Source organism: Aeromonas sp. FDAARGOS 1418, assembly GCF_019048585.1.
Classification (GTDB): Bacteria; Pseudomonadota; Gammaproteobacteria; order Enterobacterales; family Aeromonadaceae; genus Aeromonas; species Aeromonas caviae.
Map to the genome: position 1 here is coordinate 1,243,717 of NZ_CP077387.1, position 115,343 is coordinate 1,359,059.

Annotated in this window: 93 protein-coding genes, 11 tRNA genes and 1 pseudogene (2 of these 105 only partly in view); 72 read left to right on the plus strand and 33 right to left on the minus strand. The window is 60.3% G+C overall.

From position 1 onward, the window contains the following. The 9 genes from murC to mutT all read left to right on the plus strand — a co-directional run. Window positions 1-48, plus strand: the 3' portion of a protein-coding gene (gene murC / locus I6L48_RS06020; protein ID WP_041211792.1) for a UDP-N-acetylmuramate--L-alanine ligase. The gene continues 1,407 nt to the left of window position 1, outside the view; the window shows 48 of its 1,455 coding nt (coding positions 1,408-1,455); its start codon lies off the left edge, out of view; the stop codon is at window positions 46-48. A 97-nt stretch (window positions 49-145) separates the two neighbouring features. Then, complete coding sequence (locus I6L48_RS06025; protein WP_029314839.1) at window positions 146-898, plus strand: cell division protein FtsQ/DivIB; 753 nt, start codon at window positions 146-148, stop codon at window positions 896-898. Next, window positions 879-2,138, plus strand: coding sequence for a cell division protein FtsA (ftsA, locus tag I6L48_RS06030; protein ID WP_010675832.1), 1,260 nt, complete (start codon window positions 879-881; stop codon window positions 2,136-2,138). Before I6L48_RS06025 ends, ftsA begins: the two co-directional genes overlap by 20 nt. Before the next feature lie 39 nt (window positions 2,139-2,177). Beyond that, window positions 2,178-3,329 carry a cell division protein FtsZ gene (gene ftsZ, locus I6L48_RS06035; protein ID WP_005305686.1) on the plus strand — a complete coding sequence of 384 codons (1,152 nt, stop codon included), beginning with the start codon at window positions 2,178-2,180 and terminating at the stop codon, window positions 3,327-3,329. Between the two features lie 102 nt (window positions 3,330-3,431). After that, window positions 3,432-4,355: a UDP-3-O-acyl-N-acetylglucosamine deacetylase gene (gene lpxC, locus I6L48_RS06040; RefSeq protein WP_010675831.1), complete on the plus strand. Its 924-nt coding sequence runs from the start codon at window positions 3,432-3,434 to the stop codon at window positions 4,353-4,355. Between the two features lie 140 nt (window positions 4,356-4,495). Continuing rightward, window positions 4,496-5,401, plus strand: a complete 906-nt coding sequence (locus I6L48_RS06045; protein ID WP_113069548.1) for a M23 family metallopeptidase — start codon at window positions 4,496-4,498, stop codon at window positions 5,399-5,401. Between the two features lie 57 nt (window positions 5,402-5,458). After that, window positions 5,459-8,179 carry a preprotein translocase subunit SecA gene (secA, locus tag I6L48_RS06050; protein ID WP_069785548.1) on the plus strand — a complete coding sequence of 907 codons (2,721 nt, stop codon included), beginning with the start codon at window positions 5,459-5,461 and terminating at the stop codon, window positions 8,177-8,179. A gap of 65 nt (window positions 8,180-8,244) precedes the next feature. Next, entirely contained in the window at window positions 8,245-9,429 is a 1,185-nt protein-coding gene (locus I6L48_RS06055) for a tetratricopeptide repeat protein (protein ID WP_216987869.1), read from the plus strand. 8 nt (window positions 9,430-9,437) lie between these two features. Beyond that, entirely contained in the window at window positions 9,438-9,842 is a 405-nt protein-coding gene (mutT, locus tag I6L48_RS06060) for an 8-oxo-dGTP diphosphatase MutT (protein WP_171864957.1), read from the plus strand. Window positions 9,843-9,899: 57 nt separating this feature from the next. Here mutT and yacG read toward each other — a convergent pair whose 3' ends face one another. The 9 genes from yacG to I6L48_RS06105 form a co-directional block, all read right to left on the minus strand. Next, entirely contained in the window at window positions 9,900-10,094 is a 195-nt protein-coding gene (gene yacG / locus I6L48_RS06065; protein ID WP_039040499.1) for a DNA gyrase inhibitor YacG, read from the minus strand. 10 nt (window positions 10,095-10,104) lie between these two features. Continuing rightward, window positions 10,105-10,827 carry a cell division protein ZapD gene (zapD, locus tag I6L48_RS06070; RefSeq protein ID WP_010675825.1) on the minus strand — a complete coding sequence of 241 codons (723 nt, stop codon included), beginning with the start codon at window positions 10,825-10,827 and terminating at the stop codon, window positions 10,105-10,107. 37 nt (window positions 10,828-10,864) lie between these two features. Beyond that, window positions 10,865-11,479 (minus strand): dephospho-CoA kinase, encoded by a 615-nt coding sequence (coaE, locus tag I6L48_RS06075; protein ID WP_113069550.1) that lies wholly within the window; start codon window positions 11,477-11,479, stop codon window positions 10,865-10,867. 18 nt (window positions 11,480-11,497) lie between these two features. Next, window positions 11,498-12,373: an A24 family peptidase gene (locus tag I6L48_RS06080; protein ID WP_043154107.1), complete on the minus strand. Its 876-nt coding sequence runs from the start codon at window positions 12,371-12,373 to the stop codon at window positions 11,498-11,500. Between the two features lie 77 nt (window positions 12,374-12,450). Continuing rightward, window positions 12,451-13,692 (minus strand): type II secretion system F family protein, encoded by a 1,242-nt coding sequence (locus I6L48_RS06085; RefSeq protein WP_010675822.1) that lies wholly within the window; start codon window positions 13,690-13,692, stop codon window positions 12,451-12,453. A gap of 127 nt (window positions 13,693-13,819) precedes the next feature. Continuing rightward, complete coding sequence (tapB, locus tag I6L48_RS06090; RefSeq protein WP_216987870.1) at window positions 13,820-15,526, minus strand: PilB family type IVa pilus assembly ATPase TapB; 1,707 nt, start codon at window positions 15,524-15,526, stop codon at window positions 13,820-13,822. Between the two features lie 3 nt (window positions 15,527-15,529). Beyond that, on the minus strand, window positions 15,530-16,075 hold the full coding sequence (locus I6L48_RS06095; RefSeq protein WP_113069552.1) for a prepilin-type N-terminal cleavage/methylation domain-containing protein: 546 nt from the start codon (window positions 16,073-16,075) through the stop codon (window positions 15,530-15,532). Between the two features lie 310 nt (window positions 16,076-16,385). After that, on the minus strand, window positions 16,386-17,249 hold the full coding sequence (gene nadC, locus I6L48_RS06100) for a carboxylating nicotinate-nucleotide diphosphorylase (RefSeq protein ID WP_042864860.1): 864 nt from the start codon (window positions 17,247-17,249) through the stop codon (window positions 16,386-16,388). A 3-nt stretch (window positions 17,250-17,252) separates the two neighbouring features. After that, window positions 17,253-17,723, minus strand: a complete 471-nt coding sequence (locus I6L48_RS06105; protein ID WP_104452204.1) for a TIGR02281 family clan AA aspartic protease — start codon at window positions 17,721-17,723, stop codon at window positions 17,253-17,255. A gap of 128 nt (window positions 17,724-17,851) precedes the next feature. On the opposite strand from I6L48_RS06105, the gene ampD reads away from it, so the two are divergent. The 5 genes from ampD to lpdA all read left to right on the plus strand — a co-directional run bounded on the left by ampD (window position 17,852) and on the right by lpdA (window position 25,798). Then, a complete protein-coding gene (ampD, locus tag I6L48_RS06110) occupies window positions 17,852-18,424 on the plus strand; it encodes a 1,6-anhydro-N-acetylmuramyl-L-alanine amidase AmpD (RefSeq protein ID WP_053288099.1) in 573 nt (190 codons plus the stop codon). Window positions 18,425-18,700: 276 nt separating this feature from the next. Continuing rightward, window positions 18,701-19,465, plus strand: coding sequence for a pyruvate dehydrogenase complex transcriptional repressor PdhR (gene pdhR, locus I6L48_RS06115; RefSeq protein ID WP_010675815.1), 765 nt, complete (start codon window positions 18,701-18,703; stop codon window positions 19,463-19,465). An 83-nt stretch (window positions 19,466-19,548) separates the two neighbouring features. Then, window positions 19,549-22,209, plus strand: a complete 2,661-nt coding sequence (gene aceE / locus I6L48_RS06120; RefSeq protein WP_039040509.1) for a pyruvate dehydrogenase (acetyl-transferring), homodimeric type — start codon at window positions 19,549-19,551, stop codon at window positions 22,207-22,209. 120 nt (window positions 22,210-22,329) lie between these two features. Beyond that, window positions 22,330-24,222, plus strand: a complete 1,893-nt coding sequence (aceF, locus tag I6L48_RS06125; protein ID WP_113069553.1) for a pyruvate dehydrogenase complex dihydrolipoyllysine-residue acetyltransferase — start codon at window positions 22,330-22,332, stop codon at window positions 24,220-24,222. 148 nt (window positions 24,223-24,370) lie between these two features. Then, on the plus strand, window positions 24,371-25,798 hold the full coding sequence (lpdA, locus tag I6L48_RS06130) for a dihydrolipoyl dehydrogenase (protein WP_010675812.1): 1,428 nt from the start codon (window positions 24,371-24,373) through the stop codon (window positions 25,796-25,798). Between the two features lie 73 nt (window positions 25,799-25,871). On the opposite strand, the gene I6L48_RS06135 is transcribed toward lpdA, so the two are convergent. The 3 genes from I6L48_RS06135 to I6L48_RS06145 all read right to left on the minus strand — a co-directional run bounded on the left by I6L48_RS06135 (window position 25,872) and on the right by I6L48_RS06145 (window position 29,877). Next, the gene (locus I6L48_RS06135) at window positions 25,872-26,054 is read right to left on the minus strand and encodes a hypothetical protein (RefSeq protein WP_042015109.1); all 183 of its coding nucleotides are present in this window, start codon (window positions 26,052-26,054) and stop codon (window positions 25,872-25,874) included. 143 nt (window positions 26,055-26,197) lie between these two features. Next, the gene (locus tag I6L48_RS06140; RefSeq protein ID WP_124243695.1) at window positions 26,198-27,844 is read right to left on the minus strand and encodes a methyl-accepting chemotaxis protein; all 1,647 of its coding nucleotides are present in this window, start codon (window positions 27,842-27,844) and stop codon (window positions 26,198-26,200) included. Between the two features lie 122 nt (window positions 27,845-27,966). Beyond that, window positions 27,967-29,877, minus strand: coding sequence for a methyl-accepting chemotaxis protein (locus tag I6L48_RS06145; RefSeq protein WP_010675809.1), 1,911 nt, complete (start codon window positions 29,875-29,877; stop codon window positions 27,967-27,969). A gap of 273 nt (window positions 29,878-30,150) precedes the next feature. Here I6L48_RS06145 and I6L48_RS06150 point away from each other — a divergent pair, with 273 nt between their 5' ends. From I6L48_RS06150 to I6L48_RS06160, 3 genes are all read left to right on the plus strand, one after another. After that, window positions 30,151-32,454 carry a patatin-like phospholipase family protein gene (locus tag I6L48_RS06150; RefSeq protein WP_202044645.1) on the plus strand — a complete coding sequence of 768 codons (2,304 nt, stop codon included), beginning with the start codon at window positions 30,151-30,153 and terminating at the stop codon, window positions 32,452-32,454. Window positions 32,455-32,683: 229 nt separating this feature from the next. Next, complete coding sequence (gene acnB / locus I6L48_RS06155) at window positions 32,684-35,281, plus strand: bifunctional aconitate hydratase 2/2-methylisocitrate dehydratase (RefSeq protein WP_113069555.1); 2,598 nt, start codon at window positions 32,684-32,686, stop codon at window positions 35,279-35,281. Between the two features lie 231 nt (window positions 35,282-35,512). Next, window positions 35,513-37,084, plus strand: a complete 1,572-nt coding sequence (locus I6L48_RS06160) for a cyclic diguanylate phosphodiesterase (RefSeq protein ID WP_202016420.1) — start codon at window positions 35,513-35,515, stop codon at window positions 37,082-37,084. Here the strand turns inward: I6L48_RS06160 and I6L48_RS06165 are convergent. Beyond that, window positions 37,081-37,998, minus strand: coding sequence for a LysR family transcriptional regulator (locus tag I6L48_RS06165; protein WP_216987871.1), 918 nt, complete (start codon window positions 37,996-37,998; stop codon window positions 37,081-37,083). The two genes, I6L48_RS06160 and I6L48_RS06165, sit on opposite strands and share 4 nt — an antisense overlap. Before the next feature lie 76 nt (window positions 37,999-38,074). Here I6L48_RS06165 and I6L48_RS06170 point away from each other — a divergent pair, with 76 nt between their 5' ends. The 4 genes from I6L48_RS06170 to mdtD all read left to right on the plus strand — a co-directional run bounded on the left by I6L48_RS06170 (window position 38,075) and on the right by mdtD (window position 42,863). After that, window positions 38,075-38,692 (plus strand): LysE family transporter, encoded by a 618-nt coding sequence (locus I6L48_RS06170; protein ID WP_010675804.1) that lies wholly within the window; start codon window positions 38,075-38,077, stop codon window positions 38,690-38,692. Between the two features lie 115 nt (window positions 38,693-38,807). Beyond that, window positions 38,808-40,214 carry a D-arabinono-1,4-lactone oxidase gene (locus I6L48_RS06175; RefSeq protein WP_216987872.1) on the plus strand — a complete coding sequence of 469 codons (1,407 nt, stop codon included), beginning with the start codon at window positions 38,808-38,810 and terminating at the stop codon, window positions 40,212-40,214. A gap of 71 nt (window positions 40,215-40,285) precedes the next feature. Next, window positions 40,286-41,413, plus strand: coding sequence for a GTP-binding protein (locus tag I6L48_RS06180; RefSeq protein ID WP_216987873.1), 1,128 nt, complete (start codon window positions 40,286-40,288; stop codon window positions 41,411-41,413). A 61-nt stretch (window positions 41,414-41,474) separates the two neighbouring features. After that, window positions 41,475-42,863: a multidrug transporter subunit MdtD gene (gene mdtD, locus I6L48_RS06185; protein ID WP_201894976.1), complete on the plus strand. Its 1,389-nt coding sequence runs from the start codon at window positions 41,475-41,477 to the stop codon at window positions 42,861-42,863. 9 nt (window positions 42,864-42,872) lie between these two features. Here mdtD and I6L48_RS06190 read toward each other — a convergent pair whose 3' ends face one another. From I6L48_RS06190 to folB, 3 genes are all read right to left on the minus strand, one after another. Continuing rightward, window positions 42,873-43,355: a YbaK/EbsC family protein gene (locus I6L48_RS06190; RefSeq protein WP_113069558.1), complete on the minus strand. Its 483-nt coding sequence runs from the start codon at window positions 43,353-43,355 to the stop codon at window positions 42,873-42,875. 117 nt (window positions 43,356-43,472) lie between these two features. Further along, complete coding sequence (gene folK / locus I6L48_RS06195; RefSeq protein WP_042865424.1) at window positions 43,473-43,982, minus strand: 2-amino-4-hydroxy-6-hydroxymethyldihydropteridine diphosphokinase; 510 nt, start codon at window positions 43,980-43,982, stop codon at window positions 43,473-43,475. Beyond that, window positions 43,982-44,353 (minus strand): dihydroneopterin aldolase, encoded by a 372-nt coding sequence (gene folB, locus I6L48_RS06200; RefSeq protein WP_113069559.1) that lies wholly within the window; start codon window positions 44,351-44,353, stop codon window positions 43,982-43,984. Before folB ends, folK begins: the two co-directional genes overlap by 1 nt. Before the next feature lie 171 nt (window positions 44,354-44,524). On the opposite strand from folB, the gene plsY reads away from it, so the two are divergent. The 7 genes and pseudogenes from plsY (at window position 44,525) to I6L48_RS20775 (ending at window position 46,643) form a co-directional block, all read left to right on the plus strand. Further along, entirely contained in the window at window positions 44,525-45,187 is a 663-nt protein-coding gene (plsY, locus tag I6L48_RS06205; RefSeq protein WP_162726140.1) for a glycerol-3-phosphate 1-O-acyltransferase PlsY, read from the plus strand. 47 nt (window positions 45,188-45,234) lie between these two features. Beyond that, window positions 45,235-45,310 (plus strand) — tRNA-Phe (locus I6L48_RS06210). Between the two features lie 52 nt (window positions 45,311-45,362). Further along, a tRNA-Thr gene (locus tag I6L48_RS06215) sits at window positions 45,363-45,438 on the plus strand. 3 nt (window positions 45,439-45,441) lie between these two features. After that, window positions 45,442-45,517: transfer RNA gene (locus I6L48_RS06220), tRNA-Phe, on the plus strand. 8 nt (window positions 45,518-45,525) lie between these two features. Further along, window positions 45,526-45,601, plus strand: a tRNA-Asn gene (locus tag I6L48_RS06225). Window positions 45,602-45,699: 98 nt separating this feature from the next. Then, a pseudogene (locus I6L48_RS20770) lies at window positions 45,700-45,879 on the plus strand (IS3 family transposase); the annotation flags it as partial. A gap of 395 nt (window positions 45,880-46,274) precedes the next feature. Then, the gene (locus tag I6L48_RS20775; protein WP_254203233.1) at window positions 46,275-46,643 is read left to right on the plus strand and encodes a hypothetical protein; all 369 of its coding nucleotides are present in this window, start codon (window positions 46,275-46,277) and stop codon (window positions 46,641-46,643) included. A 267-nt stretch (window positions 46,644-46,910) separates the two neighbouring features. Here the strand turns inward: I6L48_RS20775 and I6L48_RS06235 are convergent, their stop codons facing one another. Next, window positions 46,911-47,390, minus strand: a complete 480-nt coding sequence (locus tag I6L48_RS06235) for a MarR family winged helix-turn-helix transcriptional regulator (RefSeq protein ID WP_010672813.1) — start codon at window positions 47,388-47,390, stop codon at window positions 46,911-46,913. Between the two features lie 163 nt (window positions 47,391-47,553). Between I6L48_RS06235 and I6L48_RS06240 the strand changes: the two genes are divergently transcribed. Continuing rightward, window positions 47,554-48,081: a hypothetical protein gene (locus tag I6L48_RS06240; RefSeq protein ID WP_010672814.1), complete on the plus strand. Its 528-nt coding sequence runs from the start codon at window positions 47,554-47,556 to the stop codon at window positions 48,079-48,081. Window positions 48,082-48,090: 9 nt separating this feature from the next. Further along, window positions 48,091-49,689, plus strand: coding sequence for a BCCT family transporter (locus tag I6L48_RS06245; protein ID WP_049636524.1), 1,599 nt, complete (start codon window positions 48,091-48,093; stop codon window positions 49,687-49,689). A 70-nt stretch (window positions 49,690-49,759) separates the two neighbouring features. Here I6L48_RS06245 and mutS read toward each other — a convergent pair whose 3' ends face one another. Continuing rightward, window positions 49,760-52,315: a DNA mismatch repair protein MutS gene (gene mutS / locus I6L48_RS06250; RefSeq protein WP_113069561.1), complete on the minus strand. Its 2,556-nt coding sequence runs from the start codon at window positions 52,313-52,315 to the stop codon at window positions 49,760-49,762. A gap of 212 nt (window positions 52,316-52,527) precedes the next feature. On the opposite strand from mutS, the gene I6L48_RS06255 reads away from it, so the two are divergent. After that, window positions 52,528-53,820: a site-specific integrase gene (locus I6L48_RS06255; protein WP_113069562.1), complete on the plus strand. Its 1,293-nt coding sequence runs from the start codon at window positions 52,528-52,530 to the stop codon at window positions 53,818-53,820. Window positions 53,821-53,937: 117 nt separating this feature from the next. Here I6L48_RS06255 and I6L48_RS06260 read toward each other — a convergent pair. Both I6L48_RS06260 and I6L48_RS06265 read right to left on the minus strand, forming a co-directional pair. Then, window positions 53,938-55,088, minus strand: a protein-coding gene (locus tag I6L48_RS06260) for an IS3 family transposase (protein WP_111736006.1) whose coding sequence is annotated in 2 segments (ribosomal slippage) — window positions 53,938-54,851 and window positions 54,851-55,088 — 1,152 coding nt in all. Because the reading frame shifts where the segments join, the coding sequence is not laid out codon by codon here. A 124-nt stretch (window positions 55,089-55,212) separates the two neighbouring features. After that, the gene (locus I6L48_RS06265; RefSeq protein ID WP_162726141.1) at window positions 55,213-56,310 is read right to left on the minus strand and encodes a hypothetical protein; all 1,098 of its coding nucleotides are present in this window, start codon (window positions 56,308-56,310) and stop codon (window positions 55,213-55,215) included. Window positions 56,311-56,595: 285 nt separating this feature from the next. On the opposite strand from I6L48_RS06265, the gene I6L48_RS06270 reads away from it, so the two are divergent. From I6L48_RS06270 to I6L48_RS06330, 13 genes are all read left to right on the plus strand, one after another. Then, window positions 56,596-58,473 (plus strand): class I SAM-dependent DNA methyltransferase, encoded by a 1,878-nt coding sequence (locus I6L48_RS06270; RefSeq protein WP_113069564.1) that lies wholly within the window; start codon window positions 56,596-56,598, stop codon window positions 58,471-58,473. After that, window positions 58,463-59,812 (plus strand): restriction endonuclease subunit S, encoded by a 1,350-nt coding sequence (locus I6L48_RS06275; RefSeq protein ID WP_216987874.1) that lies wholly within the window; start codon window positions 58,463-58,465, stop codon window positions 59,810-59,812. Before I6L48_RS06270 ends, I6L48_RS06275 begins: the two co-directional genes overlap by 11 nt. Continuing rightward, window positions 59,809-61,860: an AAA family ATPase gene (locus tag I6L48_RS06280; protein WP_113069566.1), complete on the plus strand. Its 2,052-nt coding sequence runs from the start codon at window positions 59,809-59,811 to the stop codon at window positions 61,858-61,860. Before I6L48_RS06275 ends, I6L48_RS06280 begins: the two co-directional genes overlap by 4 nt. A gap of 62 nt (window positions 61,861-61,922) precedes the next feature. Then, a complete protein-coding gene (locus tag I6L48_RS06285; RefSeq protein WP_225159651.1) occupies window positions 61,923-63,245 on the plus strand; it encodes an McrC family protein in 1,323 nt (440 codons plus the stop codon). Window positions 63,246-63,285: 40 nt separating this feature from the next. Beyond that, complete coding sequence (locus tag I6L48_RS06290; RefSeq protein WP_216987875.1) at window positions 63,286-66,387, plus strand: type I restriction endonuclease subunit R; 3,102 nt, start codon at window positions 63,286-63,288, stop codon at window positions 66,385-66,387. Between the two features lie 168 nt (window positions 66,388-66,555). Further along, window positions 66,556-67,098: a hypothetical protein gene (locus I6L48_RS06295; RefSeq protein ID WP_113069569.1), complete on the plus strand. Its 543-nt coding sequence runs from the start codon at window positions 66,556-66,558 to the stop codon at window positions 67,096-67,098. A 325-nt stretch (window positions 67,099-67,423) separates the two neighbouring features. Continuing rightward, window positions 67,424-68,104, plus strand: coding sequence for a hypothetical protein (locus I6L48_RS06300; protein WP_113069571.1), 681 nt, complete (start codon window positions 67,424-67,426; stop codon window positions 68,102-68,104). A 76-nt stretch (window positions 68,105-68,180) separates the two neighbouring features. Beyond that, window positions 68,181-68,321, plus strand: a complete 141-nt coding sequence (locus I6L48_RS06305) for a hypothetical protein (RefSeq protein WP_164882072.1) — start codon at window positions 68,181-68,183, stop codon at window positions 68,319-68,321. A 419-nt stretch (window positions 68,322-68,740) separates the two neighbouring features. Then, complete coding sequence (locus tag I6L48_RS06310) at window positions 68,741-70,756, plus strand: hypothetical protein (protein WP_113069572.1); 2,016 nt, start codon at window positions 68,741-68,743, stop codon at window positions 70,754-70,756. A 5-nt stretch (window positions 70,757-70,761) separates the two neighbouring features. Next, window positions 70,762-71,985 carry a hypothetical protein gene (locus I6L48_RS06315; protein WP_113069573.1) on the plus strand — a complete coding sequence of 408 codons (1,224 nt, stop codon included), beginning with the start codon at window positions 70,762-70,764 and terminating at the stop codon, window positions 71,983-71,985. 8 nt (window positions 71,986-71,993) lie between these two features. After that, window positions 71,994-72,368, plus strand: coding sequence for a hypothetical protein (locus tag I6L48_RS06320; RefSeq protein ID WP_113069574.1), 375 nt, complete (start codon window positions 71,994-71,996; stop codon window positions 72,366-72,368). Window position 72,369: 1 nt separating this feature from the next. Then, complete coding sequence (locus I6L48_RS06325; RefSeq protein WP_113069575.1) at window positions 72,370-74,154, plus strand: AAA domain-containing protein; 1,785 nt, start codon at window positions 72,370-72,372, stop codon at window positions 74,152-74,154. 495 nt (window positions 74,155-74,649) lie between these two features. Further along, on the plus strand, window positions 74,650-74,781 hold the full coding sequence (locus I6L48_RS06330; RefSeq protein ID WP_216987876.1) for a hypothetical protein: 132 nt from the start codon (window positions 74,650-74,652) through the stop codon (window positions 74,779-74,781). A gap of 589 nt (window positions 74,782-75,370) precedes the next feature. On the opposite strand, the gene I6L48_RS06335 is transcribed toward I6L48_RS06330, so the two are convergent. Then, on the minus strand, window positions 75,371-75,778 hold the full coding sequence (locus I6L48_RS06335) for a Spy/CpxP family protein refolding chaperone (RefSeq protein WP_010672817.1): 408 nt from the start codon (window positions 75,776-75,778) through the stop codon (window positions 75,371-75,373). 199 nt (window positions 75,779-75,977) lie between these two features. Between I6L48_RS06335 and pncC the strand changes: the two genes are divergently transcribed. The 12 genes from pncC to I6L48_RS06395 all read left to right on the plus strand — a co-directional run bounded on the left by pncC (window position 75,978) and on the right by I6L48_RS06395 (window position 83,479). After that, window positions 75,978-76,469: a nicotinamide-nucleotide amidase gene (pncC, locus tag I6L48_RS06340; RefSeq protein ID WP_042014980.1), complete on the plus strand. Its 492-nt coding sequence runs from the start codon at window positions 75,978-75,980 to the stop codon at window positions 76,467-76,469. Between the two features lie 80 nt (window positions 76,470-76,549). Further along, the gene (gene recA / locus I6L48_RS06345; protein ID WP_043154135.1) at window positions 76,550-77,614 is read left to right on the plus strand and encodes a recombinase RecA; all 1,065 of its coding nucleotides are present in this window, start codon (window positions 76,550-76,552) and stop codon (window positions 77,612-77,614) included. Window positions 77,615-77,655: 41 nt separating this feature from the next. Further along, the gene (locus I6L48_RS06350) at window positions 77,656-78,162 is read left to right on the plus strand and encodes a regulatory protein RecX (RefSeq protein ID WP_113069576.1); all 507 of its coding nucleotides are present in this window, start codon (window positions 77,656-77,658) and stop codon (window positions 78,160-78,162) included. A 279-nt stretch (window positions 78,163-78,441) separates the two neighbouring features. Continuing rightward, the gene (alaS, locus tag I6L48_RS06355; protein ID WP_113069577.1) at window positions 78,442-81,066 is read left to right on the plus strand and encodes an alanine--tRNA ligase; all 2,625 of its coding nucleotides are present in this window, start codon (window positions 78,442-78,444) and stop codon (window positions 81,064-81,066) included. Between the two features lie 16 nt (window positions 81,067-81,082). After that, the gene (locus tag I6L48_RS06360; RefSeq protein ID WP_113069578.1) at window positions 81,083-82,330 is read left to right on the plus strand and encodes an aspartate kinase; all 1,248 of its coding nucleotides are present in this window, start codon (window positions 81,083-81,085) and stop codon (window positions 82,328-82,330) included. Window positions 82,331-82,423: 93 nt separating this feature from the next. Further along, a complete protein-coding gene (gene csrA, locus I6L48_RS06365) occupies window positions 82,424-82,612 on the plus strand; it encodes a carbon storage regulator CsrA (protein ID WP_005315760.1) in 189 nt (62 codons plus the stop codon). Window positions 82,613-82,824: 212 nt separating this feature from the next. Then, window positions 82,825-82,917: transfer RNA gene (locus tag I6L48_RS06370), tRNA-Ser, on the plus strand. 4 nt (window positions 82,918-82,921) lie between these two features. Further along, window positions 82,922-82,998 (plus strand) — tRNA-Arg (locus I6L48_RS06375). Between the two features lie 94 nt (window positions 82,999-83,092). After that, a tRNA-Arg gene (locus tag I6L48_RS06380) sits at window positions 83,093-83,169 on the plus strand. Between the two features lie 25 nt (window positions 83,170-83,194). Next, window positions 83,195-83,271, plus strand: a tRNA-Arg gene (locus tag I6L48_RS06385). Window positions 83,272-83,298: 27 nt separating this feature from the next. Then, a tRNA-Arg gene (locus tag I6L48_RS06390) sits at window positions 83,299-83,375 on the plus strand. A 27-nt stretch (window positions 83,376-83,402) separates the two neighbouring features. After that, window positions 83,403-83,479: transfer RNA gene (locus tag I6L48_RS06395), tRNA-Arg, on the plus strand. 329 nt (window positions 83,480-83,808) lie between these two features. On the opposite strand, the gene pbpG is transcribed toward I6L48_RS06395, so the two are convergent. From pbpG to pepA, 6 genes are all read right to left on the minus strand, one after another. Beyond that, window positions 83,809-84,636 (minus strand): D-alanyl-D-alanine endopeptidase, encoded by an 828-nt coding sequence (gene pbpG, locus I6L48_RS06400; RefSeq protein ID WP_041214408.1) that lies wholly within the window; start codon window positions 84,634-84,636, stop codon window positions 83,809-83,811. Between the two features lie 136 nt (window positions 84,637-84,772). Then, window positions 84,773-85,438: a DedA family protein gene (locus I6L48_RS06405; protein WP_010672956.1), complete on the minus strand. Its 666-nt coding sequence runs from the start codon at window positions 85,436-85,438 to the stop codon at window positions 84,773-84,775. A gap of 18 nt (window positions 85,439-85,456) precedes the next feature. After that, window positions 85,457-86,749 carry a hemolysin family protein gene (locus I6L48_RS06410; RefSeq protein WP_029313724.1) on the minus strand — a complete coding sequence of 431 codons (1,293 nt, stop codon included), beginning with the start codon at window positions 86,747-86,749 and terminating at the stop codon, window positions 85,457-85,459. Window positions 86,750-86,956: 207 nt separating this feature from the next. Then, window positions 86,957-89,809, minus strand: a complete 2,853-nt coding sequence (locus tag I6L48_RS06415) for a valine--tRNA ligase (protein ID WP_216987877.1) — start codon at window positions 89,807-89,809, stop codon at window positions 86,957-86,959. 65 nt (window positions 89,810-89,874) lie between these two features. Further along, complete coding sequence (locus I6L48_RS06420) at window positions 89,875-90,330, minus strand: DNA polymerase III subunit chi (protein WP_010672959.1); 456 nt, start codon at window positions 90,328-90,330, stop codon at window positions 89,875-89,877. Between the two features lie 169 nt (window positions 90,331-90,499). Then, window positions 90,500-92,011, minus strand: coding sequence for a leucyl aminopeptidase (gene pepA, locus I6L48_RS06425; RefSeq protein WP_010672960.1), 1,512 nt, complete (start codon window positions 92,009-92,011; stop codon window positions 90,500-90,502). A gap of 172 nt (window positions 92,012-92,183) precedes the next feature. Here pepA and lptF point away from each other — a divergent pair, with 172 nt between their 5' ends. Both lptF and lptG read left to right on the plus strand, forming a co-directional pair. After that, on the plus strand, window positions 92,184-93,296 hold the full coding sequence (lptF, locus tag I6L48_RS06430) for an LPS export ABC transporter permease LptF (protein ID WP_216987878.1): 1,113 nt from the start codon (window positions 92,184-92,186) through the stop codon (window positions 93,294-93,296). Window positions 93,297-93,321: 25 nt separating this feature from the next. After that, entirely contained in the window at window positions 93,322-94,392 is a 1,071-nt protein-coding gene (lptG, locus tag I6L48_RS06435) for an LPS export ABC transporter permease LptG (protein WP_010672962.1), read from the plus strand. 143 nt (window positions 94,393-94,535) lie between these two features. Here the strand turns inward: lptG and I6L48_RS06440 are convergent, their stop codons facing one another. Further along, entirely contained in the window at window positions 94,536-95,048 is a 513-nt protein-coding gene (locus I6L48_RS06440) for an RDD family protein (RefSeq protein WP_216987879.1), read from the minus strand. Between the two features lie 143 nt (window positions 95,049-95,191). On the opposite strand from I6L48_RS06440, the gene I6L48_RS06445 reads away from it, so the two are divergent. Beyond that, a tRNA-Leu gene (locus I6L48_RS06445) sits at window positions 95,192-95,276 on the plus strand. Between the two features lie 145 nt (window positions 95,277-95,421). Here the strand turns inward: I6L48_RS06445 and I6L48_RS06450 are convergent. Further along, window positions 95,422-95,790 carry a VOC family protein gene (locus I6L48_RS06450; RefSeq protein WP_216987880.1) on the minus strand — a complete coding sequence of 123 codons (369 nt, stop codon included), beginning with the start codon at window positions 95,788-95,790 and terminating at the stop codon, window positions 95,422-95,424. Window positions 95,791-96,323: 533 nt separating this feature from the next. Between I6L48_RS06450 and amt the strand changes: the two genes are divergently transcribed. The 4 genes from amt to I6L48_RS06470 all read left to right on the plus strand — a co-directional run bounded on the left by amt (window position 96,324) and on the right by I6L48_RS06470 (window position 100,284). After that, window positions 96,324-97,751, plus strand: a complete 1,428-nt coding sequence (gene amt, locus I6L48_RS06455) for an ammonium transporter (protein ID WP_010673021.1) — start codon at window positions 96,324-96,326, stop codon at window positions 97,749-97,751. 231 nt (window positions 97,752-97,982) lie between these two features. Further along, window positions 97,983-99,335, plus strand: coding sequence for a 23S rRNA (uracil(1939)-C(5))-methyltransferase RlmD (gene rlmD / locus I6L48_RS06460; RefSeq protein WP_113069583.1), 1,353 nt, complete (start codon window positions 97,983-97,985; stop codon window positions 99,333-99,335). A 187-nt stretch (window positions 99,336-99,522) separates the two neighbouring features. Then, window positions 99,523-100,032 carry a GNAT family N-acetyltransferase gene (locus I6L48_RS06465; protein WP_180321021.1) on the plus strand — a complete coding sequence of 170 codons (510 nt, stop codon included), beginning with the start codon at window positions 99,523-99,525 and terminating at the stop codon, window positions 100,030-100,032. A gap of 81 nt (window positions 100,033-100,113) precedes the next feature. Beyond that, window positions 100,114-100,284 (plus strand): DUF5363 family protein, encoded by a 171-nt coding sequence (locus I6L48_RS06470; RefSeq protein ID WP_164882078.1) that lies wholly within the window; start codon window positions 100,114-100,116, stop codon window positions 100,282-100,284. Here I6L48_RS06470 and tppF read toward each other — a convergent pair. Continuing rightward, on the minus strand, window positions 100,253-100,867 hold the full coding sequence (gene tppF / locus I6L48_RS06475) for a type IVa pilus pseudopilin TppF (RefSeq protein WP_113069585.1): 615 nt from the start codon (window positions 100,865-100,867) through the stop codon (window positions 100,253-100,255). The two genes, I6L48_RS06470 and tppF, sit on opposite strands and share 32 nt — an antisense overlap. A gap of 40 nt (window positions 100,868-100,907) precedes the next feature. Between tppF and I6L48_RS06480 the strand changes: the two genes are divergently transcribed. The 7 genes from I6L48_RS06480 (at window position 100,908) to deoD (ending at window position 108,127) form a co-directional block, all read left to right on the plus strand. Continuing rightward, window positions 100,908-101,696, plus strand: coding sequence for a TatD family hydrolase (locus I6L48_RS06480; RefSeq protein WP_113069586.1), 789 nt, complete (start codon window positions 100,908-100,910; stop codon window positions 101,694-101,696). 213 nt (window positions 101,697-101,909) lie between these two features. Further along, window positions 101,910-103,184, plus strand: coding sequence for a NupC/NupG family nucleoside CNT transporter (locus I6L48_RS06485; protein WP_010673026.1), 1,275 nt, complete (start codon window positions 101,910-101,912; stop codon window positions 103,182-103,184). Between the two features lie 123 nt (window positions 103,185-103,307). Next, window positions 103,308-103,478, plus strand: a complete 171-nt coding sequence (locus I6L48_RS06490; protein WP_010673027.1) for a XapX domain-containing protein — start codon at window positions 103,308-103,310, stop codon at window positions 103,476-103,478. Between the two features lie 388 nt (window positions 103,479-103,866). Next, window positions 103,867-104,640, plus strand: coding sequence for a deoxyribose-phosphate aldolase (gene deoC, locus I6L48_RS06495; RefSeq protein ID WP_039039946.1), 774 nt, complete (start codon window positions 103,867-103,869; stop codon window positions 104,638-104,640). Window positions 104,641-104,722: 82 nt separating this feature from the next. After that, window positions 104,723-106,054, plus strand: coding sequence for a thymidine phosphorylase (gene deoA / locus I6L48_RS06500; protein ID WP_043153005.1), 1,332 nt, complete (start codon window positions 104,723-104,725; stop codon window positions 106,052-106,054). A gap of 14 nt (window positions 106,055-106,068) precedes the next feature. Further along, complete coding sequence (locus tag I6L48_RS06505) at window positions 106,069-107,277, plus strand: phosphopentomutase (RefSeq protein ID WP_039039948.1); 1,209 nt, start codon at window positions 106,069-106,071, stop codon at window positions 107,275-107,277. A gap of 133 nt (window positions 107,278-107,410) precedes the next feature. Beyond that, on the plus strand, window positions 107,411-108,127 hold the full coding sequence (deoD, locus tag I6L48_RS06510) for a purine-nucleoside phosphorylase (protein WP_005341325.1): 717 nt from the start codon (window positions 107,411-107,413) through the stop codon (window positions 108,125-108,127). A 64-nt stretch (window positions 108,128-108,191) separates the two neighbouring features. Here the strand turns inward: deoD and I6L48_RS06515 are convergent, their stop codons facing one another. Next, window positions 108,192-110,438, minus strand: coding sequence for a PAS domain S-box protein (locus I6L48_RS06515; protein ID WP_113069587.1), 2,247 nt, complete (start codon window positions 110,436-110,438; stop codon window positions 108,192-108,194). Between the two features lie 65 nt (window positions 110,439-110,503). Continuing rightward, window positions 110,504-111,112 (minus strand): AhpA/YtjB family protein, encoded by a 609-nt coding sequence (locus I6L48_RS06520; RefSeq protein WP_010673032.1) that lies wholly within the window; start codon window positions 111,110-111,112, stop codon window positions 110,504-110,506. 193 nt (window positions 111,113-111,305) lie between these two features. Here I6L48_RS06520 and serB point away from each other — a divergent pair, with 193 nt between their 5' ends. Further along, window positions 111,306-112,310 carry a phosphoserine phosphatase SerB gene (serB, locus tag I6L48_RS06525; RefSeq protein WP_113069588.1) on the plus strand — a complete coding sequence of 335 codons (1,005 nt, stop codon included), beginning with the start codon at window positions 111,306-111,308 and terminating at the stop codon, window positions 112,308-112,310. A 28-nt stretch (window positions 112,311-112,338) separates the two neighbouring features. Next, on the plus strand, window positions 112,339-113,244 hold the full coding sequence (locus tag I6L48_RS06530; RefSeq protein ID WP_041214455.1) for an alpha/beta fold hydrolase: 906 nt from the start codon (window positions 112,339-112,341) through the stop codon (window positions 113,242-113,244). 55 nt (window positions 113,245-113,299) lie between these two features. On the opposite strand, the gene I6L48_RS06535 is transcribed toward I6L48_RS06530, so the two are convergent. Next, window positions 113,300-115,343 carry the 3' portion of a PilZ domain-containing protein gene (locus tag I6L48_RS06535; RefSeq protein WP_216987881.1) on the minus strand. The gene runs 332 nt beyond the window's last position, so 2,044 of the gene's 2,376 nt are visible here — the last part of the coding sequence; its start codon lies beyond the right edge, outside the window — the gene reads right to left on this strand; its stop codon occupies window positions 113,300-113,302.

Sequence of the window (115,343 nt, forward strand, 5' to 3'; positions counted from 1 at the left end):
CTCGGTGAGATGAAATTGAGCGTGGATAGCATGAAATCCGGTGCCTGAGGGCCCAATGAGTATTTTGACCGCCAAGCCGAGGCCTATATAATGGCGAACCGGTCTGCAAGTGGCCGGCATGGCGCGTTTTACGGGGATCGATCGGGTGGAGGCAAGGGCACAAGGGCGCACCAAGGGGGGCTTCATCGCCGGGGTGGCATTTTTCATCCTGGTCATGTGGGGGCTCTACCAGACTGCGCTGGATGTTAAAGACTGGCTGACGGATGCCAGTCGGTTGCCCATGAGCGAGCTGTTGCTGCAGGGGCAACACGAATATTTGAAGGCCGATGAGTTGCGTGCTGCCGTGCTGGATGGTGCCGAACTTCGCAACTTCTTCGAGCTGGATGTGAACGAATTGCAGGCGCGTCTGAACGCTCTGCCCTGGGTGGCCCAGGTCTCGGTACGAAAGAAGTGGCCGAACAAGATCAAGGTCTATCTCACGGAACAGGATGTGGCGGCTCGCTGGAACGGTAACCGCTTCGTCAACACCAAGGGTGAGGTATTCAGTGCCCCGGACAGGGTGAAGAAGCCCCTGATGCAGTTGTCCGGGCCCGATGATCAGGCCGCCAAGGTGCTGGAAGCCAGCCATCAGTACGAAACGCTGCTGGCGGCCAAGGGATACAAGTTGCTGGGGGTGAATCTGACCCCCCGCCATGCCTGGGAATTGACCCTGGATGGCAACATTCAGCTGTTTGTGGGGCGCTCGGATATCGCGCTTCGTCTGCAGCGGTTTATCGATGCCTTTCCGGTCATCGAGCCCCGTGAGCGGGTTGCTTACGTGGATCTTCGATACGACACCGGGATGGCAGTTGGCTGGAAGAAAAGCGAAGAGAAAGTGAATGACCAACACCGCAGATAGAAATTTGATTGTCGGACTGGATATCGGCACGACCAAGGTGGCGGTACTGGTTGGCGAAGTATTGCCTGATGGCGAACTCAATGTCATCGGCATGGGCAGCCACGCTTCTCGCGGGATGGAGAAGGGCGGGGTCAATGACCTCGACTCCGTGGTCAAGTCCCTGCGCCGCGCGGTGGAAGAGGCCGAGATGATGGCAGACTGCCAGATCAGTTCCGTCTATCTGGGGCTGTCCGGCAAGCACATCGATTGCCGCAACGAGACCGGCATGGTGCCCATCTCCGACGAAGAGGTGACCCAGGAGGATGTGGACAACGTCATCCACACCGCCAAGTCGGTGCGGTTGTCTGACGAGCTCCGGGTGCTGCACGTGCTGCCCCAGGAGTTCGCCATCGACTATCAGGAAGGGATCAAGAACCCGGTCGGTCTCTCCGGCGTGCGGATGGCAGCCAAGGTGCATCTCATCACCTGCCACAACGACATGGCGCGCAATATCGAGAAGTGTGTAGAGAAGGTGGGTCTGCGGGTGGATCAGCTGATCTTCTCCGCCCTGGCCTCCAGCTACGCCGTGCTGACCGAAGACGAGAAGGAGCTGGGTGTCTGCGTGGTGGACATCGGTGGCGGCACCATGGACATGTCGCTCTTTACCGGCGGCGCCTTGCGTCACACCAAGGTGATTCCCTATGCCGGCAGCACGGTGACCAGCGACATCGCCTATGCCTTCGGCACGCCGCCGCTGGATGCGGAGGCGATCAAGGTGCGCTACGGCTGCGCCCTCGGCCGCCTGGTCAGCAAGGAAGACAATATCGAAGTGCCCAGTGTCGGCGGTCGCCCGGCGCGCAGCCTGCAACGGCAGACACTGGCAGAAGTGATTGAACCCCGTTACACCGAGTTGCTCTCCATGGTGAATGACGAGCTGGTGCGGGTGCAGAGCGAATTGAAGGCACAGGGGGTCAAGCATCAGCTGGCCGCCGGTGTGGTCTTGACCGGTGGCGCGGCCCAGATCGAAGGCATTGTGGAGTGCGCAGAGCAGATCTTCCAGAGCCAGGTCCGGGTGGGCGAGCCCATGAATATCCGGGGATTGAGTGACTACGTACAGGCACCGGTGTACTCGACTGCGGTCGGGTTGTTGCAGTACGGCCGCACCAACCAATCCACCGGCAGTAACAAGGAATATGCCGCCAAGGCAAGCGTAGGTGGGCTGGTCAAACGGGTCAGCAACTGGTTGCGTGGCGAGTTCTAAAGATTTTGCTGAGTCAGGCAAATAAAGCGGAGAGACAACATGTTTGAATTTATGGATAGCCACACTGACGAAGCCGTCATCAAGGTGATAGGTGTGGGTGGCGGCGGCGGCAACGCAGTCGAGCACATGGTTCGTCAAAACATCGAGGGTGTCGAGTTCATCACCGTGAACACCGACGCCCAGGCACTGCGCAACTCCAGTGCCAATACCACCTTGCAGATCGGCGGTGGCATCACCAAGGGTCTGGGTGCCGGGGCCAACCCGGAAGTGGGTCGTGACGCCGCCATGGAAGACAGGGAAGCGCTGCGCGAGCTGCTGACCGGTTCCGACATGGTGTTCATCGCTGCCGGCATGGGTGGTGGTACTGGTACAGGTGCTGCCCCGATCGTGGCCGAAGTGGCCCGCGAGATGGGTATCCTGACCGTTGCCGTCGTGACCAAGCCGTTCTCCTTCGAAGGGAAGAAGCGGATGGGCTTCGCCGCTCACGGCATCGAAGAGCTCTCCAAGAACGTCGACTCCCTGATCACCATCCCCAACGACAAGTTGCTGAAGGTACTGGGTCGCGGCATCTCCCTGCTGGACGCCTTCAAGGCGGCCAACGACGTGCTGCTGGGTGCAGTACAGGGCATCGCCGAGCTGATCACCCGCCCGGGCCTCATCAACGTCGACTTCGCGGACGTACGTACCGTGATGCGCGAGATGGGTACCGCCATGATGGGTACCGGCTCCGCCTCCGGTGACGACCGTGCCGAAGAAGCGGCCGAGAAGGCCATCTCCAGCCCGCTGCTGGAAGACGTGGATCTGGCCGGTGCCCGCGGCATCCTGGTCAACATCACTGCTGGCATGGACATGACCATCGAAGAGTTCGAGACCGTGGGTAACGCGGTCAAGGCCTTCGCGTCCGAGAACGCTACCGTGGTGGTGGGTACCGTAATCGACCCGGAAATGCACGACGAACTGCGCGTTACCGTAGTGGCGACCGGTATCGGTGCCGAGCGTAAGCCCGACATCACCCTGGTCAAGAACAACATGGTTCAAGAGCGTCCGGCCCGTCAGCCCCTGATCAGCGAAGCCCTGCAGTCTCGCGTGATGGAAGAGGCCCCGGCCAAGGTGGTGAACGCCGAGCCGCAAGCTCGTCGCGAACCGGATTATCTCGATATTCCTGCGTTCCTGCGCAAGCAGGCGGACTAAGCCTCTGATGGCTCTGGTTTGTTTGTTGCTTAAGGATTGTGCTAAGATGGCCCGGCAACGACCATCTGGTCAGGAATTTGAGCTGTTAAAGCGGATACGCCCATGATTAGACAAAGAACCTTGAAAACGAGTGTCCAGGCCACCGGTGTGGGCCTGCATTCGGGCCGGAAAGTCACTATGACGTTCCGTCCGGCGCCTGTTAACACAGGGATCGTTTACTTGCGTACCGATCTGAATCCTGTGGTCGCGCTGCCAGCCAACGCCGATCAGGTGCGTGATACTGTGCTTTGTACCGCTCTGGTGAACGAAGCCGGTGTTCGCGTGTCGACCATCGAACATCTGTCTGCCGCTCTGGCCGGGATGGGCATCGACAACCTCTATGTCGAGGTTGATGCCCCCGAGATCCCGGTAATGGACGGCAGTGCGCATCCGTTCATCTATCTGCTGCAGGAAGTGGGTATTCGTGAACAGAACGCGCCCAAGCAGTTCGTGCGGATCAAGCAGAGCATCCGGGTTGAAGACGGCGACAAGTGGGCGGAATTCCACCCCTATCGCAACGGCTTCAAGATGGATCTCGAGATCGATTTCCAGCATCCGGTGTTTGAAGGCCGCAACCAGCGTTGCGTGCTGGACTTCTCCGGCAGCTCCTTCGTGAAAGAGATCAGCCGTGCCCGTACCTTCGGCTTCATGCGTGATATCGAGTACCTGCGTTCCCAGAACCTGGCACTGGGCGGCAGCCTGGAAAACGCCGTGGTGCTGGATGACTACCGGGTGCTGAACGAAGACGGTCTGCGCTACGAAGACGAGTTCGTGAAGCACAAGATGCTGGATGCCATCGGCGATCTGTACATGTGCAATCGCAGCATCATCGGTGAATTCCGTGCCTACAAGACGGGCCATGCCCTGAACAACAAGCTGCTGCGTGCCCTGCTGGCCCAGCAGGAGGCCTGGGAACTGGTGACCTTCGAGGGTGAGGGCGACAAAGCACCCATCGCTTACTACGACAACGGTCTGGTTCTGGCCTGATAGCTGTGCAACAGGACGTCGGTCATCTCTCCGCACCGACGTCCTGTCATTTGTTTATTCCATCCTTTAATACCGATTATCTCCCGGTTTTATTGCCCGTGCAGGCCCTTGGCCTCACCTGACCGAGAAGACAGATTTCTATGAGCATTACCCTGATCCTCCACGGTAAGCAGCGCCGCAGGTTGCACTTACCCAAACAACGTCTGGCTTGGGTCGGCGGTATTCTCTTCACTGTATTGGCCTTGGGGGGCGGCTGGCTCTGGCAGAGCTGGCAGCAGAAAATGGAGGCGCTGGAAGTGGCGCTGACCCTGGCCGAACAGCAAAAATCCACGCAAGGGGCCGATGAAGCCCGCGAACAGCTTGCCATGCTGGCCGCCCAGGTGGGCACCATGCAGGGACAACTTGGTCGCCTCAACGCCCTCGGCGAGCGCCTGACCGAGAAGGCGGACCTCGATCCCGAGGAGTTCAACTTCAAGGAACTGCCCCCCATGGGCGGCCCTTCCTACGATGCAGACCTGGAAGTCAGCCTGGGTGAACTGCAAGATTCCATGGAACACCTCAGCCGTCAGCTCAGCAGCCGCGAAGAACAGCTGTCGGTACTTGAATCCTTCATCATGAACCACCATATCACCGATGCGGGTTTCATCCCCGGCTCACCGGTCAAGCAAGAGCGTGTCTGGATCTCCTCCGGTTTCGGTGGGCGGGTCGATCCGTTCAACGGTCGCGCCAAGATGCACAAAGGAGTGGATTTCCGCGGCAGGCCCGGCACCCCCATCCTGGCGACAGGCAAGGGGATTGTCAGCTGGGCAGGGCGGCATCCGGAGTTTGGCAACATGGTGGAGATTGACCATGGCAATGGTCTGGTCACCCGCTATGCCCACAATTCCAAGTTGCTGGTGGATGTGGGCACCCTGGTCGATGAGGGCCAGAAGATTGCCCTGATGGGGCGAACCGGTCGTGCAACCGGAGTTCATTTGCATTACGAAGTGTTGAAAGATGGTCGTCAGGTCAACCCCGCGCGCTTTCTGAATGCCAGACGGGGTTAGGTTTTTTCTTCAGGTTCCAGTGACGGAACGCTTATATAACCAAAACAGTTGGTACCCATGATTAGCACACTGCTCACCAAGATTATCGGCAGCCGGAACGACAGAACGCTCAAGGCTTTGCGCAAAATTGTAAAACAAATCAATGCGATGGAGCCTCAATTCGAGGCACTGTCCGACAGCGAGCTGCAGGCGAAGACCGCCGAGTACCGTCAGCGTCTGGAGCAGGGCGAAACACTGGAGCAGTTGCTGCCGGAAGCGTTCGCCACCGTCCGTGAAGCCTCCCGCCGTGTGTTCGGCATGCGTCACTTCGACGTCCAGCTGATCGGCGGCATGGTGCTGAACTCCAACCGCATCGCCGAAATGAAGACAGGTGAAGGTAAAACCCTGACGGCCACGCTGCCGGCCTACCTGAACGCCCTGACCGGCCGCGGTGTGCACGTCGTGACGGTGAACGACTATCTGGCCAAGCGTGATGCGGAAGCGAACCGCCCGCTGTTCGCCTTCCTCGGCATGACGGTGGACTGCAACGTGCCCGGTATGGATGCGTCCCAGAAGCGCGATGCCTACGCTGCCGACATTACCTACGGTACCAACAACGAATTCGGTTTCGACTACCTGCGCGACAACATGGCATTCTCGCCGGAGCAGCGCGTACAGCGTCCGCTCAACTACGCGCTGGTGGATGAGGTGGACTCGGTGCTCATCGATGAAGCCCGCACCCCGCTCATCATCTCCGGTCCGGCGGAAGACAGCTCAGCCATGTACACCCAGATCAACAAGTTGATCCCGCTGCTGGTCAAGCAGGACAAGGAAGACTCCGAGGAGTACACCGGCGACGGCCACTACACGGTGGACGAGAAGAACCGCCAGGCGCTGCTGACCGAGAACGGCCAGATCTTCGTGGAAGAGCTGCTCAAGAAAGAGGGACTGCTGGCCGAGGATGACTCCCTGTTCTCCGCCACCAACATCAGCCTGCTGCATCACGTCAATGCAGGCCTGCGTGCGCACACCCTGTTCGAGCGCAACGTCGACTATATCGTCCAGAAAGACGAGATCGTCATCGTCGACGAGCACACCGGCCGCACCATGCCGGGTCGTCGCTGGTCAGACGGTCTGCACCAGGCGGTCGAGGCGAAGGAAGGGGTCAAGATCCAGAACGAGAACCAGACCCTGGCCTCCATCACCTTCCAGAACTACTTCCGTCTGTACGACAAGCTGGCGGGCATGACCGGTACTGCGGATACCGAAGCCTTTGAATTCCAGCAGATCTATGGCCTGGATACCGTGGTCATCCCGACCAACAAGCCGATGGTGCGCAAGGACATGGGCGATCTCGTCTACCTGACCGCCCAGGAGAAATACGCGGCCATCGTGCAGGACATCCGCGAGTGCGTGAAACGCGGCCAGCCCGTGCTGGTCGGTACCGTCTCCATCGAGAACTCCGAGCTGCTCTCCGGCATCCTGACCAAGGAAAATATCCCGCACAAGGTACTGAACGCCAAGTTCCATGCCATGGAAGCGGAGATCGTCGCCCAGGCCGGCCAGACCGGCGCCGTCACCATCGCCACCAACATGGCCGGTCGTGGTACCGACATCGTGCTGGGCGGCAACTGGCAGGCGGAGATCGCCCAGCTGGAAAACCCGTCAAGCGAGCAGATTGCCGAGCTGAAAGCGGCCTGGCAGGTGCGTCATGACGAAGTGCTGGCGGCCGGTGGCCTGCACATCATCGGTACCGAGCGTCACGAATCCCGTCGTATCGATAACCAGCTGCGCGGCCGTTCCGGTCGTCAGGGTGATCCGGGTTCCTCCCGCTTCTACCTCTCCATGGAAGATACCCTGATGCGGATCTTCGCCTCCGACCGCGTGACCGGCATGATGAAGAAGCTGGGCATGGAAGAGGGCGAGGCCATCGAGCATCCCTGGGTAACCAAGGCCATCGAGAATGCCCAGCGCAAGGTGGAAGGTCGCAACTTCGACATCCGTAAAAACTTGCTCGAGTTCGACGACGTGGCCAACGATCAGCGCAAGGTGGTCTACGAGCAGCGCAACGAACTGCTGGACACCAACGACATCTCCGAGACCATTCACGTCATCCGTGACGACGTCTACGGCGCCATCATCGACGAGTACATCCCGCCCCAGTCCCTGGAAGAAATGTGGGACGTGCCGGGTCTGGAAGCGCGTCTGAAGTCCGATTTCGCCCTGGATCTGCCGCTGCAGCAGTGGCTGGCGGAAGACGACAAGCTGTATGAAGAGAAGCTGCGCGAACGCATCCTGGATGAAGCCACCAAGCTCTATGCCCACAAGGAAGAGCTGGTCGGCAAGGAGGTGCTGCGCAACTTCGAGAAGGCGGTGATGCTGCAAACCCTGGACGGCCTGTGGAAGGAGCACCTGGCGGCCATGGATCACCTGCGTCAGGGCATCCATCTGCGCGGCTACGCCCAGAAGAATCCCAAGCAGGAGTACAAGCGCGAATCCTTCGATCTGTTCACCCAGATGCTGGAAACCCTCAAGCGCGACGTGGTCAGCATCCTGAGCCGGGTACAGGTGCAGGAGCGGGATGTGGAGGCGATGGAAGAGCAGCAGCGCCAGCAGGCCGAAGCCGCTCCCCGTACCTACACCCATGCCACGGCCGAAAACCAGCTGGCTGACGAGGATACGGGTGGGGCCGAGGGCCATACCACCTTCGTGCGCGACGAGCAGAAGATCGGGCGCAATGATCCCTGCCCCTGTGGTTCGGGTAAAAAATACAAGCACTGTCACGGTCAGCTGACCTGACACCCTGCCATGATGAATACACCGCCTCCGGGCGGTGTATTCATTTTCGGACCAAGGAGGGGACGATGAGCAGATTGCCGGCGGGATGGGATGGGGAGGCACATGGGCACTGGCTGCAGGAGAGACGCCAGGAGGCGATCCGTTGTGTGCTGAGCAGGCTGAACGCAGAGACGAACAAATCTGTTCCCCTGCAACTGCAGTTTGCCTATTACCTCTTTTTGTCCGGCGATCCCGCCTCGGCGGCCCAGGTGCTGACGCTGGCGTACCGGTCCGCGCCCGATAACACTGAGGTGCTGCGCAATCTCTGTGTCTGCCTCTCGCGCTCCGATCAACATGAGCGGGCCGTGACGCACCTGGCCGAACTGGTGCGGCGCGAGCCGGATGATTATCTGGTCCATGACGGGCTTTGCACTTCCCTTGCCAAGCTAGGACGCCATGAAGAAGCGGCACAAGCGGGAACCTGTGCCCTGACTCTCAAGGATGAGGCCGTCTCGCAGCCTGTCGCGGGGTGGGTGCTGCCGACAGAGGGGCCGGATGTCTGGCTCGCGGAGCAGGGGGAAAAGCAGGCAGTCATCGCCTTCTCCTTGTGGGGAGCACAGCCCCGCTATTTGCGGGGAGCACTCGACAATGTGCTGGCCGCAGCTTACCTCTATCCGGGCTGGCGGGTGCGCTTCTATGTGGATGGCAGTGTCCCTCAGGGGTTTCTGGCCTGCCTGCAGGAACATGGCGCCGAGATAAAGGTGCAGCCCGATGGTCAATCCCAGCGTCAGCGCCTCTGCTGGCGCTTCCAGGTCGCCAATGATCCCGGAGTTGGGCGCTTTCTTGTGCGCGATGCGGACTCCGTGCTGAATCTGCGGGAGCGGCTGGCGGTCGATGACTGGCTTGCATCGGGGCGCTGGTTCCATATCATGCGTGACTGGTGGAGCCACACCGATCTGGTGCTGGCCGGCATGTGGGGCGGTGTGGCCGGTGTGCTGCCTCCCCTTGCGCCGCTGATGGCGAGCTATCAGCCTAGTACCATGGAAACACCGAACATCGACCAGTGGTTCTTGCGAGACTGTTTATGGCGCTATCTGCGCCAGAGCGCGCGGGTACACGATCGTTGTTTCACTCCGCCCGGTGCGGTGCCCTGGCCGCAGGTTGCGCCGCCGGGTAATGAGCATGTCGGGCAGGATCTCTTCAGGGCCCGGGGGGATCAGCAGGCCATTCGGCTTGCCCCCTGGATCGCCCGTTTGCCGTGTTTACGCTGAGGACAATGATGGAACAGAAGAAACGGATCTGGGTGGCGGTGGGCGTCATCGAGAACGAACGGGGCGATATCTTCATCGCCAAACGCTCAGCCGATCGCCATCAGGGGGATCGCTGGGAGTTTCCCGGTGGCAAGGTGGAGTCGGGGGAGGATCTGCTCACCGCGCTGGACAGGGAATTATGGGAAGAGATCGGGATCCGGGTGCAGGATTGTGCCCCCTTCATGGAGCTGCACCACGACTACCCCGACAAGCAGGTCTTGCTGGATATCTGGAAGGTGACCCGCTTCCACGGCGAGCCCTTTGGCAAGGAGGGGCAGGAGTGTCGCTGGGTGCCACTGGCCTCGCTGCACGAATACCGCTTCCCGGATGCCAACGGCCCCATCGTCGCGCGGTTGCAGGCCTCGCTAGCCTGAAAGGGAATCGATACCAACGAAAAAGGGCCTGAGGGCCCTTTTTTGATCGTGAAGTGTTTATTGCCAGGGATCGCCCTGTTCCGGGTCGGGCAGCAGATCCGGGTTGATCTCGCCCGGGATGCGCTTCTGTTCATCCGCCCACTCGCCGAGGTCGATCAACTGGCAGCGCTTGCTGCAGAAGGGGCGAAACGGGCTCTGCGGGCCCCATTCGATCTCGCTCTGACAGGTCGGGCACTTTACCTTGGTCACCATGGGGCGCTCCTCAACAACAGGCGAGCTGGAAGGAAACGTCGCCTATCTGCTGTTCCGTCGTCGGCAGGAAGCGCAGGGCGAAGCGGTTCTTGTGGCCGCTCAGGGTCGGATAGCAGGGCTGGGTGCCCGCCAGACGGATGCGGATCAGTTCAGCCCCTTCGGCGGTATCCTGGAAGAAGCCGTTGGTGGCCACCTGGTCGCTGAAGTTGCCCGACTCGCGCCACAGGCGCAGCAACAGGGAGATGGCGTTCATCAGCAGGGTGATGTCACTCAGCCATTGCTGCATCTGCTGGTGGCGGGTGACGGCCGGGGTCGCCAGCCAGTGGTGCAGTTGCGGCACATCGAAGGCGCACAGACCACCCGGAATGGAGAAGCGCTGACGAATGGAGCCGAGCAGGCGATCCTCTTTCAGACGGGCGCCGGGGCGCGGGGAGTTCAGCAGGTTGCGGGAGAGCTGGGTACTCTCCTGCTGCATCCGCTGGATCTGCTCGAGATCGACGTCAGGCAGACTGGCCCAGTGGCTCAGGCGTTGGCCGAGGCGCTCCAGATCCTTGATGAGATCGGCTCGCAGGTCACCACGCTCCAGCAACTCCTGCAAATCGAACAACCCCTTGAAGAAGGCGATATGTGCCCAGGACTGGTCACTCTCCAGATTGTCGCGGATCTGGGAAAACAGAGACTCCAGACGAAGATAGGTCCGGCTTTTTTCATTGAGGGGAAAATCGTAAATCATGCCTAATCCTGGCCAGCCATAAACCGGCCTAGTGTACTCACAGTTGGTGGGCTTGTTGAGAGGCAAATGCCAGATATGTCTGGTGCAGGGCGAAAATTCGCTGCCCGATGGTCTCACTCGTACCACTCTGGTTGTCCAGGACGTCGTCGGCCATCGCCAGGCGTTCGCTGCGGCTCGCCTGGGACGCCAGTATCGCCTGGGCCTGTTCCCGAGTGACGCCATCGCGGCGGCAGGTACGCTCGATTTGTGTCGCTTCGTCCACATCGATCACCAGTACCCGATCGGCGAGGGAAGTGAGCCTGTTTTCCACCAGCAAGGGGACGACCAGCAGGCAGTAGGGGGAGCGGGTTGCCTCACACTGACGCAGCATCTCGCTGCGGATGAGGGGATGGAGCAGGGCATTGAGCCACTCCTTGGCCTGCGAGTCGGTGAAGATCCGCTCTCGCAGCCGGCGGCGATCGAGCTGGCCATCGGGGGCAACGACATCCGGGCCAAAATGGGCGGCGATGGCAGCCAGAGCAGGGGTGCCGGGCTCCACCACCTCGCGGGCTATGATGTCCGCATCCACCACCTCGATGCCCAGCTCGGCAAAGCGGTTGGCAACCGTGGTCTTGCCGCTGCCGATTCCCCCAGTGATTGCGACTACATACATGGGTCAGAGATCCTTTTGCTAGAGCACGACATCAAGATACCAGCGGGTGATGCTATCGCCCCACAGCAGCGTTATCCAGCCCGCGATGGCGAGATAGGGGCCAAAGGGAATGGGTTTGCCCTGGTGGTGGTTGCGCAGCAGGATGAGACCGATGCCGATGATGGCGCCCGCCAGCGAAGAGAGCAGCAGCACGATGGGCAAGGCTTGCCAGCCGAGCCAGGCGCCCAGTGCCGCCAGCAGTTTGAAGTCGCCATAGCCCATCCCTTCCTTGCCGGTCAGCAGCTTGAAGGCCCAGTAGAGGCTCCAGAGCACCAGATAGCCAGCCATGGCGCCGACCACCCCATCGGCCAGGGGCACGAAACCGCCCGCCAGATTGAACAGCAGGCCACCCCAGAGCAGGGGCAGGGTGAGCTGATCCGGCAAGAGCATCTTGTCCAGGTCGATGAAGGTCAGTGCGACCAATGTCCAGGTGAGCAACAGAGCGGCAAGGGTGCCCCAGCCGGGGGCAAGCGCGGCTGCTACCGAGACCGACAGCAGGGCGGTGAGCAGCTCAACCAGGGGATAGCGAGCCGAAATGGGGGCGTGGCAGTTGCGGCAGCGCCCCCTGAGCCATAGCCAGCTCAGCAGGGGAATGTTCTCCAACGCCCCTATGGGGTGGTCGCAGTGGGGGCAGCGGGAGCGAGGCACCATGAGGTTGTATCGTCCGGTTGCAGGAGGAGTCTCTTCACCGTCACCGAAATAGTCGCTGTATTCGGCATGCCAGGCCCGCTCCATCATGATGGGCAGGCGATGGATCACCACGTTCAGGAAGCTGCCCACCATCAGGGAGAAAAGGAAAATCAAGGAGAGATAGAGCCAGGGCAAGCCCTGGGCCAGTTCGATCAAAGGCACCATAAATCAATCGCTTGTGTCGGGAACGGGGATGACAGATGGCCGGGGGAAATGCACCGCCCGGCCCTCTGTCGAGGGGGTCAGTGTATCACAGAGCCCAGCTTGAAGATGGGGAGGTACATGGCCACGACCATGCCGCCGACCAGCACCCCGAGCACCACCATTATGATGGGTTCGAGCAGGCTGGTGAGGCCGTCGACCATGTCGTCCACTTCCTGTTCGAAAATGGCGGCGACCTTGGAGAGCATGTCGTCGATGGCGCCGGATTCCTCACCGATCATCACCATCTGGGTCACCATGTCGGGGAAAAGATCCACGGTGCGCATGGCGACGTTGATCTGCATGCCGGCCACCACCTCGTTGCGAATGGCCATGGTCGCAGTGCGATAGACATAGTTGCCCGATGCTCCGGCCGCTGAGACCAGGGCATCCACCAGTGGGATACCGGCGGAGAAGGTGGTGGAGAGGGTGCGGGCAAAACGGGCCATGGCAGCCTTGTGCAGTATGTTGCCCACCACGGGAATGGTGAGGATGAACTTGTCCGTGTTGTCCCTGACCTTCTGGGATTTTCGCCAGGCCCGCACATAGAGGAAGACGGCGAGAGCAGCGCCGCCAAAGATGGCGTACCACCACTCCTGCATAAAGCGGGAGATGGCGATGACGAACCGGGTAAAGGCGGGCAGCTCGGCACCGAAGCTCTTGAAGATATCCTCGAACTGGGGAATGACGAAGAGCAGCAGGATGGAGGTGACGACGATGGCCACCAGAATGACCATGGACGGATAGAACATGGCCTTCTTGATCTTGGATTTGAGGGCTTCGTTCTTCTCGCGGTAGATGGCGATACGGTCGTAGATGGTCTCCAGGGCACCGGATTGCTCCCCGGCTTCGACCAGGTCGCAATAGAGGTCGTCGAAGTGGCGAGGATGGCGGCGCAACGCCTCCGAGAGCGGGGTGCCTGTTTCCACATCGGCGGCGATCTGGCCGATGAGCTCGCGCACCGCCGCTTTCTCGTGGCCGCGAGCAATGATCTGAAGACTCTGCACCAGAGGCACGCCGGCGGAGAGCATGGTAGTGATCTGGCGGGAGATGACGGCGATGTCCATCGGCTTGATCTTGGCGCCGCCCTTGGAGAAGAGCCCCTGGCTCTGCTTGCTGACCCTGGTGACGTTGACGCCCTGCTTGCGCAGCTCGGCCTTGACGGTGGTGATGCTGTCGGCTTGCAGCTCGCCGGAGACCTTCTGTCCCTTGCGGTTGACGCCGTGCCAGCGGTAGGAGAAGACTTTTTTCGGTGCGTTGCGTTTTTGAGCTAATGTGGCCATCACTGCATCCTGCAATTGGGCGACGGTGGCCGGATGCTGCTGCCTGTCCGGCTCATCTTGGCTTGAAGAAGGTCATCGGGGTGATTACAGCGGCTTCACCCGGCGAGATGACTCGGGCACTGCGAACTCAGTTGGTGGTGATCCTGTTGATTTCGGCCAGACTGGTGACGCCAAGACGCGCTTTCTCGAGGCCGGATGTGCGCAGGGTGCGCATCCCTTCCTTTTGGGCTATTGCGGCAATCTGCAGCGAGTTGGCTCCCTGCATGATGAGTTTGGCGATGTTGTCGGACATCAGCATGATCTCATAGATGCCGACCCGGCCTCTGTAGCCTCCCGAGCACTCCTTGCATCCCACGGGCTTGAACAGCCGCAACCCGGCGGCCAGTTGCTGCTGGGTGAAGCCCAGCTCCAGCAACTCGGCTTCCGGCACCACTTCCGGCGCCTTGCAGTGATCGCAGAGTTTGCGGGCAAGGCGCTGGGCCATGATGAGGGTGACCGAAGAGGCGATGTTGAAGGCCGGCACCCCCATGTTCATCATCCGGGTGAGCGTTTCTGCCGCCGAGTTGGTGTGCAGGGTGGAGAGCACCAGGTGACCGGTCTGGGCGGCCTTGATAGCAATCTCGGCGGTTTCCAAATCCCGTATCTCCCCCACCATGACGATGTCGGGATCCTGGCGCAGGAAGGAGCGCAGGGTGCTGGCGAAGGTGAGCCCCGCCTTGGGATTGATCTGCACCTGGTTGACGCCGGGCAGGTTTATCTCGACCGGATCTTCGGCGGTGGAGATATTGACCTCGCTGGTGTTCAGGATGTTGAGGCCGGTATAGAGTGAGACCGTCTTGCCTGACCCCGTCGGGCCGGTCACCAGGATCATGCCCTGAGGTTTGGAGAGGGCGTGCAGGTATTGCGTCTTCTGCCGGTCGTCAAAGCCGAGTTGATCGATATTGAGCCGGGCGGCCGAGGAGTCCAGCAACCGGATCACGATCTTTTCGCCCCACATGGTGGGCAGGGTGTTGACCCGCATGTCCATGGATCTGTTGCGTGAGATCTTGAGCTTGATGCGGCCATCCTGGGGCAGGCGCCGTTCGGCAATATCGAGCCGCGCCATCACCTTGAGGCGAGCCGCGAAGCGGTTGGCCAGGTTGACCGGCGGCGTGGCGACTTCGTGCAGTATGCCGTCTACCCGAAAGCGGATCCGGTACTTGGTCTCGTAGGGTTCGAAATGCAGGTCGGAGGCCCGGCGCTTGATGGCATCCATCATGATCTTGTGGATGTATTTGACGATGGGGGCATCATCGTCCGCGGTGTTGACGCTCTCGTCGAGGCGGGAACTCTCGTCGGAGACCTCGAGTTCGGAGATCTCGGCCTCGTCGATATGATCCATGCCCAGGGTATCCTGCTCGCTCTCCATCAGCTTGCCGATGGCGGCGGTCAGCTTGCTCTCTTCAACCAGCAGGGCTTCCGTATGCAGGCCGAAGCTGAAGCCAAAATCCTCCAGAGCCGACACATTGGTCGGATCGGACATGGCGATATAGAGGGTATGCCCCTGGGTGTAGATGGGCAGGACATGGTGCTTTTCAATCAGCTTTTGATTGAGGTATTTCTGCGGGATCTCGGCGAGATCAAAGGCCGCCAGATCCAGCAGAGGTACCCCATATTCCAGCTCGCAGAAATCAGCGAGGGCTTTGCTGTCGAGGATGTCGTTTTCAATCAGGAAGGTGACAAAGGGCTTGCGCTGCGCCTTGGCCTGGCTCAGATAGCGCTGTGAGTCTGGCTCACTGAGGAGGGAAGAAGCGGCCAGGCTGGTGGCCAGGCCGCTATTGAGGCTAGAGGTCATGCGTTAACACATACCAGCAGCAGCACAAGTCCCCGAATTCCTTGTCCAGTTTACTTGCTTGGATGGTGCAATTTCACCATGCAAAACGAACGTAGGGTTTGGAACATCTAGATTATCAAAATCGGTTCCGCTTGTGATAGTGATATCTATCCCTGCATCAGCACTAGCCGGGGCTACGGGAATAGAACCATCGGTTGCCCCAGCAGTGCCACTGGCTGCACTTGCTGCTGCTAGTGTTGCCGTATCACTAGTGTCTATACGGCTGGGATTAGCATCCGCAATCGCGGCTTTCAAGGCTGCGGTTGCCGCGTCTACACATTGTCCACCTACATTCGGAGATGCTGTATCGATAGATGCTGAAGGGACATCCAAACCTTGGGCACAGACTTCGAAGGCCGTTTTTGCAGGCCCTGCTGCTGCAACGACTTCAGAATATTTAGCTCTGAGGGTGTATGTCTGATACGCCGGCAAGGCGATGGCGGCGAGGATGGCGACGATCGCAACGACGATCATCAATTCGATTAGCGTAAACCCTGACTGTCTTTTCATGTCAAATATCCTTTTTTCCATGTTTCCTGATAAGCACCGGTGGAATGCTATCCACGCTGGTATCTTATCCGAGCGCTTCGGGTTGGCAACAGAGGCGGAGACCTTGTTAGCCACTTTTATGTCATTTAGTGAAATGTGTAGAAAAATCAAAGATTAAATGGCTTCCATTGGCACTTGTCATGAGGCGGGAGGGCCCATCTTCACACTCCTTATGTCGTGGGATCCTGCATAAAGAAAAGGCGCCGATGGCGCCTTTTGCAAGTTTCGAGCCCTGTAATATTTTTGGGCACGAGCAACGGATGGGGCTTGCTCAAGCCTCGACAAAGCGCATGGAGAGATCCAGTGCCCGCACATGCTTGGTCAGCGCTCCCACCGAGATGAAGTCGATCCCGGTCGCGGCGTATCCGGCAAGGGTATCGAGGGTGACGTTGCCGGAGACTTCCAGCTTGGCTCTGCCTTGATTGAGGCGAACGGCTTCCTGCATCATGGGGATGTCGAAGTTGTCCAGCATCACGATGTCGGCCCGTGCGGCCAGGGCCTGCTCCAGCTCGGCCAGGGATTCGACCTCGACTTCCACCGGTTTGTCCGGATTGAGACGGCGCGCTTCGCTGATTGCTTCAGCGATGCCGCCGCAGGCGAGAATGTGGTTCTCCTTGATGAGGTAGGCATCAAACAGACCGATACGGTGGTTTTTGCCGCCGCCGCAGGTGACCGCATACTTCTGGGCGCTGCGCAGGCCGGGCAGGGTCTTGCGGGTATCGAGCAGGCGGCAGTCAGTGCCTTCCAGCTCGGCTACATAACGGGCGGTCAGGGTGGCGACCCCGGAAAGGGTCTGCACGAAGTTCAGCGCATTGCGCTCGCCGGTCAGCAGCACGCGGGCGGGGCCATGGAGGCGGAACAGCTCCTGATTGGGGGCAAGGCGTTCACCATCTTGCACTTTCCACTCGACCTTCACTTCGCCACCGAGCTGGGCAAACACCTCGTCGACCCAGGGCTGGCCGCAGAAGACGCCCGCCTCGCGGGTGATGACTCGCGCGGTCGAGATGCGATCGGCCGGGATCAGCTGTGCCGTGATGTCGGCGCTGGCATCCGGTTGATCCAGCGCGGTGAGGGCATCGCCCAAGTCTTCGAGAAGTGCGGCGCGCACGGCGCGGCGGATGTCCTGTTGTAACATGCCTTATTCCTGCAAGGGTCTGAGAAGCAATTGCCTGTCTTTCTGGCGCAATTCCAGCCTGCCCAGGGCATTCATGCCCACCAGGATCTCCTCCCCGTCGGCAGCCGGATTGATAAAGACGGACAAATCGTACAGGGTCAGCGGACCCATCGCCAGACTTTCGATCCGGCCGGTTTCGACCTGGATCTCTCCGGCTGCCGTGTTGACACGGCTGCGGCCCGTGGCGACGAGGCCGAGCCGGGCGGCCACCTGGCTCGGTATGGTCACCCGGGTTGCTCCTGTGTCCAGCAGCAGTTGCACCGGCTGGTCGTTGATGGCACCCTCCAGACGATAATGGCCGCTGGCATCGGCCTTGAGTAGCAGATCGCCGCTGGCGGTCACCGACGGTTGTTCACGACCATGAAAGTAGAGGGTCAGCAGACCCAGCAGCGAGAGCCAGGCGAGCAGCCAGAGACGGCGTGCCATCGGGTGCATAGTGTGTCCCATATCGCGCGAGTGAATGGCTCAGCCTAACATAGCGTTATCCATGAATTCAGAGACTTGTTCCCAGTTTTCCCATCCCGCCAGAGGCACATCGCTTCCATTTGTGAGTCGAGCAGACGATGACACAACCCACAACCCTGTTTTCCATCGATCGAGAAGGATGGTGCGAGCAGGCCCGCAAGGTGCCTTCCCCCCATCACAATGAGAGGCTCAGCCCGGAGGATGTCTCCTTGCTGGTGATACACGGCATCAGTCTGCCCCCCGGGCAGTTTGGTGGCCCCTTTATCGACGATCTGTTTCTGGGGCGCCTCGATCCCGGTGCTCACCCCTATTTCGCCGGTATTCACCAACTGAGGGTCTCGGCCCACTGCCTGATCCGCCGCGATGGGGAACTGGTACAGTACGTGCCTTTTGGCGCCAGGGCATGGCATGCGGGAGTCTCGATCTGGGAGGGGAGGGAGGCGTGCAACGATTTTTCCATCGGGATCGAACTGGAAGGGACCGACGAGCTTCCCTACAGCGACAAGCAATATGAGGTGCTGTCGGACCTCAGCCGGGCGATTGTTCACCGTTATCCCGCCATCACGGCGGACCGTATCGTCGGCCACTGCGACATCGCGCCGGGCCGCAAGACGGATCCGGGTGACAGTTTCGAATGGCCTCGCTATCGGGAAAAGCTTCACTTTGAGTGAAAAATCTAAAAATTATTTTGTGTTTTTAGAATCAATGGCTTGCCTTGTCTAGCAAGCCATTTTTCATGCTGTTGAACAAATGTTATCGGTGAGCAAGCTCACAAATATTGGTCAGACCATTTTCTATGAGCTATATCATGATTCCGCGTTTTTACCCCCAAAGTGGCAGCCTAGCTTCTTGATTCAGATCATCTTTTGGGTGGACTTTTTTCAAGCCCTCTGCTAATTTTCGCCCCAACCATAAAATTGGTAATACCAATTTAACAAAGTAGCCTCATGCCCTATATCAAGATAACTCAGCCCAAGCTGGCCGACGCCATCGTCGCCGAGCTGGAAAGCATGATTCTGGAAGGCAGCCTGCAGCCGGGCCAGAAGTTGCCGCCCGAGCGGGAACTCGCCATCCAGTTTCAGGTGTCGCGCCCTTCCTTGCGCGAAGCCATCCAGCGCCTGGAAGCGAGAGGACTCTTGTATCGTCGTCAGGGCGGTGGCACTTACGTACAAAATGCCCTGAGCAAGGGGATCGCCGACCCTCTGTTCGAACTGCTCAGCACTCACCCGGAAGCCCAGTACGACCTGCTGGAGTTTCGCCACGCGCTGGAAGGCATCTGTGCCTACTATGCGGCGCTGCGGGGCACCGAGGCTGATTTCGAACGGATTCGCCTGGCGCAAGCCGCCATCGAAGAAGCCGGTCAGCAAGGGTCGCTGGTGGTCGAATCGGCCGCCGTGACCCAGTTCTATCTGGCCGTGGCCGAGGCCTCCCACAACGTGGTGCTGCTGCACCTGTTGCGGGCCATGGGCCCCATGCTCGAGCAGAACATTTTACGCAATAACGAAATTTTGAATCGCCGTCCGGGAGTGGTCGCCAAGATCCGTCGCCATCGTGCGAGCCTGATCGAGGCTATCCTGTCGGGGGCTCCGGAGCGGGCCAGGGCTGCTTGTCATGAGCACCTGGCCTTTATCGAGGACACCTTGTTGGATATGCAGAGGGAAGACAGCCGGATCCAGCGATCCATGCGTCGGATCCGTCAGCAGGAAAACTAATCCCACAAGGCTTTCTTAATTGTCGAATGCTTGCGCCCTTCGCCGTGCAATGCCGTGCAATCACAACAACATAGGAACCAGCCATGTCTGATATCCTGAAGAACGATGTGGACCCGATAGAAACGCTGGAGTGGCTTGCCTCTCTGGAATCCCTGCTGCGTGAAGAGGGTCCGCAACGCGCTCAGTTCATCCTTGAACAGTTGGCCGAGAAAGCCCGCGCAAGCGGTGTGGACGTGGCTGCCAAGGCAAACCGCGACTACATCAACACCATCCCGTCCAGCGACGAGCCGGCTTACCCGGGCGACCTGGAAATGGAACGCCGCATTCGCGCCATCATCCGCTGGAACGCCATGATGATCGTGCTGCGCGCCTCCAAGAAAGACCTGGACCTGGGTGGTCACATGTCTTCCTTCGCTTCTTCCGCGACCATCTACGAAGTCTGCTACAACCACTTCTTCCGTGCCCGCAACGAGAAGGACGGTGGCGATCTGGTCTACTTCCAGGGTCACATCTCCCCGGGCATCTACGCCCGTGCATTCGCCGAAGGTCGCCTGACCGAAGAGCAGCTGGACAACTTCCGTCAGGAAGTGGATGGCAAGGGTATCCCTTCCTACCCGCACCCGAAACTGATGCCGGAATTCTGGCAGTTCCCGACCGTTTCCATGGGTCTTGGCCCCATCGCCGCCATCTATCAGGCGCGTTTCCTGAAGTACCTGACCGACCGTGGCATCAAGGATTGCTCCGAGCAGACCGTTTACGCCTTCCTGGGTGATGGCGAGATGGACGAGCCGGAAGCCAAGGGTGCCCTGACCGTTGCCGTGCGTGAAAAGCTCGACAACCTGGTGTTCGTGGTCAACTGCAACCTGCAGCGTCTGGATGGTCCGGTCGTCGGCAACGGCAAGGTCATCAACGAGCTGGAAGGTCTGTTCGCTGGCGCTGGCTGGGACGTGACCAAGGTCATCTGGGGTCGCAAGTGGGATGAGCTGCTGAAGAAAGACACTTCCGGCAAGCTGATCCAGCTGATGAACGAGACCGTGGATGGTGACTACCAGACCATGAAGTCCCGTGACGGTGCCTACGTGCGCGAGCACTTCTTCAACCGTTACCCGGAAACCGCCGCGCTGGTCAAAGACATGACCGACGAGGAGATCTTCGCCCTGAACCGCGGTGGTCACGACCCCCGCAAACTGTTCGCCGCCTTCTCCAAAGCAGCACAGACCAAGGGCAAGCCGACCGTGATCCTGGCCAAGACCATCAAGGGCTATGGCATGGGCGAAGCGGCCGAAGGCAAGAACATCGCTCACCAGGTCAAGAAGATGGATCTGGGCTCCGTGCGTCACCTGCGCGATCGTTTCAACCTGCCGGTCACCGACGAGCAGCTGGAAAACCTGCCGTACCTGAAGATCGAAGAGGGTACCGAAGAGCACAAGTACCTGCACGCTCGCCGTGCCGCACTGAAGGGCTATGTACCGACCCGTCTGCGCGAGAGCACCACCAAGCTGGAAATCCCGGCGCTGGATGCCTTCGGTCCGCTGCTGGGTGAACAGGCGCGCGAAATCTCCACCACCATGGCGTTCGTGCGTTCCCTGAACGTGATGCTGAAAGACAAGTCCATCGGCAAGCGCATCGTCCCGATCCTGGCTGACGAAGCCCGTACCTTCGGTATGGAAGGCCTGTTCCGCCAGATCGGTATCTACAGCCCGCACGGTCAGCAGTACACCCCGCAAGACCGCGACATCGTCTCCTACTACAAGGAAGACAAGCAGGGTCAGGTTCTGCAAGACGGTATCAACGAGCTGGGCGCCATGTCCTCCTGGCTGGCTGCTGCGACCTCTTACAGCACCAACGACTGCCCGATGATCCCGTTCTACATCTACTACTCCATGTTCGGCTTCCAGCGGATCGGCGACATGGCGTGGGCAGCCGGTGACCAGCAAGCCCGTGGCTTCCTGCTGGGCGCGACCTCCGGTCGTACCACTCTTAACGGAGAGGGCTTGCAGCACGAAGATGGTCACAGCCACATCTTGGCCAACACCATCCCGAACTGCATCTCCTACGATCCGTCCTACGCCTATGAAGTGGCGGTGATCGTACAGGACGGCCTGCGCCGCATGTACGGTGAGAACCCGGAGAACGTGTTCTACTACATCACTACCCTGAACGAGAACTATGCCATGCCGGCCATGCCGGAAGGCGCCGAGGAAGGCATCCGCAAGGGTATCTACAAGCTGGAAACCGTGGCCGGCACCAAGGCCAAGGTACAGCTGCTGGGTTGTGGTTCCATCCTGGGTCACGTGCGCACTGCCGCCCAGATCCTGGCCAGCGAGTACGGCGTGGGTTCCGACGTGTTCAGCGTCACTTCCTTCAACGAACTGGCTCGTGACGGTCAGGACGCGGATCGCTGGAACATGCTGCACCCGACCGCCGAAGCGCGTGTGCCCTACATCGCTCAGGTGCTGGGCAGCGAAGCCACCATCGCCGCGACCGACTACATGAAGTCCTTCGCCGATCAGGTGCGTGCCTTCGTTCCGACCGAGAACTACCGTGTACTGGGTACCGACGGTTACGGCCGTTCCGACAGCCGTGCCAACCTGCGTCGTCACTTCGAAGTGAACGAGTTCTACGTAGTGGTTGCTGCCCTGACCGAACTGGCCAAGCGCGGCGAGGTAGACAAGCAGGTGGTGGCCGAAGCCATCGCCAAGTACGGCATCGATGCCGACAAGGTCAACCCGCTGTACGCGTAAGAGGATTGAGTGTCGCGCCGGGTATCCGGCGCGACCTTGCCTGGGTTTAAACGGATAACGCGGGATGCGCGTGGTGATGCTCAGGCTGCCACGCGGATGCACGCAAGAGGATAAAGCGCAATGTCCAAACAGATTATGGTGCCGGATATCGGTGCTGATGAAGTTGAAGTCACCGAGATCATGGTGGCCGTAGGTGACAAGGTCGAACTGGACCAGTCCCTGATCGCCGTGGAAGGTGACAAGGCCTCCATGGAAGTCCCGGCTCCGGCCGCCGGTATCGTCAAAGAGATCCTGATCAAGGTGGGCGACAAGGTTGCCACCGGTTCCCAGATCATGGTCTTCGAATCCGAGGGTGCTGCCGCACCGGCTCCGGTCCAGGCTGCTGCCCCGGTTGCTGCCGCGCCGGCCGCCGCTCCTGCCGCTGCCGCTCGCCAGGACGTCAACGTGCCGGACATCGGTGGTGACGAAGTCGAAGTGACTGAGATCATGGTTGCCGTGGGCGACATGGTTGAAGCCGACCAGTCCATCATCGCCGTGGAAGGTGACAAGGCCTCCATGGAAGTACCGGCACCGTTCGCCGGCCGCGTGGTCGAGATCAAGGTCGCCGCCGGCGCCAAGGTTTCCACCGGCTCCCTGGTGATGGTCTTCGAAGTGGCGGGCGCTGCCCCGGCCGCTGTTGCCGCGTCGGCTCCTGCTGCCCCCGTGGCTGCCGCTGCTCCGGTTGCCGCCGGTGCCAAGGACGTCAACGTGCCGGACATCGGCGGTGACGAAGTGGAAGTGACCGAAATCATGGTCGCCGTGGGTGACAAGGTTGAAGCCGACCAGTCCCTGATCACCGTGGAAGGCGACAAGGCCTCCATGGAAGTGCCTGCGCCGTTCGCCGGTGTGGTCAAGGAGATCAAGGTGAAGGCGGGTGACAAGGTCTCCACCGGTTCCCTGATCATGGTATTCGAAGTGGCGGGTGCCGCTCCGGCTGCCGTGGCTGCTCCGGCTCCTGCCGCAGCGCCCGTTGCTGCCGCACCGGCTGCCGCCGCTCCTGCGCCGGTTGCCCAGGCTGCTGCCGCTTCCGATTTCGTCGCCAACGACGCCTATGTCCACGCCTCCCCGGCAGTACGCCGTCTGGCGCGCGAGTTCGGCGTCAACCTGGCCAAGGTGAAAGCCTCCGGTCGCAAGGGTCGCATCGTCAAAGAAGACGTGCAGGCTTACGTGAAGGATGCGGTCAAGCGCGCCGAGTCCGCTCCGGCTGCCGGCACCGGCACTGGCAACGGCATGAGCGTCGTGGCCTGGCCGAAGGTTGATTTCAGCAAGTTCGGCCCTGTCGAAGAGCTGGAACTGACCCGTATCCAGAAGATCTCCGGTCCTGCCCTGCACCGCAACTGGGCCATGATCCCCCACGTCACCCAGTTCGACGAAGCCGATACCACGGATCTGGAAGCGTTCCGCAAAGAGCAGAACATCCTGGCCGAGAAGCAGAAGCTGGACGTGAAGATCACCCCGCTGGTGTTCATCCTGAAGGCGGCCGCCAAGGCCCTGGAAGCCCATCCGCGCTTCTGCAGCGCCCTGTCCGAAGACGGCAGCAAGCTGATCATGAAGAAGTACATCCACATCGGTGTGGCGGTGGATACCCCCAACGGTCTGGTGGTTCCGGTGGTGCGCGACGTCAACAAGAAGGGCATCCACGAGCTGTCCCGCGATCTGGCCGAGATCTCCAAGAAGGCCCGTGCCGGCAAGCTGACCGCTGCCGACATGCAGGGCGGTTGCTTCACCATCTCCAGCCTGGGTGGCATCGGCGGTACCAGCTTTACCCCGATCGTCAACGCGCCGGAAGTGGCCATCCTGGGCGTCTCCAAGTCCGAGATGAAGCCGAAGTGGAACGGTAAAGAGTTCGTGCCGCGCCTGATGCTGCCGCTGGCTCTGAGCTACGACCACCGCGTCATCGATGGCGCCGACGGTGCCCGCTTCATCACCACCCTGAGTGGTGTGTTGTCCGACATTCGTCGACTGGTCCTGTAAGTGAGAGGGCGGGCCCAGAGCCCGCCCTTTTTGCTTCTCATTTCGTTAACAGGATTGTAAACTTGCCCCGTTTTTTTCACGGCTGCAGCGGCCTTGTTTGGCATAAGACTGTGCTGTCCGGGGATATAAGAACGACAAAGAGGTCATGATGAGTAAAGAAATCAAAACCCAGGTCGTAGTACTGGGTGCTGGCCCTGCCGGTTATTCCGCTGCCTTCCGTGCGGCTGACTTGGGTCTGGATACCATTATCGTCGAGCGTTACTCCACCCTGGGTGGCGTCTGTCTGAACGTGGGTTGCATCCCGTCCAAGGCACTGCTGCACGTCGCCAAAGTCATTGAAGAAGCCAAGGCGCTGGCCGAGCACGGCATCGTCTTCGGTGCCCCGCAGACCGACATCGACAAGGTGCGTCTGTGGAAAGAGAAGGTCATCAACCAGCTGACCGGCGGTCTGGCTGGCATGGCCAAGATGCGTAAAGTCCAGGTTGTTAACGGTTTCGGCAAGTTCACCGGTCCGAACACCCTGGAAGTGGAAGGTGCCGACGGCAAGACCACCGTCACCTTCGACAACGCCATCATCGCTGCCGGTTCCCGACCGGTGAAGCTGCCGTTCATCCCCCATGACGACCCCCGTGTATGGGACTCTACCGATGCGCTGGAACTGACGACCGTTCCTGGCAAGCTGCTGGTCATCGGTGGCGGCATCATCGGTCTGGAGATGGGTACCGTGTATTCCTCCCTGGGTTCCGAGATCGACGTGGTGGAATTTGCCGACCAGCTGGTACCGGCTGCCGACAAAGACATCGTCAAGATCTACACCAAGCGCGTCGCCAAGAAATTCAACATCATGCTGGAGACCAAGGTCACCGCCGTTGAAGCCCGTGAAGACGGTCTGTACGTCTCCTACGAAGGCAAGCACGCCCCGGCCGAGCCGGTTCGCTACGACAACGTGCTGGTTGCCGTAGGCCGTGTGCCGAACGGCAAGATGCTGGATGCCGAGAAGGCCGGTGTTGCCGTCAACGAGCGCGGTTTCATCGAGGTGGACAAGCAGCTGCGTACCAACGTGGCCCACATCCACGCCATCGGCGACATCGTCGGTCAGCCCATGCTGGCCCACAAGGGTGTACACGAAGGCCACGTGGCGGCCGAAGTCATCGCCGGCAAGAAGCACTACTTCGACCCGAAAGTGATCCCGTCCATCGCCTATACCGAGCCAGAGATGGCCTGGGTGGGTCTGACCGAGAAGGAAGCCAAGCAACAGGGTCTGAACTTCGAAGTCGCCACCTTCCCGTGGGCTGCTTCCGGTCGCGCCATCGCGTCCGACTGCTCCGACGGCATGACCAAGCTGATCTTCGACAAGGAGAGCGGCCGCGTCATCGGTGGTGCCATCGTGGGTACCAACGGCGGTGAACTGCTGGGTGAAATCGGTCTGGCCATCGAGATGGGTGCCGACGCCGAAGACATCGCGCTGACCATCCACGCTCACCCGACTCTGCACGAGTCCGTGGGTCTGGCTGCCGAAGTGTTCGAAGGCTCCATCACCGACTTGCCGAACGCCAAGGCCAAGAAGAAAAAATAATCTTCTGCCCGTTTCATAAGAAAAGCCGCTCCATGGAGCGGCTTTTTGTTGTCTGTCTTTCGGCACCCTGCGGTCAGCAGCGCCCCTTCTTGGCCTGTCCCGGTGGGCAGAAGGTACCGTCACCTCCGCGATCCCCGTCACTGACCCGGATCCGGGTATCGTCCACGCTCACATCGGCCCCGTGCACCCGCACGGGCCCGCTGCTGCAGGCACTGAGCAGCCCCCCCAGCACTATCATCACGACCAGCTTGCCCATCATACCTCCTCGCGTTTTCCTGATTATGAGGCATGTGGCAGGGCGGTGGGAGACGGCGTATCCCCCGTGCGTCACGGCTTGCCGTGGTCATGAAGAAGGGCGCCGAAGCGCCCTGGTGCGGGTCAGGAAGAGGTGCCGGACGCTCAGAGGCGGAAGTTGCCGACCAGCTTGTCGAGCTCACCGGAGAGGTGCTGCAGGTTGCGGCTTGACTCGGTCAGGTGATGAGCGATATCGGCGGTCTCCATGGTGAGCTGGTTGATGTCCTCCACGTTGCGGTTGAGCTCCCCCACCACGCTCGACTGCTCTTCGGTGGCGGTGGCGACCTGGATGTTCATGTCGCTGATCTGGGTGATGTGTCCGGTGATCTGGTCGAGGGCGCCGTTGGCCTCGTCGGCCTGGGTCACCACCCGCAGGCTCTGGTTGCGGCCCTGGGCCATGGCGCTGACGGCGCGGGCGCTCTGCTCCTGGAGGCTGTTGATCATGCCCTGGATCTCGGCGGTGGAGGCGGCGGAGCGGCTGGCGAGGTTGCGCACCTCGTCGGCCACCACGGCGAAGCCACGGCCCTGCTCGCCGGCGCGGGCGGCCTCGATGGCGGCGTTGAGGGCCAGCAGGTTGGTCTGCTCCGAGATGCTGCGGATGGTGTCGAGGATGCTGCCGATGGAGTCGGTCTGGCTCGCCAGGGACTCGATGACCCCGGCGACCTGTTCGATTTCACCGGAGAGGCCGACGATGCCGTGACGGGCCTGGGCGACGACCTGGGCCCCCGCATCGGCCTGCTCGTTGGCCTGCTTGGCGACGTCGGCTGCCAGGGATGCATTGCCGGCGATCTCGGTGACGGTGGCCCCCATCTCGTGGATGGCGGTGGCGACCTGGACGGTGCGATCCCGCTGGGCGGTGCAGTTGTGCTGGGTGAGCTGGGCCTTGGCGGCCACCTCGCTGGCGGTGGCGGCTACCTGGCGGGAGTTGCTCGCCACCTGCACGATGGCCCCGTGGATCCGGGTCACGAACTGGTTGAAGCTGTGGGCAATCTCGGCCAGCTCGTCCTTGCCGGTGAGACTGGCGCGGCTGTCGAGGGCGAGGTGGCGGGCCACCTCGCCAATATGGGATTGCAGGAAGGAGACCCGGCGGCGCAGCCCGATGAGGATGAGGGTCGAGACGAGCAGCGAGATGGCGATGGCGATGACGATGATGGCGATCATCTGGGTACGACCGCTGTCATAGCTGTTTTCGCTCAGGTCGTTGCGATGCTGGGCCTGACCTATCAACCCGTCGAGCAGCTCATTGGCGCCCTTGCGCATGACCCCGTAGCTCTGGCTGTAGCGATCCCGGTAGATGGCGCGTGCCTCGTCCATCTTGTTGTCAGAGAGCGCCTGCAACATGGGGGTCAGCTCCTCCCGCTCCACCCGGGTGAATTGATCGAGCAGGGTCTGGGCCCTGGCCCGGGCGTCCGGATCGACCTGGGCCTTGACGGCCTGCTCCATGGCCTGGCGCATCTCGGGAATGTCTTCCTCGCGGGTCTCCTTGACCCGGGTCAGCACCCCCTTTTCGTCGCGCAGGGAGGTGTCCTGCAGCAGCATCATGTCGATGCCGACGCGCATGCGCGGGATGCGGGAGGCCACTTCCGCCATGGCCCGCATGGGGGTGGCGGTATTCTGGAACAGCTCTTCGGCCTGCTGCCTGATGTTGTCCATGCTGCGCAGACTGGCGGCGCCAACCAGCAACAGGGCGAGACAGGGCACGGTGACGGCCAGGATCAGTTGGGTTTTTATGGTGAGGTTGCCTGCCAGCATGTTGACTCCTTGGTGTGTTGCTGTGTCGCTACTGTAGCGGCTTGTCATGACGGTTCGCCGTCATGGGGGTCGGTATTCCCTGTCGACCCGGTGAAAAAAGGGCGCCGCAGCGCCCTTTCATCTTATAACCGGAAGTTGCCGACCAGCTTGTCGAGCTCGCCGGAGAGCTGTTGCAGGCTGCGGCTGGACTCGGTCAACTGGTGGGCGATGTCGGCGGTCTCCATGGTGAGCTGGTTGATATCCTCCACGTTGCGGTTGATCTCCCCGACCACGCTGGACTGCTCTTCGGTGGCGGTGGCGACCTGGATGTTCATGTCGCTGATCTGGGTGATGTGCCCGGTGATCTGGTCGAGGGCGCCGTTGGCCTCGTCGGCCTGGGTCACCACCCGCAGGCTCTGGTTGCGCCCCTGGGCCATGGCGCTGACGGCGCGGGCGCTCTGCTCCTGGAGGCTGTTGATCATGCCCTGGATCTCGGCGGTGGAGGCGGCGGAGCGGCTGGCGAGGTTGCGCACCTCGTCGGCCACCACCGCGAAGCCACGGCCCTGTTCGCCGGCGCGGGCGGCCTCGATGGCGGCGTTGAGGGCCAGCAGGTTGGTCTGCTCCGAGATGCTGCGGATGGTGTCGAGGATGCTGCCGATGGAGTCGGTCTGGCTCGCCAGAGACTCGATGACCCCGGCCACCTGCTCGATCTCACCGGAGAGGCCGACGATGCCGTGACGGGCCTGGGCGACGACCTGGGCCCCCGCATCGGCCTGCTCGTTGGCCTGCTTGGCGACGTCGGCTGCCAGGGATGCATTGCCGGCGATCTCGCTGACGGTGGCCCCCATCTCGTGGATGGCAGTAGCGACCTGGACGGTGCGATCCCGCTGGGCGGTGCAGTTATGCTGGGTGAGCTGGGCCTTGGCGGCCACCTCGTTGGCGGTGGCGGCGAGCTGGCGGGAGTTGCTCGCCACCTGCTCGATGGAGCCGTGGATCTTGGCGACAAAGTTGTTGAAGCCGGTCGCCACCTGGGCCAGTTCGTCACGGCCATCGACCTTGAGGCGATGGGTGAGGTCGCCATCACCGCTGCCGAGTTCGCGGAACAGGCGGGCCAGTTCGTTGAGGGGGCGGCTCACGGAGCCGGCCAGGAGGACGCCGAGCAGCCCCATGCCGACGGCGATGGCCAAGCTGACCAGCACCATGTGCAGGCGTGCTCTGTCCAGTTCGGCATAAATCTCGGCCTCCGGCACCTGGGCCACCAGATACCAGTCGAGCAGGGGGATGTAGCTGCTGGCCAGGATTACGGGCTGGCCGTCGACCTCGGCACGGGTGGCGGCAAAGGGCTGCTTGTTGAGCAGGTTGGTGCTGCTGCCGCTGGCCAGCTGGGTCAGGTTGTCCCGATCGATGCGGGCGGCGTCGGGGTGCAGCTTCACCTTGCCGCTGCCGTCTGTCATGAAGACGAAGCCGCTGTCGCCGATGCGGAAGTTGGCGAGCATGCTGACCATGCTGTCGAGGGATTTGGCGAGGCCGGCGAGGCCGCGTCCGTCGAGCTGCTGGAAGTTGACGAACAGTTTTACCTCGCCATTGCTCTCCCGAAAGATGCTGAGCATCAGATCCTGGCGGCTCTTGGTGTAGTCATAGAACCAGTTGTCCTGCTCGTGATTAAGAATGCGCAGAAAACCGTCCTGGTTGTAGTAGGCGGCACTCTGGCGATCGGCGAAGGAGGCTGTGACCAGGCCATACTGGCTCGTCATGTCCTTGAGCTGGTTGATGAGGATGGACTCCTGCTCTTTTGGCATGCCGCGCTCGACCCAGTCCAGCACGAAGCGGTCGTTGGCAAGCTGTCTGGCGGCATTGGCGACCGAGGTGAGATCCTTCTCGATCTCCTTGCCGATGCGCTGGGTCAGGTTGGGCAGCTCCTGCTCGAACATGCGGTCCTCGATCAGCTGCTGGGCAGAACGCTGGCTGAAATAGCCCACCAGCAGGCAGGAGAGGGCCACGGCGAGGATGACGGTGGCCAGAATTTTCTGTTTCAGTGTCAGGCTTGCGAACATAGGGGTGACTCGGAAGTGTGAACCAGGGTTGAACTCATAATAGCGGCTGATTTGGCGCGCTCTTGAGGCGGCGGGGGCCTTTATTGTCGATTAACGTTTGCGCTCACACCCGGATTGGACTGGATTGGCGCCCGATTTTGCCGAGACATCGTCGCAAGCGGGGCGACCCCTCGCCAGCGCCCCGGCTTGCGGTTAAAGTGCTTGCACTTATAGTAGGCTGCACCTGGCTGGCGGCCTGCCCGCTCGACTCGCACCGGATTTATGGACTCTCATATGCGCATCTTTCATCGGGGATGGACCCACCTGCTCGTGCTCCTGCTGGCGACCCTGCCGTTCATGGCGGCGGCCGGAGCCAATGATCCCGCGCCTTCGGCCAGAAACCCGGGGGCAACCAAGATGGATCGTCCGAAGATCGCCCTGGTACTGAGCGGCGGCGGGGCCAAGGGGTCGGCCCATATCGGGGTGCTCAAGGTGCTGGAGGCAAAGCACATCCCGGTGGACATCATCGTCGGGACCAGCATGGGCTCCTATGTGGCGGGCATGTATGCCATGGGGCTCAGCGCCGAGGAGGTGGAGCGCACGACGCTGGCCATCGACTGGAACAAGGGCTATCAGGACAAGGTGGGGCGCGACGAGCTCTCCCTGCGCAAGAAGCAGCAGACCGAGAAGTACCAGCTGCGCACCGACATCGGGGTCAACGGTGACCAGACCCAGTTGCCGGACGGCTTCTTCCAGGGGCAGTCCATGGCCAGCCTGCTGCGCCACGCCACCTCTAACCTGCCGGCGCAAAAGAGCTTCGACAACCTGCCTATCCCCTATCGCGCGGTGGCGACCGACATGGAGACGGTGACCCCCTTCGTGCTGGATCACGGCAGCCTCGCCAAGGCGATGCAGGCCTCCATGTCCATTCCCGGTGCCCTCAAGCCGGTGGACTGGGACGGCCGCATCCTGGCCGATGGTGGCACGGTCAACAACATGCCGGTGGACGTGGCCAAGGCCATGGGGGCCGACGTGGTGATCGCGGTGGACATCAGCGCCAAGCTGCGTACCCGGGAGTCCCTCAAGTCGGGATTGGCCATGATCGATCAGCTCACCACCTACATGACCCAGGTGGGGACCGAAAAGCAGAAGGCGCTGCTGGGCCCCGGGGACATCCTGCTGACCCCCGAGTTCGGCAACATGGGGATCGCCGACTTCGCCCTGATGCCGGAGGGGATCAAGATCGGGGAGGCGGTCGCCAACAGTGCAGCGGCCCGGCTCGATGCGCTCTCTCTCTCGCCCGCCGCCTACGCCGACTATCGCAACGGCAAGCTGAGCCGGCGCGCCGAGCGCAGCGGCCAGCCCGCCTACTACATCGACAAGGTGGAGATCATCAACAAGTCGCGCCTCTCCGACGACACGGTGCGGGCCATGCTGAACGTGCGTCCGGACAAGGTGCAGACCTACGAGAGCCTGGAGGCGGGGATCCGTCGCCTCTACGCCCTGGAGTCATTCGATCGCATCACCTACGAGGTGGAGGAGCGGGACGGGGAGAACGTGCTGGTGGTGGACGCCAGCGAGAAGAACTGGGGGCCGGGTTATCTCAACTTCCAGCTCGGTTTCTCCGATGACTTCGAGAGCAGCTCCAACTACAACGTCGGCATGTCCTACACCCTCACCAACGTCAACGACTGGGGAGGCGAGTGGCTGACCGAGGCGTCCCTCGGGACCGCCAAGCACCTCAAGACCGACTTCTACACCCCGCTGGAGCCCTCCCAGACCTACTTCGGCGAGACGAGCCTGGCCTACGACAAGACCCAGCGACGGGTCTTCTTCCCGGAAGAGAGCAGGTCGTCGTCCGGGGTCAGCTATCTGGACTCCGAGTACAGCTTCACCAGCGTGGATCTCGCCGTCGGCTGGAATCGCCAGCCCTGGAGCCGCTTCTCCCTTGGACTGGAGGGCAAGATCGGCAGCGTGGAGATCCAGAACCTCACCAACGCGGATGCCGATGCCTCCGCCTGGGGACCCTACATCCGCTTCGAGCACGACACCCTCGACAGCCGCTACTTCCCCTATCAAGGGGTCTACTGGGACATCAAGGGGGGCTACTCCTACGTCGATCTCGATCCCTCGGACGGCCCCTCCGAGCAGGCCGAGGGGGTGAATTACCGGCTGGTGATGATCAAGCCCTGGTCCTGGGACAGGCACAGCCTCAACCTGATGCTGGAAGGGGGCGGCTCAAGCTCCCAGGAGACGGTACCGCTGTTCGTGCAGGATCTGGGGGGGCTGTTCCGCATGTCCGGCTTCCAGCATTACCAGTTGAGCGGTCGCTACAGCCTGTTTGGCGGATTGCGCTACATCTACCGGGTGGCGGACAACGACTTCGGTGCCTTCAAGGCGCCCCTGTTCCTCGGGGGCTCCCTCGAGCAAGGGGGGGTCTGGGACAAGGGAGAGGACATCAGCATCGAATCCTCCTATACCTCGGGTTCCCTCTATATGGGGGTGGAGAGTTTCCTCGGTCCCATCTTCCTCGGCTATGGCGTGGCGGAGGGGGGACACGACATGTTCTATCTGCAATTGGGCACTACGTTCCAATAAGGGCGAAATGCTGCCTTTTTGTTAACTCACCTTGGGCGGGCGGCTTGTCACTCTAAAAAAACCTAATGGGTTTATATGGTTATGCTGGTTTGATGAATAACTGCACAGGGTTTGGATTTTAATTAGTCGTTAAAACTTATATAGTGGGGGGCACCCTACGGGTGTCCCGCAAGGACGATCGCCGCGAGCTTGGGCGAACCCCAAAAAAAAGACCAAAGAGGAATTAGTCGTGCTTGAAACATACCGTAAACACGTCGCAGAACGTGCCGCCGAAGGCGTGGTTGCCAAACCTCTGGACGCAGAGCAGGTCGCCGCCCTGGTTGAGCTGATCAAGAATCCGCCCGCCGGCGAACAGGACTTTCTGAAAGAACTGTTGTCCTCCCGCATTCCCCCGGGTGTTGATGAAGCGGCCTATGTGAAAGCCGGCTTCCTCACCGCCGTCGCCAAGGGCGAGGCCCATTCTCCCATCCTGACTGCCGCCGAAGCCGTCGAGCTGCTCGGTACCATGCAGGGTGGTTACAACATTCAGCCGCTGATCGACCTGCTGGACGATGCGACCCTGGCTCCTCTTGCCGCCAAGGGCCTCTCCCACACCCTGCTGATGTTCGACTCCTTCCACGACGTGGAAGAGAAGGCCAAGGCGGGCAATGCCCACGCCAAGCAGGTGCTGCAATCCTGGGCCGACGCCGAGTGGTTCCTGAACCGCCCGGCCTTGGCCGAGAAGATCACCGTCACCGTGTTCAAGGTGACCGGCGAAACCAACACCGACGATCTGTCGCCGGCGCCGGACGCCTGGTCCCGCCCGGACATTCCGCTGCACGCCCTGGCGATGCTGAAGAACGCTCGTCCCGGCATCACCCCGGACAAGGATGGCGTCATCGGCCCCATCAAGACCATCGATGCCCTGAAAGAGAAAGGTTTCCCGCTGGCTTACGTGGGTGACGTGGTCGGTACCGGCTCTTCCCGTAAATCCGCCACCAACTCCGTGCTCTGGTTCATGGGCGACGACATTCCGTTCGTGCCGAACAAGCGTGCCGGCGGCGTTTGCCTCGGCGGCAAGATTGCCCCCATCTTCTTCAACACCATGGAAGATGCCGGCGCCCTGCCCATCGAAGTGGACGTCTCCAAACTGGAGATGGGCGATGTCATCGACATCTACCCGTACCAGGGCAAGATCTGCAAGCACGGCACCGATCAGGTGCTGGCCCAGTTTGAACTGAAAACCGACGTGCTGATCGACGAAGTGCGCGCCGGTGGCCGCATTCCGCTGATCATCGGCCGCGGCCTGACCGACAAGGCCCGCGAAGCGCTGGGTCTGCCGTTCTCCACCGTGTTCCGTCGTCCGCAGCCTGTTGCCGACACCGGCAAGGGCTTCACCCTGGCCCAGAAGATGGTGGGCAAGGCGTGCGGCGTGAAGGGCATTCGCCCAGGCACCTACTGCGAGCCCAAGATGACCACGGTCGGCTCCCAGGACACCACGGGCCCCATGACCCGCGACGAGCTCAAAGATCTCGCCTGCCTCGGCTTCTCCGCCGATCTGACCATGCAGTCCTTCTGCCACACCGCCGCTTATCCCAAGCCCATCGACGTGCAGACCCACCACACCCTGCCGGACTTCATCATGAACCGCGGCGGTGTGAGCTTGCGTCCAGGCGACGGCGTCATCCACTCCTGGCTGAACCGCATGCTGCTGCCGGATACCGTGGGTACAGGTGGTGACTCCCACACCCGTTTCCCCATCGGTATCTCCTTCCCGGCGGGCTCCGGCCTCGTGGCCTTCGCCGCCGCCACCGGCGTGATGCCGCTGGACATGCCGGAATCCGTGCTGGTGCGCTTCAAGGGCGAGCTGCAGCCGGGCATCACCCTGCGTGACCTGGTCCATGCCATCCCCTATGCCGCCATCCAGAAAGGGCTGCTGACCGTCGAGAAAGCGGGCAAGAAGAACATCTTCTCCGGCCGCATCCTCGAGATCGAAGGTCTGCCGACCCTGAAGGTAGAGCAGGCGTTCGAGCTGGCGGACGCCAGCGCCGAGCGTTCCGCCGCCGGTTGCACCATCAAGCTGGATAAAGAGCCGATCATCGAGTACCTGAAGTCCAACATCGTGATGCTGAAGTGGATGCTCTCCGAAGGCTACGGCGACGTGCGCACCATCACCCGCCGCATCAAGGGGATGGAAGAGTGGCTGGCCAACCCGGTACTGATGGAAGCGGACAAGGACGCCGAGTACGCCGAAATCATCGAGATCGATCTGGCCACCATCAAGGAGCCGATCCTGTGCGCGCCGAACGATCCGGACGATGCCCGTCTGCTGAGCGACGTGGCAGGTGACAAGATCGACGAGGTGTTCATCGGTTCCTGCATGACCAACATCGGCCACTTCCGCGCCGCCGGCAAACTGCTCGAGAAGTATCAGGGCGAGCTGCCGACCCGCATGTGGATCGCCCCCCCCACCAAGATGGACAAGGATCAGCTGACCGAAGAGGGCTACTACGGCATCTTTGGTCGCGTCGGTGCCCGCATCGAGATCCCCGGCTGTTCCCTCTGCATGGGCAACCAGGCGCGGGTAGCGGAAGGGGCTTCCGTGGTCTCCACCTCCACCCGCAACTTCCCGAACCGTCTGGGCAAGGGGGCCAACGTCTATCTGGCCTCTGCCGAGCTGGCTGCGGTTGCCGCCATCATCGGCAAGATCCCGACCGTGGAAGAGTATCTGCAGTATGCCAAGGCGCTGGACGCCACTGCGGCCGACACCTACCGCTACCTGAACTTCAACGAGATCGCCTCCTACACCAAGAAGGCCGATGCGGTGATCCTGCAGCAAGCGGTCTGAGACTCGTCGGTCTGACCACTGAAAATAACAATGCCGCGTCTCGACGCGGCATTTTCCATTTCAGGGGGCTGCGCGATAATGACCCGCCATGCCCAGCAACGGCGTCGTCGATTTGCCTGGTACGCGCGTTGCGCTTTCGTTGTCTGGCCATGATGGCCCCACCGTTTCCTGGTGGGCACTTTTATACCGCGGTACCTGCGAAGCGGGCCCGCGCATTGCGGCGTGGTTGCTATGTTTCTGTTCCGGATTGATCTGGCCCGCATGAAGTGGCGCCTTGGTTGTGCCCTGCTGGTGTTGGCCCTGCCCCTGGTGGTGGGAGGGTGGATGGTGCACGACAGCTACGAGCAGGAGCTGAAGAACGATGCCAGCGCGTCAGCCAGCAAGGCCAGAACCTTGCTGGAGCGCATGCTGGATCAGGCCGAGCGGGCCAACCTCGAGGTATTGCCGCTGGCCGGTCGACCTTGCAGCGACAACCTGTTGCTGCTGCGCAAGCGGGTGGCGCTGGAGCCTTTCCTGCGTTCCATCAATCTGGTGCGACAGGGGATCATCAACTGCACCTCGCTGTTCGGGCCTGCCAGGGAAGTGGATGACGGCTCCCGCTACACGGATCGCAAGTTGCTGCTGATGAGCGGCAACCTGGTGCGCAAGAATCACCCCTTGCTGGTGGTGCGTCAGGAGCGGGGGCGTGATGCGGCACTGAGTGCCATTGACAGCAGCCAGCTCAGTTTCATGCTCACCCTGAGCAGCGATCCCAGCGAGCTCTTCTTGCAGGTGGGGTCCGCCTGGCTCGATGAGTCCGGCCACTTCCAAAGCGATCCGCCGAAACTGCACAGCAAGTTTGCCCTGATACTCGCCTCCCAGCGTTACCCCTTCACCATCCACGCCGGTTATGCCATGCCGATCTACTGGCGTGCCCTGTGGGAGGCTCGCCATCTGCAACTGATCTGGCTGGGAGCCAGTTCGCTGGTGCTCTCACTGCTGGTGTGGTGGCTGCTTGGGCGGCCGGGGGCCCTGACGGACGAGCTGAGACGCGGGCTGCGAGCCAGGGAATTTGTCCCCTATCTGCAACCGCTGATCGCCAGCAAGGGCGGCAAGATGGTGGGAGCCGAGGTACTGATGCGCTGGCAACATGCCACCGAGGGGCTGATCCGCCCCGATCTCTTCATCCCCCAGGCGGAAGAGTCTGGCCTGATCGTGCCCATGACGGTCAACCTGATGAAGACGGTGGCCAAGACACTCCACCCGGTACAGGAGCAGTTGCCCGAGGCGTTTCACATCAGCTTCAACATCAGTGCCATCCACTGCCGGGACCTCTCCCTGGTGACGGAGTGCCGCGACTTCCTCGGCCACTTCGTGCCGGGACGGGTGGTGCTGGTGCTGGAGCTCACGGAGCGGGAGCTGCTGGTGACCAGCCCGCAGACCCTCTCCCTGTTTCGCCAGCTCGACGAGATGGGGGTGCAGCTCGCCATCGATGACTTTGGCACCGGCCACTCCAGCCTCATCTATCTGCAGCAATTCCACGTGGACTATCTCAAGATCGACCGCTCCTTCATCGGCCGTATCGGGACGGAGTCCCTCTCCGAGCACATCGTGGACAACGTCATCGACCTTGGGGGACGGCTGGGTTTGTCCCTGGTGGCCGAAGGGGTGGAGACGGAGCAGCAGGCCGCCTATCTGAGAGGCAAGGGGGTCCAGTATCTGCAGGGATACCTGTTTGCCCGCCCCATGCCGATACGCCAGTTCTGCCGGGAGCTGACGGCGGGAGAGATACAGGTCGCCGCCGGGCGCACCGCCCAGGGCTAGGCCGCGCCCACCAGGCTGTGCAGCCAGTTCACCAGGATGTCGTGGGGGCTGCCGGGTTCGGGTGGCGCGGGGGCGAGCAGGTGATAGCCGGTGCCGTCGGGGACGAAGCCGAGCGGTGCCACCAGCAGACCGGCCTCGATATCGTCGCACACCTGGCGGTAGGGGCCGATGGCGACTCCCAGCCCGGCGACTGCCGCCTGCAGGCTGAAATAGAAGTGCTCGAAGGTCTGACCCGGCACCTCCTCGTCGGCGGACATGCCTGCGTGCTGCTGCCACTCCAACCAGGCGCCCGGACGGGTCTTGGTGTGCAGACGGGGGGCCGTTGGCTTGAGGGCCTGCACATCCCCCCTGGATTCAAAAAAGTGCGCCACCTTGCCTGGCGGACAGACAGGGCCGGTCCGCTCCTCGAACAGCAACTGGCTGTAGAGCTCGGCAGGCCAGTGAAAGTCGTTGCGCCGGATGGCGAGATCGATGCCGCTGCCAAAGCTGAGGGCGCCGCCGCCCGCCATCAGGTGTACGTCCAGCTCCGGGTGCAGAGCCTGGAAGGCGGGCCAGCGCGGGATCAGCCAGCGCATCAGGAGGGTGGGTTCGCAGGAGAGCACCAGCGACTGGGGACGGCTCTGCTGGCGCAGGGCCTGCGCCGTCTGGCGGATGCTGCCCAACCCCTCCCTGACCGCCTGATAGAACCGTTCACCCGCGTCGGTCAGAAAGACCCGGCGCTGGCGCCGCTCGAACAGCATGACCCCCAGATCCTCCTCGAGCAGTCGTACCGCCCGGCTGATGGCGCCATGGGTGAGATGCAGTTCATCGGCGGCGCGGCCGAAATGTTCGGTGCGGGCAGCCACCTCGAAACAGCGCAGGGCGGTGAGGGAGGGAAGCGAGAGGGCTTTTTGTGAGTTTTTTTCACCATTCATGTCAGAAATCATCGTTCGTTATTGGTGTTATTGGCAAATAAAATAGCCGATATCCCCTCTAATCAGGACTATTTTCATGACCGAACTGTTAGCCGTTGTCGCCATTACTCTCTTTGCCGTCATCAGCCCCGGGCCCGACTTTGCCATGGTGTCGCGCAACAGCCTGCTGCTCTCGCGCCGCACCGGCGTGCTGACGGCGATCGGCATCGCGGCCGGGGTCTGCGTGCACGTGGCCTACACTCTGCTGGGGGTGGGCCTGCTGATCCAGCAATCCCTCTGGCTGTTCAACCTCATCAAGCTGGCGGGGGCCGCCTATCTCATCTTCCTCGGCATCAAGATGCTGCGGGCCAAACCGGCTGCCGATGAAGAGAGCATCTGTCAGCCTGCCCTCTCCAGCCTGGGGGCGCTGCGCACCGGATTTTTGACCAATGTGCTCAATCCCAAGACCACCATCTTCATCGTCAGCCTCTTCATGCAGGTGGTGCAGCCGCAGACGCCGCTGGCGGTCCAGATCGGCTATGGCGCCTTCATCGCGCTGGCGCACGCCCTCTGGTTTGGTGCGGTGGCGCTCTTCTTCTCCACCCCTGCGGTGCGGGACCGACTGCTGGCGGTACGCCACTGGATCGATCGGGTGTTCGGGGGCCTGCTGGTGGGATTCGGCATGTTGCTGGCATTGACCCAGCAGACGCGCTGAGGCGGGGAGGGGCGCTCCCCCTATCCACCCCCGACTGTAGGGTCTTGTTTTTCATGCCTTGGCAGCCACTTTTCGGTAGAATTGGCACTCATTTTGAAGTCAGATGAGGCGCGGTATGACGGTCAGGTTCCAGGCATTTCACAGCATCAAGGCGATTGGCAATCGGGAGGTGCTGTTCAACTGGTCCAGAACCAACCCCCTCGGCGCCCTTGATCAGGTGTGGCGCCCGACGACCCGTGACGAGCTGCAGCAATTGCTGCGGGAATACCCCGAGCGCAAGCTGCGGCTCATCGGCTCCGGCCTCTCTTTCGAACCCATCCACAGCGTCTACGCGGAAGGCAGCCAGGCGCTGCTGGTGGACCTGCACCACCTGCGCGGCCAGCTGGACAAGACTGCCGATACGGTGACCTACCTGGCGGGGACGCCGCTTGATACCGTCTATGCCGATCTCATCGCCATGGATCGCATGCTGCCGGCGTCCCCCGGCGTCATCGGTATCCAGACCCTGGGCGGTGCGCTCAGTACCGGCACCCATGGGCAGGGACTGCACCAGTCCGCCCTGTGCGATGCGGTGGCTGCCCTGACCGTGATGCTGGCGAGCGGCGACATCATCCGTGTGGATCGCACCGATCCGCGCTTCGGCGCCTTCGTGATGGGCATGGGGATGCTCGGCATCCTGCTGGATGTGACCCTCAACACCGTGCCCAACCGCATCATGCGTTGCACCAAGTTCACCACCGACTACCCCTTCCTGCTGGAACACAACGAGCGCCTCAACCGGGAGCACGCCTTCGTGAAGAGCTGGTGGTTCGCCTGGACCGGCGAGAGCCACATCTGGCTGGTGGATCCCGCCTCCGATGACGAGGTGGCCCGCTACCGCGCTGGGGGCAGCGAGCCGCTGGTGCTGGAGGGAGACATGGACGAGCGCATGAACCTGGCGCTCAATGCCACCATAGACGCGACCCTGCAGAAGATGGCCAGAGACACCAAGGACGAGGCCAGGGCAGGCGAGCACTTCGAGACGGTGCGCCGCTTCAAGGACGCCTCGGATCTGGTGGGCAACGTCTACCAGATCCTCTGCAAGGGGATCCCGGCGCCCCAGATCAACTGCGAGGTGGCCGTGCCCCTCGAACGCATGGGGGAGGCCCTTTCAATCCTGCAGGCATGGCAGGAGGCGAACCCCGGCGTGCTGCACTACCCCTTCATCCTGCGCTGCACCGGTCCCTCCGTGGCCTGGCTCAGTGCCGCCCATGACAAGTCGGTGTGCTGGATAGGTTTTCTGGTCTATCTGGCGGCAGACGGGACCTTCGTCGGGGGCTCCATGGAGCAGATGCGCGAGTTGCAGCAACTGCTGGTGCCCCTCGGCGGTATTCCCCATTTCGGCAAGCACCTGGCGATGGACCTCTACGACTTCCCGGACCTGTTGCCGCGCTGGCACGACTTCCTGGCCCTGAAGCGGGAGCTTGACCCCCATGGCCGTTTCGAAAACCGCTGGCTCGGTGACCTGTTCGCCAACCGGTAAGGATCTGACATGACCGATATGCAAGACACTCGCTTACTCATCCTCCTGCCGATCAGAGGGGGGGCAACCCGATGACAGACATGCAAGACACTCGCATCCCCGTGACCCTGCTGACCGGTTTTCTCGGCAGCGGCAAGACCACCTTGCTCAACCACTGGGTCAAGCAGCCCGAGCTCGGGGAGTGCGCCGTGCTCATCAACGAGTTCGGCTCCGTGGGGCTGGATCACCATCTGGTACAGCAGGTGGACGAGCAGGTGGTGCTGCTCGATTCCGGTTGCATCTGCTGCTCGGTGCAGGGCTCCCTGGTGGAGGCGCTGCAGGGGCTTTTCATGAAGGCCATCCAGCGCAAAATCAAACCCTTCAAACGGCTGATCATCGAGACCACGGGTCTGGCTGATCCGGCCCCCGTGCTGTTCACGTTGAGGGAAGAGGGCTTTATCGCCCAGCGCTACCGCTTCGATGGCACCGTCACCGTGGTGGATGCCGGCCATATCGAGCAGCAGCTTGCCGCTCAATATGAGGCGGTCAAACAGGTGGCGCTGGCGGATCTGCTGGTGGTGAGCAAGGGCGATCTGGTGGATGAAGAGACCCTTGCTCGGGTGGAAGCCCAACTGGCGACCCTCAATCCGGCAGCTCCCATCCAGCGGGTCAGCAATGGCGTGCTCTCACCCGCAGTGCTGGAGAAGCTCGGCGCCTACAACGAGGCGGCGGGGCGCGACGTGCGCCAGTTGCTGGCCTGGCTGCGTACCGAATCCCCGAAACAGGGGCTGGCTTCGCCCATGCAGCCGAAGATGACGCCGTTTGCCGCCAAGGTGGGGACGGCCGCGCCCACCCGCTTCGAGCACGGCAATATAGAAAGTTTCTCCCTGCGCATCGGCGAGCCGCTCAAGCCTTCCCGCCTGCTGGCCGCCATCGATGCGGTGCAGGCGCAATACGGCGATGCCCTGCTGCGTCTCAAGGGGATATTGCAACTGGAAGGGGAGAGCCAGCCCGTGGTGATCCACGGCGTGCACGGCCAGCTCTATCCGTTGCAGGCGCTGGGGGAGTGGCCCGAAGGCAAGGCCCAGTCCCGGCTGGTGTTCATCGTGAAGAGCCAGGACAGGGCTGGCATAGAGCAGTTGTTCCTCTCGACCCTCAAGGCCCCCGAACCCAGCCTGGAAGAGCACCTCAAGGCCATGCTCGGCCAGCCGGATGCCTGATATGCTGATATGACCCGCGCTCGTGCGGGTCTTTTCTTATGTGATGAGGAGAGACAGAACCATGCCTGACAGCTCCCCGATGGTGACGCCCGCCCAGCGCAAATGGCTGCCCTGGCTGACGGCGGTCGGTTTTTTCATGCAGACTCTGGATGGCACCATCCTCAACACCGCCCTGCCCAGCATGGCCGATGCCCTGGGCGAGAGTCCGCTGCAGATGCAGTCCGTCATCATCGCCTACATGTTGACGGTGGCCCTGCTCATTCCTGCCTCCGGCTGGCTGGCGGACAGATTCGGCACCCGCCGGGTCTATCTGGTCGCCATCCTGCTGTTTACCCTGGGTTCCCTGGCCTGTGCCATCGCCAACACCCTGCCCATGCTGGTGATCGCCCGTGTGTTGCAAGGGGTCGGGGGGGCCTTGCTGATGCCTATCGGGCGTCTGGCGGTGCTGCGGGTCTACAGCAAGCATGAGCTGCTGAGGGTGATGTCGTTCGTCACCATCCCCGGTCTGCTCGGCCCCCTCATCGGCCCGGCCCTGGGGGGCTGGCTGGTGGAGGTGGCGAGCTGGCACTGGGTCTTCCTCATCAACCTGCCGGTGGGCCTGCTCGGCTTCGTGGCGAGCTGGCACTTCATGCCCGACCTGCGCCAGCACACCGCCAGGTTTGACTGGCAGGGGTTTGTGCTGTTCAGTGTCGGCATGGTGCTGGTATCCGTCGGTCTGCAAGGCCTGGGGGAGCACAGCATCTCCACCGGCTGGGCCCTGTTTGCGGTATTGTTCGGTCTGGCCGCCATGGCGAGCTACTGGCTCTATGCCGCCACGGCGGAGCAGCCCCTGTTCAGTCTGGCGCTGTTCAAGACGTCCACCTTCGCCATCGGTATCTGGGGCAATCTGTTTGCCCGCCTCGGCAGCGGCGCCATGCCGTTTCTCACCCCGCTCTTCCTGCAACTGGGGCTCGGCTTCTCCCCGAGCAAGGCGGGGATGACCATGATCCCCACGGTGATCGGCGCCATGCTGACCAAGACGCTGGTGAACAAGCTCATTCCGCGCATCGGTTATCGCCGCATCCTCATCGGCAACACCCTGGCGCTCGGGGCCATGATCGCGAGCTTCTATTTCATCGACAACCAGGTGCCCCACGGCGTACTGCTGGTGTGGCTGGCGGTCTTTGGCGCCATCAACTCCCTGCAATTTTCCGCCATGAACACCCTGACCCTGCAGGATCTCAGCAGCGAGCACGCCAGCAGCGGCAACGGTCTGCTGTCGGTGGTGATGCAGCTCTCCATGAGCCTGGGGGTGGCCATCGCCGCCAGCCTGCTGGGGCTCTTCTCCATCGGCCAGCCCGAGGAGAGTGGCCGCTGGCTGGAGGGGTTCCACCTCACCTATCTGTGCATCGGTCTGATGTCCATGCTGGCGGCGCTGATCTTCGCCCAGCTGGCGCGGGAAAAGCGCTGAGTCCCAGGCTCAGGGGGCGGGCAGGTAGCTCACGTCGCAGGGCAATCGGGCCAGCAGTCCGGCCAGGTGGATGGTCTCCAGCAGGAAAGTCTGCTCGGGGTGGCCCGGCGTCCAGGTAAAGGCGTGGTGATTCATGAGCACGGGATCCACCAGCAGGGGGATGTCGGCGCGGGGCAGGAAGGGGCAGACGGCTCCCGGCAGGCAGCCAATCTCGGTCTGCATCTCGTCGGCGGTGCAGATGGAGGGTTTGGCACCGAGCGCCGCCTTGACCGCCTTGCTGTCGAGCCGGCCGTCCCTGTGGGTCAGCAGCAGGGCGAAGCGACCATCCTTGAATTTGAGGAAAAGGGTCTTGCTGAACTCGGCCTGCCAGCCGAGGCGAGCCTTGACCCGCTCGTCGGTGGCGTAATCGAAGATGGGTTCGTGCTCGAAGCGCTGGTGGGGCAGGTCGGTGAGCAACTGACGGTTGAAGTCGTGAATGGCATCGAGTGGCATGGGGTTCTCCTGTGATGGCGGTCATCCTGCCACTTGCACCGGCGCAGGCCCAATCACTGTTTCTTATCCGTCATCAGCGGAGTCATCAACAAGGGCACCCGAGGGTACCCTTGTCGTTCAGTGATGCTGCAATTCGCCCGCTTTCCAGTGGAAGGGAATGGGGTCAAGGCGCTGGGAGGCTTTGTCGTAACCTGCCCACAGCTCACCGATGGTGCGACCATCGATGGGGTGGCGGAATGTGGGGGCCAGCTCCGCCAGCGGCCAGAGCACGAAGGCGTTGGTGAGGATCTCGCCGCGCGGCAGCACCAGCGGCGTCTCGCAGACCAGCTCGCCGTAGAGCAGCAGATCGAGATCCAGGGTGCGCGGGGCGAACTTCTTGGCATCCGGCTCGCGGCCGTGAGCGAACTCCATGGCGCGCAGCCGCTGGCACAGGGTCGCCAGGGGCAGCTCGGTATCCGCACCCACCACCAGGTTGTAGAAGGGGCGGCCGTTGAAGCCCACCGCCTCGCTTTCGAATACCCTGGAGACCTGCAACTCGCCGAATTCGGCGTGCAGGGCATCGAGGCCGGCGCGGATATGGCGTTCCCGATCGATGTTGGATCCCAGACTGATATAGATGCGGGTCATCAGCTGGCGCTCGCAGCCGGCGTGCGATGGCGCAGGATCTCGACCCCGACGCCTGCCGCATTGGGCACGGCACCCGGTTTGGTCAGGGTCACCTTGACCCACTGTACCCGCTCGTCTTCCAGCACCAGAGCGGCGACCTGCTCGGCCATGGTCTCGACCAGCTCCACTATCTTGCCCTGGGCGTGATCACAGATCTTGCGAGAGAGGGTGGCGTAATCCAGCGCCAGATTGATATCGTCGGTTGCGGCGGCTGGGCGATTGTCAAACCCCATCTCGAGGTCGAAACAGAGCTTCTGGCGAATGCCCTTCTCCCACTCATATACCCCTATGGTGGTCAAAACCTCGAGTCCGCGAATAAACACCTTGTCCATGACAGTACTTCTTCTTTACTCTTGATGGGCTGTGAAAACAGCGCAGGGATGCAGGCCCGGCAAGCAGATTGCCGCTGGCGGCCGGTTTGGGCGACACGCTTTCGGGCAAGCCCGGGCCTGGGAATGTGGCCCGCATCATACCCCATTCATATCGTGGTAAAAACGACCAAGATGACGGCCCTGACGATTTTGATGATTATTCTGGCCTATCTGGGCGGCTCGCTGTCCAGTGCCGTGCTGGTTTCCCGCATCACGGGTCTGCCGGATCCCCGTGACCATGGTTCCCACAACCCGGGGGCGACCAATGTGTTGCGCCTCGGCGGCCGGATGGCGGCGCTGATCGTACTGCTTCTCGACGTGCTCAAGGGGATGTCCCCCGTCTACCTCGCCTGGTATCTGCAGATCAAGCCCGTCTACCTCGGCTTTATCGGGGTGGCCGCCTGTCTGGGCCACATGTACCCCCTCTTCTTCCACTTCCGTGGCGGCAAGGGCGTCGCCACCGCCCTCGGTACCATGCTGCCCATCGGCTTTGCCATGGGGGGCGCCGTCATCACCACCTGGCTGCTGGTGCTGCTGGTGAGCGGCTATTCGTCACTGGCGTCCATCGTGACCGTGTTGCTGACTCCGCTCTTTACCTATCTGCTCAAACCGGAATACACGTTGCCGGTCTCCCTGCTCTCCTGTCTCATCCTGATCCGTCATCACGAGAACATTACCCGCCTGCTCAAGGGGGAGGAGTCCCGCCTCTGGGGGCGCCGGGGAGCGGTCCCGCCAGCAGAAGTGATGAAAATGGATGATGCTGCGCAAAAAAGAGACGAACGAGACGAAAAGTGAAATTTCCCGTTGACCACCTGCCCTAAAATCCGTTTAATAGCGCCCACGCCCAGATAGCTCAGTCGGTAGAGCAGGGGATTGAAAATCCCCGTGTCGGCGGTTCGATTCCGTCTCTGGGCACCATATTTTGGTGCCATGAAATAAAAACGTGTTCATGCACAATGGTTTGAAGTGTGCCGGCTTAGCTCAGTAGGTAGAGCAACTGACTTGTAATCAGTAGGTCACCAGTTCGATTCCGGTAGCCGGCACCATTTGCCCAGATAGCTCAGTCGGTAGAGCAGGGGATTGAAAATCCCCGTGTCGGCGGTTCGATTCCGTCTCTGGGCACCACGAATAATTCCTCCTTAGCTCAGTCGGTAGAGCGACGGACTGTTAATCCGCAGGTCGCTGGTTCGAGCCCAGCAGGAGGAGCCAAATAAAAAGCCCAGCAGCAATGCTGGGCTTTTTCTTTTCCCATTGTCCCCGTCCTGAATATGGCTTATACCTTCTTCCCCGAATAGATGGAGATCTCGATGGGACAAGGTGTGAAACGCACACAGCGCGATTACTCACTGAGGTTTAAATTGTCCCTGGTCGAGCAGATTGAAAAAGGTGAACTCACCTACCAGTAGACACAATTCCAATATGGCATTCAGGGCAATTCGACCATTCTGGTATGGTTGCATAAGCATGGTCTGCAGGGTTGGAGCCAGGGAGCATCGATTAGAGCTGGCAGGATCACATCATGCCTGATCCCGACAACCAAATGTCTGAACAGCGTATCAAGGAGCTCGAGTAGCTGGCGCTGATGAGCCTGGAGGCTCAGTTCTTTGAAGGCGCCTCAATCGTAATAAACGACCTGGTAAGCTCTCTCGCAGCGGTATGTCGAAAAGCTGACCATCTTCAGTGCTTGCTGGTTCCTCGGAATAAACCGTTAGGCTGACTACAATCGCAATCGGGTCGCCGACCTGCGTCATGCACAAGGGCAGCAGGTGGTGAGCTTTGTGCGCAAAGTTCACTACGGGTGGGCATCCACAAGTAGCATTATCTGCTGCAGGGCCAAGACGATGCTGGGCTGACGGTCTGGTGGGACAGACTGTTTAGGATATTGGCCGAGCACCGTCTGTTGGTGCAGCCCAAACGGGCCTATCACAAGACGCTACACAGTTTTCAGCGTTTCTATCGCCATCCCAACTTACTCAAACCCGGCCCGGTGAAAATCACTGCGGTGGCGCCAGGGCAGGTCTTGGTTGCCGACATCACTTACCTGCCGGCAAAGAGCGGGCCACTCTACCTGAGCCTGGTGACGGATGCCTTCTCGCGTAAGATAGCGGGGAATCACGCGCACGAGGGGATGCATGCTGAGTTGGTTGTGATGGCGCAGAGCACTGAAGCAACGGCGTGGCAGCGGGGAGTTTATCCATCACTCGGACGGCAGGGTGCAGTATTGCTCAGGCTTGAATCAGACGCTGTATGAACGGTACGGAGTACAGTACTCGATGACTGATGGGTATGACTGTTATCAGAATGCGCCGGCAGAGCGGGTGAACGGGATACTGAAAGGAGAGTTGCTGTAGCAAAGCCCGTAGGACCTGGTGTAGACGAGGAAGATGGTGCATAAGGTGGTGGGTAGTTATAACCTAGAATGATCGCATTAGGCCTCGCAATGCAGAATCCCCGATGCGGTACATCGGGTTCTGAGTGCCAGAAGTTAACTGAAAACATGTAAACGGACTTCAGGATTTCAGGCCCGCTCTTCGGTCAGGGGGCTGACACTCAGCACGGGGGCGGCATCGATGCCGTCGGCATTCATCATGGCGGAGATGCGTTGCAGGGATGAGAGCAACAACCCCTGCTCCCAGTTCTCCAGCGCCTGAAAGCGTTGAATGAAACTCTCCTGCAAGGGGGTCGGAGCCTGGGCAAGCAGGGCGCGTCCCGCGTCAGTGAGCGTCGCATGCACCTTGCGTTTGTCGGTTTCGCTGCGAATGCGCTGCACCAGCTGGCGGCTCTCCAGCCGGTCCATGATGGTGGTGGCGGTGGCCTGGCTCATGTTGGTGTGATCCGCCAGCTGGCGCATGGAGATCTGGCCAAGCTCGTCGATCCCCTTGAGCAGCAGGAGCTGAGGCGAGGTCAGGCCGGCCTCCTTGATCAAGCGCTTGGAGTGCATGTCGATGGCACGGATGATTTGGCGCAGGGCGATCAGCACTTCATCATGTTTTTCCATGGGGTCTGGGTCATCGCAGGGCTGTGGAGAGGCGCGAAATTCTCCGCCTAATCCATAACAAGGTCAATATGGTTTTTGATGTAATGGTTTTAGCTCTAATGAATATTGTGTTAGGTTATCGGACAATTGCCCCATTCCAACCCGATATTTGAGGAGTGAAATCATGCATGACGACCTGGATATCAAGTCCCTGGTTGCCGACCTGCGTGTGGTCAGAGTTCGCTATGAACTGCCGGATACCGCGGCATTTGTGCGTTATCAACCTGCTTATGACGAGGACCCCAACAACCTCAAGGTACACCACTACGATGGCGAGCTGCCGCTCTCTTGCAGCAACACAGGTTCTTTTAGTCTAAAGGAGTTGGTCAATGAGTTGCGCTATGCCTATGTGCTGGTTCACCTCTTCCCCGACGAGAGTGCCATGAACTTTTATCTGGCGGGTCTGGACAATGGACTGGCACAGCTGGAGTTCATCGGTGGCTCCTATGACTTCAACCGCCTCTGGATCACCAGCGGTGTCTCCAATCTGGGGGTGCCCATGGCTATCTTCCTCGGCAAACGCCACGCAGTGAACGGCCAGCCGTCGGTGACCCTGGTGGATCACCGTGAGCAGGTGGCAGGTCGTCTGGCCTATCGCGCCATCGGCGGTGCCGGCGATCACGTGGGTGAAGACTTTTTCAACAACGACTAAGGAGGCCCGATGCGAGCAACCAAAGGGCTTTTGAAAGGCCTCAATCCCACCATGGCCATGACGGCCCTCACCGTCGTGACCCTCTTCCTGCTGTTCGGCGTCTTTGATCCGGATACCGCAGGCACCTGGTTTACCGGGGCCAAGGACACCATCATTGCTGGCTTCAAGTGGTATTACATCTTGGTGGTCGCCCTGTTCCTGTTCTTCGCCGTCTACTTGATGTTCAGCCGCTTTGGCAGCATCCGGCTGGGCGACGACGACCAGGTACCGGAGTTTGGCTACTTTGCCTGGTTCTCCATGCTGTTCAGCGCAGGCATGGGCATAGGCCTGGTGTTCTGGAGCATCGCCGAGCCCATGTATCACCTGCAGGGCAACCCCTTCATCACCGAAGGCATGACGCCGGAAGCGGCCCAGATCGCCATGCGCCTCACCTTCTTCCACTGGGGTCTGCACCCCTGGGCCATCTATGTGATCGTCGGCCTGTCGCTGGCCTTCTTCAGCTACCGGCGCAAGTTGCCGCTGGCCATCCGCTCCGTGCTCTATCCCATTCTTGGCGATCGCATCTACGGCTTCTGGGGCCATGCCGCCGACGTGCTGGCGGTGTTCGGTACCGTGTTCGGGGTGGCGACCTCCCTTGGGCTGGGCGTCTCCCAGATGAACACCGGCCTCAACCAGATGTTCGGCATGGGCGTGTCACAAGCGAACCAGCTCTGGCTCATCGGTGGCATCAGCCTGATTGCCACCCTGTCGGCCATCTCCGGCGTCGGGCGCGGGGTGAAGATCCTCTCCGAACTCAATATCTGGCTGAGCGTGTTCGTGCTGGGCCTCTTCCTGGTGCTGGGGCCAACCACCTATATCCTCAACGCCTATGTGCAGAACATCGGTGATTATCTGCAGAACATCGTCAAGCTGAGCTTCTGGACCAATACCGAAGCCAACGGCACCTCGGCCTGGCAGTCTAGCTGGACCGCGTTCTACTGGGGCTGGTGGATTGCGTGGGCCCCCTTTGTCGGCATGTTCATCGCCCGCATCTCCAAGGGCCGCACGATCCGTGAATTCGTGCTCGGTGTTCTGCTGGTGCCCTCCCTGCTCGGCATGTTCTGGCTCACCGTGTTCGGCGGGACTGCCATGAACCTGGAGCTGTTCGGTGGCGGCGGCGTAGTGGAAGCGGTCAATCAGGATGTCACCATGGCGCTCTACAAGACGGTGGAACTGCTGCACTGGGAGACCTTCGGCTGGATTGCCAAGGGGGTGCTGACCCTGCTTATCTGCACCTACTTCATCACCTCCAGCGATTCGGGCACGCTCGTGATTACGACGCTGCTCTCCATCGGCGATCAGGATCCCCCGGTGCTGCACCGCGCCATCTGGGGGCTGGGGCAGGGGCTGGTCGCGGCCATTCTGCTGGTCTCCGGCGGGCTGGCCGCCCTGCAGGCCGCCAGCATCATCGCCGCACTGCCCTTCTCGGTCATCATGCTGGCCATGTGCTACTCCCTGATGCAGGGGCTCAAACAGGAGAGCCAGCACCAGTTCGAATACAGGCAGAAGCTCAAGCGCCATCCGGGGTCGGTCAATCTGAGCCTGATGGATCGCATCGGTCCGGGCTGATGACAGGTTCGATCAAACGAAAGGGGAACCTCGCGGTTCCCCTTTTTCATGCCTGTTCGGCGGTCGGTAGCTACAGCATCTGCTTGAGTCGATAGAGCAGGTCAAGGGCCTGTCGCGGGGTCAGCTCGTCCGGGCGAACTGCTGCCAGCTCCTCCACCACAGGATGGGGTTGCGGGGCGAGAGTGACCGGAGCCGGACGGCTTTCGCCGGCGGCCACCGGAGTGGCACTCTCCAGCTCGTGCAGTTTGTGGCGGGCCTGGTGGATCACCGATTTCGGCACCCCGGCCAGCGCCGCTACCTGCAGGCCGTAGGAGCGGCTGGCCGCGCCTTCCTGCACCGCGTGCATAAAGGCGATGGTGTCGCCGTGCTCCACCGCATCCAGGTGGACATTGGCCAGCCCGCTCATCAGCTCGGGCAGGCGGGTCAGCTCGAAGTAGTGGGTGGCGAACAGGGTGTAGGCGCCAATCTTGCTTGCCAGCTGCTCGGCGCAGGCCCAGGCCAGCGAGAGGCCGTCGTAGGTGCTGGTGCCACGGCCAATCTCGTCCATCAGCACCAGACTGCGGGCGGTGGCGTTGTTGAGGATATTGGCGGTTTCGGTCATCTCCACCATAAAGGTGGAGCGGCCGGAGGCGAGATCATCCGACGCCCCGATGCGGGTGAAGATGCGGTCGATGGGGCCGATGCGGGCGCTGTCGGCGGGCACGAAGGCGCCGATATGGGCCAGCAGAACGATGAGCGCGGTCTGGCGCATGTAGGTGGATTTACCGCCCATGTTGGGGCCGGTGATGATCAGCATCCGCCGCTCCCGCTCCAGCCGTATCGGGTTGGCGATAAAGGGGTCGGTCATCACCTGCTCCACCACCGGATGGCGGCCCGCCTCGATGAGGATCTGATCCTCGTCGATGAGGGTGGGGCAGCGATAGTCGAGGGTCTCTGCCCGCTCGGCCAGGTTGGCCAGCACGTCCAGCTCCGCCAGTGCGGCAGCAGACTCTTGCAGATCACCGAGGTGGGGCAGCAGGGCGTCGAGCAGCTCTTCGTAGAGACGTTTTTCCAGCGCCAGTGCCTGGGCCTGGGCGGTGAGCACCTTGTCCTCGTACTTCTTCAGCTCATCGATGATGTAGCGCTCGTTGTTTTTCAGCGTCTGGCGGCGGATGTAGTGGGTCGGCACCAGGTGGCTGTTGGCACGGCTCACCTCGATATAGAAGCCGTGCACCTTGTTGTAGCCCACCTTGAGGGTGTTGATGCCGGTGAGCGCCTTCTCCCGCTCCTCAATGCGGGCCAGGCTGGCGGTGGCGCCATTGGCCAGATCCCGCAGCTCGTCCAGCTCCTGATTGAACCCTTCACGGATGACGCCGCCATCGCGGATGAGCACCGGCGGCACCTCCATCACGGCACGCTCCAGCAGGTCGAACAGCTCGGGGAAGGTGCTCGCCCGCTCGCGCAGCTGCTGCACCGCCTCGTGCTCGCTTTCCGCCAGCAGACGCTGCAACTCGGGCAGCTGAGCAAAAGCCTGCCGCAGCCGGGTCAGATCGCGCGGGCGGGCCGAGCGCAGGGCGAGGCGCGCCAGCACCCGCTCCACGTCGCCGACCTGGCGCAGCAGGCTCCCCAGCTCGTCATAGAGGTTCTGCTCGATGAGCTCCTTGATGGTGCTCTGGCGACCTTTGAGGATCACCCGATCGCGGATCGGCTGGTGGATCCAGCGCTTGAGCAGACGGCTGCCCATCGGCGTGGCGGTGCAATCGAGCACGGCGGAGAGGGTGTTGTCGTGACCGCCGGCCAGATTCTGGGTCAGCTCCAGATTGCGGCGGGTGGCGGCATCCATGATGACCGCATGATCGGGCTGCTCCAGGCGCACGCTGCGAATGTGGGGCAGGGCGGTGCGCTGGGTGTCTTTCACGTACTGCATCAGGCAGCCGGCGGCGCACAGGGCGGTCTCGCTCTGCTCAACCCCAAAGCCCACCAGATCCTGGGTGCCGAACTGTTGGCACAAGAGCTTGCGGGCAGTGCCCAGCTCGAACTCCCACTCCGGGCGGCGGCGCAGACCGCGGCGACCCTCGACATGGTGCAGGAAGGCGAACGATTCGGGGTAGAGCAGCTCCGCCGGATTGGTGCGTTGCAGCTCCGCCAGCAGGGTCTCTTCTTTCTCGAACTGGTTGATGAAGAAGCGTCCGGAGCCGATGTCCATGGTGCCGTAACCGAAGCAGCGGCCATCGTGGTAGACGGCGGCGATCAGGTTGTCCTGGCGCTCGCTGAGCAGCGCCTCGTCGGAGACGGTGCCCGGGGTGATGATGCGAATGACCTTGCGCTCCACCGGCCCCTTGCTGGTGGCGGGATCCCCCACCTGCTCGCAGATGGCGGCCGATTCGCCGAGCTGTACCAGCTTGGCGAGATACCCCTCGATGGCGTGATAGGGCACCCCGGCCATCGGGATGGGGCTGCCGGCCGACTGGCCGCGCTTGGTCAGGGAGATGTCGAGCAGCTGGGAGGCCTTGCGGGCGTCGTCGTAGAAGAGCTCGTAGAAGTCACCCATGCGATAAAACAGCAGGATATCCGGGTTCTCGGCCTTGAGGGTCAGATACTGCTGCATCATTGGTGTGTGATTATGGAGATTTTCTATTGCTGGCATGCAGTTATCTCGCTGTAAATGCCTATCTAACAGGATGTTACGTTGATTGCATGGTATCTTGTTTGCTCTGAGAGTCTCACTCGATCTCACCCAATCGCAGGCGAAAGTGTAGGTTGAAATGTAGGTTTTTGTTTTGTAGCCTACAGTGACATTGAGCCCTATGCATGCGGCTAGGCTAGGAGCACGTATGCATCAGCCATAGGAGGCCGGTTATGTCAGCGGACAAGGGTAACAAAGCACTGTCCTTTAGAGCAATTGAAGTCATGAAGCCAACGGATAGCGATAAGGCTGACAATGGGGTCAACAGAGGGCTTCGTGTTACTTGCGGGAAGACAGGTAAAAAGACATTTTTCTATCGTTATACGAGCCCAGTAACAAATAAGTTAATTCAGATCTCACTTGGCGTATTTCCAGCCGTATCCTTAGAGCAGGCCCGTATAAAGCTAAGGGAGCTTAAGCTCATCAGGCAACAAGGCCGATGTCCGGCTACCGAGGCGAGAGCTGCCGCGCTTGAGCTTAAACAGCAAATCAAGAATGAAAGCGAACTCGGGATGTTCACCCTTCAAGCGATGATCGAGCTTTATCTACAAAACCATATAGAAGATCAACGTTTACCTAATGGTACGATAAAGAGTGGGGCAAGGAAAAAGAAAGGTCAGGCTGAGGCTAGGCGCACTCTGTATGGCGATGCGGTTCCAATGCTTGGTGAGCGATTGGCTTGTGATGTGAGTAGACAAGATATTATTGATCTTGTTATGTCCATCGTGAATCGAGGCGCTAATGTTCAGGCTGGAAATGTATTGCGCGAAATTCTAGCCGCTTACGATTATTCAATGGGGATGGGAAAGTTTGACGATCAATTTATCAACCCTGCGCTTCAAGCAAAAGTGAGTTTGGTTCGAACAAAGGTGAAGCTGACATCAAAAAAAGGTAGTCGCTTTTTGAATGACGATGAAATTAAGCTGTTTCTCGCTTGGTTGCCTAGCTCAAAATTCACTGAAGTGCAAAAGAACATATTTCGAATGACGTTATGGACAGGATGCCGGACAGGTGAGATATGTGAGGCTACTTGGCGAAACATAGACCTTAATGAGGGAGTGTTCCATATCAGAGAGTCAAAGACTGGTGTCGCAAGAGAGATTCAACTCCCTCGTCAATGCATCCATTTTCTCAGAATAAATAAGATAGGAAATGAAGTTTACTTGTTCCCATCCCAGAGGACGGGAAAGCCAATTAAACAGAAACAGTTAACTGAAAGTGCTTGGGTAATGAGAGAAGCAGACTTGATGTTAGATATTCCTCGATGGACTCCCCACGATCTCCGTCGAACGGTTAGAACAGGACTGTCTCGTCTGCAATGTCCTTCTGAAGTAGCAGAAGCCATTCTCGGACATACCAAGAAAGGTTTGGTTGGCACTTATGATCTTCATCGATACACCGAGCAAAGCCGAGAATGGTTACAGCGCTGGGCTGACCATCTGGATACGTTAGTGACTACATCGTAGTGAATGAGATCTGGTATCAAGCTACCGGTTGGTCTCATGTACTGATAATGGTGTTCATCATACAGGCTTGTCGATACGGCTGTAACTGTGTTGATGACCTGAAGCGCCCCTGGTTTTCTAGACACTTTGTTGCTGAAAAATAAACTGCCTTTCAAACTCTACCGGCGACAGCCCATCATTGGAACCATGACGCCTGATTGGGTTGTAAAACATCTCGATATAATCAAACACATCGCTGCGGGCTTCGTCTCTTGTCGCGTAAATCCTGCGCTTGATCCGCTCCCGTTTGAGCAACTGAAAGAAGCTCTCGGCGACCGCGTTGTCGTGACAGTTACCCCGTCGGCTCATACTGCAACTCAGGTTGTGGGCCTTCAGAAAGTCTTGCCATTCACCACCGGTAAACTGGCTGCCCTGATCCGAATGCACCAGTACCGGCTGCTTGGGTTTGCGCCGCCAGACGGCCATCAATAACGCATCAACCGCCAAGTCTGCCGTCATGCGTGACTTCATCGCCCAGCCGACGATCTGGCGAGAGAACAGGTCGAGCACCACCGCCAGGTACAGCCACCCTTCTTGAGTGCGAATGTAGGTAATGTCAGTCACCCAGGTGATGTTGGGGGCTGGCACCTTAAACTGACGTGCCAGCGTGTTTGGGGCAGCTTGCGTGCTCTTGCCTCCATAATGCCCCTTGCGGCGTTGATAGCCCGTTTGCGAACGCAGTCCCTCCCGCTTCATTAATTTGGCCACACGGTGCTTGCCGCAGGCTTCCCCTGCGTCACGAAGGTCGCGATGGATCTTGCGATAACCGTAGACAGCACCACTTTCCAGCCAGGATTGCTTGACCAATCCGGTCAGTCGTTCGTCCTCCTGCTGTCGTGGCGATGTGGGCTGTTTCAACCACGCGTAGAAGCCACTTCGGTGAACCCCCAGGGTCTGGCACAGGGTAACGACACTGTACCGGTCGAGTCGGGAGGTTATGAACGCGTACCTTTCCTTGACTCGCTGGCAAAGTACGCGGCGGCCTCCTTTAGAATATTGCGCTCCTCGGTGACCTGGCGCAGTTCAGTTTTCAGGCGGCGGATCTCGGCTTGCAAGGCAGACTCTTCTATCTGCTGGTCAGCAGGCTTACCGTACTGCTTGAGCCATGCATACAGGCTGTGGCTGGATACCCCGATGGCACGTGCAACGTCAGCCACCGGCCGCCCGCGCTCGGTGATTTGTTTAACGGCTTCTATTTTGAATGTTTCTGGATAACGCTGACGGGTCATAACACCTCCAATAGTTGCCTCATTTTAAGGCTGTGAGGTGTCTAGGGAACTGGGGGCGATTCAGTGCTTGGATTGACCATACAGTGCTATGGAACTGTCTATTCACCTTATTAGTTGGCCAACACTAGTCATCAGGCAGCTCAGGCTGGGTTCTCAGGATCGGCGCTGCTTTCACAGACCGATTCGGTTTGGGTGAACTGCGCATTCGATGGTGGATCGTAGCCGCATACTCAGCCGATACCGTGAATAGCAGCATCGAACTGGCGTTGCTTGCACAGTAGGGACAGGATTGTGTGTCTGGTGGGCTAAGTAGGTAACATGCGGTGCACTCGACAGCGTTGCCTCCCCACTCACGGGCCGCACGAAGTACCTGACTCACGATGAGTTCTGAACGTTGCAGGCATGCATCTTGGTTCATTGCACGTTGGGCCTCAACAGCCGCCGACTGTAGCTTCCTTTGCGCCGAAAGTGCTTTGGCGGCTGCTACAAACTTGGCCTCGTGTTCTGCTCGTCGGGCCTCTTCCAGCGCCCGATGGCGAGCCCTTTCCTGCTCCCATCGGGCATTGTCGGTTGCAACTTCAGCGGCCATCTTCTCTGCTGCTCGTTCCCCTAACCTCTCCCCTCGCAGAGAACGGATCCAGGATCTGTTGTCGGGATTGGATAGGACCGCATACTCGAATGTTGCTGGGTCATTGAGCAGCTCAAGTGTCAGTCGACTGAGATCGATCTCTATCGCTGAGGCCCCAATGCTGGCAAGGTGCTGGTACCGTTCATGTTGGGTACGAGATGATACCTTTATCCATACCAGCAGTTGACGCTCTGCCTTGGTAACCACCGCATGTGCCCTTACCGTCCCGAGATCCACGAACCGTACAACGTTGTCGGCGAGGATGACCTCTGAGGGGAAGGTGACATCGCTTCGCAAGGTGGATCCGGAGTGGGTCGTGGCGTTGATCTGGTGGTAGTAAGCCGGGAGTGTAAGGCGTTGTTGGGTTGCAATCAGAGCGACTGCTGCGCGTCGCACACCTTCCTTATAGCCTCGGGAACAATCTTCGGCTTGGGCATGCCGGAAGTGAGGGATAACCTTCAATCCCCCGTTGGCGGCAACCAACGGTTTCCGGCATCCAGGACAGATACAGTTGCATGCGAGCCCGTTTGCAACCTCGAAGGCACGCAGCAGAACATCGTCACGTTCACCGAAGGGGATCTTGGTTCCTTGCATGGTTCTTACCTATCTGTATGCAGCCCGCGTAGCCAGTTGATACCATGCACTAACTGTTGGGGTCATTACAAATGCCCACTAACAGTTCAGAGTGCGCAGTACGAGCCTGTTACTGTAATGCCCTGATGTGACTCACTCCATGTTACTATCAGGTTGATTTGTATAGACTCAATACCCTGTTAGCGATGGGCCACAACGTTGCCGTTTCGGTGCTCTTCTATGCATCGCCCATCCACCTGTTTCGTTGTCTGTGCCCATCGGGTGCAGCCATTGTCGGAGTAGTTCATGCTAGACCCCCAGACCCTTTCCACCGCCCTGCTGGCCGCCGTTCCCGAGGATGGTAGCAGCATCGGCAACCAAGCCTTGCAGGACCAACTCAAGACGCAGTTCGCCGGGCTGACCGAAGCGCAGTTTATGGCGGCCCGTGATGCACTGATCGAGGCGGGGCAACTGCGCAAGGGGCGGGGGCGCGGCGGCTCTGTGCTGCGTGCGGATGGCGTGGGTTTGAATACCGAGAACAAGGCGCCCGAGACCAAACCCGCAGCGCAACCTGCGGCCAAGGGGAAGCGGGGCAAGCAGGCGCAGGAGGCTGCCCCGGCAGAGACCGGCATCGACGCCATCAAGCGTACCCTCTGGGCCTCGGCCGACAAGCTGCGCGCCAACATGGACGCCGCCGAGTACAAGCACATCGTGCTGGGGCTCATCTTCATCAAGTACGTCTCCGACACCTTCCAGGCGCGTCGGAGCGAGCTTGAGCGCCGCTTCACCGATGAGCGCGACGACTACTACCTGCACGACGCGGATGCCGAGTTTCTGGCCGAGGAGCTGGAGGAGCGCGACTACTACAGCGAGGTCAATGTGTTCTGGGTGCCGGAAGGGGCGCGCTGGGAAGTGCTGCGGGCCAATGCCAAGCAGGCTGATATAGGCAAGCGCATCGACGATGCCCTGGTACTGATCGAGCAGGAGAACCCGCGCCTCAAGGGCATCCTCGACAAGCGCTTCGCCCGCGCCCAGTTACCCGATGGCAAGCTCGGCGAGCTGGTGGACCTGGTCTCCACCATCGGCTTCGGCGACGAGCCGGGGGCGGCCCGCGACGTGCTGGGCCAGGTCTACGAATACTTCCTCGGCGAGTTTGCCAACGCCGAGGGCAAGAAGGGGGGCCAGTTCTACACCCCCGCCAGCATCGTGCAGACCCTGGTGGCGGTGCTCGCCCCGCACCACGGCCAGGTCTACGACCCCTGCTGCGGCTCGGGGGGCATGTTTGTGCAGAGCGAACGGTTTATCGAGTCCCATGGCGGCAAGCTGGGGGATGTCTCCATCTACGGTCAGGAGTCCAACCCCACCACCTGGCGCCTGGCGGCCATGAACCTGGCCATTCGCGGCATGGACTACAACTTGGGCCGCGAACCCGGCGATACCTTCACCCGCAACCAGCACCCGGACCTGCGCGCCGACTTCGTGCTCGCCAACCCTCCGTTCAATATCAGCGACTGGTGGCACGGCAGCCTCGATGGCGACCCGCGCTGGGTCTATGGCACCCCGCCCGCAGGCAACGCCAACTACGCCTGGTTGCAGCACATGCTCTACCACCTCAAGCCCGGTGGCCGCGCCGGTATCGTGCTGGCCAACGGCTCCATGAGCTCGAGCCAGAGCGGCGAGGGGGAGATCCGTGCCCGCATGGTGGAGGCAGACGTGGTGGAGTGCATGGTGGCCCTTCCGGGCCAGCTGTTCTTCAACACCCAGATCCCCGCCTGCCTCTGGTTCCTCGCCAAGAACAAGACCCGCCGCCCCGGCGAGGTGCTGTTTATCGACGCCCGCAAGCTCGGCACCATGGTGAGCCGGGTGCAGTGCGAGCTGGATGAGGCCGCCATCGCCAAGATTGCCGATACCTTCCATGCCTGGAAGTCAGACGGCGAGACCGCGCAGCCCTATGAGGACGTGCCGGGCTTCTGCCGCAGCGTGCCGCTGGCCGAGATTGCCGAGCACGGCCATGTGCTGACCCCGGGCCGCTATGTGGGCGCAGAGGAGGTGGAGGAGGACGATGAGGCGTTTGCCGACAAGATGCAGCGCCTGACCCAATTGCTTGGCGAGCAGATGAGCAAGGGCGCCGAGCTGGATCAGCTGATCCGCCAGAAGCTGGGGGGGCTGGGGTATGAGTTCTGAAGCACATCAAGCTGATTTGGCCACTATTTACCCACGTGGTTTTTCACTTAAAACAGATTGGCAGTGGTCGTTGGTTCCTGCTCGAAGTCTTGTAAGACTCAACTATGGGCGGGCGCTGAAAGCGGATGTTCGAAGACTTGGCAATGTGCCGGTTTATGGCACTAATGGCCAGTGCGGTTGGCATGACACCCCACTTGCAAAGGGGCCAGGCCTGATTCTCGGCCGTAAAGGTCAAGGACCGCTTGGAGTTGAGTGGTGCAAAGAAGACTTCTGGGTTATCGATACGGCTTACTTTGTTAGCACACTTAGGCCAGATGTGGACCTGAAATACATCTACCACCTTACGAAATATGTGGGGCTTAACCATCTCAAAGACGGAACATCGAATCCATCACTTTCTCGCGATGTGTTTGGGGCTCAATTGCTACCATTGCCCAGCCTTGCCAAGCAGAAAGAGATCGTTGATGTTCTGGCTGCCTATGACGACCGCATCGCCCTGTTGCGCGAGACCAATACCACGCTGGAGGCCATCGCCCAGGCGCTGTTCAAGTCGTGGTTTGTCGACTTCGACCCGGTTCATGCCCGCGCCCGTGGCGAAGAACCCGCCGGTCTCGCCCCCGAGGTCGCAGCCCTGTTCCCCGATAGCTTTGAAGAGTCCGAGCTCGGTATGGTGCCGAATGGTTGGAAACTGGTGCCTTTCGGTGAGTTACTGAGCCACACAATCGGTGGGGATTGGGGAGACGAAGCACAGAACGATAAGAACGATACACAGGTTGCGATCATTCGCGGCACGGACATGCCTGATTTGCAAAGTGGGATGACCGGTCGGGTTCCTGTTCGTTACACCTCACAGAAAAAGCTGGCCTCTCGCAAGCTACAGGACGGTGATCTAGTTCTGGAGGTGTCCGGCGGCAGCAAGGAGCAACCTACCGGTAGGTCGTTATATATGACTAATGGCCTGCTGGAACAATTTGACTGTCCGGTAGAGCCTGCGAGTTTCTGCCGGTTGCTCCGGCCCGCCAGCCATGACGTAGGTGTGCTTCTGTCGCAGCATATGACTTACATCTATGCAGATGGAAAGACATGGCAGTATCAGAACCAAAGTACGGGCATCGCCAATTTTCAGACCACGCATTTTCTAGAAACTGAACTGGTAGCGGTGCCAACGGATGATGTATTGAAGTCGTTTGCAGAAATAGTGCGATCGATGATTGACCGTTCTCATCTGACCCAAATCGCCCAACTTGCCACCCTGCGCGACACCCTGCTGCCCCGCCTGATCTCCGGCCAGCAGCGCTTGCCTGAGGCCGAGGCTATGGTTCGGGAGGTGCAGGAATGACGCTCGCATCAGACCCATCCTCTACAGCACTTGTCGTCACTTTGACCCAGGGCGCCATTGATAATGGCTATATCAGCATCGGGCGTGGGCAATTTGCCTTCTTTCCGGCGGATGCGGTGGCTAATGAACAAGGTGAGGCTCATGCGGCCATTACGCTGCTGCTGCCGACCGGTGAGCAGGTTACTACCTGTGTATTGAGCAAGTTTGGTCGCCTGCAGAAACGCCTTGGCTCCGTGTTCAAGCAGTTGTCCGTGCGTTCAGGCGATCAGCTTCAGTTGACACGGATAGGCTCTGACCCCTATCGCTACCAACTTACCCATATTCCGAAGGGCTCGGTTATGACCCCTCCCACCCCATCCGCATCGCAGCAGGACGCTCCTATGCCACAACTCGTACGATCCCCCCTCAACCAGATTCTGTTTGGCCCTCCGGGCACCGGCAAGACCTACCACACCATCAACAAGGCGCTGGCGATTCTCGACCCCGCTTGGCTGGCGGAGCACGAGACGGATCGCCAAGCCTTGAAGGCGCGTTTTGATGAGCTGGTGAAGGAGGGGCGTATCGATTTTGTCACCTTCCACCAGAGCTTCAGCTACGAGGACTTTGTTGAGGGGATCCGGGCCGAAAGTGATGCAGAGAGTGGCCAACTGACCTACGAAGTGGTTGATGGGGTGTTCAAGCGCCTCTGTGAGGTGGCCGCAGCCAGGGTCACTCGCAGTGACCACCATGAGGAGATGACGCTGGATGGGCGGCGGGTCTGGAAAATGTCACTTGGCAATACCAAGGGGGATGATGCCCATATCTTCGATGATTGCATCGAAGAGGGCCTGATCCGTCTGGGGTATGGTGGCAAACATGATTACAGCAAGTGTAAGAGCCGTGAAGATGTTCAGGCTCTGCTGGAGCAATCGGCTGGCAAGATAGACAACGCATATGACTACACAGTGACCAGTGTGGTCACCTTGGTCACTCGCATGAAACGGGGCGATTTGGTAGTGGTCACCGATGGCAATCTGAAGTTCCGAGCCATTGGCGAAATCATTGGAGACTACCAATGCAAGCCGCACCCCGAGTACGGTAATAGTTATGCTCAGGTTCGCCCAGTTAAGTGGCTTTGCCAGTACACACCCTCTCTCCCGAGTAGTGAGCTGATCAACGGCCGCTTTAGCCAAATGACGCTCTATGAGTTGAAGGCGCCAACCTTGATCCCAGAGAAGCTGCTTGCTCTGGTCAATGTCACTTCATCGCAAGAGGGGGAGGAGATTGCTCGTGGAGTCACTCCATCAAACAAACGCGTACTGATAATCGACGAAATCAACCGGGGCAACGTGTCACGCATCTTTGGCGAGTTGATAACCTTGATAGAGCCTTCCAAGCGGGCCGGGGCCGCCGAGGCGCTGAGCACGACCCTGCCTTACTCCAAGCGCCCCTTTAGCGTGCCGGACAACCTCTACCTTATCGGCACCATGAACACCGCCGACCGTTCACTGGCCGGGCTCGACATCGCCCTGCGTCGCCGCTTTGTATTTGAGGAGATGCTCCCCAACCCCAGCCTACTCAACGGCGTGGTGGTTGAAACGGATGGTGTGCGCGTCGATGTGGCGCGGCTGCTGGCCGTCATGAACGAACGTATCGAGTTGCTCTTGGATCGCGACCACTGCCTCGGCCACGCCTACTTTATACCGCTCAAAGGCAACTCAACGCCAACCCTGGCGCAGCTCGGCACTGTCTTCAAGACCCAGATCCTACCGCTGTTGCAGGAGTACTTCTTTGAGGACTGGCAACGTATCGCCTGGGTGCTCAACGACCATCGCAAGCAGAAAGCTGACCAATTCTTGCAGGCCCCCCAAGGCGATGTTGCTGCGCTGTTTGGCGACCAGGTGAAGGTGGGGAGTCATCGGCAGCGCTGGACCCTCAATGAGGGTGCCTTCGCGCGCATCGGGGCCTACGCCGGGATCATCGAGGTGGTGGCCAAGGGCGGGCGTGCCGAGGGGCCGAGGGCGGCGGCTCCCGAACCTGTGTTTGAGGAAGAACAGGTGACACAGTGACGGCGCCCATCACTGTTCGGGAATATGCCAGTCTGACCACCCTGCCGGTGTCGAGACCAACCTTGGCGCGCGCCCATATCAGCGCCGATGACTTCGATTGGCTGTGCCAACAGAGCCGCCGTTTTCGGGTCACTGACGGGGTGTTGGCGGTAGAGGGGGAGGATGGTGCTCCGTCCAATGAGGCGCCGCTGGTTGAGGTGCTCGACCTACGGTGCTTGCGGCTTGATAACTACGTGGGGGTCATCGAGCTCCCGAGTGGTCAACTCATCGAGATCCTGCCCAAGACGGTCAGCGATGGGGACAGCATCGAGCAGGGGCGTCAGCTGCTGCGCCAGATGCTGGAGTGTGCCCTGGACCTGCCTGCCCGCACCATGCCGGAGGCGGCGCTACAGCGCTTCGATGCCCCGCTCAGCGAGTGGGTGATGGCCCGTTTCCTAGCGACGTTGCAGCAGATGATCAAGCGCGGGGTCCGCTCCGACTACCAGCGTATCGAGGGGGAAGAGCGCTTCTTGCGCGGCCAACTCGATGTGGCGCGTCAGATGCGCCAGCCGCCGGGTCGGGCGCACCACTTCGCGCTGCGCTACGACCTCTATCTGCCCGATCGTGCCGAGAACCGGCTGCTCAAGCTGGCGCTGGAGCAGGTCGCGCAGGCCACCCAGCAGCCGGAAAGCTGGCGCCTGGCTCAGGAGCTGCGGCAGCTTCTGGTGGAGGTGCCCGCGAGCCGCGACGTGACGGGGGACTTTAGACAGTGGCGCGATGACCGTTTGATGGCGCACTACCGGGATGTGCGCCCCTGGTGCGAGTTGATCCTCCATCGCATCATGCCGCTGGCACTGCGAGGGGAGTGGCGCGGCATCAGCATGCTGTTTCCCATGGAGCGGCTGTTCGAGCGGTATGTGGAGGCGTGCCTGCGTCGACAGTTGCTGCCGGGGGCCGAGCTAAGTAGGCAGGCATCCAGTGAGTATCTATGTACCCATCAGGGCAAGCCGATGTTTCAGCTTCAGCCCGACCTGCTGCTGAGCCATGGCAAACAGCGGTGGGTGCTTGATGCCAAGTGGAAGCGGCTCGATAGCGGTGACCGAGATGACAAATATGGCCTCAGCCAGAGCGACCTCTACCAGCTGTTTGCTTATGGCCACAAGTACTTGGGCGGGCAGGGGGATCTGGTGTTGATCTACCCGGCATGGCAGCGTTTCAAGGTTCCGCTCGCCCCGTTTTGTTTTGATAACCATAACCGGCTCAGGCTGTGGGTACTTCCGTTCGAGCTGGGCGCGCAGGCAACGCATCGACTGTTGTTGCCCGAGTGGCCTGCGGGAGATGGCGTTTCAGGATTGGCGCTGCCACTGCGCACCAAGTTGATGGCCAGCCTGGTGTCACGCGCGTGACAGAACGGGCCGTGCGCTTAACGAACCAGAGTGATGGAACATGACCGAAGACCAATTAGAACAAGAGGTGATGGGGTGGCTGGCCGAGGTGGGCTATCGCACCGTCTGCGGCTACGACGTGGCCCCGGATTCGGATAACCCCTGGCGCAGCGACTTTCGCCAGGTGGTGCTGGAAGATGTGCTGCGTGAGGCGGTGCAACGGCTCAATCCCAAGGTGCCAGCGCAGGCGCGCGAGGACGCGGTGCGCCAGGTGCTCAACCTAGATACCCCGGCTCAACTGCTGGCTAACCGCCTCTTCCATCGCCTGCTGGTGAACGGGGTGAAAGTCGAGTACCAACGGGGCGGAGAGACAGTGGGCGACTATGTGCGGCTCGCCGACTTCGCCAATCCGATGGCCAATGTGTGGCTGGCCATCAACCAGTTCTCCATCAAGGGGCCCCACCATACCCGCCGCCCCGACATCATTCTGTTTCTCAATGGCCTGCCGCTGGTGGTGCTGGAGCTCAAGAACCCCGCCGATGAGCAGGCAGACATCTGGAAGGCGTTCGAGCAGTTGCAAACCTACAAGGCGCAGATCCCGGACCTGTTCCAGTACAACGAGATCCTGGTCATCTCCGATGGCAGCGAAGCGCGCATGGGGTCGCTGTCGGCCAATGCGGAGCGCTTCATGCAGTGGCGCACGGTGGATGGGGTCACCCTCGATCCTTTTGGCCCGTTCGGTGAGCTGGAGACACTGGTGCGCGGCATCCTGCCCCCGGCCCTGCTGCTCGACTACCTACGCTACTTCGTGCTGTTCGAAGAGGACGGCGCCCTGGTCAAGAAGATCGCGGGTTATCACCAGTACCACGCCGTGTGCTTGGCCATCTCCCAGGTGGTGCTGGCATCGCGCCCCGAAGGCTCCCGCAAGGGGGGGGTGGTGTGGCACACCCAGGGCAGCGGCAAGAGCATCACCATGACCTGCTTCGCGGCGCGGGTCATGCAGGAGACTGCGATGGATAACCCGACCATCGTCGTCATCACCGACCGAAACGACCTCGATGGCCAACTGTTCGGGGTCTTCTCGCTATCCCAAGACTTGCTGCGCGAGGAGCCGGTGCAGGTCGGCACACGCGGTGATCTGCGGGCCAAGCTGGGCAACCGGCCCTCCGGCGGCATTGTCTTCACCACCATTCAGAAGTTCATGCCGGGAGAGGACGAGGATCTGTTCCCGGTGCTGTCCGAGCGCCACAACATCGTGGTGATCGCCGACGAGGCGCATCGTACCCAGTACGGCTTCGGTGCCACCCTCAAGGTGGCCCAGTCGGGCGTGGCAGAAGGTGCGTCACGGTATCAGGTGGGTTATGCCCAGCACCTGCGAGATGCGCTGCCCAATGCCACCTTCGTGGCCTTTACCGGTACGCCGGTCTCAGGCGAAGATCGCGACACCCGTGCAGTGTTTGGCGACTACATCCACATCTACGACATGCAGCAGGCCAAGGAGGACGGGGCGACCGTCGCCATCTATTACGAGTCGCGGTTGGTCAAGCTCTCCCTCAAGCAGGAGGAGCTGCCCCACATCGACGATGAGGTGGAGGAGTTGGCCGAAGACGAGGAAGAGAGCGAGCAGGCCAAGCTCAAGTCGCGTTGGGCGGCGTTGGAGAAGGTGGTTGGCAGCACGCCCCGCATCAGGCAGGTGGCCGCCGATCTGGTCGCCCATTTCGAGGAGCGCTGTCAGGCGCAGGACGGCAAGGGGATGATGGTAGCGATGAGCCGCGAGATCTGCGCCCATCTCTATGATGCCATCGTGGCGCTGCGCCCTGACTGGCACGATCCCGACCCAGAAAAGGGGGCCATCAAGATCGTGATGACTGGCAGCGCCTCGGACAAACAGCTGCTGCGCCCCCATATCTATCCGGGCAAGGTCAAGAAGCGGCTAGAAGCGCGTTTCAAGGACCCGGCCGATCCGCTCAAGCTGGTGATCGTTCGCGACATGTGGCTGACCGGCTTCGATGCCCCCTGCATGCACACCCTCTACGTTGACAAACCGATGAAGGGCCACAACCTGATGCAGGCGATTGCTCGGGTCAACCGAGTGTTTCGTGACAAGCAGGGTGGGCTGGTGGTGGACTACATCGGCATCGCCAGCGAGCTCAAGGTAGCCATCAAGGAGTACACCAGCAGCAAGGGACGTGGGCGGCCAACGGTGGATGCCCACGAAGCCTACGCGGTGCTAGAGGAGAAGCTCGATGTGTTGCGGGCCCTGCTGCACGGTTTCGATTATGGCGACTACCTGACCGGCGGTCACAAGATGTTGGCCGGGGCGGCTAACCATGTGCTGGGACTGGAGGATGGCAAGAAGCGCTTCGCTGACAACGCCCTGGCCATGAGCAAGGCGTTCAGTCTCTGCTGCACTCTGGATGAGGCCAGAGCTGTGCGCGACGAGGTGGCCTTCTTGCAGGCGGTCAAGGTGCTGCTGACCAAGAAAGAGATCTCTGCCAAAAAGAAGAGCGACGAGGAGCGGGAGCTGGCCATTCGGCAGATCATCGGCAACGCCGTGGTGTCGGGCGAGGTGGTGGATGTGTTCCAGGCTGTGGGGCTCGACAAGCCCAACATCGGGCTGCTCGATGACGACTTCCTTGCCGAGGTGCGCAATCTGCCGGAACGCAACCTAGCGGTGGAGCTACTTGAGAGGCTGCTGGAGGGGGAGATCAAAGCCAAGTTCGCCACCAATCTTACGCAGGAGAAGAAGTTCTCCGAGATGTTGACCAAGGTGATCCAGCGTTATCAGAACCGTTCCATCGAGACTGCCCAGGTTATCGAGGAGCTGATCGAGATGGCCAAGAAGTTCTCCAGCGCCAGTGAGCGCGGGCTGCAGCTCGGCCTCAACGATGACGAGCTGGCGTTCTACGATGCGCTGGCTAACAACGAGGCGTCGGTCAGGGCGCTTGGGGATGAGATCCTGGCCAAGATTGCCCACGAGCTGACGGCAAGTCTGCGCAGCAGCGTGACAGTGGACTGGAACAACCGGGAGAGCGTGCGGGCCAAGTTGAGGCTGTTGGTCAGGCGTATTCTGCGCAAGTACAAGTATCCGCCCGACAGCCAGGAGGAGGCCACCCAACTGGTGCTGGCCCAAGCCGAGGCGCTGTGTGAGGCGTGGGTCTGAAGAAAAAGAATGGCTATAGGCGGTGGCCAGCCTTCGCACATCATTGATGTGGCAGGGCTTTGATAAGCTGATCATCAGTGGTGAAGACGCACAAGTTGCTCGAACGGTTTTTTAGCAAAAAAACGGCCCATTTGGAAATGTTATGCAGTTCAAGGATGACCCTCTCATATGAATACTCTGCACGCAGAATCGGCCCAGACACCACATAGCGATGCGTTACCAGCCGGTTTGCCTTCGTTGCTACAACGTTGTGATAACCAGCTTATGGGCTTGTGTCAGCGGTTGTGCCATTGGTTTGGGCAGCTTCTGTTGTTGAGCCTTGGAGGTGGCTATGTTTGGACGGTCTTTGCGGCCATCTTCGAATATGGAGAGGGAGTGGCTGATATGGACATGGTTGAAAAGGGAACGTTGCTGCTACTGATTTTTCTGCTTTGGCGCTATTGGCGGTACTGCCAGTATTGCTTAACGCCCTATTGGCAAAGGCTGTTGCGACCATTGCAATATTGGGGGTGGGTATTCGTGATCGAACTTGCAACTGTAGGCATCATATTTGTTGCTGATGCAACGTTGCTTGTAGGCGATGTAAGGGAGTATCACGACGATGCAGTCTATGAACACTTAGACTGTTTGTTATTTCTGATGGCACTCTATCTGGCAGCTCCTCGCTTTCAACACTTTCGTTCTACCTCCACTGTTGAGCAACCACGATGATGCTACGTTATGTTCCAATATTACTCATTCTGGTGTTACCCAAGTTGGTGATGGCTGAGACTAATCGAACAGCTTTGATTGAAGGTTGCTTCGAAGCTATTCAGCTATATGAGAACAATCAGCAGTACACGTTCAAAGCCGCCTTGATGACGTCACTGTCTGAAGCATTAAGGGCTGGCTATTGCAAGGGCGTGATCGATGAATATGACCGGAGTCATGATTGCGAGGGGGATTGGTTAAAGCGGGCGCGATACGTTGCAGGTTACAAAGATGAGAAGAGCTTGCCTCCATCCACGGAGTCACTGTTACGAGGTGCTTGTCAATCATGAGCCCATACACCTTGGCAGGTGCAGTCAGAGACCTGTTTGGACTAAAGTTGGGAGACTTCCCCAAGCTTAAAGATCAGTTGAACAGCTTGGTTCGCAATGGATTGATTCATGTTGATGCCGAGCGTATATCCCATCGAAACCGCAGAAGTCTACCAGAGTGCGAGCTAACAACTTTGTTTAATGCAACGTTGTTGCTAGCGATTTTCCCTGATCCAGCCATGGTTAAATCGATCTTTGTTAATGCAGAGGCACGGAGAAAAGCAGCAACATTTGCTGACCTAATCGTGATGAATCGACAATCGTTGTTGGAGCTTGTCCATTTGAACGTGAATGCAGCAACCTTCGTCAATGTGCTTGCGACACCTGATATAGACCTCCGAAAAAACAAATTGGATAACCCATTTGAGGTGTTACCACAGGCCTTATTGGAGGGGAATGTGGAGCTATTGAGCTGTAACGTTGCTCGTAGTGCCAGCCTTTCTCGGTCAGACCTCATGCTACGTAGCTACTTGGATGGCGAGTTGGATGTTGCAGCACGGCATGCACTTCACATCATCTTGGCTGCTGAAAAAGAACCAAGTGAACTGGTTAAACTTGCTCTGCATATCGATGCGGAATATGGCGTCGCAAAAGAATTCTCCGAAACTGTCGATTTTTTATTTGGGAGGGCTTTTTAGTGCATTGCACTGATTGATGATGAGTCTTGTCAGTACAACGTTGCACTGACGGCCATCAACGTTCAAGGAGTCTTCTATGTCAAAGCTATCCCCCATCAAACCCGCAGATAATGCCGCCAACATGCAGAATAAAAATGCTGGCTCACCTGGGACCAATCGTCAGTACGACCAGAATCAGGGGAATCGTGGCAAGGAAATGAACCCGAATCGTAAGTAACAGCATTTCTGCCTTGGCATGCGGAAGTGCATTGCCATGGCTTGGTTGACCATAACGGCATGGAGCCTGTGATGTCCAAAAAAGATGACGACGATAACCATTCACGTCAGTTAAACCCCGAGCATGATGCTTACTGGCAGAGCCGGGGATATGACGAACGTCCCGATGATGAGGACGAAGAGTGACCTAAACACGGGGGGCAATGAGCCCCCCGTTCTTTTTGCTCATGTTCTTTGCTGTTGCTCTTTAAACGGGGGCAATACGGGCCCACTGCCAAGTGCTTGCCACTATCAAAATACCAGCCTATTCTGCTAGATTTAGTTGGTCGACTGTTCTCGCCCTCTCTATTCGTGCACAGTTAGTTCAAATGCTAAATCGCATCCGAGTCACTCCTTCAAACAACCATATTGAAGAGATTTATGTCTCCCTCAAAAGATAAAAACTCCAAGCGAAAGTCGGAGAGTATAGATTTTGGCTACACCTTTGCTCTTGGCGGCTTTAACCAGCTTCAGGGCGATGCACTTAATAAGGCACTCGCTGATTACAAGACTGGAATTATGAAATCTGTCACTGCCAAAAGTGGTGACTTGAGAAATCAATCTCTAGATGTGCAGCAGGGGTTCACTGCTGAAGCTCACCATGTGGGCTCATTCAACGTTGAAGCAGCCGCCAAGGGGCAGCTCAACTACAACGCTACGCTCGATGTAGGCCAGGTCAATGACCCTGTGGCCGATATTCGTGTAAACACTCCAAACGGTAGCCACGACTATCAGGTGAAGTTTTACAAGGATGGGGACTCTACAGCTGCAGCTCTGTCCCCAAAGAAGTACGACTCCGTTGGCAAGGTTGTCCCCAAGGATCAGGTTAAGGATGTTAAAGATGCAGCATCCAAGCGCGCAGCCAAGGCGGAGGGGAACCGTCCTGAAGTCGCGGATAGCTATAAAGACACGGCAGACAAGGCTACCGATAGGATTTCTTCCAACGACGATCAGAATATTCAAAGCACAGGGCTTAATCGTAAGGGCGCGGGCAGCGCTGAAGAGCTGGCCAAGGACGCAAAAGAAGAGGGGGAGGGGCCTGACTACAAGGAAACTACACGGGTCAGGGCCGAGTTCAATGGCATGCAGTACCGTAATGCTGCTAAGTCTGGCGCATTGTCGGGAGCCACATTTGCCGCAGCAGGCGAGCTGTACGGCATTTTGAGCAGCAACGAGCCGATGACCAAAGAACGTTGCATGGAGGTGGCACAGAACATTGTGTTCAGTGCACTCAAAGGGGCTGGCCGTGCTGTAGCTGTAACCGGTGTGCAGCATCTTGGCCAGATGATGGCTGATGCCGCGACACAAGCAGCCTCTAAGGCCGCTGCAAAAACAGCAGGTGGTGCTGCTGTTAAGGCCGGTGCTTCGTCTATGGGGGGGAGCATTGGCCAGCAATTGACTAAAGGAAATGTGGCAGCAGCAACCGTGGCCATCGCGCTCTCGCTTGGTGAAAACCTCTACAAATTCTGCAATAGCGAAATCGACAGCATCGAGTTCGCATCTTTTTCCATTGGTAGCACCATCCAAATTGTGGGCACTACGTGCGCTACCGGACTGGCGGCGCCAGCCTCAGCGTTCCTTGGGCAGTTTATTGCTTCCAGTGTGTCATCGACGGCGGTACTGGGAACCACGCTGGGCGCTCTAGGACCTATTGCTCTCGGCGCTGTGTTCGCCATCGGGTTCTCGCTTGCGATTGGATCGTTTGTTGGCCACTTCCAGAGCGTTGGGTCCAAGTTCGCGATTAAGGACATCTCGGAAGCTGCTTCTAAGCTTGAATCTGGGCAAATTACCCTGACCCAGTACGCGACTTCGGTTGGCACCTTGTCAGAAAACAAGTTCGCTTGGACCGATTGCATCCCATTCGCCGGTGCGATCTCGGTGCTTTCCGAGTACAGCACTCGAAAGGGCCAGCTCAGATCCATCCAAGCGGACATGTACAGTCGCTTCGATCAGATCGATCAGGCAGAGCGCAGGCAGATGGAAGAAATGATGGAGCAGTTCAAGCACCAGATCCACGCAATGGATCTGCAGTATGAGCAAGTGAAGCGCGAAGTTATCACCCAAGCAACTGAAAAATTTGGCGAGATGCGCACCAGTCTAGACAAGCATCTGGAGCTGAACTACCTGTTGTTCACTCCTGTGATCAAACAGTATCAAGACGAGACCAACTTGATAACCGCCGAAAAGCAGAAGTTAGAACAGGATCGTGTCCGCATCGACTCCTACATGAAGGAGATTGAACACCTGAATGCGATGGTTGATCAAGGATTGTCCAACAGTGCTGAGGATCTTCAGCTCAAGCAGCAGCTCGATGGCGCGCTGAAAGATCGGGTGGACTTGATTCTTCCCGCTATCACTGGATTCGACCAGGCATTCGAGTTCTTGCTGCAGGCGTAATCACTATGATTTTTAAGAAAATAATGCATTTTTTCTGCGGTCGCTCGCTAGAAAAAGAAACGGCAAAGACAAACGCACTGATCCGTAAAGTAGATCAACACGAGAAGGCTGCAATAGAGCGCCTGAAGGCTCAGTCAGATGATTACCGGGCTCAAGTCGCTGCGTACAAGAAAAAGCGCGATACCGAGCTCAAGGAATTCATTGCGCTCATGAATAAGCAACTGGGTTTGGCGGAATCCTATGTGCCCCATCTGGGTGACTTCCAAGACAAGATGTTTGTCTGCTTTGATTCTTGGATGAACATATCTATTGTTGAGCAGAAGATTCAACTGCTCTCCGAACGAATCACGACTAAGCGCCATATGCTGGACTACATTACTGCCTTACAGTTGGAGCTGAACAAGCTTACCCAGCGCAATGAACGGAATGAGTGGCGACATATGATCAATGATCGCCCCATCCCTGTTATTTCCACCTTCATTGAGCGCACTGTACGCCAGGTGAGCAACAGTCAAAAGAGCCGCAGCGAATCTATCAGTTACGATCTAAAACGTTTGAAGAGCCATGCAACGACGCTACGCATGGAGATCAAGGAGTGGCGCCACGAACGTGACAAGTTGACTCATTCTTTACGAGAGCTCATTGATAAGCACAAATTCCAAAAGGCCGAGCTCAACGACCATTACAAAAAGTGCAGTGAAATCTTTGGTCAGATCAAAGATAGGTTCAGTGATCACTTTGGTTCTGCCACTACAGAAAGTTGGCTGGCCAACACTTGGATCGCCGAAATTGAAGGCACGGTAACCATTCCAAAGCTGATCACTGTGCACAAACGCACTGCAGATATTCAGAAAGAAGTCCAAGACGTGTTCAATGAACTTTCAAAAGACTTCCAGGACATTCGTACCAAAATTGATGAATGCCGTAAGCGTGGTGATTACTCTACCTTCAATGAAGACAAGGTTACGCGGGATAAGCTATTCCACAAGCGCCAAGAAGTTGGTAAGAGACGCATTGAAATCACCAGTGCCCGCAAAGTGCTCTATGCACGAGTCAATGAAGTTAAAGACATGCTGGATAAGTTCGCCTCATTGCAGCCGGACGAGAGCATTCGCCGCATCGTAGAGATCTTTCGCATGGGCCAGGACTTCGACGTGCACCGCGCCATCGGGGTTAGTACTCTAGAAGACCGCCGCAAGCACTATCAGCTCAATAACAAGAACAGATAAGCCTCCATATGAAAACCGAAATCACTTTTGATTGGCGCAAACGCAATATCAAAGAGCCGATCTTGGCTGTTTGCTACGCGGTGCGCCTTGGTTACACCTCACGTGACCAACTCCTTCGCGCGCTGCCTCAGTTCTCCAAATCCAGAATTTTGCTGGCCCTTGATGCGCTGTTCTCAGCCAACATGATTGACTTGAATATGGGTATGCTCTGCATCAACTCAGATATGGCTATTGTAGAAGAGCTCATCGGCAAGCCCATCGTACTTCCTATCCTAGTAGCGGAAGATGAGGACAAAACCAAGCTGATACGCAGCATCATTATAAACCTTGGTTTGAACAATCCAGCTGGAGTAGAAACACTCCTAAAGGCTACGGTTAACTGATATGGATCACAAGAACAACAACAAGCAGTTCCAATCCATGCCAGAAGGCCGCGTCTTCGACTTCATTGACCACCTTGATGACTGGCTGGAGTACCTAACCAAAGTCTTGGAGCTGTCTAAAGATGACCGGCGGACGTGCGTCAAGTACGAGCGTCAGATCAAGTATCTGATCCGCTTCCGACAGGGTGTCAACAGCAATATCAACCACAACCGGCTGCTACATCACTACTACAGCAATAAGAGCTTGGGGGGGGAGGAAAACATTGGATTTAATGGGACCGATTCTAGCCGCCAGCGCTCCCAGCCGAGCAAAGAGGCCGAGTATAAGGTCAAAGAGCTCATTGCCGAAGCCAATCAGTTTATGGCTCTCGACGATATGGCACTGAAGATCGGTGCGCCCATTCAGAAAGACTACAACGATGCCCGTGACAATGCTTTCGAGATCATCAATAGCGCTATGTCCACTGAGGATCTGTACTTCCTGCAGGGCCCGCCGGGAACGGGCAAGACCACCGCGATCGTGGAGATGATTCTGCAGACACTCAAAGCGAAACCGAATGCGCGCATTCTGGTTGCTTCGGAGACGCACGTGGCTGTCGATAATGCACTGGACCGCCTGTGCCTCATCGGGGACGAGTCTATTCACTCGAAGACAATACGCTATCCGCGCTACGCCATCACTGAGTACGAATCGAAGCACACGGCTGGTACGGCAGCTGAGATCCGCGCAAACGAAGTGTGGAATCAGGCATTGCAGTTTGCTCCCCAGCTCACTAATGTGCTCTTCAATGTCCTCGAGCAAGGTGAGATCGAGAACGGTGTGATGAAAGTCCCGCGCTGGCAGTTCAAGAACCTAGCTGACAACCATCAGGTCATTGGCGTCACTTGCAACCAGATCGATCACCTGCTCGATGAGGATAGCGAAGACTTTGATTTGGTCATTGTTGACGAATGTTCCAAAGCAACCTTGCCTGAGTGGATCATGGCCATGTCTGTTGGCCGCAAGTGCATCTTAGTTGGAGATCACAAGCAACTGCCTCCGACGTTCTGCGAAGAAGAGAGTGACGCGCTGGATACCCTGGCTGAGGCAAAAGCTCGGCTAATCAAGGATGGAGTGATCGACAAGATCTTCGAGCACTTTCCGCCCAACATGAAAGGCCAACTGAGCAAACAGTACCGCATGTTGCCCCACATCGGCTCTTTCATTTCAAAAAACTTCTACAACGGAAACCTCAGAAACCACCGTGAGGATACCGATCACGATTTCACGCACTTTGGCTGGTTAACATACGATTCTCGCGGCTATCGAGTACCCATCGAGTATGGCGGCGTGCTTGAAAATCAACGCGAAATCGAGATCATCACGCACTGCTTAGTCGAGATATGTTCCCGCCGTAAACTCAAGATAGCTAAATCCAAGCAACGTAAACTCAGCGTTGCTGTGATTACGCCTTATCGGGCACAGTGTCGGGCTCTAAGAGAAGCGATAAACAAGCTAGACATCCGAGAGTGCTTGGCCGTCGAAGTGGATACGGTTGATGCATTTCAAGGACGCCAAGCTGACATAGTTTTCTTCTCATTCGTACGCACAACAGGGCCAGCGACCTTCTATGCTGATCCACGCAGAATGAATGTGGCCATATCTCGCGCACGTGATGCCGTCTATTTAATTGGAGATATGAAGTACATAAAAAGCAAGAATATTAATGTACTGAACGCGCTGCTGAGTCTTGGCGTAGTGGACGTTGAATGGCTACTTGCAGAGTTCCCGACGACTGGCTTCTAATAAAAATCCCCGTTTTCACTGACACGAGATGCTGACCTTGCGGTATGGGGGGTAATTGAGCTTTGCTCAACGTCAATCGATGATTGGCGTAGTCAGCATACCGCTACCTGATCCCTTTGGATATTCACCTTGGCCGGTATCTGCCTGTTACTACGGCGGCTTTGGGTCGGTTTCTACTGGTCATCGCTACGAATCGAGTTGATCACATTGGATGCAACTAGCCCGCAGGTTGAACGTAAACAGGCGGAAAAGTCTGTACCTGCCTTTCTTCGAGCTCTTTGACGGCGATGGTCCGCTGGCAAAGAAGATCGCTGGTTATCATCAGTTCCATGCGGTGTGTTCTGTCATCGGGCCGGTTGCCAATGTCAATGCCTCTCGTCCTAGTGGTTGTCAGAACGGGGGCGTGGTGTGGCATCCCCAGGCAGTGGTAAGAGCATCACCATAACCTGCTTTGCCACACGGGTGATGCGCGAGCTCCTATCCAAGGCCACCTTTGTGCCCTTACCGGGTACACCGGTATCGAGTGAAGACCGTGACACCCGCGCCGTTTTTGGTGTCTACATCCACGTCAATGGCATGCAGCAGGTCAAGGAAGATGGCGCGACCGTGAAGTTCTACTACGAATAGCGCCTCGCAAGCTGCCGCTCACGGGGATTGCGGCCTATTAAGGAGGGGAACTATGTGTGCTAGGGGGCCAGCGAGCCTCCATTTGTTGCTTCTGGCTTAAAGGTTCGGAGTGAAGATGCAAAGCAGTGGTGAGACATAGTGTCTCAAGAGAATACCAATCATGAAAGGGGGAGATGAGATTGGGGGAGGGGTATGGTAGTGTAGGTTTAATTGTGGGTTTTTATTTTAATTGTGAAAAACTTTATATTTATCAATGAAAATACACCCATGCATCATGGGGGTGTGGGCGCTCAAGTTGGCGCCTGGCGCTTGGTATTGTGCTGTCATGTGCTATTCCAGAAGGTGCTCTTGCGGGCAAACGTCTGCCGTCATGGGTCTGAATCTGGGGGCCATTCTACATGCTCGAGGCAAGATGGTGAGGAGGAATCTCCGTCTTGGGGGCAAAGCCGGCATCCCGTCGCAGATCTGTGCATCCGGATGATGCTGATCAGAGTGGCCTGAGGGGAGCCTGGCCCAGAAGAGGCATGGGGGAGGAGAAATAGCATCCCCGCACGGATGCGGGGATGGGAGAGCGGGGAGAGTGTCGCCCTCAGTACATGGCTTCGTCGCCGCTCAGCATCTCGTGCAGCTTGGCTTTCTGCTCGGGTGTCAGCACCCGGCTCACCTCGAACAGGTAGTGGGCGCGATGGTAGCGGGCCTCGGCCTGTACGTCGCTGATGGTCTGCAACTGCTTTCTCGCCGCCACTTCATCCCATTTGCCGGACTTGATCATGTTGACGATGACGTCCTGGCCGATTGCGTCGAGCTTGATTGAGCCCAGCTCCCTGGTGGCCTGCTCGCGCAGCCCCTTGATCTGCTCCACCTGCGCGCTGGAGAGGTTCAGCTCCTGGGCCAGGGTGGTCTCGCTCTGCAGCTCGGCGGTACCCTCGGTGGCAAAGGCATGGGTGGCGATACACATTGCGAGGGCGGTCATGGCGACGTTGAACGGATGCTTCATCCGGCTTTCTCCTTGGTCTGATGGGATGGAAACCGCATGCATGGCGGTGTTGGAACATGATAACGAGCAGCCATGTACTGGAGCTTAAGCGACGACAACTTGCTGACGCAGTGGCCCCGGGGTCGGTTGCCCGAGGAGCGGGGCAACTGCATAATGAGCGCCATATTTCGCCTGGAAGAGGCCGGAAGAGGACGCGATGATGGGACTTGAAGCAGAGATCTCCCGCTTATCCCGGGAACTGGGCGAGGCACTGCTGGTCAGAGGCTGGCTTGCCGCCACGGCGGAATCCTGCACCGGCGGCGGGGTTGCCACTGCCATCACGGATACTGCCGGCAGCTCGGCCTGGTTCGATCGCGGTTTCGTGACCTACACCAACGAAGCCAAACAGCAGATGCTCGGTGTCAGCATCGACAGCCTGTTGCGCCACGGCGCCGTCAGCGAACCCGTGGTGCTGGAGATGACCCGGGGCTGCCTGGCTCGCTCCGATGCGGGTATCTGCGTGGCCATCAGCGGTATCGCCGGGCCTGGTGGTGGCAGCGAGGAGAAACCGGTCGGCACTGTCTGGTTTGCCTGGGCAGATCGTACCGGTCGTCACCACTCCCTGCTTGCCCGTTTCGATGGGGATCGCCATCAGGTGCGCCAGCAGGCGGTCAGACAGGCCTTGTCCGGACTCCTGGCACTGCTCAAATAAATTGGGCTTGATACTGTATGCATAAACAGTATACTTAGCCCAACTTCACTTCTTACTCACGATTCCCAGCGGAGATTGGCATGGATCAGAACAAACAGAAGGCACTGGCGGCTGCGCTGGGCCAGATCGAAAAGCAGTTTGGCAAAGGCTCCATCATGCGTCTGGGCGACAGCAAGACCATGGATATCGAAGCCATCTCCACCGGCTCTCTCTCTCTGGACGTGGCGCTGGGGATCGGTGGTCTGCCGTGCGGTCGTATCGTCGAGATCTACGGTCCGGAATCGTCCGGTAAAACTACGCTGACCCTGCAGGTGATCGCCGAAGCCCAGAAGAAGGGCAAAACCTGTGCCTTCGTCGATGCGGAGCACGCACTGGATCCTATCTATGCCGCCAAGCTGGGCGTCAACGTTGACGACCTGCTCATCTCCCAGCCGGATACCGGTGAACAGGCACTGGAGATTTGCGACATGCTGGTGCGCTCCAATGCCGTCGACGTCATCATCGTCGACTCCGTGGCGGCCCTGACCCCGAAAGCGGAGATCGAAGGGGAGATGGGCGACTCCCACGTCGGCCTGCAGGCTCGTCTGATGTCCCAGGCGCTGCGTAAATTGACCGCCAACATCAAGAACGCCAACTGCCTGTGCATCTTCATCAACCAGATCCGGATGAAGATTGGCGTCATGTTCGGCAGCCCGGAGACCACCACCGGTGGTAACGCTTTGAAGTTCTACGCTTCCGTGCGCCTGGACATCCGTCGTACCGGCGCCATCAAGGAGGGTGACGAAGTGGTCGGTAACGAGACCCGCGTCAAGGTCGTCAAGAACAAGGTGGCGCCACCCTTCAAGCAGGCTGAGTTCCAGATCTTCTATGGTGCCGGTATCTCCAAGGAGGGCGAGCTGGTGGATCTCGGCGTCAAGCACAAGCTGATCGACAAGGCGGGTGCCTGGTACAGCTACAACGGCGAGAAGATCGGCCAGGGTAAAGCCAACGTGATGAAGCTCTTCTCCGAAAACAAGGCACTGGCTGCCGAGGTGGAAGTGAAGCTGCGCGAGCTGCTGCTCTCCGGCGCCGCGCCGGTGGAGGAGAAGGCCACGGCTGCCGAATACGCCGAGTTTGAAGCCGAAAACGAACAAGAGTTCGAATAAGGAATGAGGAAAGGCCGGGTTGATACCCGGCCTTGTTGTTTATGGTGGATGAATCAGTGAACGAGCCGGGCGAGCCCGTCGAATTGACCTTTGAAGAGCAGGTCGCCGCCGCCCGCACCTTTGCCATGCGCAGTCTTGCCCGCCGCGAAAGTGCGGAATCCGAGCTGGCCAGACGCCTGCGTCAGAAGGGATTCGAGGAGGAGGTGGTCGCCGTTGTACTCGACCATTGCCGTGGCTATGACTGGGTCAATGACGATCGTTACGGTGCCATGGCGGTGCGGGCCGGTGCGGCCAAAGGCCATGGTCCGCTCAGGATCCGCTTCGACCTGCGTCGCAAGGGGCTGGATGACACCCAGATCGAGGCGGCCCTCGATCAACCCGAGCTCGACTGGTTCGAACTGGCGCTTGCGTTGTTATCGCGTCGGGCAAAGGCGACCGACTTTGCCGACTTCAAACTGCGCATGAAGTGGCTCAAATATCTGATGGGGCGTGGTTTTACCCAGGAGCAAGCCCGTTACGCCCTCTCAGCCATGCAAGGTGAGCAATAGTGGCGCGCCGAGGCTGGACCTATGGGCAGGAGTTCCCTTGGTGTGCGGTGCGGCTGGTGGGGAATATCAGCCCTTCGCCGGGTCTGTCAATGGTGGCCCTGTGGTCGAGCGAGGCATCCCGAAGCCCCCCTGTTGCGACGTGCTTGCGGGTGCTGCTGCCAAACGCTGGCCCCTTGGGGGCTATTTCACCCGCCAAGGGTCCCCACGTTTTACTTTACCCTGCAGAAAACTTACATTAATGCGGTTAAAAGTCCGTATTCGAATCAAGCAGGATTTTCCATGTACATGTCCACGTCAGAGATTCGCGCTGCGTTTCTCGAGTATTTCCGCACCCAGGGACACCAGGTTGTCTCTTCCAGCTCGCTGGTACCGCACAACGATCCGACCCTGCTGTTCACCAACGCAGGGATGAACCAGTTCAAGGACGTGTTCCTTGGCGCCGACAAGCGTGCCTATCACCGTGCCACCACGGCCCAGCGTTGCGTGCGGGCTGGCGGCAAGCACAATGACCTGGAAAACGTCGGCTATACCGCCCGTCACCATACCTTCTTCGAGATGCTGGGCAACTTCAGCTTCGGTGACTACTTCAAACAGGACGCTATCCGGTTTGCATGGGAATTCCTGACCGGTACCCTCAAGCTGCCCAAAGAGCGCCTGCTGGTGACCGTCTACGCGACTGATGACGAAGCCTTCGACATCTGGGAAAAAGAGGTCGGCGTGCCGGCCGATCGCATCGTGCGCATCGGTGACAACAAGGGTGCTCCTTATGCATCCGACAACTTCTGGGCCATGGGCGATACCGGCCCATGCGGTCCCTGCACCGAGATCTTCTACGACCACGGCGATCACATCTGGGGTGGCCCTCCCGGTTCACCGGAAGAGGATGGCGACCGCTTCATCGAGATCTGGAACGTGGTCTTCATGCAGTTCAACCGTCAGGCTGACGGCACCATGGAGCCGCTGCCCCGTCCGTCCGTGGATACCGGCATGGGTCTGGAGCGTATCTCCGCCATCATGCAGGGGGTGCACTCCAACTATGAGATCGATATCTTCCAGGCGTTGATCAAGAAGGCGGCCGAGATTGTCGGCACCACGGATCTGAGCAACCAGTCCCTGCGCGTCATTGCGGACCACATCCGTTCCTGCGCCTTCCTGGTGGCTGACGGTGTCATGCCCTCCAATGAAGGTCGCGGCTACGTGCTGCGCCGCATCATCCGCCGCGCCGTGCGTCACGGCCGCAAGCTGGGTGCTACCGACGTCTTCTTCTATAAGCTGGCTGCCGAGCTGGCCGTACAGATGAAGGATGTGGCGGCGGAACTGATCGCCCAGCTGCCGCTGGTCGAGCGAGTGTTGCGCATCGAGGAGGAGCAGTTCGTCCGCACGCTGGACAGAGGTCTGCTGCTGCTGGAAGACGCCCTGGCCAACCTCGGTGATGCCAAGGTGATCCCAGGTGAAGTGGTGTTCAAGCTCTATGACACATACGGCTTCCCGGCCGACCTGACCGCCGACGTGGTGCGCGAGCGCGAGATCGGCATCGACGAAGAGGGCTTCAAGGCTGAGATGGAGAAGCAGCGCGCCCGTGCGAAAGAGGCTTCCAGTTTCGGCGTGAACTACAACGACGTGCTGAAGCTCGATTTCGAGACCCCCTTTACCGGTTACAAGCAACTGAGCCAGAACACCCAGGTGGTCGGTATCTACAAGGATGGTGTCGAGGTCAATGGCCTCATCGCCGGTGAAGAGGCAGTGATCGTGCTGGCGGAGACCCCCTTCTATGCGGAGTCCGGCGGTCAGGTGGGTGACAGCGGAATCCTCAAGGTGGATGACGGCATCTTCGCCGTCACCGACACCCAGAAAGCGGGCCAGGCGATCATCCACAAGGGCTATCTGGAACTGGGTACCCTGGAGAAGGGAGCCGAGGTCGAGGCCGTGGTCGATGGCGACCGTCGTCAGGCCATCGCCCTTAACCACTCCGTGACTCACCTGCTGCACGCGGCCTTGCGCCAGGCGCTGGGTGAGCACGTGACCCAGAAAGGATCCCTGGTGGGCGCCGAGCGCATGCGCTTCGACTTCTCCCACTTCGAAGGGCTGACCATGGCGACCATTCGCCGGATCGAGGAGCTCGTCAACGCCCAGATCCGTGCCAACCACGAGGTGGCCACCCAGCTGATGGGGCTGGAAGAGGCCAAGTCAGCCGGTGCCATGGCGCTGTTTGGCGAGAAATATGAAGACGATGTGCGCGTGGTACGCATGGGCGACTACTCCACCGAGCTGTGCGGCGGTACTCACGCCAAGCGCACCGGTGACATCGGCTTCTTCAAGATCATTGCCGAGAGCGGCATCGCGGCTGGCGTGCGCCGTATCGAAGCGGTCACCGGCAAGAGCGCCATCGATCTGATGCACCAGCTGGGTGAACAGATCGAAGAGGCCGCCGCGCTGGTGAAGGGCGATCAGTTCTCCATCGCCGACAAGGTTCGCCAGGTACTGGACAAGGCCAAGATGATGGAGCGCGAGCTGGAACAGCTCAAGGCCAAGTTGGCGGCGCAGGCGGGTAACGACCTGCTGAGCCAGGTCATCGACATCAATGGCCAGAAGGTGCTGGTTGCCGCCCTGGAAGGGGTCGACCCCAAATCCCTGCGCGGTATGCTGGACGAGCTGAAGAACCAGATGAAATCCGGTGTCGTGCTGCTGGCAACCAGCAGTGATGGCAAGGTCAACCTGATCGCGGGCGTGACCAATGACCTGACAGGCAAGGTCAAAGCTGGTGAGCTAGTCAATCTGGTGGCCCAGCAGGTGGGTGGCAAGGGCGGTGGTCGTCCCGACATGGCACAGGCGGGTGGTACCCAGCCTGAGGCGGTGCCGGCGGCGCTGCAATCCGTTCACTCCTGGCTGGAAGAGCGCCTGTAAGCGGGCGAGGTGATCTGTGGCACTCTATGTACAGAAGTACGGTGGCACCTCGGTCGGCACGCTGGAGCGGATCGAGGCAGTTGCTGAGCGGGTTCAACTGACCCGTGCCCAGGGACATGACGTGGTGGTGGTGGTCTCTGCCATGTCGGGCGAAACCAACCGGTTGCTGGGCATGGCCCAGCAGCTGGATCCGGATGCCAACCGGCGCGAGATGGATGTGCTGGTCTCCACCGGTGAGCAGGTCACCATTGCACTGCTGGCGATTGCGCTCAACAAGCGCGGTTGTCCGGCGGTCTCGATGACCGGTGATCAGGTTCGCATCCACACCGATTCCGCCCATGGCAAGGCGCGCATCACCCACATCGACACCGAGCAGGTTCAGGCCGAGCTGGGTGCGGGCAGGGTGGTGGTGATCGCCGGCTTCCAGGGCCGTGATGAGCACAATGCCATCACTACCCTGGGACGGGGCGGGTCGGACACCACGGCGGTTGCCGTGGCGGCAGCCATCAAGGCCGATGAATGCCAGATCTTTACCGATGTGGATGGGGTCTATACCACGGATCCGCGCATCGAGCCCAAGGCGCGTCGCCTCGATACCATCACCTTCGAGGAGATGCTCGAGATGGCGAGTCTCGGAGCCAAGGTGTTGCAGATCCGTTCGGTCGAGTTCGCGGGCAAGTACCGCGTGCCGCTAAGGGTGCTGTCGAGTTTCGTCGACGGAGAGGGAACCTTAATCACATATGGAGGTGAGAGGATGGAAGCACCCCTGGTATCCGGCATTGCGTTCAATCGCAACGAGGCCAGCCTGACCATTCTGGGTGTGCCGGACAGGCCGACCGTGGCCGCGCAGATCCTGAATCCGATCAGCGACGCCAACATAGATGTCGACATGATAGTGCAGAACACCATGGGGGATGGCACCGCCGATTTCACCTTCACGGTGAATCGCGATGATTATCGCCGGGCCCGCGCCTTGCTGGAGGAGACCGCCAGCGAGCTGGGGGCCGCCTGCGTGCAGGGCAACGGAGAGATCGCCAAGGTCTCCATCGTCGGGGTCGGCATGTGGAATCATCCTGGTGTAGCGCGCACCATGTTCAAGGTATTGGGTGAGGAAGGGATCAACATGCAGCTGATCTCCACCTCTGAAATCAAGATATCCGTGGTGATTGACGAGAAGTACCTGGAGCTGGCCGTGCGTTCGTTGCACTCGGCGTTCGGGTTGGATCAAGAGCCTAATGAGCAGCCCTTGGGAAACAATCCCTGATTGATTTAGTTTCAACCATTTACCATATCGGTATCTTTGTAAGATAATGGCGCATATCGATATAAATACAAAACAGGATACAGGAGCAAGCGAATGCTTATTTTGACTCGTCGTGTAGGGGAAACCCTGATGATTGGTGACGAAGTAACCGTTACCGTACTGGGCGTAAAAGGGAACCAGGTTCGTATCGGTGTGAATGCACCGAAAGAGGTTTCCGTACACCGCGAAGAGATCTACATGCGGATACAGGCCGAGAAAGTCCCGGGCCAACCGAATTTCTAAGCCATTTCATGGCTGCCTGAAGGCGACATCCCGGATGTCGCCTTTTGTTTTTCAGGGGCCAGCAAATCGGCCTGCAGAGCCCGAAACTACTGGGTAAGTGTCGATATTGCTTGAATATTCCACTCTTTGGCCAAATGCTGAGCGAACGCTCTGTTTTCTCCAAAAAAGTGTTTGACTAAAAATCCCTGTGAAGTATTATCAGCCCCGCAAACGGAGAGGTGGCCGAGAGGCTGAAGGCGCTCCCCTGCTAAGGGAGTATGCGGCTTATACCCGCATCGGGGGTTCGAATCCCCCCTTCTCCGCCATTTTGCGCCCGTAGCTCAGCTGGATAGAGTACCTGGCTACGAACCAGGTGGTCAGAGGTTCGAATCCTCTCGGGCGCACCATATTTGACTCTTGGAGTCATGTGTTGACCATCAGCAAGTCGACACTAAAGAAGGCTTACTGTTGAGTAAGCTTTTTTTATCGTTTGAAAACAGGGCGCCCGTAGCTCAGCTGGATAGAGTACCTGGCTACGAACCAGGTGGTCAGAGGTTCGAATCCTCTCGGGCGCACCATTTCAAGCAATACAATGATTTATGAGCGCCCGTAGCTCAGCTGGATAGAGTACCTGGCTACGAACCAGGTGGTCAGAGGTTCGAATCCTCTCGGGCGCACCATGTTTAAAGCAGTGCAACAATTTATGAGCGCCCGTAGCTCAGCTGGATAGAGTACCTGGCTACGAACCAGGTGGTCAGAGGTTCGAATCCTCTCGGGCGCACCATATTTCAAGCAGTGCAACAAGTTGTGAGCGCCCGTAGCTCAGCTGGATAGAGTACCTGGCTACGAACCAGGTGGTCAGAGGTTCGAATCCTCTCGGGCGCACCATACAGACAGCCTCGACGTCAGTCGGGGCTGTTTTTTTATGGGCGATATCCTCCTCCCCATCATGGGGTTGCCTCTCTCGTGTCCTTCTCCCTGACGCTCCCACGGGGGACGGTTCCCCCTTGCTGCACGTGCCCCCGGGTCACCACTCTCCACGTGTCTTGCCTGGCAGGCTGCTGACGCATCCCGTGGCCGTGCCTGTGGCGACCTGGGGGCCCGAACCATGCGCATCTATGCTGTACGGGGCTGGCGCCCTCTGGCGGCCTGCTAAGGCGTTTGGCTGGCAATAAAAAAGGATGCCGCGGCATCCTTTCATGTCTTCGTGGAGAGAATCAGCTTTTCAGCCACTTGCGGATGCGGTTGGCATCCCCGACAGGGGTGCGTTTGCCCACCGAGTTGAGCAGTACGATGGCGAGCTCCTGACGATCCGGTTTGGCACGCATCAGCAGGCAGCGACCCGCTTCGTCGGTATAGCCTGTCTTGGAGAGGCGTACATCCCAGTCCGGGTTCTTCACCAGGGGGTTGGTATTGTTGAACATCAGGCTGTAGGCCGGCTTGCGAAAGCGCATCTCCCTGCTGGTGTCCTGGGTGAATTCACGGATCAGCGGCTGTCGATAGGCCGCAGAGAGGAGCTTGGCCAGATCCTGGGCGGTGGAGACGTTGCGGGTGGAGAGACCGGTGGAGTCATAGTAGCGGGTGTTGCGCATGCCGAGCTGTCTGGCCTTGTTGTTCATGGCGCGGATGAAGGCTTGGCGACCCCCCGGGTAGTGGCGGGCAAGCGCCGATGCCATGCGGTTCTCGGAGGACATCAGCGCCAGATGCAGGGCGTCGCGGCGGCTGACCTGGGTGCCCATGCGCACCCGTGAATAGGTGTGCTTGATGTTGTCCCTGTCGTTCTGATCGATGGTCAGGGTCTGATTGAGGTTCTGGCGTGCATCCAGCACCACCAGCGCCGTCATCAGCTTGGTGAGGGAGGCGATGGGGCGCACCCGGGTGGGGTTTTTCTGATACAGGGTCTTGCCGGTGTTGACGTCCATCACCAGGGCACTGCCCGACTTGAGCTGCAGCTTGGCCGGGTCGGGGGTCGCCAGGGCTGTCTGCGAACCCAGCAGTCCCATCAATCCACCTACCAGCGCGATTGCGCGAATCCAACACCCCATACAACCAACTCCATCCACAGCGAAAAAAGGCGCTAGATTCACTCATTTTTGCCCCTGCTTTACAAGAGCGAGCTGGGGGAATTCGCCACTATTTTCCATAAAAAAGGGCCGCCTGTGGGCGACCCTGTGGTTTGTCTCACTCTCTGGAGACGCCGGGCTTGCGTCTGCTCCACCAGCGCCAGACCAGAGCGATGAGGCCGCCCACCAGCAGCACGACCGGCAGGTAGAGAATGACGCTGAGAAACTGGGACTCATACTGCGCGGCCAGCTTGGTGTGGCTCAGGTAGTAACCCAGCCCGACCAGGGGGCAGATCCACATGATGGAGCTGATCAGGTTGACCACGAGGAAGCGCCCCTGGGGGATCTCGTTGGCGCCGACGATATAGGGGTAGGCGGTACGCACGAAGGCGATGTAGCGGGCGGTGATCAGGGTGATGATGCCGTACTTGTTGAGCAGGTAGTGCACCTTCTCCTTGTGCTTGTCATCGAGGTGGGACATCAGCCTGTGATACATCCGGGTGTGGCCGAGGAAACGCCCCTGCATGTAGCCAAGCCAGGTACCGACGAAGGTCGCCATGATCAGCAGCGGGACCACCGCCATCGGCAACACCCCCTGATAGATCAGCACGCCGGTCAGGATCAGCAGGGTATCCCCTGGCAGGAAGGCGGTGGGGATAAAGCCATTCTCGAGCACCAGGAAGGTCAGCAGGACGACATAGACCATGAAGACCATCTTGGGATCAGAGAGTGTCGCCAGATCCTGATGCATAAAGGCGTGAGCCAGGTGGTAAAACTGCTCCATACATGCAAACTCCGCAGGTTAGCTGGGTTGGTCGGTCAAGGGCATGGCAAGTACCTTGTCGATGCGCAGGCCGTCCATATCCACGATTTCCAGTTGCCACTGTTCCAGGGTGACCAGGTCTCCGGTCTGGGGAAGGCGGCCAAGGAGCAGCATGATAAGCCCTCCAAGGGTGTGATAGTGATGTTTTTCTTCTTCCGGCAGACGAACCAGCTCCAGACAGTCCTTCAATTCTGGCAGTGGAATGAGGCCGTCGAGCAGCCAGCTGCCGTCGGCGCGCTGGAAGGCCCAGTTGTCCTCCCCATCTTCCTGCTGGAAGTCGCCGGCCAGGGTTTCCAGCAGATCCTGCTGGGTGACCAGCCCCTGCAGCTCGCCATATTCGTCCACCACCAGCACCATGTGCTCGGAGTGGGTACGGAAGTGGTTGAGCAGCTCCAGGCCGTTGAGGGTCTCCGGCAGCAGGCTGCCGTCCTGGGTCAGCGCCGCCAGATCGATGGGCTCTCCCTTGATGTAGGCGTGCAGCACCTTGCTGACGTTGAGGATGCCGACGAGATCCGACAGGCTGCCGTCACAGACAGGGAAGAAGCTGTGGCGATACTCCACCAGACGTTGGAGGTTCACTTCCAGCGGCAGTGACAGGTCCAGATAGCGGATGTCGCTGCGCGGCACCATCAGGGAGGCCAGGCTGCGTTCGTCGAGGCGGAACACGTTGCGCAACATAGTGTGCTCATGGTCCTCGATCACCCCCGCTTCGGAGCCCTCCACCAGCATGGCGTGGATCTCCTCCTGAGTGACGTTGTTGCTGCTGCGCTGATCGACCCGCAGCAGCCGCAGGCTGGCGTTGGTGGAGGCGGAGAGCAACCAGACGAAGGGACGGGTCAGGGTCGCCAGCCAGAGCATGGGGCGGGCTACCAGACAGGCAATGCGCTCGGCGCTGAGCTGTCCGAGGCGTTTGGGCACGAGCTCCCCTACCACGATGGAGAGATAGGTGACCAGCACGACCACGATGACGGTGGCGAGCAGGCTGCTGCTCTTGGGGGAGAGCCCCCACTCCTGCAGCCAGAGGGCGAAGGGCTGGGCCAGCAGGGACTCGCCATAGATACCGTTGAGCAGGCCGATGCTGGTGATGCCGATCTGCACGGCGGAGAGGAAATGGGTCGGATCTTCCCCGAGCTTGAGGGCGATGGCGGCGGAGCGGCTCCCTTCGCTCGCCATTTTGGCGAGGCGTGCCTTGCGTGCCGTCACGATGGCGATTTCCGACATGGCGAAGACGCCATTGAGCAAAATCAATCCAAACAGGATCAATATTTCCATACTGCAGCAGCACTCCCGATAGAAAAGACCGCTGGCAGTGTAATGAATTTGCGGGCTCTGCGCTTGTGAAAGGAGGTGATTTGGCTCGTGAATTTTTGAATATCGCCCCGGCGGGAGGGATAAAACTGCGGGGCAGGAGAGGGAGAACTGAACCCATGACATGAAAAAGCCCCCGATAAACGGGGGCTTGTCATGTTGCGCTGTGGCTTAGAGCGCGGCGATCTCGGCCTGCTGGGCTTCCAGCTTGGTCAGCTGGAGACGGTAATCTTCCAGCTTCTCGCGCTCCTTGATGATGACCGCTTCCGGCGCCTTGGCGACGAAGGCCTCGTTGCCGAGCTTGCCTTCGATGCGGCCGCACTCGCCCACCAGACGGGCCACCTCTTTGGCCAGACGGGCCAGTTCGGCTTCCTTGTCGATGAGACCGGCCATCGGGATCATCAGCTCGGTGGCACCGATCAATTTCTTGACCGACAGCGGGGCGGTTTCACCGGCCGCCAGTACGCGAATGGATTCCAGACGGGCCAGCGACTTGAGGAAGGCCTCGTTGTCAGCGGCGCGCTGGGCATCCTTGGCATCGCACTGGAGCAGCACGTTGAGGGGCACGCTCGGGGCCACGTTCATCTCGGCGCGGATGTTGCGGATGCTGACGATGAACTCCTTCACCCACTCCTGATCCGCCATCGCGGCGTCGTCCACCTTGGCGGCGTCGAATTCCGGGAAAGCCTGAATCATGATGGTGTCGGCGTGTACGCCAGCCAGCGGGGCGACCGATTTCCAGATGGTCTCGGTGATGAACGGGATGATCGGGTGAGCCAGGCGCAGCAGGGTTTCCAGCACGGTCACCAGGGTGTGGCGGGCAGCGCGCTGCTCGGCCTCGGAACCCTTGGTCAGCACCGGCTTGGTCAGCTCCAGATACCAGTCACAGAACTGGTTCCAGATAAATTCGTACAACACGCCTGCCGCGATATCGAAGCGGTAGGTATCGAGGGCGGTACGGAAGTCACGGATGGCCACTTGCAGCTGGGACTGGATCCAGCGATCCGCCAGGCTGAACTGCATCTCGCCACAGGCAAAGCCGCAATCCTGATCTTCGGTGTTCATCAGCACATAGCGGGAGGCGTTCCACAGCTTGTTGCAGAAGTTGTTGTAGCCATCCAGGCGCTTCATGTCCCAGTTGATGTCACGACCGGTAGAGGCCAGCGCCGCCAGGGTGAAGCGCAGGGCGTCGGTACCGTGGGCATTGATCCCTTCCGGGAACTGCTTGGCGGTGCGCTTGGCGATCTTCTCGGCCATCTGCGGCTGCATCATGTTGCCGGTGCGCTTCTCCAGCAGGTCTTCCAGGGAGATGCCGTCGATCATGTCGAGGGGGTCCAGCACGTTGCCCTTGGACTTGGACATCTTCTGGCCTTCTTCGTCACGGATGAGGCCAGTGATATAGACGGTCTTGAACGGGACTTGCGGCTGGCCGTTCTCGTCCTTGATGAAGTGCATGGTCATCATGATCATCCGGGCAATCCAGAAGAAGATGATGTCGAAGCCGCTCATCAGCACGTCGGTCGGGTGGAAGGTCTTGAGCGCCTCGGTGTTGTTCGGCCAGCCCAGGGTGGAGAAGGTCCACAGGGCGGAGCTGAACCAGGTGTCGAGCACGTCTTCGTCCTGGCGCAGCACGGTCACGGACGGGATGCTGTGCTTGGCGCGCACTTCCTCTTCGTTGCGGCCCACGTAGACGTTGCCGGCATCGTCATACCAGGCCGGGATGCGGTGACCCCACCACAGCTGACGGGAGACGCACCAGTCCTGAATGTCGCGCATCCAGGAGAAGTACATGTTTTCGTACTGCTTCGGCACGAACTGGATGCGGCCATCTTCCACCGCCTCGATGGCGGTCTTGGCCATGGGGGCCACGTGGACGTACCACTGGTCGGTCAGCATGGGCTCGATGGGCACGCCGCCGCGATCGCCGTAAGGCTGTTGCAGCACGTGATCCTTGATCTCGGCCAGGAGGCCCAGCTCGTCCAGCTTGGCGACGATGGCCTTGCGGGCGGCGAAGCGCTCCATCCCGGCGAACTCGGTCGGCAGGGCGGCGTCATAGGCGGTGCTCGGGTTGCCATTGGTATCGACCACTTCGGCCTCGGCACGCACGTGGGCGTCCAGGGTGAAGATGTTGATCATCGGCAGGTTGTGGCGCTTGCCCACTTCGTTGTCGTTGAAGTCGTGGGCCGGGGTGATCTTCACGCAGCCGGTGCCCTTCTCCATGTCGGCGTGTTCGTCGGCAACGATGGGGATCAGACGGTTCACCAGCGGCAGCAGGATGTGCTGGCCGATCAGCGCCTTGTAGCGGGGGTCTTCCGGGTTTACCGCGACGGCGGTATCGCCCAGCATGGTTTCCGGACGGGTGGTGGCGACGATCAGGTAATCCTTGCCTTCGGCGGTCTTGGCGCCGTTGGCCAGCGGGTAGCGAAGGTGCCACATGTGGCCCTTGATCTCGCGGTTTTCCACTTCCAGGTCGGAGATGGCGGTGTTGAGCTTGGGATCCCAGTTCACCAGACGCTTGCCGCGGTACATCAGGCCGTCTTCGTACAGGCGCACGAACACTTCCTGGACGGCGGCGGAGAGGCCCTCATCCATGGTGAAGCGCTCGCGCTCCCAGTCCACGGAGTCACCCAGACGGCGCATCTGACGGGTGATGGTGCCGCCGGACTCTTCCTTCCACTGCCAGATCTTGTCGATGAAGGCTTCCCGGCCGTAATCGTGGCGGGTCTTGCCCTCTTCTGCGGCGATCTTGCGCTCAACCACCATCTGGGTGGCGATACCGGCGTGGTCGGTACCTGCCTGCCACAGGGTGTTCTTGCCCTGCATGCGGTTGTAGCGGATCAAGGTATCCATCAGGGTTTGCTGGAAGGCGTGACCCATGTGCAGGCTGCCGGTGACGTTCGGCGGCGGGATCATGATGCAGAAGGAATCTTTGCTGGTGTCGCCGTGGGGCTTGAAGTAGCCCTGGGCTTCCCAGTGCTGGTAGAGCGCCTGTTCGATGGCGTTGTGATTAAAAGTCTTTTCCATGGTCTCGCCGTATTCTGGATGGATGGATTCTGGTGTTGATTCGTCGTGGATCGAGGGTGGCACAGTCAGGGCTGCGCCGGATCCGGTGCGGCAAGGACGGGCTGATCCCTCATCTCGAGGGTATGGCCCGCCTGGCGATAGTGCTTGTAGCGCTCGCGGGCTTGCTGCTTTTGCGTTTCGTCAGTGGGGACAAAATCTACCACTTGAGCGAAGTGTCCTGCAAACAAAGGTGTCTGCCGGGCCAGGTTGATGAGGCAGGCATAGCGCCGCCGTGGCGGCTGATGGCCTATCTCCACTGGAGCCTGACCGCTCTCCCCCTGCAACTGGTGCGGCACGAAGCGATCGGGCGGCAACTGCCACAACAGCTCGTCCAGACGCAGGGCCTGGGCCTCGTCCTCGCACAGCAGATAGAGGTGGCCTGCGCTCCAGCCATCGGCCGCAAGCTGGCAGGCGAGGCGCTCGACGGCGGAGGCATCCGCATCATCGGGCTGGCTCATCAGGTAAAAGGTCACTTGGCTCATCAGGTCGGTCCCGTTTGGCTGTGACGGACAGCGATTGGCCGTCTTCGGGAGCCGCGTCTGGCACGGACTTCCCGGATTCTCTCAATGAAACAAGGAAGAGGCAGGCCTCTTCCTTGTGATACAGGGTAACGCCTTCTCGCATCGCTCTTCGAGTCGATGGATAAGGGAATCACTCCTTGTCTTCGACGTCCGCCACGCCGGCCCGGTTGAGCAGGAACTGGGTCAGCAGGGGCACAGGACGGCCGGTGGAACCCTTCTCCTTTCCGCTCTTCCAGGCGGTCCCTGCGATATCCAGGTGGGCCCAGTTGTATTTCTTGGTGAAGCGCGACAGGAAGGCAGCGGCGGTGATGGTACCGGCCGGACGGCCACCGATGTTGGCCATGTCCGCGAACGGGCTTTCCAGCTGCTCCTGATACTCGTCGAACAGGGGCAGGCGCCAGGCGCGATCGCCGGCCTGTTCGGAGGCGTTGAGCAGCTCGTGGGCCAGGGGGTTGTGGTTCGCCAAGAGGCCAGAGGTATGGTGGCCCAGGGCGATGATGCAGGCACCGGTCAGGGTCGCCACATCGATCACGGTCTCGGGATCGTAGCGGTCCACATAGGTGAGGGCATCGCACAACACCAGGCGGCCTTCGGCGTCGGTGTTGAGCACCTCGACGGTCTGGCCGGACATGGTAGTGAGGATGTCACCGGGGCGGTAGGCGTTGCCCCCCGGCATGTTCTCGCAGCCCGCCAGCACGCCGATGACGTTGATGGGCAGCTGCAACTGGGCCAGGGCGTGCATGGTGCCGAGCACAGAGGCGGCGCCACCCATGTCGTACTTCATCTCGTCCATTCCGTCTGCCGGCTTGATGGAGATGCCGCCGGAGTCGAAGGTCAGCCCCTTGCCCACCAGCACGATGGGCTTGGCGTCGGCGTTGCCCTTGTACTCGATGATGGCCATCATGGCTTCGTTCTCGGAGCCGCGGGCCACTGCCAGGTAGGAGTTCATGCCGAGCTCAGCCATCTCCTGCTCCCCCACCACCCTGGTGGTGATGTTGTCATAGGCATCCGCCAGACGGCGGGCCTGGGAGGCGAGGTAGGCGGGATTGCAGACGTTGGGCGGCATGTTCGCCACGTCGCGGCAGATGCGCACCCCTTTCGCCACGGCCAGGCCGTGATTGATGGCGCGCTCGCCTATGGTCAGTTCCCGACGCGTCGGCACGTTGAAGACCAGCTTGCGCAATGGACGGCGCGGTTCGGCCTTGTTGGTCTTGAACTGATCGAAGCTGTAGAGGCCCGCCTTGGTGGTTTCAACCGCCTGACGCACCTTCCAGTAGGTATCCCGACCCTTGACGTGCAGCTCGGTCAGGAAGCAGACCGCTTCCATGGAGCCGGTTTCGTTCAGGGTGGTGATGGTCTTGTTGATGATCTGCTTGTACTGGCGCTCGTCGAGTTCGCGCTCCTTGCCGCACCCGACCAGCAGTACGCGCTCGCTGAGCACGCCCGGAACTTGATGCAGCAGCAGCATCTGGCCCGGTTTCCCTTCCAGGTCGCCACGGCGCAGCAGCGAGCTGAGGTAGCCGTCGCTGATCTTGTCCAGCTGTTCGGCAACCGGAGAGAGGCGGCGGGGCTCAAAAACGCCGACAACGACGCAGGCACTGCGTTGCTTCTCAGGACTGCCACTCTTTACACTGAACTCCATGGAATCTCCTACATCCTAAAGACAAAAGGCACCATTTATTGAATAATGCGGTGCTTGTTGGGGTATCAGAGGCGGAGCGAACAGTCACAGGCTCCGCAGTTCAAACTGGTAAAAATCCAATATAGGGCCCTATTTTTCAGGCATTCGACTAAAAACACAAGTTTACTTGGGAATGACTGTGATCGTTTTCCGATATTTGTTCAGGGAGACCCTGAAAACCCAGCTGGCGGTGCTGTTCGTGCTGCTGCTTATCTTCGTCAGCCAGCAATTTATCCAGATCATTGGCGATGCCGCCGATGGTGAGGTGCCGACGCGCCTGGTATCCACCCTCCTGCTGCTCAACCTGCCGAATATGGCGTTGTTGATGCTGCCTATCAGTCTGTTTTTAGCCATTCTGTTTGCTCACGGCCGTTTGTACGCGGAAAGCGAGATGACGGTGATGCACGCGGTGGGTTTCAGTCACCGTTTCATCATGGGCAGCGCCCTGGTGCTGGCCTTGCTGACCGCCGCCGTCGCGGCGTTCAACACCGGCTGGGTCGCCCCCCAGGCCAAGGAGCGGGAGTACCAGGTGATCGACGAGTTCAAGGCCGATCCCGGTATCTCTTTCCTGCAGGCCGGCCGCTTCATGGAGCTCGACAAGGGGCGCCTGGTGGCCTACATCCAGGATCTGAACGACAAGGGGTCGGAGTTGCAGAAAATCTTCGTGCTGCAACGGGCCGAGGGTGGCTCACCCCCGTCAGTGGTGGTGGCCAACGAGGGGCAGGTGACCGCCGACAGCAACGGCTTGCAGTGGCTGACCCTGACCGATGGCTCGCGCTACGAGGGGCATTTCACCGGCAAGCAATTCCAGGTCTCGGAGTTCCGTGAATACAGCCTGGTGATCCGCCAGCAGGAGATGGAGCGATCCAACCGCAAGGCGGCGGCCAAGCCGACCCTGGCATTGCTCGGCACCCAGGACAACCAACTGATGGCCGAATTGCAGTGGCGCCTGTCGCTGCCCCTCTCCATCCTGGTGCTCACCTTCCTGGTGGTGCCGATGGCGCGGGTCAATCCCCGTCAGGGGCGTTACGCCAAGCTGCTGCCGGCCATCCTGCTCTATCTCTCCTATTTCCTGCTGCTCAGTGCCGCCCGGTCGGCCATCGACAGCGGGCGTCTGCCCCACTGGCCCGGGATGTTCCTGGTGCCCCTGGTCTATCTGCTGCTGATAGGGTTGCCTCTCAACCTGCAGGGCACCAGCTGGTGGAACGGGGTCAAAGGGCAATTTTTCAAGAGAAAGTCAGCATGATGCTGCAACCTGGGAGTCTCTGCTGATGTTCGGCATTCTCGATAGATACATAGGCAGGGTCATCTTCATGTCGATCCTGCTGTGCGAGCTGACCCTGGTCGGGCTGGCCGCGCTCATCAAGTACGTGGAGCAGTTGAAGGCGGTCGGGGAAGGTAACTACGACATGCTCAACGCCCTCTACTACGTGCTGCTCTCCATGCCCAAGGAGGCGGTGCTCTTCTTCCCCCTGGCTGCCCTGCTCGGTGGCCTCATCGGTCTGGGCCAGCTCGCGACCAGCTCCGAGCTGGTGGTGATGCAGGCGGCGGGACGCTCCAAGATCAGCATCGTCATGGCGGCGCTCAAGACCGCCATTCCCCTGATGCTGCTGGTGGGGCTGATGGGAGAGTACGTCGCACCGGCCGCCAAGCGGATGGCGGATGACATCAAGGCGGGGGCCATGTCGGAAGGGCGGCTTACGGTCTCGGCCTACGGGGTCTGGGCACGGGATGGCAACAACTTCGTCAACATCAACGGGGTGCGCAACGATGGCGCCCTGACCGGCATCACCCTCTACCGCTTCACTCCGTCCCGCAACCTGATCGACGTGGTGCAGGCGAAGGAGGGGGTGTTCGAGGATCACCACTGGCTGCTGAAACAGGTGCACATCACCCGGTTTGACGATCCCACCCGGATCCAGGACGAAGAGCATGCCCAGATGGCCTGGCAATCCGAGCTGACCCCCAAGCAGCTCGGGGTGGTCAGCATCGATCCCGAGAACCTGCCCATCTCGGGGCTGCGGGACTACATCGGTTATCTGGATGCCAACAAGCAGGATGCCGGACGCTACAAGCTGGAGATGTGGCGCAAGCTGCTCTCACCGCTCTCCGTGGTGGCCATGATACTGCTCGCCTCCTCCTTCATCTTCGGCCCGCTGCGTTCGGTGAGCATGGGGGCGCGGATGCTGATGGGGATCATGACCGGCTTCGCGGTCTATGTTAGCGACAGGGTGTTCGGCCCGGTCAGCCTGGTCTATGCGGTCCCGCCCATCCTCGCGGCCATCGCACCCAGCCTGCTGTTTGGCGGCATCTCCTTCTATATCCTGAGCCGCAAGCAGTAGCGGCCTGAAGGAGGCGGGCTGCTGACAAAAGGCGGCCATTGCTCTCGATGCACCGTTTCCGTCAAGGTTCTGGGCTGCAAGCACTCAGTTCTGGTCAACAAAAAGGGCACCTCGGGGTGCCCTTTTTCGTTGCCGCCTTGGGATCAGCGATTGAGCTGCTCCAGGTTTTCCGCCTTGCCGAGCACCACCACCTCGCACTCGGCCCAGATGTCCTGGAAGGCGCGGGGGCGGGCGCGATTGAACACACACAGCAGGTTGCCCAGGCCAAAGGCCGAGGTGGCGAGCCGGATCAGGGCCTGGGTGACGCGAATGTTGCTGCCGTCCAGGTTCTGGATGCGCAGGCGCCAGGCCCGCATGCCGATGGTCTGGCCGGCGCGGACCCAGAACCAGGTGTAGAAACCGCAGATGACGAAGGCCAGCCAGGCGCTGTAGAGGGGGCTGGTGAGCAGCCAGGCGGCATCCTTGCCCTCGGGAACGTGCGCCATGCCGGTGGCCAGCAGCAGGTGGGCCACCCCCATGCCGATGAAGCCGGCGATGATCAGCAGGGCAATCACCACCAGATAGTCATAGAGCAGGGCGCCGAGACGGCGCAGCAGACCGGCGGACGGATGCCGGGGAGCAGGCTGGAGAGGGGGGGGGGTCTTGCGCTTGGCCATGATGATTATTCCATTAATATGATGCGGGCATTCTATGTAACTGGCCTGGCATCGGCAAGGCGTTGAATAAATGAGCAAACAACGGTGGGGGCAAGAAAAACACCTTGCATGGCCAAGCGCCATTCGTATAATCCCTCGCAGCTGCCCGGGTGGCGAAATCGGTAGACGCAGCGGATTCAAAATCCGCCGTAGCAATACGTGTCGGTTCGAGTCCGACCCCGGGCACCATCAGATTCCATGACAAAAGGCCATCCTCGCGGATGGCCTTTTGTTTTTCCGGGCGGTGCGAAGAGGTGTACCCTCAGACCCACAGGCTCTCAGACATTCAGACCCACAGGCTGTCAGGCCATCAACCTCTCGGACTGCCATCCCCTCAGTCGATATTCTGCGCGATACGCCACAGCACGCCGGCGGGGTCGTACAGATAGAACTCCTTCATGCGCCACGGCTGGGTGACGAGCTCCGTGACCCGGACGCCGTAGCGGGCGGCGACCTGGCTCGCCTCCACTTGGGCCTGCCAGGCGGCCACGTCCTCCACCAGGAGGTGCATCATGAGCTGCTCGGCCAGCCCCGGGGGGTTGCCATCCTGCAGCAGGAAGCTTGCGTTGCCGAGATGAAAGTAGGCCACGCCGTCGCCATCGGAGGCCAGGGTAAAGCCGAGATCCTGATAGAACTGCTTTGACAGCGGGAAATCCCGGGCAGGCACGAACGCCTTGATTTCGGTCACGTTGAGATTGGGCATGGGCTCCTCGCTGCGCTGGGAACAGGGGAAGATGGCTTGCCAGTATGACCGGGCATTTCGGGGCAGGCTAGACGAATGGCGCGCGTTTGCACTCTTAAAGTGCTTGTGCCCCTTGGGTGGGGGGATATTGGCCGACAGCCTCATTTGATTTCACCATGGTATGGCCCATTTCATTTATTTCATAAATACCTTAGCGGGATAGATAAGCCTGCCAGGGTGACATCACCACGGGTTCGCCCCGTCATTGTGAGGCGATTGGGTCATCCTGGTGCATTTTCCCGGCAATGCACAGCCAAAGTGCGATTTTCCCCCTGTAACCGGGCATCGTGCGCCAAGATGGTGCGTGTTGAATGTGATAAAAACATAACGCCATGAAATAAAAGGATTATTTTTCTTGGCCTGCTTTATGCTTTCCCCATGTCATGTCGCCATGATGTCTCCGTGAGCCACACAGGTGCGGTGGGCAGGTGGCCAGGTTGGAAATGCATATCAGGAAATGGACCCGGATGCCGGGACGACAAGGAGAGGGCTGTATGTTCAAGAGACTCGTAATGACTGGCCTGCTGGCGCTGGCCGCCACCATGGCCGCCCCGGGCTGGGCCGAAGAGGTGGCCGCGCAGGCCGATGTGGTACAGGCGGCCGCGACCGTGACCATCAACAAGGGGGACAATACCTGGCTGATGGTGGCAGCGGCCCTGGTGATCCTGATGTCCGTGCCGGGCCTAGCCCTCTTTTACGGCGGCCTGGTGCGCGCCAAGAACATGCTGAGCGTGCTGATGCAGGTGTTCACCTTGTTCTGCCTCATCACCGTCCTCTGGGTGGTCTACGGCTACTCCCTGGCCTTCACCGAGGGCGGCGCCTTCTACGGCTCCTTCGACAAGGTGCTGTTGATGGGGGTGACGCCGGATTCCATCGCCGCCACCTTCAGCAAGGGGGTCGGGATCAGCGAGTTCATCTACGTGGTGTTCCAGGGCGCTTTTGCCGCCATCACCTGCGGGCTCATCGTCGGCGGCTTTGCCGAGCGGATGAAGTTCTCGGCGGTGCTGCTGTTCGCGGTGATCTGGTTCACGTTCGCCTATATCCCGATGGCGCACATGGTGTGGTACTGGGCGGGTCCGGATGCCTACACGGATGCGGCCGCCGCCGAAGCGGCCGGTGCCACCGCAGGCTATCTGTTCCAGCACGGCGCTCTGGACTTCGCTGGCGGCACCGTGGTGCACATCAACGCCGCGGTGGCCGGTCTGGTTGGGGCCTTCATGGTGGGCAAACGGGTTGGCTATGGCCGTGACCCCATGACCCCCCACAGCCTGACCATGACCATGATCGGTGCCGCCCTGCTGTGGTTCGGCTGGTTCGGCTTCAACGCCGGCTCCTCCCTCGAAGCCAACGGCACGGCGGCCCTGGCCTTCGCCAACACCTGGATCGCGCCGGCCGCTGCCGCCCTCTCCTGGACCTTCGCCGAGTGGGCGATGAAGGGCCGTCCCTCCCTGCTTGGCGCTGTCTCCGGTGCGGTGGCGGGTCTGGTCGCCATCACCCCTGCCGCCGGTTTCGTCGGTGTGGGGGGCGCCCTCATCATCGGCCTGCTCAGCGGTGTGGCTGGTCTGTGGGGCGTGCACGGTCTCAAGCGTCTGCTGGGGGCCGATGACAGCCTGGACGTGTTCGGCCTGCACGGGGTGTGCGGGATCCTGGGTGCCGTGCTGACCGGGGTGTTCGCCAGCCCGGATCTGGGCGGCACCGGGGTGTGGGACTATGTGACCAACCAGGTGGCCGAGGGGTACTCCATCCTGGCCCAGGTCAAGGTACAGGTCATCGGCGTGGGAGTGACCGTGGTCTGGACCGCCCTGGTCTCGGCCGTGGCCTACAAGCTGGTGGACCTGCTGATCGGTCTGCGGGTGAAGGAAGATGCCGAGCGCGAAGGGCTGGACGTGACCAGCCATGGCGAGAAAGCCTACAGCCATTGATCCTGCTGCCATGAATGTCATACCGCCGGCCCCGTCCGGCGGTTTTTTTATTGGGGCGAGGTGGCCAGGCTGCCCGGACCGGGCCGCTGGTGGCCGGGGTCGCTATTTGTGTTTGCGGGGTCTTTTATGCCTGCATTTTGGGCGGATCTCCGCTAAACTCTGCCACCCTTTATTCGGGGTCGCCGGGTCTGCCCCGTCGTCACCCTCTCTTTCATGCCTTCGGAGCCGCTCATGCCGTTAGTGGGACACCTACATCAGATCGATATTCTGGAACTGACCGACAAGGGGGATGGCAAGGGTCGCCTGTTCGATCGCCCCCTGTTTGTCGAGGGTCTGCTGCCCGGTGAGCAGGCGCTGGTCGAGTTGACCGAGGTCAAACCGAACTACCTGCACGGCAAGCTGGTCGAGTTGACCCAGCCGTCCGCCGACAGGGTGCCGGATTTCTGCCCCAACACCGAATGCGGTGGCTGCCAGGTGCGCCCGCTGGCCTATCCGGCCCAGCTTGCCCTCAAGCAGAGCCTGGTGCAGAGCGCCCTGGAGCAGGTCGGGCTGGGTGAGGCCGTGGTCAACCCCATCCTCGGCATGGAGACGCCGTTTGCCTACCGCAACAAGGCCCAGTACGCGGTGCGTGGCAGCGAGGCGGGCGCCGAGATCGGCTTCTACCGCAAGCACTCCCATGACCTCATCACCGCCGATGATTGCGCGGTGCAGGACTCGCTGCACGTGGAGCTCAATGCCCGGGTACGCAACTGGATGCGCGAGCACGACATCGCGGCCTATGACGAGGTGGCCCACACCGGCTGCGTGCGCAACCTGATGACCCGCAAGGGCTTCAAGAGCGGCGAGCTGATGGTGGTGCTGGTGACCCTGGGCGAAGCGCTGCCGTTCGAAGCCGAGCTGCTGGCGGCCCTGGCGGATCTGCCGGTCACTACTTTGGTGCAGAACATCAACGAGGCGCGCACCAACCGCATCCTGGGTGACAAGAACCGGGTGCTGCTGGGCAGCGGGGTGATCCGCGACAAGATCCACGAGCTCGAATTCGAGATCTCGCCCCTCTCCTTCTTCCAGAACAACCCGAGCCAGACCGACGTGCTCTACTCCAAGGCGCTGGAGTATTGCGAGCTGACCGGCAGCGAGACGGTGTTCGACATCTATTGCGGCATCGGCACCATCTCCCTGTTCCTGGCAGGCAAGGCCGCCAAGGTGGTGGGGATCGAGTCGGTGGAGAGCGCCATCAGCGACGCCCGTCGCAATGCGGCCCTCAACGGCATCGAGCAGACCGAGTTCCACGTGGGCAAGGCGGAGCAGCTGATGCCTGCCCTGTATGCCGACGGGGTGAGTGCCGACGTGGTGGTGATGGATCCGCCCCGCAAGGGCTGTGACAAGGCGGTATTGCAGACCCTGGTGGCCATGGCGCCGCGCCGTCTGGTCTATGTCTCCTGCAACCCCCAGACCCTGGCCCGGGATCTCGCCTGGCTGGTCAAGCAGGGTTTCGTGTTGGACGAGGTGCAGCCGGTAGACATGTTCCCGCACTCCATGCACGTGGAAGCCGTTGCTCGCCTGAGCCTGCCAGCCAAGGCCTGATCGTCGCTCGGGATCTTCCCCTCGCGCGATGCAGGTGGAAGCGGTCGCCTGCCTGAGCCTGTCAGCGAAAGCCTGATCGGGCCGAGGGCGTGGCGTTAGCCAGATGGCTCTGATAAAAACGACTCCTGAGGGAGTCGTTTTTTTATGGTCGTGGTCGGCAGAACCACCAGGCAGGGAGGTCGGCGTGATGATTCGTATGGCAGGGGTGGAGGATGCGGCGGCGCTGGACAGCTTCTTCGGGCAACTGGACAGGGAGACCCGCTTCATGCTGTATGAAGCGGGAGAGCGCCCCTCGGACATCGCGGGGCAGCGCAGGCGGCTCGAGGCCATGGCCGCGGCCCCCAATCAGGCCATGTGGTTGCTGGAGCTGGCGGGGGAGGTGCAAGGGTTTGCCGCGCTCCTTGGTGGCGGCCTGGCACGCAACCGCCACTGCGCCCTGGTGGTGATGGGGCTGCGTTCGGGGGCGCGCGGGCAGGGATGGGGTGAACGGTTGCTGCGCACCCTGATCGCGACCGCGAGGGATCTCGGTATCCACCGGCTGGAGCTGGGAGTGATGGCCCACAACGAGGTGGCCCACGCCTTGTATCGCAAGTGCGGGTTCGTGGAGGAGGGGGTGAGACGGCAGGCCTATCGGCTGGACGAGGGTTATGTGGACGAGATTTCCATGGGGCTGTTGCTGCCGCTGGACAGGCCATGACGCCGCTGGCCCCGAGATGCTGGTCTGGGGCGCTGGATTGGGGCAGGCTTGTGGGGAAACCATCGAGACAAGGAGGCGCCCATGAAGGGGATATTGCTGCGTTGGCTGGCTCGCTACGATGCCTGGTGCCAGGAGTGGGGACTCACACCGGAGAACCGGCGCTGCTGCGCGCCGGTACGCCATGATGAAGACGAGAAGCGCCCGGAGAAGGGCGACGACCTCACTGGAACTGGCGGGTCACGGCGCCAGTGACGCTGTTGTAGTCGAACGAGAGCCCGTCGGGGTATGCCGGGAAGTGGCCAACGGAGCTGCGCAGGGTATAGCGGCAGTTGTCGTGGCGAAGGGCGCCGTCAGCCTGAGCGTCTGCCGGGATGAGCCGGGAGATGTAGTCACTGTCTGAATCCTGGTGCAACTCATCGGCCACCGTCAGATCGGTATCGAGCAGGGCGCCAAACAGGCTCTCGCAGTCGTCCCGGCTGCTGACGGAGATCTGATCGCTGTCGCCACCGGGGAAGACGGTATCGGGCCCCTGACCTCCCTGGTCCTCCTTGGTGCCCACCGGCCAGCCATGGCTGTTGATGTCGAGATCCTGCCTGCCCATGCCGCTAAAGTTGTAGAGTGCCAGGGGCTCCCCCTTTACCTTGACCGCCCAGCCGGCGTGGGCGAGCCGGGCGGCACTGGCAAAGCTGCCCGCCGTGGCCGAGACGCTGCTCTTGAGCCCGTCGTCCTGGATGTTGATGAAGCGGGGCAGGGCGGTCACGGCCAGGATCCCCAGCACGATGATGACCAGCACCAGTTCTATCAGGGTAAAGCCTCGGGAAACGTGTGTTGGCATGGAATGAACCCATTGAGTACGACAGACAGGTAAGCGCGACATGGAATTGATAGACACCCACTGCCACCTCGATTTTCCGGTCTTTGACGCCGATAGGGAGGCGCTGCTGACCCGGTGGCGCCAGCTGGGGGTGGGCGAGTATATCATCCCCGCCGTGGGAGAGGAAAACTGGGGGCGGATGATGGCGCTGGCCGGGCGCCATGACGACATCCGCTATGGCCTGGGGATCCATCCCTGGTATGTGGGCAAGCAGCCCCGGGATGCACTGACCCGGCTGGAGACCCTGCTGGCGAGTCGGCCCCGTGGGCTGGTGGCCGTGGGGGAGTGCGGGCTGGATCTGCGCTCCCATGTGCCGCAGGAGGGGCAGGTCGAGATGTTCGAGGCGCAGGTGCGGCTGGCCATGGCGCATGCGCTGCCCCTCATCGTTCACTCGGTGCGTGCCAACGACACGGTCGCCAAGATCCTGCGGCGCTTCACTCCGCCACAAGGGGGGGTCATTCACGCCTTCAGCGGCTCCCTGCATCAGGCGGAGGTGTTCTGGCAACTGGGTTTCAGGTTGGGGATCGGGGGGGTCATCAGCTATGAGCGGGCCAACAAGACCCGGGAGGCGATACGCCAGATGCCGCTGGAGGCCTTGCTGCTGGAAACCGACGCTCCCGACATGCCGCTGCAAGGCCAGCAGGGGGAGGTGAACACGCCGGCCAGCCTGCCGACCATAGCCCGCTTGTTGGCACAATTGCGGCAGCAACCGCTGGAGGATGTTATTTCGGTGTTACATGACTCCACCCGGCGGCTGTTCCCCCCAGGAAATCATGAAATTAACATTTGATTATCAAATGATGACCGAGTGATAAAAAACAGGGCCCATAAAAATCGTTTGCGGTCTAATTAAACGATGTTCAGGCCGTTTGTGGCTTATAAAATGTGACCAGTATTCTATTTTGTCGCACCGTAATTAGTATAATGCGCACCCTTGATTAGCGGCTTCAATACACAAATCGTTAACAAGCTGGCAGGTGCTACTAAAGAGGAAGTGTTAATAATGAATCTGATAATGGGTCTGGTAGGGATGGCGACGCTCATCCTTATTGCGGTGCTGTTCTCCAGCAACCGCAAGGCAATCAAAATTCGTACCGTAGGTGGCGCCTTTGCCATCCAGGCCGGTCTGGGGGCCTTCGTGCTCTACGTGCCGGTCGGTCGTGACATCCTGGTGGGCGTGTCCGACGCCGTCTCCAGCGTCATCGGTTATGGCCAGAACGGCATCGAATTCCTGTTCGGTGGTCTGGTTGGCAACAAGATGTTCGAAGTATTCGGTGGCGGTGGCTTCGTCTTCGCCTTCCGCGTCCTGCCCGTCATCATCTTCTTCTCTTCCCTGATCGCGGTACTCTACTACCTCGGCATCATGCAGTGGGTGATCAAGCTGCTGGGCGGCGGTCTGCAGAAGGTGCTGGGCACCTCTCGTACCGAATCCCTCTCCGCCACTGCCAACATCTTCGTCGGTCAGACCGAAGCCCCGCTGGTGGTACGTCCCTTCATCTCCAAGATGACCGACTCCGAGCTGTTTGCCGTCATGTGTGGTGGTCTGGCTTCCGTTGCCGGCTCCGTGCTGGCCGGTTACGCCTCCATGGGTGTCAAGATGGAATACCTGATCGCCGCCTCCTTCATGGCTGCCCCGGGTGGTCTGCTGTTCGCCAAGCTGCTGGTACCGGAAACCGAGACCCCGAGCTACGACGAGAACACCGCAGAAGGTGAGCTGGACGACAAGCCGGCCAACGTGATCGACGCTGCCGCCGCCGGTGCCTCCGCCGGTCTGCAACTGGCCCTGAACGTGGGTGCCATGCTGCTGGCCTTCATCGGCCTCATCGCCATGATCAACGGCATCTTCTCCGGTGTGGGCGGCTGGTTCGGTTACCCGCAACTCTCCCTGGAGCTGCTGCTGGGCTGGCTGTTCTCCCCGCTGGCCTTCCTGATCGGCGTGCCCTGGAGCGAAGCGGTCGTGGCCGGTTCCTTCATCGGTCAGAAGCTGGTGGTCAACGAGTTCGTGGCTTACCTGAACTTTGCCCCCTACCTGAAGGATGAAGTGCTGATCAACGGTGTGGCCATGTCCGAGCACACCAAGGCGATCATCTCCTTCGCCCTGTGCGGCTTCGCCAACCTGTCCTCCGTCGCCATCCTGCTGGGTGGTCTGGGCTCCATGGCACCGAACCGTCGCGGCACCATCGCCAAGTTCGGTCTGAAGGCCGTGCTGGCAGGTTCCTTGTCCAACCTGATGTCTGCGACCATCGCAGGCTTCTTCCTGGCGCTGTCCGGCATGTAACATCGCCTGACTGACAGGATAAAGACGAACGCCACAGCGATTTGCTGTGGCGTTCTCGTTTGGGGTGGTGACAACCGTTTTCCTGTCAAGACTAATAATAAAGTGAGTCAAATCGGAGGTTCTATGAATGAAGTGCTACTGGCTATGGCGGCCGGCTTTATCGTTGGGGTGTTGTTTTCTTTCCTCAAGTTGCCGATACCGGCGCCGCCCGTCCTCTCCGGCGTCATGGGGATCGTGGGGGTCTATCTGGGGGGCATTGCCTACTCCTGGATCCTGACCCGCTTCTTCTCCTAAAGCACCTTACAGTGCTGGATTTGCCGGGTGTGAGGTACCTCTGAAATTGGCAAATCCGGCTTGCAAACACGGGGTATCTCGGCTGAAATAGGCGATGCCAGCAGGGTGCTGGCATTGACTAATGCCCGGTGAATCCGGGTGTTGGCGGTCAAATGGAATTGATTGGGAAGTCGGGTCTGCGTAGTCGGCCTTTCTCAAGTCTTCATGGAACCAAGTCCGCACTTTTGTAAGAAAGTGACAGGGCTCTTGCCTTATTTGCAGCCGTATTGCCTGTGCATTTGCGCTGCAATTCCATATCCCGTTGCTCCGGGAACGTCTCTGCCGACCCTTGGTGTTCGGTGAAGCCGCTCGCGGGTGATGGGGCTTAACAAGACTTTGGAGACATAGCATGACTGATCTGAAAGTGGCCGCCCAACGCGCCCTGAACCTGATGGACCTGACCACCCTGAACGATGACGACACCGATCAGAAGGTGATCGACCTGTGCCACAAGGCCAAGTCTCCGGCCGGCCTGACCGCCGCCGTCTGCATCTACCCCCGTTTCATCCCCATCGCGCGCAAGACCCTGCGTGACATCGGCGCCGCCGACGTGCGCATCGCGACCGTGACCAACTTCCCCCACGGCAACGACGACATCGAGATCGCCGTGGCCGAGACCCGTGCCGCCGTGGCCTACGGTGCCGACGAGGTTGACGTGGTCTTCCCGTACCGCGCCTTCATGGCCGGCAATGAACAGGTTGGCTTCGATCTGGTCAAAGCATGTAAGGAAGCCTGCGGCGCCAAGGTACTGCTGAAAGTGATCATCGAGACCGGCGAGTTGAAGGAAGAGGCGCTGATCCGTCGCGCCTCCGAGATCTCCATCGACGCCGGTGCCGATTTCATCAAGACCTCCACCGGCAAGGTGCCGGTGAACGCGACCCCGGAAGCTGCCCGCATCATGATGGAAGTGATCAAGGCCAAGAACCCGAAAGTGGGCTTCAAGCCGGCCGGTGGCGTGAAAGACGCCGCCGTGGCGGGCCAGTACCTGGCCATGGCCGAAGAGATCCTGGGCAAGGACTGGGTATCCGCCCGCACCTTCCGCTTCGGCGCCTCCAGCCTGCTGGCCAGCCTGCTGGCGACCCTGGGGCATGGCGACAAGCCTGCCAATACCAGCGGTTACTAAGCGGTGGCAGGGGGCGGTGCGCCGCCCCCTTTCGGATCTGGTTCGGTCTGTGTTCGTGTGTGATGCACGGAGGGAATGAAAGATGTTTTTGCCTCAAGAAATTATTCGCAAGAAGCGCAACGGTGAAGCGCTCAGTACCCAAGAGATTCAATTCTTCGTCCAGGGCATAACCAACAACACCATCGGCGAGGGGCAGATCGCGGCCCTGGCGATGGCGGTCTACTTCAAGGACATGACCATGGATGAGCGGGTCGCCCTGACCTGCGCCATGCGCGACTCCGGCATGGTGCTGACCTGGGACCACCTCAATCTGGGCGGCCCCATCGTCGACAAGCACTCCACCGGCGGCGTGGGTGACGTCGTCTCCCTGATGCTGGGCCCCATGGTCGCCGCCTGTGGCGGTTTCGTGCCCATGATCTCCGGCCGTGGTCTCGGCCATACCGGCGGTACCCTGGACAAGCTGGATGCCATCCCCGGCTACCAGACCTCGGTCGACAACGACCGCTTCCTGAAAGTGGTGAAAGAGGCGGGTGTCGCCATCATCGGCCAGACCGGCGATCTCGCCCCGGCGGACAAGCGCATCTATGCGGTACGGGATATCACCGCCACCGTCGAGTCCATTGCCATGATCACCGGCTCCATCCTCTCCAAGAAGCTTGCCTCCGGGCTCGAAGCCCTGGTGATGGACGTGAAGGTGGGCTCCGGCGCCTTCATGCCGACCTTTGAAGCCTCCGAGGAACTGGCCAAGAGCATCGTCGCCGTGGCCAACGGGGCCGGCTGCCGCACCTCTGCACTCCTGACCGACATGAACCAGGTGCTGGCCTCCAGCGCCGGCAACGCCGTGGAAGTGCGCGAAGCGGTGCGCTATCTGACCGGTGAGTATCGCAACCCGCGCATCCACGAAGTGACCATGGCCCTGTGCGCCGAGATGCTGATCTCCGCCGGTCTTGCCAGCGATGACGGCGATGCCCGCACCAAGCTGCAAGCGGTGCTGGACAACGGCAAGGCAGCCGAGATCTTCGGGCGCATGGTGACCGGCCTCGGTGGTCCCGCCGACTTCATGGAGCGCTACGACGCCTACCTGCCCAAAGCAGCCATCGTGCGCCCCGTCTACGCGGCCCACAGCGGATTCGTCACCGCCATGGACACCCGTGAACTGGGTCTGGCTGTGGTGGCCATGGGCGGCGGTCGCCGCGCCGCCGCCGACAAACTCGATTATGCGGTCGGTCTGACCGACTTTATCCGCCTGGGTCAGAGCGTCGATGCTGACAAGCCGCTCGCCCTGATCCACGCTCAGACAGAAGCTCAATTTGCCGAGGCTGCCCGCATGGTGCAGGCTGCCGTGAAGATCGGCGACACCCGACCAGAGGCGCTGCCCGAGGTTTACCGTCGCATTGGTCTGGCTGATTTGTAACAAGGGGAAGTCCCATGAAACGTACCTTTATTCTGATGATGGACTCTTTCGGTATTGGTGCTGCCGCCGATGCCGACAAGTTCGGCGACGTGGGTGCCAATACCCTTGGCCATATCGCCAAGGCGTGCGCCGCCGGTGAGATCGAGGGCCGTGGCGCTCTCAACCTGCCAAACCTCAGCAAGCTGGGTCTGGGCCACGCGGGCGAACTCGCCAGCGGCACCTTCCCGGCCGGACTGAACAAGGATGTCGAGGTGATCGGTGCCTACGGCTTTGCCCAGGAGCTCTCCTCCGGCAAGGACACCCCGTCCGGTCACTGGGAGATTGCCGGCGTGCCCGTCTTGTTCGAGTGGGGTTATTTCCACGACCATCACAACAGCTTCCCGCAGGAGCTGCTGGATGCCATCGTCGAGAAGGCCGGTCTGCCCGGGTATCTGGGCAACTGCCACGCCTCCGGCACCCAGGTGCTGGACGATCTGGGCGAAGAGCACATGCGCACCGGCAAGCCGATCCTCTACACCTCTGCCGACTCCGTGTTCCAGATCGCCTGCCACGAAGAGACCTATGGCCTCGAGAAGCTCTATGAGCTGTGCCACATCGTGCGCGAGCTGCTGGAGCCCTACAACATCGGCCGCGTCATCGCGCGTCCGTTCGTGGGCAGCGGCAAGGGCAACTTTAAGCGCACCGGCAACCGCCACGACTACTCCGTGCTGCCGCCGGCGCCGACCGTGCTGGACTACATGAAGGAAGCGGGTGGCCAGGTGGTCTCCATCGGCAAGATCGCCGACATCTATGCCCAGCAGGGCATCACCAAGCAGGTGAAGGGGACCGGTCTGACCGAGCTGTGGGACAGGACTCTGGAAGAGGTGAAAGCGGCCGGTGACCAGACCATCGTCTTCACCAACTTCGTGGACTTCGACTCCTCCTACGGTCACCGCCGTGACGTCAAGGGCTACGCCGATGCGCTGGAGTACTTCGACTCCCGCCTGCCGGAGCTGTTCGACCTGCTGCAGGATGGCGACGTGGTGGTGCTGACCGCCGACCACGGCTGTGACCCGACCTGGAGCGGTACCGACCACACCCGCGAATACATTCCGGTACTGTTCTACGGCAAGCCGGTCAAGGCGGGCTCCGTCGGTCGTCGCGAGACCTTCGCCGACATCGGCCAGAGCATCGCGGCCTACCACGGCCTGCCCAAGCTGCAATACGGTACCAGCTTCCTGTGATGGTGACCCCGGGCCGGTTCGCCTGCCCGGGGTGCCACAGGGCCCCGGTTTCCTGTAATGTACCGCCGCCGCGCAGGCAGCGGACAATCCATAAAGACAATAAAACTCAACCTAGTGTGAAGGAATAAAGAGAATGGCAACTCCTCATATCAATGCGAAAGATGGCGCCTTTGCTGATACCGTGCTGATGCCGGGCGACCCCCTGCGTGCCAAGTACATCGCCGAAACCTTCCTGGAGAACGTCGAGCAGGTGTGCGACGTGCGCAACATGTTCGGTTTCACCGGCACCTACAAGGGTCGTCGCATCTCCGTCATGGGTCACGGCATGGGCATCCCGTCCTGCTCCATCTACGCAAAAGAGCTGATCACCGATTACGGCGTGAAGACCCTGATCCGTGTGGGCTCCTGCGGTGCCGTGCGTGAAGACGTGAAACTGCGTGACGTGGTGATCGGCATGGGTGCCTGCACCGACTCCAAAGTGAACCGTCTGCGCTTCAAGGATCACGACTTCGCCGCCATCGCCGACTTCGACCTGGTGGCCAATGCCGTTCAGGCCGCCAAGAACAAGGGTGTGGCCGTGCGCGTGGGCAACATCTTCTCCGCCGATCTGTTCTACACCCCGGACCCCTCCATGTTCGACGTCATGGAAAAATACGGCATCCTGGGTGTCGAGATGGAAGCCGCCGGTATCTATGGCGTGGCCGCCGAGTACGGTGCCAAGGCGCTGACCATCTGCACCGTCTCCGACCATATCCGTACTGGTGAGCAGACCACCTCCGAAGAGCGTCAGCTGACCTTCAACGACATGATCGAAATCGCGCTGGACTCCGTCCTGCTGGGTGACAACTGATCCCCCTCGCGCATAAAAAAACGGCGGCCCTCGGGCCGCCGTTTTGCATTTTTGCGAAGCACGGTCAGAGATCGAGGGCGAAGCGCCCCTTGCCCGACTGCTTGGCCCGGTACATGGCGGCATCGGCCCGGTGCAGCAGATCGTCGATGTGACAATACTGGCCCGAGTGGCAGAGGGCGCCTCCTATGCTGCCGGCAAGGGGCAGCCGGTGACCAGCCACGTCCCCAGGAACCGCCATGGCCGCCAGCAGCCGCTCGCACAGGGCGGGCAGCTCCAGTTCCGGCTGGCGCAGGGCGGGCAGTATGATGGTGAACTCGTCGCCGGCCAGGCGCGCCACCATGTCCCCCGGGCGCACCTCGGCACTCAGCACCTGGGCGAAGCGTTGCAACAGGGCATCGCCGACGTGGTGTCCCAGCCTGTCGTTGATCCCCTTGAAGCCGTCGAGATCGAGGAACAGCAGGCCCAGGGGTTCGGCATTCTGGCGCACCCGCTCCAGCTCCCGGGAGAGGCGCAGGGTGAAGGCGCGCCGGTTGGGCAGGCCGGTGAGGGGGTCGTGAGCCGCCTCGTGTTCCAGCTGGCTTTGCAGCGCCTTGAACTCGGTGATGTCGCTGCCGAGGATGTAGACCCCGGGCTCGTCGCCCCTGCTCGGGATCATGGTGATCCTGAGGTCGCGTCGGCCTATGGGGAGATCGAAACGGTGCTCGAAACTCACCTGCTCACCGGCGAGGGCCTTTGCCACATAGGCCATGGCCCTGCCGTGGGCCTCCTCGCCGATGACGTCCCGCACGCTCATTTCCCGCATCTGTTCGGTATCGAGCCCGAAGTAGCGGCAATAGGCCTGGTTGGCGAACAGGTAACGCCCCTCGGGCGACACCATGCTGATGGTGACCGGCAGGCCATCGGTGATGGCCCGCAGTCGGGCACGGCCACGCTCGATCTCCGCGAGCACCTGGCGGCGGGCTGTGATGTCGTGCAAAAACAGGGCGATGCGCACCTTGCCGTCGAACTGGTAACGCTCGGCAATCACCTCGACCGGGATGTGCCGGCCTGTGCGGGTGATGATGTCGCACTCCAGCCGCCGTGGCGGACTCTGCGGGTTGCCTGACAGGCTCAGCAGGGGATGCTCGGCGCCGAGCAGCCCGAAGAGGGGACGGCCCAGCATCTCGTCGGCGTGCCAGCCGAGCAGGGTGGTGGAGGCCGGGTTCCAGCCTGTGATGATGAAATCGGCATCGAGCTCGAGGAAGGCATTGCTGGTGTGCTCCAGCATGTGCTGCAAGCGGCGCTGCTCCTGCCACAGCTGCTGCTGCATGGCGCCGCGCTCGCGCATCTCCTGATGCAGCTGTTCCACCGTGCGGGAAAGCTCCCGGGTCCGTGACTGCACCTGCTGCTCGAGCCCTTGCTGCAGCCGCACGAGTTCGGCCTCGGCCTGTTTGCGCTCGGTGAGGTCGGCAAACACGGCGATCATGTGGGGGGCCATGGTGCGGCTCTGGCAGAGGGTCACGCTGAGCTGGACCCAGCACTGGGTGCCATCGGCCCGGATCATCCGCTTCTCCAGCCGGTAATCCTGCCGTTGCCCCGCGATCAGGGCATCGAACAGGGGCTGCTCCCGTTGCAGATCTTCGGGATGGGTCATGGCGAGCCAGGTCCGGCTCAGCATCTCGTGCTCGCTGTAACCGAGCAGCCGCTCCAGCCCCGGGTTGGCTCTCAGCCATTTCCCCTCGAGGGAGGAGAGGGCCATGCCCACCGACGACTGGTTGAAGGTGAGGGTGAAGAGATGCTCCTTGTCTTCCAGCACCTGGTTGAGGGTGCGCACCTGGTGGCGTCGCTCCAGATCGTGCAGGGTGTTCTCCACCAGGCGGCCGAAGTCGTCGAGATCCCGGCAGGCATCTTCGTCGAGATGGCGCGGCACATGGTCCACCAGGCAGAGGGTGCCGAGCACCACGCCATCGAGGGCGCGCAGGGGTCGGCCGGCGTAGAAGACCACGCCGGGATCATCGGTCACCAGCGGATTGTCGGCAAAGCGGAGATCCCGTCTGGCATCCGGCACCTGCATGATGTCGGGGCGCAAAATGGCATGACCGCAGAAGGAGTGTTCCCGGTTGATCTCGCACATATCGACCCCGGTGCGGGCGAGAAACCACTGCCTGTTCACGTCGGTCAGGGAGACCATGGCGATGGGGAGTGCGAAATGCCGGGTGATGAGCCGGGTGAGGCGATCAAGCTGATCGATGGGCTCGTGGTCGAGCAGGCCGAGGATGCGCAGTCGTTCCAGTCGACTGTGTTCATCCCGCGGCAAGGGGGGGGCAATCATGTGGCTCTCCTGCCAGTGATCTTGCCAGTGTTATATACAAGCCGGAGGATGTGATCCACTCCCGCTTATTGCGGAGCGGCGGGTTTGCTCTGTTTCTTGTGCTTGCGCACCCGCATGTAGTTGCGACGCACCCCGTAGGAGATGAGCAGGCCGGCCAGCAGCATCACCAGCAGCATCAGGCGCTGTTTCTCCTGGTTGACCTTGAGATGGGTATCCTGTGCGGCCAGCAGTTTCTGCTCTTCCAGGGTGATCCTCAGATAGCCCAGGGTCAGGTTTCCGTCCTGGATCTCCTGGACGAACTGGATGCGCCCCTTGCCCTGCTCCGGCAGGGATTTGTTGTCGCTGCCGATGGGCAGCAGGCTGTCCAGCGGCAGGGCGTTGTCCGACTGGGCGAGGGGAATGCCGCGGGCGTCATAGAGGGTGACATCCAGAATGTCAGGCTCGGCGGCCAGATCCTGCGCCAGTCTCTCCAGTTCGCTCTCCTTGTCCTCCTTGATCCAGCGGCGCATGTCCCGGGCGGCATAGGCGACCAGCGCCTGTGCCCTGTCCCGTGCCGCCGCGTGCAGGGCGGCCTGGCTCTCTCCCTGCATGTGGATGAGCAGCACCAGCACCCAGAGACCGAGCAGGACTCCCGCCGCCAGACTGACAACACGTTTGATGGGAAGATGACGCACAGAACCGGGCCTCTGGTAATGGATGAGCGGGGCTGGCTGGTGCCCCGGTGCCGCGAAGCGGGAAACAGGGTGGTCTGTTTCTATGTCTGCCCGCACCGCAGGCGGGATCTTGGCGCTTGCCTGTACAAAAAGCAATACGCTACTCTGGGCCCGCATGATGAACCCCATGATTTCCAAGGAAGGCGTCTCTCTTATGTTGTTGTCCCAACTTCCCCGCTCCCTGCACGACTGGTCCGGGGCCCTGAGCTGTGCCCCCTGCTGGCAGCTTACCAACGAAGCCCTGCTGCCCGCGGCCAACGCCCATGACAGCGCCTGGATTGTCCTGTTTGGCAAGGGGCTGGAGGCCGGTCATCTGGCCCGCCTGGCCCAGCAGCTGGATGCCCTGGGGCTCGAGGCCAGCCTCTATCCCGCAGGGGAGCAGGCAGGTATTCCACTGCTGCTGCTTGGCACCAACCGCTTCTCCCCCGAGCTGGTGCAGGCGCTCAAAGCCCAGGAGTGGGACATCGACCTGTGTCATCTGGCCGCCCTGCCCACCCTGAGTGAGCCCGGTCTGCTGGTGATGGACATGGATTCCACCGCGATCAGGATAGAGTGCATCGACGAAATCGCGCGGCTGGCCGGGGTCGGTGAGCAGGTGGCGGCCGTTACCGCGGCAGCCATGCAGGGCAAGCTGGAGTTTGCTGACAGTCTGCGTGCCCGGGTGGCGCTGCTGGAAGGGGCGCCGGTCACCATCCTCGACGAGGTGGCGGCCGACATGCCCTGGATGCCGGGCCTGCCACTCATGGTCGATGCCCTCAAGCAGGCTGGCTGGAAGGTGGCGATCGCCTCCGGTGGCTTCACCCGCTTTGCTGGCGAGTTGCAGCGTGCTCTGGGTCTGGATGCCATTTTCGCCAACGAGCTGGCGGTGGAAGGGGGCTTGCTGACCGGCAAGGTGAGCGGCCCCATCGTCGATGCCGCCGCCAAGGCCGAGGCACTGCAACAGCTGGCCTCGGAGTACGGGGTGGTTGCATCCCAGACGGTCGCGGTCGGCGATGGGGCCAACGATCTCAAGATGATGGGGGTGGCGGGGCTGGGCATTGCCATTCATGCCAAACCCCTGGTTCGTGCCCAGGCGGCGGCGACCCTCAATCACCACGATCTGGAAGGGGTGCTCTGCCTGCTCGGCGCCCTGGCTTATCGCGACCGACGCTGGTGCTGATCCCGCTCAAGGAGGAGCCGATCACGAGATGGAACTGTTACAGCAATCCCTGTTTGTCCCCTGCGGTGAGCATCGACTCCATGTGCGCCATATCCAGCCCGGTGTCGCGGTGCATGCCGACCCCATCCTGATGGTGCACGGGGCCATCGAGAACGGCCGCATCTTCTACACCGAATCGGGCAAGGGGCTGGCCTGCTTTCTGGCTCGCCACGGGTATCAGGTCTATGTGGCGGATCTGCGTGGTCGGGGCCTGAGCACTCCGACCATCGCCGAGCGGGCCGGCCACGGTCAGCATGAGCTGATCACCGAGGATCTGCCCGCACTGCAGCGCTGGGTATCGGCCCGCCATGCCGGTGCCCGGGTGCACTGGATGGCCCACTCCTGGGGCGGCGTCATCATGGCCTCGACCCTGGTGCGCTTCCCCGAGCTGGCGGAGCAGGTTGCCAGCCTGGTGTTCTTCGGCACCAAGCGGGGGGTCTCGGTGCAGAACCCGGAGCGCTGGTTGAAGGTGGATCTGATTTGGAACCGGCTCGCCCCCTGGCTGGCGCGCCGCCGGGGATTTCTGGCCGCCCGCCGGTTGAAGATAGGGGCCGATGATGAGCCCCTGCGCTACCTGCAGGAGACCATCCCCTGGGTCAAGTGCGGGCCCTGGCAGGATCCCTTTGATGGTTTCGCCTATGACGAGGCGGCGAGCCGGGTCAACTGGCCCCCGCTCTGGATGATCTCCGCCAAGGCGGACAAGGTACTTGGCCACCCCGTCGACGTGCGTCGCTTCAGCGACGAGATGGGCTCGGCCGCCCGCCACACCCGCCTTGGGCGGGACAACGGCAACCGGCTCGATTACGACCACATCAACATGCTGACGGCGCCCCAGGCACAGGAGGATCACTTCCCCGACATCCTCGCCTGGCTGCGCAACCCCCAGGCTGCCTGATAGACAAAAAACGGGCACTTGCGTGCCCGTTTTTGTTGTCTCCCGGCCCTGCTGGCTAGCGGGGCCCGGATGGTATGCCAAGGCGGAACAGGGTCGCCTCGGTGGTATCGGTCAGTTCACCCACGCCCACGACACTCCAGAGCTCCTCTTCCAGCTTCTTGGCCTTGTGAATGGCGAACTTGGCGATGTAGTCCAGTTCACCCGCGATGAAACTGGTGTCCGGGCGGCCGGTGCGCGAAATGCCCACCAGTACTGAATAGAATTCTCCCTGTTGCCGAGCCAGCTCGATGAAGCGGCGCTTTTGATCCGGTGAGCTGAAGCTGCTGGCCAGGTGGCTGCGAAACAGGGGTGTTCCCCCCTGGGAGTGGAGGGCGGCGATGTAGACCTCCTCCTCTTCCGGCTTGTCTTCCCGCTCGATGGCGCGCAGGGGATTGAGCAACAGGGCCTTGAGCAGCGCCCCCTGGAACAGGGGATACATGTTCAACTGCTGATCCTGCTCGGCACAGATGCGCAGCAGACGGGAAAGGCTGCGTGGTTGTGGCGAGAGGCCGGCCGCGGCCAGTTTCGGGGCGGCCTTGAGTTTGTTCACATAGACGGGGGTGTTGAACAGGTGGTGGGTGTAGAGGTTGCGCAGCGCCCTGGCCATGCCGCGATAGCGATTGAACTCCCGGGTGGTCTTGAGCTTGTTCTGGTTGCTTTCGATAAGCAGGCTGAAGAACTGGTGGCCGGTATGGCGCTCGGCCGTCCCCTCGATGCACAGATGCAGCACGGTTCTGCTCAGGTTGAGGCTGACCAGCCGATAGGGCAGGCGTTGCAGGTCCATGTTCCTGGCGAGCTCCTGCAAACGGGGCAGAGCCACCGTGATGATGTCTCCCTTCTCCCCGTCGAACGGTTCCTCCAGCTCGATTTGCATGCCGTGGGCCGAGATGTCTCGGGTCCAGCCGACCCAGGATCGCTCCTTGTGATGCAAGACGATGGCCGTCTTGTGCATGTAGCGCGCCTCCTTGCGCAGTTGCACATAGTGCAGCGTCTCTATCTCGAAGGGGGCGGCATGGATGTCATGACCAAAGCGCTGCAAGGCGTTGGCGTTGAGCGGATCCTGACCCGTCTCTCGCTGGAACTCGTCGCGCTGGTTGTCCAGGTTTATCTCCTGCAGCATGCCCACGTATCCGAGCTGGGCCAGGCGCTCGCGCAGCAGCCTGTCCTGCAACGGGCTCGCCCCGCCCTGGGGGTTGTCGAGGTCGGCCTCCCGCAGGGTGCAGGCTTCCATGCTGAACTTGTATACCCGCCAGCTGGGGCGGCGGGCGCCGATCTGGAAGAAGAGCACGGTCAGTCCGCTCTGTTCCAGCTCCTCCCGGGTCGCGGAGAAGAAGTAGAGGTGGCTGCGTACCGCATGGGTAAAGCTGTAGATCAGCGTCTCGCGCAGCCCCTCTTTGCCTGGAAGCAACGAGGGCATGCGGGCCGCAGTGAAGAGGCTGGCGAGCATGTCGCGGTTCTTGGCGTCGCGCCAGTATTCGAGAATGTGCTGGTTGTTCTCGGTGCGCAGGGCGATCTCGAGGGCGGGGATGCTGCCCTTGCCGAAATAGAGGGGCATGCCGGTCATGCGCGGCAGATAGAACTGCTCATACCCCTTGATGACGGCGGCGGAGAGCAGGTAGTCGACGCTGACGCGATAGCGGCTGCGGTTGCGCTCGATGAAGTCGCGCAGGAACTCGTCAAACACCGGATGCTCGCCGTTCTTGAGCAGCCTGAGCCAGAATTTGTCCTCTTTTCTCTCCTCCCCCAGGATCTGGTAGCTGACCGGGTCACGCAGCAGGGGATGGGGATGATCGCGTTCCAGTCCGGTGAAGAAGACGGCTATCAGGTCGCCTGTCTGGTAGTCGGGCAGATAGGGCACGGATACCCGGATGCCGCCGAGGGAGATGTCGGAGCTCTTGGCGAGGATCTTCTCGCCGTTGGCGAGCTGGAGCACCATGGGAGAGCTGAAGTGCATGCGCTCTTCCTGTCGCCCGTAATGGCTGGCGAAGGGGATGGCACTGACATCGAACGGACGAAACGGGCTGATGGGCAGTGCCAGATTGTCGCTGCGCCCCTGGTTG

What these genes read in the sequence shown, in the direction of transcription:
- ftsA (WP_010675832.1), top strand. Translation starts at nt 879, where the DNA reads ATGACCAACACCGCAGATAGAAATTTGATTGTCGGACTGGATATCGGC.
- ftsZ (WP_005305686.1), top strand. Translation starts at nt 2,178, where the DNA reads ATGTTTGAATTTATGGATAGCCACACTGACGAAGCCGTCATCAAGGTG.
- lpxC (WP_010675831.1), top strand. Translation starts at nt 3,432, where the DNA reads ATGATTAGACAAAGAACCTTGAAAACGAGTGTCCAGGCCACCGGTGTG.
- I6L48_RS06045 (WP_113069548.1), top strand. Translation starts at nt 4,496, where the DNA reads ATGAGCATTACCCTGATCCTCCACGGTAAGCAGCGCCGCAGGTTGCAC.
- secA (WP_069785548.1), top strand. Translation starts at nt 5,459, where the DNA reads ATGATTAGCACACTGCTCACCAAGATTATCGGCAGCCGGAACGACAGA.
- I6L48_RS06055 (WP_216987869.1), top strand. Translation starts at nt 8,245, where the DNA reads ATGAGCAGATTGCCGGCGGGATGGGATGGGGAGGCACATGGGCACTGG.
- mutT (WP_171864957.1), top strand. Translation starts at nt 9,438, where the DNA reads ATGGAACAGAAGAAACGGATCTGGGTGGCGGTGGGCGTCATCGAGAAC.
- yacG (WP_039040499.1), bottom strand. Translation starts at nt 10,094, where the DNA reads ATGGTGACCAAGGTAAAGTGCCCGACCTGTCAGAGCGAGATCGAATGG.
- zapD (WP_010675825.1), bottom strand. Translation starts at nt 10,827, where the DNA reads ATGATTTACGATTTTCCCCTCAATGAAAAAAGCCGGACCTATCTTCGT.
- coaE (WP_113069550.1), bottom strand. Translation starts at nt 11,479, where the DNA reads ATGTATGTAGTCGCAATCACTGGGGGAATCGGCAGCGGCAAGACCACG.
- I6L48_RS06080 (WP_043154107.1), bottom strand. Translation starts at nt 12,373, where the DNA reads ATGGTGCCTTTGATCGAACTGGCCCAGGGCTTGCCCTGGCTCTATCTC.
- I6L48_RS06085 (WP_010675822.1), bottom strand. Translation starts at nt 13,692, where the DNA reads ATGGCCACATTAGCTCAAAAACGCAACGCACCGAAAAAAGTCTTCTCC.
- tapB (WP_216987870.1), bottom strand. Translation starts at nt 15,526, where the DNA reads ATGACCTCTAGCCTCAATAGCGGCCTGGCCACCAGCCTGGCCGCTTCT.
- I6L48_RS06095 (WP_113069552.1), bottom strand. Translation starts at nt 16,075, where the DNA reads ATGAAAAGACAGTCAGGGTTTACGCTAATCGAATTGATGATCGTCGTT.
- nadC (WP_042864860.1), bottom strand. Translation starts at nt 17,249, where the DNA reads ATGTTACAACAGGACATCCGCCGCGCCGTGCGCGCCGCACTTCTCGAA.
- I6L48_RS06105 (WP_104452204.1), bottom strand. Translation starts at nt 17,723, where the DNA reads ATGCACCCGATGGCACGCCGTCTCTGGCTGCTCGCCTGGCTCTCGCTG.
- ampD (WP_053288099.1), top strand. Translation starts at nt 17,852, where the DNA reads ATGACACAACCCACAACCCTGTTTTCCATCGATCGAGAAGGATGGTGC.
- pdhR (WP_010675815.1), top strand. Translation starts at nt 18,701, where the DNA reads ATGCCCTATATCAAGATAACTCAGCCCAAGCTGGCCGACGCCATCGTC.
- aceE (WP_039040509.1), top strand. Translation starts at nt 19,549, where the DNA reads ATGTCTGATATCCTGAAGAACGATGTGGACCCGATAGAAACGCTGGAG.
- aceF (WP_113069553.1), top strand. Translation starts at nt 22,330, where the DNA reads ATGTCCAAACAGATTATGGTGCCGGATATCGGTGCTGATGAAGTTGAA.
- lpdA (WP_010675812.1), top strand. Translation starts at nt 24,371, where the DNA reads ATGAGTAAAGAAATCAAAACCCAGGTCGTAGTACTGGGTGCTGGCCCT.
- I6L48_RS06135 (WP_042015109.1), bottom strand. Translation starts at nt 26,054, where the DNA reads ATGGGCAAGCTGGTCGTGATGATAGTGCTGGGGGGGCTGCTCAGTGCC.
- I6L48_RS06140 (WP_124243695.1), bottom strand. Translation starts at nt 27,844, where the DNA reads ATGCTGGCAGGCAACCTCACCATAAAAACCCAACTGATCCTGGCCGTC.
- I6L48_RS06145 (WP_010675809.1), bottom strand. Translation starts at nt 29,877, where the DNA reads ATGTTCGCAAGCCTGACACTGAAACAGAAAATTCTGGCCACCGTCATC.
- I6L48_RS06150 (WP_202044645.1), top strand. Translation starts at nt 30,151, where the DNA reads ATGCGCATCTTTCATCGGGGATGGACCCACCTGCTCGTGCTCCTGCTG.
- I6L48_RS06160 (WP_202016420.1), top strand. Translation starts at nt 35,513, where the DNA reads ATGTTTCTGTTCCGGATTGATCTGGCCCGCATGAAGTGGCGCCTTGGT.
- I6L48_RS06165 (WP_216987871.1), bottom strand. Translation starts at nt 37,998, where the DNA reads ATGAATGGTGAAAAAAACTCACAAAAAGCCCTCTCGCTTCCCTCCCTC.
- I6L48_RS06170 (WP_010675804.1), top strand. Translation starts at nt 38,075, where the DNA reads ATGACCGAACTGTTAGCCGTTGTCGCCATTACTCTCTTTGCCGTCATC.
- I6L48_RS06175 (WP_216987872.1), top strand. Translation starts at nt 38,808, where the DNA reads ATGACGGTCAGGTTCCAGGCATTTCACAGCATCAAGGCGATTGGCAAT.
- I6L48_RS06180 (WP_216987873.1), top strand. Translation starts at nt 40,286, where the DNA reads ATGACAGACATGCAAGACACTCGCATCCCCGTGACCCTGCTGACCGGT.
- mdtD (WP_201894976.1), top strand. Translation starts at nt 41,475, where the DNA reads ATGCCTGACAGCTCCCCGATGGTGACGCCCGCCCAGCGCAAATGGCTG.
- I6L48_RS06190 (WP_113069558.1), bottom strand. Translation starts at nt 43,355, where the DNA reads ATGCCACTCGATGCCATTCACGACTTCAACCGTCAGTTGCTCACCGAC.
- folK (WP_042865424.1), bottom strand. Translation starts at nt 43,982, where the DNA reads ATGACCCGCATCTATATCAGTCTGGGATCCAACATCGATCGGGAACGC.
- folB (WP_113069559.1), bottom strand. Translation starts at nt 44,353, where the DNA reads ATGGACAAGGTGTTTATTCGCGGACTCGAGGTTTTGACCACCATAGGG.
- plsY (WP_162726140.1), top strand. Translation starts at nt 44,525, where the DNA reads ATGACGGCCCTGACGATTTTGATGATTATTCTGGCCTATCTGGGCGGC.
- I6L48_RS06235 (WP_010672813.1), bottom strand. Translation starts at nt 47,390, where the DNA reads ATGGAAAAACATGATGAAGTGCTGATCGCCCTGCGCCAAATCATCCGT.
- I6L48_RS06240 (WP_010672814.1), top strand. Translation starts at nt 47,554, where the DNA reads ATGCATGACGACCTGGATATCAAGTCCCTGGTTGCCGACCTGCGTGTG.
- I6L48_RS06245 (WP_049636524.1), top strand. Translation starts at nt 48,091, where the DNA reads ATGCGAGCAACCAAAGGGCTTTTGAAAGGCCTCAATCCCACCATGGCC.
- mutS (WP_113069561.1), bottom strand. Translation starts at nt 52,315, where the DNA reads ATGCCAGCAATAGAAAATCTCCATAATCACACACCAATGATGCAGCAG.
- I6L48_RS06255 (WP_113069562.1), top strand. Translation starts at nt 52,528, where the DNA reads ATGTCAGCGGACAAGGGTAACAAAGCACTGTCCTTTAGAGCAATTGAA.
- I6L48_RS06265 (WP_162726141.1), bottom strand. Translation starts at nt 56,310, where the DNA reads ATGCAAGGAACCAAGATCCCCTTCGGTGAACGTGACGATGTTCTGCTG.
- I6L48_RS06270 (WP_113069564.1), top strand. Translation starts at nt 56,596, where the DNA reads ATGCTAGACCCCCAGACCCTTTCCACCGCCCTGCTGGCCGCCGTTCCC.
- I6L48_RS06275 (WP_216987874.1), top strand. Translation starts at nt 58,463, where the DNA reads ATGAGTTCTGAAGCACATCAAGCTGATTTGGCCACTATTTACCCACGT.
- I6L48_RS06280 (WP_113069566.1), top strand. Translation starts at nt 59,809, where the DNA reads ATGACGCTCGCATCAGACCCATCCTCTACAGCACTTGTCGTCACTTTG.
- I6L48_RS06290 (WP_216987875.1), top strand. Translation starts at nt 63,286, where the DNA reads ATGACCGAAGACCAATTAGAACAAGAGGTGATGGGGTGGCTGGCCGAG.
- I6L48_RS06295 (WP_113069569.1), top strand. Translation starts at nt 66,556, where the DNA reads ATGAATACTCTGCACGCAGAATCGGCCCAGACACCACATAGCGATGCG.
- I6L48_RS06300 (WP_113069571.1), top strand. Translation starts at nt 67,424, where the DNA reads ATGAGCCCATACACCTTGGCAGGTGCAGTCAGAGACCTGTTTGGACTA.
- I6L48_RS06305 (WP_164882072.1), top strand. Translation starts at nt 68,181, where the DNA reads ATGTCAAAGCTATCCCCCATCAAACCCGCAGATAATGCCGCCAACATG.
- I6L48_RS06310 (WP_113069572.1), top strand. Translation starts at nt 68,741, where the DNA reads ATGTCTCCCTCAAAAGATAAAAACTCCAAGCGAAAGTCGGAGAGTATA.
- I6L48_RS06315 (WP_113069573.1), top strand. Translation starts at nt 70,762, where the DNA reads ATGATTTTTAAGAAAATAATGCATTTTTTCTGCGGTCGCTCGCTAGAA.
- I6L48_RS06320 (WP_113069574.1), top strand. Translation starts at nt 71,994, where the DNA reads ATGAAAACCGAAATCACTTTTGATTGGCGCAAACGCAATATCAAAGAG.
- I6L48_RS06325 (WP_113069575.1), top strand. Translation starts at nt 72,370, where the DNA reads ATGGATCACAAGAACAACAACAAGCAGTTCCAATCCATGCCAGAAGGC.
- I6L48_RS06335 (WP_010672817.1), bottom strand. Translation starts at nt 75,778, where the DNA reads ATGAAGCATCCGTTCAACGTCGCCATGACCGCCCTCGCAATGTGTATC.
- pncC (WP_042014980.1), top strand. Translation starts at nt 75,978, where the DNA reads ATGGGACTTGAAGCAGAGATCTCCCGCTTATCCCGGGAACTGGGCGAG.
- recA (WP_043154135.1), top strand. Translation starts at nt 76,550, where the DNA reads ATGGATCAGAACAAACAGAAGGCACTGGCGGCTGCGCTGGGCCAGATC.
- I6L48_RS06350 (WP_113069576.1), top strand. Translation starts at nt 77,656, where the DNA reads ATGGTGGATGAATCAGTGAACGAGCCGGGCGAGCCCGTCGAATTGACC.
- alaS (WP_113069577.1), top strand. Translation starts at nt 78,442, where the DNA reads ATGTACATGTCCACGTCAGAGATTCGCGCTGCGTTTCTCGAGTATTTC.
- csrA (WP_005315760.1), top strand. Translation starts at nt 82,424, where the DNA reads ATGCTTATTTTGACTCGTCGTGTAGGGGAAACCCTGATGATTGGTGAC.
- pbpG (WP_041214408.1), bottom strand. Translation starts at nt 84,636, where the DNA reads ATGGGGTGTTGGATTCGCGCAATCGCGCTGGTAGGTGGATTGATGGGA.
- I6L48_RS06405 (WP_010672956.1), bottom strand. Translation starts at nt 85,438, where the DNA reads ATGGAGCAGTTTTACCACCTGGCTCACGCCTTTATGCATCAGGATCTG.
- I6L48_RS06410 (WP_029313724.1), bottom strand. Translation starts at nt 86,749, where the DNA reads ATGGAAATATTGATCCTGTTTGGATTGATTTTGCTCAATGGCGTCTTC.
- I6L48_RS06415 (WP_216987877.1), bottom strand. Translation starts at nt 89,809, where the DNA reads ATGGAAAAGACTTTTAATCACAACGCCATCGAACAGGCGCTCTACCAG.
- I6L48_RS06420 (WP_010672959.1), bottom strand. Translation starts at nt 90,330, where the DNA reads ATGAGCCAAGTGACCTTTTACCTGATGAGCCAGCCCGATGATGCGGAT.
- pepA (WP_010672960.1), bottom strand. Translation starts at nt 92,011, where the DNA reads ATGGAGTTCAGTGTAAAGAGTGGCAGTCCTGAGAAGCAACGCAGTGCC.
- lptF (WP_216987878.1), top strand. Translation starts at nt 92,184, where the DNA reads ATGACTGTGATCGTTTTCCGATATTTGTTCAGGGAGACCCTGAAAACC.
- lptG (WP_010672962.1), top strand. Translation starts at nt 93,322, where the DNA reads ATGTTCGGCATTCTCGATAGATACATAGGCAGGGTCATCTTCATGTCG.
- I6L48_RS06440 (WP_216987879.1), bottom strand. Translation starts at nt 95,048, where the DNA reads ATGGCCAAGCGCAAGACCCCCCCCCCTCTCCAGCCTGCTCCCCGGCAT.
- I6L48_RS06450 (WP_216987880.1), bottom strand. Translation starts at nt 95,790, where the DNA reads ATGCCCAATCTCAACGTGACCGAAATCAAGGCGTTCGTGCCTGCCCGG.
- amt (WP_010673021.1), top strand. Translation starts at nt 96,324, where the DNA reads ATGTTCAAGAGACTCGTAATGACTGGCCTGCTGGCGCTGGCCGCCACC.
- rlmD (WP_113069583.1), top strand. Translation starts at nt 97,983, where the DNA reads ATGCCGTTAGTGGGACACCTACATCAGATCGATATTCTGGAACTGACC.
- I6L48_RS06465 (WP_180321021.1), top strand. Translation starts at nt 99,523, where the DNA reads ATGATTCGTATGGCAGGGGTGGAGGATGCGGCGGCGCTGGACAGCTTC.
- I6L48_RS06470 (WP_164882078.1), top strand. Translation starts at nt 100,114, where the DNA reads ATGAAGGGGATATTGCTGCGTTGGCTGGCTCGCTACGATGCCTGGTGC.
- tppF (WP_113069585.1), bottom strand. Translation starts at nt 100,867, where the DNA reads ATGCCAACACACGTTTCCCGAGGCTTTACCCTGATAGAACTGGTGCTG.
- I6L48_RS06480 (WP_113069586.1), top strand. Translation starts at nt 100,908, where the DNA reads ATGGAATTGATAGACACCCACTGCCACCTCGATTTTCCGGTCTTTGAC.
- I6L48_RS06485 (WP_010673026.1), top strand. Translation starts at nt 101,910, where the DNA reads ATGAATCTGATAATGGGTCTGGTAGGGATGGCGACGCTCATCCTTATT.
- I6L48_RS06490 (WP_010673027.1), top strand. Translation starts at nt 103,308, where the DNA reads ATGAATGAAGTGCTACTGGCTATGGCGGCCGGCTTTATCGTTGGGGTG.
- deoC (WP_039039946.1), top strand. Translation starts at nt 103,867, where the DNA reads ATGACTGATCTGAAAGTGGCCGCCCAACGCGCCCTGAACCTGATGGAC.
- deoA (WP_043153005.1), top strand. Translation starts at nt 104,723, where the DNA reads ATGTTTTTGCCTCAAGAAATTATTCGCAAGAAGCGCAACGGTGAAGCG.
- I6L48_RS06505 (WP_039039948.1), top strand. Translation starts at nt 106,069, where the DNA reads ATGAAACGTACCTTTATTCTGATGATGGACTCTTTCGGTATTGGTGCT.
- deoD (WP_005341325.1), top strand. Translation starts at nt 107,411, where the DNA reads ATGGCAACTCCTCATATCAATGCGAAAGATGGCGCCTTTGCTGATACC.
- I6L48_RS06515 (WP_113069587.1), bottom strand. Translation starts at nt 110,438, where the DNA reads ATGATTGCCCCCCCCTTGCCGCGGGATGAACACAGTCGACTGGAACGA.
- serB (WP_113069588.1), top strand. Translation starts at nt 111,306, where the DNA reads ATGTTGTTGTCCCAACTTCCCCGCTCCCTGCACGACTGGTCCGGGGCC.
- I6L48_RS06530 (WP_041214455.1), top strand. Translation starts at nt 112,339, where the DNA reads ATGGAACTGTTACAGCAATCCCTGTTTGTCCCCTGCGGTGAGCATCGA.